Origin of the sequence: Geodermatophilus sabuli, assembly GCF_010686765.1 — a bacterium.
In the GTDB taxonomy this organism is placed as follows: Bacteria; Actinomycetota; Actinomycetes; order Mycobacteriales; family Geodermatophilaceae; genus Geodermatophilus; species Geodermatophilus sabuli_A.
This window is the reverse complement of the sequence record NZ_JAAGWF010000008.1, coordinates 113125-227695: the sequence shown is the minus strand read 5'-3', so window position 1 is coordinate 227695 and position 114571 is coordinate 113125. Positions and strand designations below refer to the sequence as shown.

The following is a 114571-nucleotide window of genomic DNA, read 5'->3' as shown; positions in this document are numbered from 1 at the left end:
CGCGGACGGCCCGGAACGCCTCGAGCGGGTCCACCGAGCCGCCGACCGAGAGCAGCCGCTCGCGGAAGACCTCGCCGTTCTCCCGCCGCAGGCCACCGTTCTCGGTGAACCACTCCACGGTGTCGGCGTCGAGGACCTCCGACCAGATGTAGGAGTAGTAGCCGGCCGCGTAGCCACCGGCGAACACGTGCTGGAAGTACGTGGTCCGGTAGCGCGGCGGGACGAGGTCGTACGCCACACCGGCGGCCGCCAGCGCGTCCCGCTCGAAGTCCTGCGGATCGCCGATCTCGGTCTCCGGGGTGATCCGGTGCCACGCCTGGTCGAGCAGGGTCGCCGCCAGGTACTCCAGCGTCGCGAACCCCTCGCCCCAGAGCCGGGCGGCGTCGATGGCCGCGACCACGACCGCCGGCAGCGGTTCGCCGGTGTCGACGTGGCGGGCGTAGTGACCGAGCACCTCGGGCCACAGCGCCCACATCTCGTTGACCTGGCTGGGGAACTCGACGAAGTCCCGCGGGACGGCGGTGCCGGCGAACCGGGGGTAGGTGACGGCCGAGCTCAGGCCGTGCAGCGTGTGGCCGAACTCGTGGAAGAGCGTGTTGACCTCGTCGAGGGTGAGCAGCGTCGGCTGCCCGTCGCCGGCCCGGCTGACGTTGAGGTTGTTGACCACGACGGGGTGCGTGCCGAGCAGCCGCGACTGGGTGACGAACGAGCTCATCCACGCTCCGCCCCGCTTGCCCTCGCGGGCGAAGAAGTCACCCAGGTAGAGGCCCACCGTGTCCCCGTCGGACCCGGTGACCTCCCAGACGCGGACGTCGGGGTGGTAGCCGGCCAGGTCGGGCCGGGGGGTGAAGCGGTAGCCGTAGAGCAGCTCGGCGGCGTGGAAGACGCCGTCGACCAGCACCCGGTCGAGCTCGAACCAGGGCCGCAGCGCCGCGGTGTCGACCGCGTAGCGCTCGGCGCGCACCCGCTCGCTGTAGAAGGCCCAGTCCCAGGGGGCGAGCTCCGCCACGCCATCGCGTGCCGCCACCTCGGCCAGTTCCGCCGCCTCGGCCCGGGCGTTGGCCAGGGACGGTCCGACCATCGAGCCGAGCATCGCGTCGACCGCGGCCGTGCTCCCGGCGGTCTGGTCGGCCAGGACCAGGTCGGCGTGGGTGGCGAAGCCCAGCAGCCGGGCCCGCTCGGCACGGACCCGGGCGATGCGGACGGCGACCGGCCCGTTGTCGTGCGCACCCGAGGACGCCCGGCCGATCGACGCCTCGAAGACCCGGCGGCGCAGCTCGCGGCTGCGCAGCTTGGTCAGGACGGGCTGGCCGGTCGGCAGCAGGAGGGGCAGCACGAAGCCCTCGACCCCGCGGTCGGCCGCGGCCCGGGCCGCCGCGGCGACCTCCTCGCCGCTGAGCCCGTCCAGCTCCGCGACGTCGCCGACGACGACCGCCGCCGCCTCGGTGGCGAGCTGCAGGTTCTGCCCGAAGGTGGTCGACAGCTCCGACAGCTCCCGGTTGAGCCCGGTGAGCCGCGACCTGCCGGCGTCGTCCAGCCGGGCACCGGAGAGCACGAAGTCGAGGTGGTAGCGCTCGACCAGCCGCAGCGCCTCGGCGTCCAGCCCGGCCTCGTGCCGCTGCGCGTGGACGGCGTCGATCCGGGCGAACAGCGCCGGGTCCAGCCGGAGCGCGTCGGCGTGCGCGGACTCCAGCGGGGCCAGCTCCCGCTCGATCTCGCGCAGCCGGTCCGACGCCACCGACGAGGCGAGGTTGTGGAAGACAGCCGCTGCCCGGCGGAGCAGCCGGCCGGAGCGCTCCAGCGCCACGACCGTGTTCTCGAACGTGGGCGGTCCGGGCGACCGCAGGATCTCGGCCACCTCCGCCCGCTGCCCGGCCATCCCGGCCAGCATCGCCTCGCGGCAGTGCTCCAACGTGATCGCCGCGAACGGCGGGAGCTGCAGCGGCAGCGACGACGGCTCGGACAGCGGGTTGTCGGTGGCAGGGACGGGGGCGGACTCGACGGCGCTCATCACGCCCATCCTGTCGTTCCGTGCCCGGCCCCGCTGCAGGGCCCCACACCGGCGCGCGGCGTGGGTGCAGCGGAGGGCGATCGGGGCGCCGAAGCGCTCGACGAGGCCCTCGACGCGTGTCGCGTCCGGCGCAGCGCGAGGTGGGTGCTCGGTCACCCGGCGGTCACGGAGTACCCCGCCCGGCCCAGCGCGGCGACGACCTCCTCGGCGTGCTCCGGCCCGCGGGTCTCCAGGACGACGAAGACCTCCACCTCGCCGAGGTCCAGGCGGGTCGCCGTCCGCTCGTGCTCCACTTCCAGCACGTTCGCGCCGGCGTCGGCGAGCTCGGTGAGGACCCCCGCCAGGGACCCGGGCCGGTCGGGCACCCGCAGCCGCAGCCGCAGGTAGCGGCCGGCCGCGGCCATGCCGTGCTGGACCACCTTGAGCAGCAGCACCGGGTCGATGTTCCCGCCGGACACGACGGCCACCACCGGTGGTGGGAAGGCGGCCGGGTCGGCGAGGACCGCGGCGACCGCGGCGGCGCCGGCCGGCTCGACGACCAGCTTCGCCCGCTCCAGGCAGAACAGCAGCGCGCGGGAGAGGTCCTCCTCGCTCACCGTCCGGACCTCGTCGACCAGTGCCTGCACGTGCGCCAGGGTGAGCTCCCCCGGAGCCCCGACCGCGATGCCGTCGGCCATGGTCGCCATCGCGGGGAGGGCGACGGGGTGGCCGGCGGCGAGCGACCCGGGGAAGGCCGCCGCCGCCTCGGCCTGGACACCGACGACCCGTACCCCGGGCCGGCGGGACTTGATCGCCGCGGCGATCCCGGACACCAGCCCGCCCCCGCCGGTGCAGACGAGGACGGTGGCCACGTCGGGGCACTGCTCGAGGATCTCCAGGCCGACGGTGCCCTGGCCGGCGATCACGTCGGGGTGGTCGAAGGGGTGGATGAGCACCGCCCCGGTGCGCTCGGCGTGCTCGGCGGCCGAGACCAGCGCGTCGGTGAGCGAGTGCCCGCCCAGCCGGGCGTCGGCGCCGTACCCGCGGGTGGCGGCGACCTTGGGCAGCGGGGCGCTCTCCGGCATGAAGACGGTCGCCCGGATGCCGAGCATCGACGCCGCGAGCGCCACACCCTGGGCGTGGTTGCCCGCGCTGGCCGCGACGACGCCGCGGGCGCGCTCCTCGGCGGTCAGCCGGGACAACCGGGTGTACGCCCCGCGGATCTTGAACGAGCCGGCCCGCTGGAGGTTCTCGCACTTGAGCCACACGGGCCCGCCGGCCCGCTCGGCCAGCGTGCGGGAGTGCTCCAGCGGCGTGTGCCGGACGACGCCGGAGAGCAGCGCGGCGGCCGCCTCGACGTCCGCCCCGCTGACCAGCGGCACCTCGGCCGCGCCCGCCCCGTTCCCGGTCATCCGGTGATCATCGCAGCCGACGACACCGCCGTCCCCCGGACGACGGCTCGGTCGACGGCGGTCCCCGGCCCGGTCGGACGGCGGCGCGTGTCCACACCGGGGAGCTCCCGGGTCCCCGACGGGCCCCCGAACGGTGATCCGCGTCGTACCGTGTCGGGGGTGACGGACCCCGGCACCCCTGCCTCCGCTCCCCCCGCTCCCACCACCCTCGGCGAGCTCCGCTCGACCGGTGCCACCGCCCGGCCGGTCAAGGCCGAGATCCGCGCCAACCTGCTCGCCCGCCTGGGTGCGGGTGAGCCCACGCTCCCCGGCATGGTCGGCTTCGAGGACACCGTCGTCCCCGAGGTGGAACGCGCCCTCATCGCCGGCCACGACCTCGTGCTGCTGGGCGAGCGCGGTCAGGGCAAGACCCGCTTGATCCGCACCCTCGTCGGCCTGCTGGACGAGTGGACGCCCGTCCTGGTCGGCAGCGAGCTCAACGAGCACCCGCTGCAGCCGATCAGCGTGTGGGCGCACCGGCAGATCGCCGAGCACGGCGACGCCACCCCCGTCGGCTGGCTGCACCGCAGCGACCGGTTCGGGGAGAAGCTGGCCACCCCGGACACCAGCGTCGGTGACCTCATCGGCGACGTCGACCCGATCAAGGTGGCCGAGGGCCGCACCCTGGGCGACCCCGAGACCGTGCACTACGGGCTGGTGCCCCGCACCAACCGCGGCATCTTCAGCGTCAACGAGCTGCCCGACCTCGCCGAGCGGATCCAGGTCGCGCTGCTGAACGTGCTGGAGGAGCGCGACATCCAGATCCGCGGCTACCGGGTGCGGCTGCCCCTGGACCTGCTGTTGGTCGCCAGCGCCAACCCCGAGGACTACACCAACCGGGGCCGGATCATCACCCCGCTCAAGGACCGCTTCGGCGCGGAGGTGCGGACCCACTACCCGATCGAGCTCGCCGACGAGATCCGGCTGCTGCACCAGGAGGCGCACACCAGCTGGCTGGCCGGGGGCCGGCCGGGTGACGGGCAGCTGGACACCCCGCTGGTGCCCGAGCACCTGGCCGAGATCGTCGCCCGGTTCGCCCGGCTGGTGCGCGAGTCCAGCCACGTCGACCAGCGCTCCGGGGTCAGCGCCCGGTTCGCCATCGCGGGGCTGGAGACCGTCGCCGCCTCCGCCGTCCGCCGCGCCGCCGTCGCCGGCGAGACCCGGCCGGTGGCCCGCGTCGTCGACCTGCCCTCGATCGTCCCGGCCAGCCGGGGCAAGGTGGAGTTCGCCGACGCCGGCAGCGACCCCGACGACGAGCGGGAGCTGGAGGTCCTCGAGCACCTGCTCCGGCAGGCCACCGCGCAGACCTTCCGGGCCCGGTGCGCGGGGCTGGACCTCACCGGCCTGCAGGAGCACTTCACCGGCGGGGAGACCGTCGAGTCCGGCGAGCTGGTGCCCGCGGCCGCGCTGATGGGCCAGCTCGGCACCATCCCGAGGCTCGCCGAGCTGCTGGGCCGGGTCGGCGTGCCGGAGGGCGAGCAGTCGGCCGAGCAGGCCGCCGCCGCGGTGGAGTTCGCCCTGGAGGGGCTCTACCTCACCCGCCGGCTGGCCAAGGACACCGACGGCATCCGCACGGTGTACGGGGCCTGACGTGGTGAGGCGGCCCGGGAAGGGCTACCGGTACGGGCGCTGGCGGGGCGGGCCGGATCCGCTGGCCCCGCCCTACGACGTGGCCGCCGCCGTCGACGAGCTCGGCGACTCCGTGCTCGGGGGCAGCGGGGTGCGCGAGGCCCTGCGCGAGCTGCTGCGTCGCGGCATGGACGGCCGCCGGGGTCTCGACGAGCTGCGCCGGTCGGTGCGCGACCGGCTGCGGCGGGCGCGCCAGGCCGGCCGCATGGACGGCACCCTGGAGCAGGTCCGCGAGCTGCTGGACCGGGCGCTGGGAGCCGAGCGACGGGAGCTGTTCCCCGATCCGGACGACGCCGCCCGGCTGGCCGAGGCCGAGCTCGACGCGCTGCCCGAGGACACCGCCGGCGCCGTCCGGGAGCTCAAGGACCACGCCTGGCGCAGCGACGAGGCCCGCGGGTACTACGAGCAGATCCAGGACCTGCTCCGGCGGGAGGTGCTCGACAGCTCCTTCGCCTCCATGAAGCAGGCGCTGGAGAACGCCGGCGAGCAGGACATGCAGGCGGTCAAGGACATGGTCGCCGACCTGTCGCAGCTCATCGACGCGCACAACCGCGGGGAGGACACCGACGAGCAGTTCGCCGACTTCATGGACCGGCACGGCCAGTTCTTCCCCGACGACCCGCAGTCGGTCGAGGAGCTCATCGACTCCCTCGCCCGCCGGGCCGCCGCGCAGGAACGGATGATGGCCGGCCTCTCCCCCGACCAGCGGGCCGAGCTCGCCGACCTCATGGCCCAGGCCATGTCCGACATGGGCCTGGCCAGCGAGATGGCCCACCTGCAGGACGCGCTGCGCCAGGCCCGGCCCGACCTGCCGTGGGGGCAGCGCGGGCAGGTGCCCGACGGCGAGCAGGCCCTCGGCCTCGGCGACGCGACCAGCGCGGTCGCCGAGCTCGCCGACCTCGAGTCGCTGTCCAACCAGCTGTCCCAGGGCTACGCCGGGGCCTCCCTCGCCGACGTCGACGAGGAGCTGCTCGAGCGCGCCCTGGGCCGGCCGGCCGTCGACGACCTCGGCGCGCTGCGCCAGCTGGAGCGCGAGCTGGAACGGCAGGGCTACCTCAACCGGTCCGACGGCAAGCTCGAGCTCTCCCCCAAGGCCGTGCGCCGGCTCGGCGCCACGGCGCTGCGGCGGGTCTTCGCCCAGCTCGACGCCACCGGCCGCGGCGAGCACGACGTCGCCGACGCCGGGGCCGCCGGCGAGCTGACCGGCAGTTCGCGGGAGTGGCGGTTCGGCGACGAGCAGCCGCTGGACGTCGTCCGAACCGTGAAGAACGCCGTGCTGCGCACGGCCGGGGAACCACGGCGGGACGCCGACCGCGCCGTGCACATCGCCGTCGAGGACTTCGAGGTCGTGGAGACCGAGCGGCGCACCGGTGCCGCGGTGGCGCTGCTGGTCGACCTCTCCTACTCGATGGCGCTGCGCGGCACGTGGGGAGCGGCCAAGTCGACGGCGATGGCGCTGCACTCGCTGGTGACGACCCGCTTCCCGCAGGACGCCATCCAGATCATCGGCTTCTCCTCCACCGCCCAGGTGCTGCGACCGGAGACCCTCGCGGAGCTGTCGGTGGACACGCTGCAGGGCACCAACCTGCAGCACGGCCTCATCCTGGCGCGGCGGTTCCTCGCCCGTCACCGGGACGCCGAGCCGGTGGTGCTGGTGGTCACCGACGGTGAGCCGACCGCGCACCTGGAGGACGACGGGACGCCGTTCTTCTGCTGGCCACCGATGCCCGAGACCATCGCCCGCACCGTCGCCGAGGTGGAGCGGGTGGCGCGGTCGGGGGCGACGATGAACGTGTTCGCCCTCGACCCCGAGCCAGGCCTGGTCCACTTCGTCCACGACATCACCCAGCGGGCCGGCGGCCGGGTGTTCACCCCGGACAGCGAGCGGCTGGGCGAGTACGTGGTGGCCGACTACCTGCGGGCGCGGCGGGGCCGCCGGGCACGCTGACGGGCACACTGGCCCGGTGAGCAGCCGGCTGACCGTGGAGCAGGTGCCCGTCGACGTCGTGCTGCCGCTGCGCAGCGCCGTCCTCCGGAACGGCGGCCCGGCCGGCACGCCGGGGGACGACGACCCCGCGACGCTGCACCTCGCGGCCCGCAGGCACGACGGCGCGGTCGTCGGCGTCGTCCGCCTGGCCGCCGCGCCGTGCCCCTGGCGGCCGGACGCCCGCGCCCCGTGGCAGCTGCGCGGCATGGCGACCGACCCGGCGGTACGCGGGACCGGCGCCGGCCGGGCGCTGGTCGAGGCGGGGCTGGCGCTGGTCGCCGACCGCGGCGCGGACCTGGTGTGGTGCAACGCCCGCGAGACCGCCGTCGGGTTCTACGAGCGGATGGGGTTCACCGTCCTCACCGGGCCGTTTGACGTCGAGCCCATCGGGCCGCACCTGGGCATGCTGAAGGACCTCGGGGCTAGGACGGGGCCAGTGGGTGGGCGCCGCTCGAGCTGATCCCCGGGATCGCGCCGGCGCGGAAGGCGTCGACGAACAGCCGGTGGTCCTCCTGGGTACGCCGCGCGTACTCGTGCGCGAAGTCGACCAGGTCGGCGACGAACTCCTCCCGGCGGTCGCCGATCATCGCGGTGATCGCCTCCTCGGTCTGGAACGGCACCAGCGTGTGGTCGCTGTCGGCGTCCCCGACGCAGTGCATCTTCGCCGTCGCCCGGCCCAGCTGGACCAGCACCGGGGTCATCTCCTCGGGCTCGGTGAGGTCCTCCCAGTCCAGGTCGACCTCGTAGGGCGAGAGCTCGGCGACGACGAAGCCCACGCCGTCGATCTCGGTGTGCCCGAGGAACTGCGAGACGTTGGCCTGGAGGGCGCGCTGGGAGACCGCCGTCCGGTGGCCCTCGTGCTCGAAGGCGGCCCGGATCCCCGGATCGCCGACGATCCGGCTGGGCGCGGGCACGTTGCCCTGCTTGATCGACAGGACGACGTCGTTCTCGAGGGCCTGGTCGTACCCCTCCAGCAGCACGTTGTAGGCCGGCAGGCCGGCGCTGCCGATCCCGAACCCACCGGTGCCGATCACGTCCTTGACGTCGTAGGCGACGTCGCGCCGCCGCCGCGGCGGGAACACCGTCTCCCGGTAGTGCTCGACGGCGGCGAGCACCCGGTCGCGCTCGTCGTCGTCCAGCCGCCGGTTGCGCGGGCCGTCGGCGAAGCGCCGCGTGTAGTCCTCGACCACGGTCAGCCGGCCCAGCAGCGCCAGCCGGCTGCGCGCGCTCGTCTCCAGGATGACGTCGTGCACCGCGCCCTCGGTGTTCTCCCGCACCAGCGCGAAGCCGCGGTCGTCGTCGAGCCGGGTGAAGGCCTCGACCTGGTCGAGGTAGGCGTGCAGGAAGGTGCGCAGCAGGTCGGCGATGACGTCGTCGCCGAGCGCCTTGCGCCACGCCAGCAGCGCGAAGCTCGCCGCGAACCGGCGGAGGTCCCAGCTGACGTGCCCGACGTAGGCCTCGTCGAAGTCGTTGACGTCGAACACGATCCGCCCGGCGCCGTCCATGTACGTGCCGAAGTTCTCCGCGTGCAGGTCTCCCTGGATCCACACCCGGCTGGTGCGCTCGTCGCTCCACCGGTCCTCGAGCTGGGCCATGTCCGCGTAGAACAGGCACGCGCTGCCGCGGTAGAAGGCGAACGGGTCCGCCGCCATCTTGCGGAACTTGGTGCGGAACGCGTCGGCGTCGGCGGTCATGAGCTCGGAGAAGGCGTCGACGAGCACGTCCACGATCAGCTGAGAGCGTTCACCGGGAGTCGATCCGGAGGACACCCCTCCGAGGGAATGTGGCACGGACGAACCGTAGGCCGGGGCTAACCTGCGGGACAGACGGTGGTCGACGGAGTCGGGGGCGGCGGTGACTCGAACGGGCACGGCACGGCGGCTGGCCACGGGCGCCGTCTACGGCAGCGGTGGGCTCGGCCTGGCCGGCGCCGGGATCGTCGCCCTGCTCCGGGCCCAGGCGCGGTCGGCGCGACGACGGGTCGAGGCCCGGACGTTGCAGGGCGACCCGCCGTCGGGGAACGGCATCTACGGCCGGGGCCGCGGCAAGCCGATCGTGCTGACCGTGCTCGGCGACTCCAGCGCGGTGGGTCTCGGCGTGGAGCGGGCGGAGGAGACCCCCGGCGTCCTGGTGGCCGCGGCTCTGGCCGAGCTGGCCGAACGGCCGGTGCGCCTGGTCCGGCTGGCGGTCTCCGGCTCGGAGTCGTGGGAGCTCCAGGAGCAGGTCGACAAGGCCCTGGTCGAGCACCCGGACGTCGTACTGATCATGATCGGCGCGAACGACGTGACGAGCCGGACCCGCCCGGTGGACGCGGTGCGGCACCTGCGCGACGCCGTCTCCCGGCTGATCGCGGCCGGCGCGGAGGTCGTCGTCGGCACCTGCCCCGACCTGGGCACCATCCGCCCGATCGGTCAGCCGCTGCGGCTGCTGGCCCGGCGCTGGAGCCGGCAGCTGGCCGCGGCGCAGACGATCGCCGTGGTGGAGGCCGGGGGGCGGACGGTCTCGCTCGGCTCGGTCCTCGGGCCGTCGTTCGCCCAGGACCGCGGGCTGTTCAGTGTCGACGAGTTCCACCCGAGCGGTGCGGGCTACGCCGCGGCGGCCGCCGTCCTGCTGCCCTCGGTCGCCGACGCGCTCGGCGTCTGGCCCGCCGCGGCCGACCGCGGGCTGCGCAACCTGCGCCGCGACACCGTCCGCCCGGTCGCCCGGGCGGCGGCGCGGGCCGCCGGCCGGACCGGCACCGAGGTCCAGCCCACCGCGGTCCGTGGCTCCGACACCGGGCCGCAGGGACCGTGGGCGCGGCTGCGCCGGCGCCGCCCGCCGGACCTGCCCACCCCCGACCAGGCCGAGCCCGCCGAGACCGCCGCCTCCTCCTGACGGCCGCTCGACGGCCGGGACGGCGGGCCCGCGAGGCCATTACCGGGGAGTAGGTTCGGGGACGCCCCGACGTCCGGCGCCCCGCCGTCGGATCCCCTCATCGTGGAGGACCCATGCCCGAAGCCGTCATCGTCGCGACCGCGCGCTCGCCCATCGGCCGCGCGTTCAAGGGCTCGCTCAAGGACCTGCGCCCCGACGACCTCACCGCCACCATCGTGCGCGCCGCTCTGGACAAGGTGCCCGCCCTGGACGCCACCGACATCGACGACCTGATCCTGGGCTGCGGCCTGCCCGGGGGCGAGCAGGGCTACAACATGGGCCGGGTGGTGAGCGTCCTGCTCGGCATGGACCACCTGCCCGGCACCACGGTCACCCGCTACTGCTCGTCGTCGCTGCAGACCACCCGCATGGCCATGCACGCGATCAAGGCCGGCGAGGGCGACGTGTTCGTCTCCGCGGGGGTGGAGATGGTGTCCCGGTTCGCCAAGGGCAGCAGCGACTCCCTCCCCGACACCCAGAACCCGGTGTTCGCCGACGCCCAGGCTCGGGTGGCCAAGACCGCCGAGAGCGGCGCCGACTCGTGGGCCGATCCCCGGGACAACGGTGAGCTGCCCGACGTCTACGTCGCCATGGGACAGACCGCCGAGAACCTGGCGCTGTTCAAGGACGTCTCCCGGGAGGACATGGACGAGTTCGCCGTCCGCAGTCAGAACCTGGCCGAGCAGTCGCTCGCCGACGGCTTCTGGGCACGGGAGATCACCCCGGTCACCACGCCGGACGGCACCGTCGTCACCGCCGACGACAGCCCGCGTGCGGGGACGACGCTGGAGGGCATCGCGGGCCTCAAGCCGGTGTTCCGCCCGGACGGCCGGGTCACCGCGGGCAACGCCTGCCCGCTCAACGACGGCGCCGCCGCGGTCGTCGTCATGAGCGACACCAAGGCCCGCGACCTGGGGCTGACGCCGCTGGCCCGGATCGTCTCGACCGCGGTCACCGGGCTCTCCCCGGAGATCATGGGCTACGGCCCCGTCGACGCCACCAAGCTGGCGCTGCACCGCGCAGGCATGAGCATCGGCGACATCGACCTGGTCGAGATCAACGAGGCCTTCGCCGCGCAGGTGATCCCGAGCTACCGGGACCTGGACATCGACCTCGATCGGCTCAACGTGCACGGCGGGGCGATCGCCGTCGGCCACCCGTTCGGGATGACCGGCGCCCGCATCACCGGGACGCTGATCAACGGCCTGCAGACCCGGGACGCGACGTTCGGCCTGGAGACCATGTGCGTCGGCGGCGGCATGGGCATGGCGATGGTCCTCGAACGCCTCTCCTGACCCGCGGAGGGCTTTCGTGGCCACGACGGCCGCTCGCGCGGCGGCCATCGTGGCCACAGAGGCCACCCGCCTGCAGGCCCTGACAGGCCAGTGGCCCGGCCCCCTCGCGGGGGCCGGGCCACTGTCGTGTGCAGGCCCCGTCGCCGGGGCCCGTGCTCAGTTGTCCTGGAAGTAGGACAGCAGGCGCAGGATCTCCAGGTACAGCCAGATCACGGTCACGAGCAGACCGAAGGCGATGTACCAGGCGAACTTCGCCGGGGCGCCGCGGCGGATGGCCTCGTCGGCCATGTCGAAGTCCAGCAGCAGCGAGAAGGCGGCCACGCCGATCACGACGACGCTGAACACGATGGCCAGCGGGCCACCGTCACGCAGGCCGAGGCCGCCAGGGGTGAAGAAGCCGGCGACGAGGTTGACCAGGACCAGCGCCAGGACGCCGAACATGGCGCCGACGATCCAGCGGGTCAGCTTGGGGGTGACCCGGATGGCGCCGGTCTTGTAGACCACCAGCATCCCGAAGAAGACACCGAAGGTGCCGATCAGCGCCTGGACGACGATGCCGTCGTAGACGCTGTTGAACGCCTCGCTGATGGCGCCGAGGGCGACACCGTAGAGCGCGCCGTAGGCCAGCGTGGCGACGGGGCTGGCGATCTGCTTGAAGGCGATCACCAGGCCGAGGACGAAGGCCACCAGCACGGCCGGCAGCGCCAGCCCCCAGGCGGCGTTGCCGGGCAGGGCCCAGACGGCGGCGGCGGCCAGGACGGTGACCAGGAAGGACAGGCCCGTCTTCTGGACGACGTCGTCCATCGTCATGTAGCGGGTGGCCGGCGGGCTGTACGGAGCGCGGGCGTAGGGGGCCGGCGCGCCGTACGGGTCCTGCGTCGGGGCGCCGTACTGCGGGGCGCCGTACTGGGGAGCGCCGTACTGGGGAGCGCCGTACTGGGGAGCGCCGTACTGCGGGGCGCCGCCCCACTGGGCGGACTGCTGGCCGTTCCCGGCGCCCGCGTTCGCGAAGCCCCGGCCGAAGACCGGGTTGTGGCTGGGCATCGTCATCTCCTCGAGGTGACTGGGTGGTCCTCTGTCGAGCGGTCGTGGGATCACGGTCCTGCACCCCACTCGTCCAGGTCAACGCCCGAATCGGCCTGCGCGTTCCTCGGCGGCGCGTGACCACCCTTACGGGGTGCGCCGCACGCGCCCACCGCCTCGTCGCACCGGGACCAACGTCCCTGTCCGGCTGTCCCGGGACACAGCAACCTGACGTGGTCACGCCGATCCCCAGGAGGCGCGGTGCACCGCATCGGGAGTCGCGCCGTCGTACTCGGGGCGAGCATGGCCGGGCTGCTGGCCGCACGGGTCCTGACGGAGGCCGTCGACGAGGTGGTGCTGGTCGAACGCGACACCCTGTCGGCCGACCCGGTGGCGCGCCGCGGCGTCCCCCAGTCCCGGCACGTGCACGCCTTCCTGGGCCGGGGGCGGGACGTCGTCGACGCCCTGCTCCCGGGGCTGTCCGAGGAACTGGTGGCCGACGGCGCCCTGCTCTGGGACCTGCACGGCGAGGGCCGCTTCGAGATCGGGGTCGGCGCCCTGGCCCGCCGGCCGAGCGACATGGTCGGCGTGATGGCCAGCCGCCCCCTGATCGAACGAGGCGTCCGCCGTCGCGTGCTGACACTGCCGACGGTCCGCCTGCTCTCCCCCGTGGCGGCCGAACCGGTGCTGGCGGCCGACCGGGTGACCGGCGTCCGGCTGCACCCGGGGACGCCCGGATCCGAGGACCTGGGCGCCGACGTCCTCGTCGACGCCACGGGGCGCGGGTCGCACACCCCGGCCTGGCTGGCGGCGCACGGCCGTCCTCCACCACCCGAGTCCAGCGTCGAGATCGGCCTGTCCTACACGACGGCCTCGTGGCCCCGACTGCCCGGCGACCTCGGCGGAGCCAAGGCCCTCGTCGTCGCAGCCCGGCCGGAGCGGCCGCGGTTCGCGGGGGCGCTGGCCGTCGAGGGCGATCGCTGGCTGATCAGCACCGGTGGGTACGGCGGCCTCGTCGCGCCCGCGGACCCGCCCGGCTTCCGGGCGTTCATCGCGTCCCTGGGCATCGCCGACCTCTCCGAGCTCGTCCACGCCCGCGAGCCGCTGGAGACAGTGGCGGCGGTGCACCGGATCCCGGCCAGCACGCGGCGTCACTACGAGCGGATCCGGTTGCCCGATCGCCTGGTCGTCACCGGTGACGCACTGGCCGCCTTCAATCCCGTCTACGGGCAGGGGATGACCGTGGCCGCGTTGCAGGCGCTGGCGCTGCGCGACGCGCTGCAGGACGGTCCGGACGACCTCACCACCCGCGCCACCCGGCGGTTGTCCCGGGTGGTGGACGACGCCTGGGAGCTGGCCCGCGCGGCAGACCTGGAACTGCCGGTCGTCCCAGGCGGCCGGCCGGCGGCCGTGCGCCTGGGGAACGCCTACCTGGACCTGCTGACCACCGCGGCGGTCACCGATGCCGACCTGACCGCCGCCTTCGTGCGCGTGGTCAACCTGCTGGACCGGCCGACCGCGCTGTTCCGGCCCCGGGTCGCCGCCCGGGTCGCGTGGGCGACGGTCCGCCGGCGGAGGACGGCGGCTGCCGGGACCGCCCCGGTTCCGGCCGAGCCCGGCGGGCCGCGGGTGCCCACGCCGCCGGGGTCCTGACCGGCCGGTGCCCCCGGTGGGATTCGAACCCACACTCGGACCCTTTTAAGGGGCCTGCCTCTGCCGGTTGGGCTACGGGGGCCGTCAGCGCACGCTAACCCGGCCGTGGAGCTCCGCGCCCGTCCCTCAGCCGGACGGCCGACGGCGCGGCAGCCCGCCGCCGAGGGCAGCGCGGCGGGCCGCCCCCACGTCGACAGCGCCCGCAGCGCCGCCTCCAGGCCCGTCCACGGGGGGTGACGGTTCAGCTGGCCTGGGCGCGGTCCTCCGGCTGTGGCGGTGGCAGCTGGCCCGCCGGAGCACCACCGGCCGCCGCGACGAACTCCCGCCGCGGGTCCTGCAGCTGGCCCAGCGCGATGACCTCGCGCCGGAACACCGAGGCCAGCGTCCAGTCGGCGACCACGCGGGCCTTGCGGTTGAACGTCGGCACGCGGCTCACGTGATAGGTCCGGTGCATGAACCAGGCCGGCCAGCCGCGGAGCTTGACCCCGTAGACCTGCGCGACGCCCTTGTGCAGCCCGAGGCTGGCCACCGACCCTGCATAGGCGTGCCGGTAGGGCACCGGCTGCTCGCCGCGCAGGGTCAGCACGACGTTGTCGGCCAGCCGCTTGGCCTGCCGGACGGCGTGCTGCGCGTTGGGCGCGGTGGTTGCGCCCGGGGTCTCCTTGGTGAGGTCCGGGACGGCGGCGAGGTCACCGGCCGACCAGGCATCGGGCAGCCCGTGCACCTGCAGGGTCGCCTCGCAGACCACCCTGCCGCGCTCGTCCGTCGGCAGGTCGGTCTGCGTGAGCATCGGGTTGGGCTTGGTGCCGGCGGTCCACACCAGCGTGTCGCTGGAGAACTCCTCGCCGTCGGAGAGCCGCACCACGCCCTGGTCGGTGACCGACTCGAGGCGGGTGTTGAGCCGCACGTCCATCCCCCGCGCGGTCAGCTGCTTGACCGTCCAGGCGGCCATGTCCAGGTCGACCTCGGGCAGGATCCGCCCGGTCGCCTCGACCAGCACCCACCGCATGTCCGCCGGGGACAGCCGCGGGTAGTAGTGCTCGACGGCGTAGCGGGCCATGTCCTCCAGCTCGGCGAAGGCCTCGATGCCCGCGTACCCGCCCCCCACGAAGGTGAAGGTCAGCGCCCGGGTGCGCACCGCCGGGTCGTCGGTGGAGCTGGCCGCGTCCAGCCGCGCGAGCACGTGGTTGCGCAGGTAGATGGCCTCACCGACGTTCTTGAACCCGATCCCGTGCTCGGCCAGCCCGGGGATGGGCAGGGTGCGCGCCACCGACCCGGCCGCCATCACCAGCACGTCGTAGGTCAGGTCGAAGGCCTCCCCCTCCAGCGGCGTGATGCGGGCCCGCTTCTCGGCGTGGCTGAGCCCGGTGACCGCGCCGGTGATCACGCGGCAGCGGGGCAGGGTCCGGCGCAGGGGCACCACGACGTGGCGGGGCTCGACGGAGCCGGCCGCGGCCTCGGGCAGGAACGGCTGGTAGGTCATGTGCGGCTGGGGGTCGACCACGACGATCTCGGCCCGCCCGCGGGAGAGCTTCTTCTGCAGCCGGAGGGCGGTGTAGAGGCCGACGTAGCCGCCGCCCACGATGAGGACCACGGGACGCTGCGCCATGGCCCGAGCCTAGGCCCGGCTCCGGGGCGGCGCGGCTCCGTCGTAGCCCGCCAGCTCGGTCGCCCGGGACAGCACCGCGTCGAGCATCGGCTCGGTGAGCTTGCCGGTGAAGGTGTTCTGCTGGCTGACGTGGTAGCTGCCGAGCAGGGTCAGCGGCCCGCGCGGCCCGGCCAGGGTCACCTCCACCCCGTGCCCGAACGCCGGGCGCGGCCGGGGCAGGGGGTGGCCCGCCGCCGCCAGCACCGGCCACAGCGCCGTCCAGCCGAACCCGCCGAGGACGACGACCACCCGCAGGTCCGGCAGCAGCGCCAGCTCGCGGGCCAGCCACGGCGAGCAGGTGTCGCGTTCCTCGGGCGTCGGGGCGTTGGCCGGCGGGGCGCAGCGGACGGCGGCGGCGACGCGTACGCCGGTGAGCTCCAGGCCGTCCCCGACGTGCGTGGACGTCGGCTGGCTGGCCAGCCCGGCCCGCCAGAGCGCGGCGAAGATCCAGTCGCCGCTGCGGTCGCCGGTGAAGACGCGGCCGGTGCGGTTGCCGCCGTGCGCGGCGGGGGCGAGGCCGACGACGGCGATGCGGGCGTCGGCCGGTCCCAGCCCGGGCACCGGCCGCCCCCAGTAGTCCTCGTCGCGGAAGCTGGCCCGCTTGACCTGGGCCACCTCCTCCCGCCACGCGACCAGGCGGGGGCAGGCACGGCAGCCGGAGACCCGGGCGTCGAGGACGGCGAGGTCCCGGGCACCCCGCGCCGAGCGGAGGACCCCGGCGGGGGTGCGGGTGACCGGGAACCCGGCGCCGTCCGTTGCCACGCCTCCCAGGAGACCATCCGCCCCGGGCGCGCGCGGACGCAGGTCGGCGCGGCATGATCACCGCGTGGCCGGGAAGAAGAAGCAGAAGCCCCCGATGACCTGGAAGCTGCTCGGCACCGGGTTCGCCGTCCCCGCGGGGATCGCGGTCCGGAAGCTGACCGACGCCGCCTGGTACGCCGCCCGCGGGACCAACCCGCCGAAGAACCCGGCCGCGCCGGGGGTCGGCTGGGGGGAGGCGCTGGCCTGGGCAGCCGTCTCCGGCGTCGCCGTGGCGGCCGGCCGCCTGGTGGCCGCCCGCGGCGCGGCGGCCACCTACCAGTCGCTGACCGGCAAGCTGCCGCCCGGCCTCAACGCCGGCAGCCCCTGACCGTCAGCCGCGGACCAGCGACAGGGCGATGCCGTCGAGGATGTCGTGCTCGCTGACGACGACGTCGTCGAGCGCGAACGCGTCCATGACGACCCGCAGCACCAGCGCCCCGGCGCCGATGACGTCCACCCGGCCCGGGTGCATGACCGGTTCCGCGGCCCGGCGCGACCGGGTGGCGGTCAGCAGCCCCGCCGTCACCGATCGGACGCCGGCGACCGGGATGCGGGAGCCGTGGATGGCGAGCGGGTCGTAGGCGGGCAGCCGCAGGGCGAGCGCCGCGACGGTGGTCACCGACCCGGCCAGCCCGACCAGCGTGGCTGCCTCCCTCACCGGCACCACCGCGACGACGTCGGCCAGCGCGGCGCGGATGTCGGACTCGGCCCGCTGGATCTGGTCGGCGGTCGGCGGGTCGCCGTGCAGGTGCCGCTCGGTCAGCCGCACGCAGCCGATGTCGACCGAGCAGGCCGCCCGCACACCCGTCGCGTCGCCGAGCACGAACTCGGTGGAACCCCCACCGATGTCGACCACCAGGTACGGCGGCTGCGGGGCCGGCTGGCCGTGCGCGGCCACCGCCGCGTCCAGTGACGCCGTGGCACCGAGGAAGGACAGCCGGGCCTCCTCGTCACCGGCGACGACGTCGGGCGGCTGACCCAGGGTCGCGACCACCATGTCCTCGAAGTCGGCCCGGTTGGCGGCGTCCCGGCTGGCACTGGTGGCGACCATGCGCACCGCCGTCGCGCCCAGCTCGCGGGCCTGCGCGGTGTACTCCGCCAGCACCGCCCGGGTGCGCTCGATCGCCCGCGGCGCCAGCCGGCCGGTGGCGTCGACGCCCTCCCCGAGGCGGACCACCTCCATGCGGCGCAGCAGGTCGCTGTGCGGCCCCTGGGTGGGGACGTCGGCCACCAGGAGGCGGATCGAGTTGGTGCCGCAGTCGATGGCGGCCACGCGGGTCATGCGGGCTCCTCGTCGTCCGGGCGGGCGGGCACGGCGCAGGGGCCGGCCGCCCACCACTGCCCCATCTCGGCCACGGCGCGGTCGCCGATCGGGTTGACGCCCGGCCCGGCGGCCAGGGCGTGGCCGGCCAGCGCGTGCAGGCACTTGACCCGGTCCGGCATCCCCCCGGCGGTGGCACGGGTGGGCAGCACGTCGTGGGCGTCCCGCTCCGCCAGGTATGCCTCGTGGGCGGCGCGGTAGGCCTCCGCCAGCTCCGGGTCGGTCGCCAGCTCGTCCTGCCACTCCCTCATCCGGCCGGCCGACTCCAGCCGGCTGGCGGCGGCCGACGCCCGCGGGCAGGTCAGGTAGTACAGCGTCGGGAACGGCGTGCCGTCCTCCAGCCGGGGGGCGGTCTGCACGACGTCGGGCTGCCCGCACGGGCAGCGGTGCGCCACCGCCACGAGGGCGCGTGGCGGGCGGCCGAGCTGCCGGGCGACGACCTCGCGCTCGTCCTCGGTGACGGGGGTGCTCACCGGATGAGTCTGCGGCAGGCCGTCAGCGGTCCCGTGCACGGCCCCCTGGTGGCCCCGTCCCGGGGCCCGCCCTGAACCTGCGAAGGGTGGGGAGGACGGGGTCCTCCTACCGCGCCGAGCTCGCCGGGGCGGTGACGTGCTGGAACGGCCCCCTCGCAGGGCCCCGCCGCGAGCGTGCGAGTGGTGGGGGGCGAGGGGGTCCTTCATCCGTCGGCGTCGGCCACCGACTCCAGCAGGGCGTCGTACCAGGGCAGTGTCGGGTCGGTCTCCTCCGGCAGCGTGCCGGCGTCCCCCTCCACCGCCTCGCCGTCGACGACCACGACCAGCCGGTCGCCGGGCAGCACGTAGGTCAGCCGCTCGCGGGCCTCCCGCATGGTGAACGCGGGATCGGCCTGGCGCTCGAGCTCCGCGTGCAGGTCCTCGATCCGCTGGTCCAGGGCGGTGCCCTCGGCGGCCAGCCGGGTCAGCTCGGCGCGGCCGGCGAGGAACTGTCGGATCGGCCCGGCCAGCGTGAGCGCCAGCAGCAGCACCAGCCCACCCAGCAGCACCGCCCGGCCGGTGAACAGCGGCCGGCGCGGGCTGCCCGACGACGTCGCGCGGGGCGCGCGGCGGCCCGGACGGCGCTGCTCGGGGCGGCTGCCGGCGCCCGACCGGGTACCTGCGGGGACCGGACGGGACGCCGCGTGGGTCAGCGGCCGTCCGGTGGCGCGGCGCCGGGCGGGGGACGCGGCGGCCGAGCCGCCCCGACGAGGACGCGGGCCGCTCATCGGCCGGCCGAGCCGGTCACGCGGTGGACGCCGCGCCCAGCCGCGGGAAGGCGGCGGCGCCGGCGTAGCGCGCGGCGTCGTCGAGCTCCTCCTCGATGCGCAGCAGCTGGTTGTACTTCGCCACCCGCTCGCTGCGTGCCGGGGCACCGGTCTTGATCTGACCGCAGTCGGTCGCGACGGCGAGGTCGGCGATGGTGGTGTCCTCGGTCTCGCCCGACCGGTGGCTCATCATGCAGCGGTAGCCGCTGCGGTGCGCCAGGCTCACCGCGTCGAGCGTCTCGGTGAGCGTGCCGATCTGGTTGACCTTCACCAGCAGCCCGTTGGCCGCCTTGCGGGCGATCCCGTCGGCCAGCCGGGTCGGGTTGGTGACGAACAGGTCGTCGCCGACGATCTGCACGCGGTCGCCCAGGGCGGCGGTCAGGGCGATCCAGCCGTCCCAGTCCTCCTCGGAGAGCGGGTCCTCGATGGAGACGATCGGATAGGCGTCGACCAGGCCGCGGTAGTAGTCGATGAGGTACTCCGCCGACCGGGACTGCCCCTCGAAGTCGTAGCCGCCCCCGGTGTGGAACTCCGTGGCCGCCACGTCGAGCGCGAGCGCGATCTCGTCGCCCAGGCGGTAGCCGGCCTTGTCCACGGCCTCGGCGATGAGGTCGAGCGCGTCGCGGTTGCTGGGCAGGCTGGGGGCGAAGCCGCCCTCGTCACCCAGGCCGGTGGCCAGCCCGCGACCCTTCAGCACGGCCTTGAGCGCGTGGTAGGTCTCGGTGCCCATCGCCAGCGCCTCGGCGAAGGTGACCGCGCCGATCGGCGCGATCATGAACTCCTGGACGTCGACGTTGCTGTCGGCGTGGGCGCCGCCGTTGAGGATGTTCATCATCGGCACCGGCAGCACGTGCGCCGACGGACCACCGACGTAGCGGAACAGCCGCAGCCCGGCCGAGTCGGCGGCGGCCTTGGCGACCGCGAGGCTGACGCCCAGGATCGCGTTCGCGCCGAGCCGGGACTTGTCCGGCGTCCCGTCGAGGTCGATGAGCCGCTGGTCGATCAGCCGCTGGTCCTCGGCGTCGTAGCCGACCAGTTCGGGGCCGATGACGTCGAGGACCCCGTCGACGGCCTTGGTCACGCCCTTGCCGCCGTACCGCTCGCCGCCGTCGCGCAGCTCCACGGCCTCGAAGGCGCCGGTGGAGGCACCGCTGGGCACCGCGGCCCGGCTGATCGTCCCGTCGTCGAGGGCGACCTCGACCTCCACGGTGGGGTTCCCGCGCGAGTCGAGGATCTCCCGCGCGCCTACGGCGTCGATGCTGGCCACGGGGGCAGCCTAGCCAGCCCGTCGACGCCGGGCGCCGAGCCCCGCGGGGCTCAGCCCGGCCGGCGTTCCTCCGCAGCCGCGTCCAGCTCACCGGCGTAGCGGCGGACCGCCTCCCGCAGGGCGTCCTCGACGTCCCAGCCGCGCTGCGCGGCGCCGCTGACCACGGCCAGCAGCCGCTCGCCCAGCTCCTCGGGACTCCGGGCCGACAGCTCCGCGGGCTCCGGCACCGGCAGCCCGGCCCGACCGGCGCGCCGCACGAGCGCCGCGCCCCACGACGCCGCCGGCTGCGACCGGGAGACCCCCTCGGTCGGCGACCGGCGCTGCTTCTCCGCCTGCTTGATCTCGTCCCACCCGGCCTCGACGGCGGCGACGTCCCGCGGTCCGGCGTCGCCGAACACGTGCGGGTGCCGGCGGACCAGCTTGTCGACCAGTTCGCCGGCGACGTCGTCGACGTCGAACCGGTGTCCGGGCCCGGCCTCGGCGGCGACCCGGGCGTGGAACACCACCTGCAGGAGGACGTCCCCGAGCTCCTCCCGCATGGCCACCGGGTCGTCGTCGACGATCGCGTCGTAGGCCTCGTGCGCCTCCTCCAGGAGGTAACCGCGCAGCGAGGCGTGGGTCTGCTCGGCGTCCCAGGGGCAGCCGCCCGGCGAGCGGAGCCGGTCCATGACGGCGACCACGTCGAGCAGCCGCGCGCCGGCCGGGAGCGGGACGCCGTCGACGAGCTCGGCGGCGTCCACCGTCTCGCCGGCGACGAGGGCCACGACCTGCTCGGGGCGGTCCTCCGCCGCGGCGGCATCGGGCACGCCCTCGACCACCCAGCCCGCGGCCCGCAACGCCGCGGCGGTGCCCGCGGCGCCGGGCAGGGCGACCACCGGCCGCTGCGCGGACAGCGCCTGCCAGCCGGCGGGGCCGAGCACCCCGGGCAGGACGGGGCTGACGGTGACGGCGACCGCGACGGGCACGGGCGTCAGTTCCCGGTGGCCGCCGCGCCGGTGCCCCCACCGGCAGCCGCGGCGGCGTCGTCCTCGGCGTCGAGCAGGTCGACGACCCCGCCGTCGGCCGGGACGATCTCGCCCTCCTCGATCACGCCGAAGCGCGGGTTGACGGTGATGTCGAGCTCGGCCCGCACGTCGGCCACGAGCGCCTGCGCGGCGTCGTCGGCCTCGGCCTCGGCGGCGCCCTCGAGGTCGGGGCGGGCCTCCTCGAACGTGGGGACGACCGGCTCGCCGACGAAGACGACGAGCACGCCCTGCACGTCGGGCACGGTGACCGTGAAGGCGGAGTTCGGCGCGGCCCCGGCGACCTGGTCGGCGATCACCGACGGCACCTGGTCGGCGCCGCGCGCCTCCACCGAGGCGAGGGTGGTGGGGCCGGCGTACTGCGCGGCCAGCGCGGCATAGCTGTTCGGGTCGGCCTGCAGGCTCGCCACCGCGGCGTCGGCGGCGGCCTGGTCCGGCACGGTGATGTAGCCCAGCCGCTGCTGGGACAGCGACGCCACCGTCTCCTCGTAGTCGGCCCGGAGCTGCTCCTCGGTCAGCCCGCCGGCCAGCCCCTCGGCGACGGCGATGCGCTGGCGCACCAGCTGCTGCCGGACGGTCTCGAACACGTCGGCCCGGCCGACGCCCTGTGCGGCCGCCTGGGCGTAGAGCGCCTCGGGGTCCTGGTCGCCGAGCAGCTCGTCCAGCAACGCCTGGACGTCGCCGTCGTCGGGCGTGACGTCGTAGCGCTGCGCGGCCTGGACGTAGATCTCGGCCTGCACGAGCCGGGTGAGCACCAGCCGGGTGAACTCGCCCTCACGTCCCTCGGTGGCCGCGGCGAGGTCGGGGTTGCTGAGGCGTTCGTCGACCGCCGTCTCGAGCTCGGCCACGGTGACCCGCTCGTCGCCCACGTACGCCGCGACGTTCGGCGAGGTCCGGCAGCCGGTCACCCCGGCCAGCGCGACGAGGCCGACGGCCAGCGATCCGATCAGGCGACGGGTGTGCACGATCCCGAGCGTGCCACACCCCGCGTGACCCACGGCGCAGGCCGCGATCCATGGGTGTCCCCGTTCGACGGCACTCCCTCGTCGGAGGGACGCGTGTCGATGCGGACTCTTGCGAGCATCGCGCCGTGCTCCTGGTCACCGCCACCCCAGTGCGCCCGGGACCGCTCGACGCGGACGTCGCCCTCTGGCTGGTCGATCTCGCAGCAGACGACGACGCGCTCACCGCCGCCGAGGCTCGGCTGACCCCGGTCGAGGTGGCGAGGGCGCACCGGGGGACTCCCGCCGTGCACCGGCGTCGCGTGCTGCTCCGCGCCGCCCTCCGTTCGGCCCTCGGCTCGGAGCTGGGGATCCCTCCGGGGCAGGTGCCGATCGGTACGTCACCCGCCGGGCGTCCGCATCTCGCCGTCCGCGGCAGCCTGCTCGACGTGAGCTGCTCGGCCAGCGGCGCCGTCGGGGTCGTCGCCGTCGGCCGCGGCCGACGGGTGGGCGTCGACGTGGAGCTCGTGGCGCCGTGGTCGTCCGACGTGCTCGACGAGGGCTGGCTGAGCCCCGGCGAGCGACGCGCCCTCACCGGTCTGCCGGTCACTGCCCGCCCCCTGGCGGTCACGCGGTGCTGGACGCAGAAGGAGGCCGTGCTGAAGGCGACCGGGACCGGCCTGCGCGCGGACCCGGCGACCGTGGTGACCCCCGTCGGGCGGGCGACCGGCGCCGTGGCCGGTTGGGAGATCAGAGACGTGCAGGTCCCGGATGGATGGGTGGCCAGCCTCGCGGTCACTCCGGAGGAGGAGACCCCCCGATGACGCTCGCCCCAGCACCCCCGGGTGCCGACCGGCGCAGGCCCCAGCTCGCCGACTTCCGCGCCCGGTGCGAGGACGTGGCCGGTGTTCGGCTGGACGAGCCCGGTGCCCTGCACGACTTCTCCGTGCAGCACCCGGAGCGGTTCTGGCGCACGTGCCTGGACTGGGCGCAGTTGCCCTGGTCCGGCTCGGCCGACGTCGTCCTGACGAGTGGGGACGTGCAGAGCGCCCGCTTCTTCCCCGACGTCCGGCTCAACTACGCCGAGGCACTGCTGCGCCCGCTCCCCGGCGCCGGCGACGGAGCCCCGGCCGTGACCGCCGTGCACGCCGACCGGCCCGCCGAGCGACTCACCCGCGGTCAGCTGCGGGAACAGGTGGCCTTGGCCGCGGCCGCACTGGCCGGGATCGGGCTCACCGACCGCGACCGGCTGGTGCTGATCGCGCCGCACGGCGTTCCGGCGATGGTTGTCGCGCTGGCCGCAGCGGCTCTCGGCGCCGCCGTCTCCACCGCCGCCCCGGACATGGGTGCCCTGGCACTGCTCGGCCGGTTCGAGCAGGTGGAGCCCGCCGTCCTCGTCCTCGACCGGACCGCCATGGGCGAGGCCACCGTCTCCGCGCTGCTCGACGGACTGCCGACGGTCCGCCGGCTGGTCGTCCTCGACGACCTGCCGCTGCCCGAGGGCGACCCGACCGTCGACCGGCTGGCCGACCTCACGGCCGGAGCTGGCCCCTCGCCGGCGTGGGACCGGCGCCCCTTCGACCACCCACTGTTCGTGATGTTCTCCTCGGGCACCACCGGACCACCCAAGGCGATGGTGCACGGTGCCGGCGGCACGCTGCTCGAGCACGTCAAGGAACACCGCCTGCACGGCGACCTCGGCCCCGCCGACACGCTGTACTTCCACACCACCACCGCCTGGATGATGTGGAACTGGCAGCTCTCCGCCCTCGCGGTGGGCGCGCACGTGATCACCTACGACGGCCCGGTCGACGGGCCGCAGACCCTGTGGGAGCTGGCCGCCGGGCACGGCGTCACCGTGTTCGGCACCAGCCCGGCCTATCTGCAGCTGTGCCAGGACGACGGGTACCACCCGGCCGCGCACCTCGACCTGTCCCGGCTGCGGGCGGTGCTGTCCACCGGCGCGGTGCTGCACGACTGGCAGTACGACTGGGTCGCCGAGCACGTCGGCCCGGTGCCCCTGCAGTCGATCTCCGGCGGCACGGACATCATCGGCTGCTTCGTGCTCGGCTCGCCCGAGCGGCCGGTGCGCCGCGGCCGTTGCTCGGCGCCCAGCCTCGGCCTCGACGTCGCCGCGGTGGAAGAGGACGGCACCGAGGTGGTGGGCGCGGTCGGCGAGCTGGTCTGCCGCAATCCCTTCCCCTCGCGTCCGGTCGGGTTCCTGCGCGACCCCGACGGCAGCCGGTTCCACGCCTCCTACTTCGCCGCCCACCCGGGCATGTGGACCCACGGCGACCTCGTGGAGTTCGACGCCGACGGCTCGGCGAGGTTGCACGGCCGGTCTGACGGGGTCCTCAACGTGGACGGCGTCCGCATCGGACCCAGCGAGATCTACACCGCGCTGCGCGGCGTGCCGGGCATCGCCGACGCCATGGCCGTGGAGCAGCGCCATCCCGCCCGGCCCGGGGCGAGCCGGATCGTGCTGCTGGTCGTGCTCCGGGAGGGCGTGGTGCTCGATGCCGAACTGGCACGCACCATCCGTCGCACGCTTCGCGAGCAGGCTTCTCCGGCGCACGTGCCCGCGCTGGTGGCTGCCGTCCCCGAGCTGCCCCTCACCCACAACGGCAAGCGCTCCGAGCGGGCCGCCCGCGACGCGGTCAACGGCGACCCGGTGGCCAACGCCGCGGCCCTGCGCTCACCGGCCTGCCTGCAGGCGATCCGCGCGGCCGTGACGGCCGGTCCCGCGGCCACAGCGGACCAGGACGCCGACCCGCTGTTGCGGGCAGTCACCGGACTGTGGTCGGAGCTGCTCGGGACCGGCGAGGTCGGTCCGGACGACGACTTCGGCGACCTCGGCGGCTCCTCGCGACAGGTGCTGAGCCTGCTGCGCCGGGTCCGCCTGGACCTGGGCGCGGACGTGCCCGTGCAGGCCTTCGCCGCAGATCCCACTCCCCGCGGGCTGGCCCACGCCATCACGGCCGGGACTGCGGGCGATCCCGCCCCGCTGTTGCGCGCCGGCAGCGGCCGGCCCGTGTTCCTGCTGCCCGACGCCTGGGGTCAGCTCAACCTCTACGCGGGCATGGTCGAGCAGTTGGCCACCGACCGGCCGGTCCGCGGCCTGCGGTTGCGGCTGACCGGTCCCGACGGCGCGCACCTGCCGGTCGAGGAGGTCGCCGCCGAGGCGGCCGCCAGGCTGCGCGAGGTGCAGCCGGACGGGCCGTTCAGCCTGGCCGGCTACTCCTTCGGCGGCCTCGTCGCCCATGCCGCAGCACGGGCCCTCACCGCGGAGGGCCGAGAGGTCGCGTGGCTGGGGCTGCTCGACGTGCGACCACCCCGCGCCGCGCTCAGCGCCCGGGAGGTCGCCGCCCAGCGTCGCGCCGCTCGCCTCCGCACCCTGCTGTCCCGACGGGCGCTGGAGGCGGTGCGCCGCCGGCTGCGGCGCGGGAGCACCCTGGCGGGTCGTCCACCGGTGGGGCCGGTCGACCCGGAGCTGGCGTTCTTCACCGGGTCGGAGGCGGTCGGTGACTCCTACCGGCCGGGCCGGTTCGACGGACCGGTCACGTACTTCCTCGCGGAGGGCTCGCAGCGCCACGTGCGCGGCACTCTCGGCGCGTGGCGGCGGGTGACCCCGCGGCTGCGGGTGGTCGACGTCCCGGGTCATCACGGGGACCTGGACGACGAGCGGATCGGCATGCTCAGCGCACGGCACGTCGGCGTCCTGGCGGCACGCGTCTCGGCGACCCTCGCCTGAGCCCTCGGCGACCCTCGCCTGAGCCCGGGGGCAGGACGGCCGTTCCTGCCCCCGGGGCTCAGCTGGCGGCGGCGACGGGCTGCTCGAGCAGCGAGCTCAGCAGCGCGTGCAGGTTCTCCAGCAGGGCGACGTCGCGCAGCGGTGTCCGGCGGTCGGGCCCGACCGGGACCTTGAGCGACACGGTGCCTGCGGCGGCCTTGTAGCTCGCACCGTCGGCGAGCCGGGCCAGCCGCATCTGCTTGGACTCGGGCAGCACGACCGGGCTGATCCGGATCGCCCGGCCCTGCATCGACACCTCGGTGACCCCGAAGCGGCGCACCGCGGCCCGGAACCGCGCCACCGCCAGCAGGTTCAGCACCGGGGCCGGCGGGGCGCCGTAGCGGTCGGTCAGCTCGTCGAGGACTGCCTGCGCCTGCTCGTCGCTCTGCACCGAGGCCACCTTGCGGTAGGCCTCCATCCGCAGCCGCTCGCCGGGGACGTAGTCGTGCGGCAGGTGCGCGTCGACGGGCAGGTCGACCCGGACGTCGGCCGGCTCGGCCGGGACGTCCTCGCCGGACAGCTGCGCCCGGTAGTCGGTGACCGCCTCGCCGACCAGCCGGACGTAGAGGTCGAAGCCGACGCCGGCGATGTGGCCGGACTGCTCGCCGCCGAGCAGGTTGCCCGAGCCGCGGATCTCCAGGTCCTTCATCGCCACGGCCATGCCGGCACCGAGGTCGGTGTTGTGCGCGATCGTGGTCAGCCGGTCCACCGAGGTCTCGGTCAGCGGGCGGGACGGGTCGTAGGTGAAGTACGCGTACGCCCGCTCCCGGCCCCGGCCCACCCGGCCGCGGATCTGGTGCAGCTGCGAGAGGCCGAAGGTGTCGGCGCGGTCGACGATCAGGGTGTTGGCGTTGGGGATGTCCAGACCCGACTCGACGATCGTGGTCGCGACCAGGACGTCGTACTCCTTCTCCCAGAAGCCGACCATGATCCGCTCGAGCTCGTGCTCCTTCATCTGCCCGTGGCCGACCGCCACGCGGGCCTCGGGCACCAGGTTGCGGATCTTGGCCGCGGCCTTGTCGATCGACTGCACCCGGTTGTGGATGACGAACACCTGCCCGTCGCGCAGCAGCTCGCGGCGGATGGCGGCGGCCATCTGCTTGTCGTCCCAGGCGCCGACGTAGGTCAGCACCGGGTGCCGCTCCTCCGGCGGGGTCAGGATCGTCGACATCTCCCGGATGCCGGTGAGGCTCATCTCCAGGGTGCGCGGGATCGGGGTGGCCGACATCGACAGCACGTCGACCGCCGTCCGCATTGTCTTGAGGTACTCCTTGTGCTCGACGCCGAAGCGCTGCTCCTCGTCGACGATCACCAGGCCCAGTTCCTTGAACCGGGTCGTCGGCTGCAGCAGCCGGTGGGTGCCGACCAGGACGTCGATCTCACCGGCGGCCAGCCTGCGCAGCGTCTCGTCGGACTCCGCCTTCGACTGGAAGCGGGAGAGCACGGCGACGGTCACCGGGAACTGGGCGAACCGTTCCGAGAACGTCGTGAAGTGCTGGCTGGCCAGCAGCGTCGTCGGCACGAGGACGGCGACCTGCTTGCCGTCCTGCACCGCCTTGAACGCCGCCCGGACGGCGATCTCGGTCTTGCCGTAGCCGACGTCGCCGCAGATGATCCGGTCCATCGGCACCGGCTGCTGCATGTCGGTCTTGACCTCGTCGATGGCCGCGAGCTGGTCGGGCGTCTCCTGGAACGGGAAAGCGTCCTCGAGCTCGCGCTGCCAGACGGTGTCCGGGCCGAACGCGTGCCCCTGGGTGGCCATCCGCGCCGAGTAGAGCCGGATCAGCTCCGCGGCGATCTGCTTGACCGCCTTGCGGGCCTGGCCCTTGGTCTTCTGCCAGTCGGCACCGCCGAGCTTGGACAGCGCGGGGGCCTCGCCGCCGACGTAGCGGGTCAGCTGGTCGAGGGCGTCGGTGGGCATGAACAGCCGGTCCGGCGGCTGGTTCCGCTTCGAGGGCGCGTACTCGAGGATCAGGTAGTCGCGCTGGCCGCCGTTGACCGTGCGGCTGACCATCTCGACGTAGCGGCCGATGCCGTGGTGCTCGTGGACGACGAGGTCGCCGGGCTGCAACTGGACCAGGTCGACGGCGTTGCGCCGGCGGGCGGGCATCTTCACCGCATCGCGCATGGTCGTGCCGCGGGAGCCGGTCAGGTCGTGCTCGGTGAGCAGCGCCAGGCCCACGCCGGGGAAGGCGAACCCTGCCTCGAGGTTGCCCTGCGTGACGTGGGTCAGCCGCGGCTCGGGGGCGGTGCCGATGTCGGGCACCAGCCGGGCACCCAGGTCGGCCTCGGTGAACTGGTCGGCGGCGCGCTGGGCCGGCCCGGGGCCGGCGAAGGTGACCACGACCCGCCAGTCGTCCCGCTGCCAGTCCCGGATCGCCTCGATCGCGCGGGGGACGTCGCCGGAGAACCGGTCGACGGTGGTCGCGTCGAGGGTGACGTGCTCGTCGTCGTCCTCGGTCGCCAGCGTGAAGGCGCCGGTGGTCCACCACGGCAGGCCGCGGATCCGGGCCGCCGTCTCCACCTCGGCGAGGTCCCGGAAGGACGACGCCCCGAGGTCGATCGGCGCCTGACCGGCCTCGGCCGCCGTCGACCAGGAGGCCGCGAGGAACTCCTCGGCGGTGCGCACCAGGTCGGCCGAGCGCGTGCGGACCCGCTCGGGGTCGCAGACGAGGACGTGGGTGCCGCGGGCGACCAGGTCGGTCAGCAGCTGCATCTCGCCGGAGACGAGCGCCGGGATCAGCGACTCCATGCCCTCGACCGCGATGCCCTCCGCGAGCTTGCCGAGGACCTCCGTCAGCTCCGGGTGCTCGACGGCCAGGGCGGCGGCGCGCTCGCGCACCTCCGGCGAGAGCAGCAGCTCGCGGCAGGGCGGGGCCCACAGCCGCTCGGGCCGCTCGTCCAGGGAGCGCTGGTCGGCGGCGGAGAACCAGCGCAGCTCGTCGACCTCGTCGCCCCAGAACTCCACGCGGACCGGGTGCGGCTCGGTCGGCGGGAAGACGTCGAGCAGGCCACCGCGGACGGCGAACTCACCGCGCTTCTCGACCAGCTCGACCCGGGTGTAGGCGGCGTCGACCAGGGCGCGGGCGACGTCGTCCAGGTCGGCGGTGTCGCCCGGCGCCAGCTCGACGGGGGCCAGGTCGCCGAGGCCGGGGGCGAGCGGCTGGAGCACGCTGCGCACCGGGGCCACGAGCACGTCGATGGGGCCGTTCGGGCCCGGGTGGGTCAGGTCGCGCAGCACGGCGAGCCGGCGTCCGACGGTGTCCGCGCGGGGGGAGAGGCGCTCGTGCGGCAGCGTCTCCCAGGCGGGGAAGGTCTCCACCCGCCGTCCGGGGACGAAGCACCGCAGCTGGTCGGCGACCTGGTCGGCGTCCCGCTCGCCGGCGGTGACCACCAGGACGGGCACGCCGGCACCCGGCTGCTGCGCCGCGAGCGCCGCGGCGACCAGGGGTTGCACGGAGGGCGGGGCGGTGACCGCCAGCTGCGCGTTGCCGGCCGCGGCGACCACCCGGGCCATGCCTGGGTCGGTGAGGACGACGTCGAGCACGCCGCGCAGGGTCACGGAAGTACCACTCCTGAGGATCCACGGGGCCACGACGCGCCGCCGACTGCGGCGCGGGCCCGGGACCAGGCTAGTCGCCGCGGAGGACGACCGCCGCCGGTCTCAGGGCCGCCGGATGCGGACGTGGTGACGGACCAGCTTCGCCACCAGGTGCACCGCGGTGTCCCCCGGGGCGACGTAGCTGCGCGGGATCGTGAAGCGGTTACGCGGCGAGTAGTCGCCGGTGACGCATGCGTGGTCGTACCCGGCGGCCCGAGCGGCCTCCGCCGCCGCTGCGTCGAAGGCGCCCCACGGGTAGCAGAAGCCGGACACCTCGCGCTGGAGCACCTCCTCCAGGACGTGCTTGCTGTCGGCCACCTCGTGGCGGAGCACCCCGGGATCGGCGCCGGCCAGGCGCATGTGGGTCAGGCCGTGACTGCCGACCTCGTGACCGGCCGCGGCCACCGCGCGCACCTGGTCGGCGTCGACGAGGTCCAGCCGCGGCCCGGTGTCCCATGCGTTGTGCCCGCCGAGCCGGCCGGCGACGACGTAGAGGGTCCCGGTCATCCCGTGGCGGTCGAGCACGGGCGCGGCATACCGGAGGAAGTCGGCGTAGCCGTCGTCGAAGGTGAGGCCCACGAGCCCCGTGGCGGCCGCACCGTCCTGGGCGGCCACGAGCTCGGCCAGCGGGACCCCGCGCAGGCCCAACTGGCGGAGCAGCCGCAGGTGCCTGTCCAGGCGTTCCGGCGAGACCCGCACACGGTGCGGGTCGGGCTGCCGGGAGGGGCTGATCGAGTGGTACATGAGCACGGGCGGGATGCGCAGCCCCCGGTCGGCGACCTCGGCTTCTGCGGTCGCCCCGGCCGGGACGCTCACCGGCGGACCCCTCCGACGCACCGGTGTCCGCGTGCGTCGGCGGTCCGGCCCAGGTCGCGGCGGACGTGGCCGTGACCACCCGGTCGGTGGCCGGCGACTCGAGTCATGGGAGTTCTCCTGTGGCGGGGCGACTGACGATGCCGCAACCCAGTGCACCAGAAGGACTCCGGACAGTCATCACCCGACCGGGGCAACCCTCGTTGTGCCGTGGCCGCACCCTGCGGAGGTCTCGGAGCTCGGCTGAGCGGTTCCGGCCGGCGCGGCGGTCAGGAAGGCGAGCAGCGCCGCGACGTCGGCGTCGATCCGCGCCAGCACGCGGCCGAAGACCTCGTCAGAGCGCCGGTAGGGGTCTTCGACGTCATCGTCACGGGGGCCGGTGCGGAGGGCGCGCAGCCGGGGTGCCGCGGCGATGAGGGCGACCAGCCGGTCGACCGGCCGCACCTGGCCGGGCAGCTCTCCTGCCAGCGAGGCGAGCTCCGCGAACTCGTGCAGTGTGAAGGCCCGCCGGACGGCCGAGGGCGCTCGGGTCACCACTGCGGACCGCTGGGCCGTGGTCATGGTGAGCACCACCCCGGCCGAGCGCAGCACCGGCGGCTGCAGCTGCCGAGCGACGAAGCCGGCCGGCTGGACGCCACGCTCGGCGAGCAGCCGGGCCATCGGCGCGGCGACGGGCTCACCCGCCCGGGCGGCCAGTCCGGCGCTCGCCACGGCGATCCCCGCGTCCTCCCCCAGCCCGGCACGCAGGAGCAGCTCCGCGGCCGGCGACCGGCAGATGTTCCCGGTGCAGACGACCAGGAGGGGCACGGGCGGCTCCACCGGACCCACCGGCCCGCTCATCCGACCGGCTGGCGACCGGAGGGATCGGGGACGGCCGGCAGCTCGCCGGCCGCTGGTTCCGCGTCGGACCCGGCGTACGCATAGGAGTAGGGCTCCTCGTCACGGCGGACCTGGTTGAGGACCACCCCGAGGACACGCGCGGAGACCTGGGACAGGTCCCCCAGCCCCTGCGTCAGCTGGCGGCGGCGGACCCGGCGCGTGTTGGCCACCATGACCATGCCGTCGACGACCCCGGACAGCACGCTGGCGTCGGCCACCGGGAGCACGGGAGTCGTGTCGAGGACCACGTAGTCGTAGCGGCTCCGCAGATCGGCGACCACGGCGCGCATCACCGGAGAGTTCAGCAGCTCGGCCGGGTTGGGCGGCACTGCACCCGACGGCAGCACCCGCAGCCCGGCGGAGCCCCACTCCTGCACGACGTCGTCGATGTCGGCCTGCCCGACCAGCACGGTGGTCAGGCCGACGCCGCCCTCGACACCGAGGACGCCGGCGACCGTCGGGCGGCGCAGATCGGCGTCCACGAGCAGGACCCGGGCACCGGTCTCGGCCAGTGCCGTCGCCAGGTTGGCCGAGACGGTCGACTTGCCCTCGCCCGACAGCGAGGACGTCACGGCGAGGACGTGCGCACCGCGTGCCTCGGGGGCGGAGCGGTCGTCGGCGACGCGGAGGAACTCCAGGTTGGTCCGCAGCCGGCGGAAGCTCTCCGCTGCCGGGCTGTGCGGCGCGGTGGCCACCACGACACGGCCGTTGCCCGCCGGCCAGGCGGGCACGGTGCCGAGGACCGGGAGGTCGGTCAGCTCCGCCAGCACCTCCGCGTCGCGGACGCGGTTGTCGAGGGCTTCTCGCAGCCAGGCCAGGGCGAGCCCGGCGAGCAGACCCAGGACCAGTCCAGCGGCCACGACCAGGGGCACGTTCGGGAACGCGGGCCCGGCGGGCACCTCCGCTGGCGCGACGATGGTGGTCCGGACGGTCGGGTCGCCTGCCTCGTCCTCGGGGGCTATGCGCTCGACGACGTCGGACAGGGAGGCGGTCACCGCGTTGGCGAGTGCGGCGCTGCGCTCGGCGGAGCCGTCGGTCACCGTGACCTCGACGATCACCGTGCTCGTCGGCACGGTGGCGGACACCTGGCCGGCCAGCTGAGCCGGGCTCTCGGGCAGGCCCAGCTCGTCGATGACCGGCTGGAGGACCTCCGGGGTCGTCGCCAGCTGGGCGAAGGACTGGACCTGGTTCTGGGCGTAGGTCGAGCCCTGCACCAGGTCCGAGGCCGTGCTGCCCGACACCAGGGAGAAGAAGACGCCGGCAGTGGCCCGGTAGGTGACCGGTGCCGTCCAGGCGTACGCCAGGCCGCCGATCAGGCCGGCCAGGGTCAGGGCGAGGACTGCGGTCCACCGCCGGCGCAACACCTGCAACGGCCCTCGGGGGTTCACGACTGGCACTCCTCGTCTGTGCACGTGCGCGCACCAGGGACTGCCGCGCGCCGGCCACGTCGGCCCGTCCGGTCGGCTGCCGACCGGGCTCCTTGCCAGGAGTGTGCTGCTCGAGACGGGCCGGGGACGGCGCAACAGGGTGCGGTACCACCCCATGGGGTCACGTCCCGGCCCAGATCCGCGCCGAGCCGGCCGATCGGCCCGGTCGGTGGTCCACGATGGCCGCCGAACGCCGAGGGAGCTGACGTGGAACTGAGTGACTACGCACGGGCGATCGCCGGCCGATGGGTCTGGGTGGTCGTCGGTGGCGCCGTCGGCGTGCTCCTCGCGGCCGCGGTCGGCATGCACACCCCGGCCACCTACGGAGCACGGGTGGCGCTGTACGTGGACGCCGCGGTCATCAGCGACGAGCAGGACCCCTCCTCCGCCGCGCAGGTGCGGACGGCGGTCCTGCCGTCGGTGGCCGAGCTGGCCACGTCCTCGTCGGTGCTCGCCCGCGTGGCGAGCACGCTGGAGCTGGACGACTCCGCCGGCGCGCTCGCGGCCGGCCTCGACGTCGCCGTCGAGAGGGAGATGAGCGTCCTGCACGTCGCGGCCACCCGGCCCACACCGGCCGAGGCATCCGCCGTCGCCCGAGCCGTCGGCGCGGAGGTCCAGCGGCGGGCCGTCGAGCTGCTCCCCGGGACCGACGGCCCGCAGCTCCGCGTCACCCTCGTGCAGGACGCGGCCGAGCCCGTCCCGACGTCCCGCCCGGCCACCGTCCTCGCCGTGCTCGGTGGGGTGGCGGGGGCCGGCGGGGCCGCTCTCGCTGCCGGCCTGGCCGAGCTGGCCCGCCCGCGCGTCCGGGGGCGCGGCGACGTGGCTCGCCGCACGGCCGCACCCGTCCTCGGCCTGCTGCCCGCGGCCGGCCCCGCCCGGGGACGCCGTCCTCGCTGGTGGCGGCTCCGGTCCCGTGACCTGCCCTGCCGCGAGGAGGAACTCGCACGGCTGCGGTGGGCTCTGCGCTGCACCGCCGGGGACCGGGATGGACGACGCGTCGCGCTCGTCGGCGCGGCCTCCGACACCGCACCCCTGGCTGCCGAGCTCGCCGCCCCCGGGCTGGACGTCGTCCCGGTCGGCTCGCCACGTGCCCTGCCCGAGGACGGACGGTTCGACGGCGCGGTCGTCGTCGCCGACGGGCGGGTCACCACGGTCGCCGACCTGGAGGCCACGCTCGGGGACGTCCAGGCCCGCGGGATCCCGGTCACCGGCGTGGTGATCGACGGTCTGCTGTCGCAGGCCGGCGTCCGGGCCGGCATCCGGGCCGGCATGCGCGGGGACGCCCACTGGGCGCTCGACGGTCGACACGGGACCGTCGGGACCGCGGTCCCCGCTGCCGCCGTCCGCCGCACGTCCGTGCCCGCCGACGTCGCGACGACCCAGGTCGTCGCGGGGCTGGCCGTCGCCATGGTCGGCTTCACCCGCCCCCTGCCGATGGGCCTCTCGGCGGGGCTGCTCGCCGCGGCCGCGCTCCTGCCGGTGTGGCTGCCCACCGTCCGCCGGTACCGGGGCACGACGCCGCTGCTGGCCCTGGCCGTCGTCGGGCTGGTGTCGGGGGCCCTGCTGGCCGGGTGGTACTCCGCCGACCACGCGTTCGCGCCGTACGAGGCCGCCGCGCGCGCCTCGGCGGTCCTCGGCGCGGTGGGCGGGGTCGGCGTGCTGCTCTGGGCGCGCGGAGTGCTGCCGGTCCCCGTGCTGGGCACCGCCTTCGGCCTGGGCATGCTGTTCAGCGGGCTCGCGGAGGCGCCGACCAGCGACAACCTCTGGAAGTTCCAGCTGTCCGCACCGCTGATGGTGATCGCGCTGGCCCTCGCCGCCCGCGCGGGCCGGCCGGCCCTCACCCTCGCCGTCCTGGCCGTCCTCGGGCTGGTGAACGTCACCAACGACGCCCGCAGCGCCTTCGGCTTCTGCGCGGTGGCCGCCGTCCTCGTCCTCTGGCAGCAGCGACGCGTCACGGACCGTCCGGCGCACCGGGGAAGGCGGTGGCTCGCCCTGCCCGTGATCGGCGGGCTCGTCGCCGGGGGGTACTGGCTGCTCACCGACCTCATGCTCGCCGGGGCGCTGGGCGCCGAGATCCAGCAGCGGACGGTCACCCAGATCGCGCAGTCCGGGTCGTTGCTGCTCGGCGGCCGCCCGGAGTGGACGGCGACCTGGGCACTCGCGCACAGTCACCCGTTCGGCTTCGGGCTGGGGACCGTGCCCGACGACCAGGACCTGCTCATCGCCAAGGCCGGCATCGCGGTCACCAACATCCCCACCGCCGCGGGCTACGTCGAGACGTACATGCTCGCCGGCGGGGTGCACCTGCACTCGATCGCCGCTGACCTCTGGGCGTCCCTGGGCCCGGCAGGCGTGCTGCTCGGACTCACCGCGGGGGTGCTCGTGCTGCTCGGGATCGCCGACCAGCTCGGTCGCCGGCAGGCCTCCGGCCTCGCGTGCCTCCTGGTACCGACAGCGCTGTGGGGACTGCTCTTCGGGCCGATGGAGAGCAACGTGGACACCCTCACGCTGGCACTCGGTCTCCTCCTGCTGGCCCGTCCGCCCCGGGCACGCACCGCGCAGGTCGCCCCGACCGGTGCGGCGGCGTCCCCCGGCCCGGCCGGTGCGCCGCGGCGCCCGCTGGTGCCCACGTCGCCCGGCGCCGTCCCGGCGCCCGCAGGGTCAAGGTCTCGCCGCGGACGGTCGATGGAGCCGGGAGACCCACCAGGACCGGAGGAGTGCACGTGAGGGCGGACGACGTCGATCCCAGCACGGTCGTCGCCGTGCTCACCTACCGACGCACCGCGTGGCTGCCGGCGCTGCTCGACGAGCTCGAGGAGCAGGCCTCCGCCCTGTCGCCCCCTGCCGAGGTGCTGGTGATCGACAACGACCCGGCCGGGAGCGCCGCGGACGTGGTGTCCAGCCGCGCCGGCCACCACGTCCGCTACGTCCACGAACCGGTCCCGGGGATCTCCGCGGCGCGCAACCGGGCGCTCGGAGAAGCCGGCCGGGCAGATCTGCTGGTGTTCCTGGACGACGACGAACTGCCGTCCCCGGGCTGGCTGACCCACCTGGTCGGCACCTGGCAGGTGTCCGGGGCCGCAGCGGTGGCGGGGCCGGTCCCGGCCCGCCTGCTCGGGCCGGCGGACCCGTGGGTCGCTGCCTCGGGCACCTTCGACCGGGCGCGCCACCCCACGGGCACGGCCATGCCCGAGGCTGCCAGCGGCAACCTCCTGCTCGACCTGGCCCAGGTGCGCGCCCTGGGGCTGCGCTTCCACGAGGGGTTCGGCCTGACGGGGGGCGAGGACACCCTCTTCACCCGGGAACTGGTCGCGCGCGGCGGGGAGATCCGCTGGTGCGACGAGGCGGAGGCGGTGGAGTCCATCCCGGTGGAGCGGCTGACCCGCGACTGGGTCATCGCCCGCAACTACCGCTGCGGCAGCTCCTGGAGCAGGGTGGAGCTGCACCTCACCCGCGGCGCCGTGCGACGGGCCCGGTTGCGTGCCGTCCTCACGGCCCGGGCGGTCGCCAACACCGCGATCGCGTCGGTCCAGCTCCTCGGCGCGCTGGTGCGCGGCGACCTCGCCGGCCGGGCGCGGAGCGTCTGCACGCTGGTGAGCTACGCCGGCCTGCTCGTCGGCGCCTTCGGGGTCGCCCACGAGGAGTACGCCCGAACGCCGACCCGGCTCGACGCCACGCCGGCCCCGACGACCGGCGCTTCGACCGGACCCGGCCGTGTCGCGGCCGGCTGAGGGCGGCGGGCCGTTGCACACCGCGGAGCCGCTGCTCGGTCCCGGTGCACCCGCCCCGGAGCTCTCCGTCGACGTCCCGGTCCCCTCGAGCACCGGTGACGACGGGCTGAGCGGAGCCACGGCCCGAGGGGCCGGACTCACCCTGGCCGGTCAGGCGGCGCGCATCCTCGTGCAGTTCGCCTCGGTCGTCGTCCTGGCCCGGATGCTCAGCCCGCGGGACTACGGCCTGCTCGCCATCGGTCTGGTCGTGGTCGGCATCGGAGAGGTGTTCCGGGACCTCGGCCTCTCGACCGCCGCCCTCCGGGTCCCGGCGCTGTCCCGGCGGCAGCGGGACGGGCTCTTCTGGCTGAACACCGCGGCCGGCCTGGTCGTCGCCGCAGCCGCCGTGTGCACGGCCGCCCCGATCGCCACCGCCTTCTCCGAGCCCGAGCTCGAGCCCGTCATCCGTGCGCTGGCGGGCACCTTCGTGCTGAACGGGCTGGCGGCCCAGTACCGGGCGGGGCTCAGCCGGCAGCTGCGGTTCGGCGCCGTGGCCGCAGCCGACGTCGCCGCCCAGCTGGTCTCCTTCGCCGTGGCGGTGACCGCCGCCGGCATGGGCGCCGCGTACTGGGCGCTGGTCGTCCAGCAGCTGACACAGGCCGCGATCGGACTGGTCCTGGTGGTCGCGCTGGCGAGGTGGCTGCCGGGACGGCCACGGCGCGGAGCAGGCCTGCGCCCGCTCCTCCGCTTCGGTTCCGGGGTGACCGGCACGCAGGTCGTCTACTACCTGGGCAGCAACCTCGACAACCTCAGCCTCGGTCTGTGGGCCGGTCCGGCGGCGCTGGGCGTCTACAACCGCGGCTACCAGCTGCTCATGACCCCGCTGAACCAGCTGCGCTCGCCGGGCACCACGCTGGCCGTCCCGGTGCTGTCCCGCCTCGAGCGGGAGCCGCTCCGGTTCGACGAGTACCTGGTACGGGGCCAGCTGGCCCTGGGTTACACGCTGGTCACCGGCCTCGCCCTCGTTGCCGGCGCCGCGGGCCCGGTCGTGGACCTGGTCCTCGGTGACCGGTGGCACGCGGTGGCCCCCGTGCTGGCGTTGCTGGCCGTGGCCGGCAGCGCGCAGACACTCGCCTACGTGGGCCTGTGGGTCTACCTGACCCGGGGGCTGTCTGCCGCCCTGCTGCGCTACCACCTGGTGACCCTCGTGCTGTCGGCGGGCTGCATCGCCGCGGGCAGTCCCTTCGGCGTGCTGGGCGTGGCCGCCGGCTACGCGGCGGCTGCCCTGCTGGAGTGGCCGCTGTCGCTGTGGTGGCTGTCCCGGGTGACGGAGGTCCCGCTCCGGGCCCTGCAGCTGGGGGCGGCGCGGATCACCGCGTGCGCCGCGGCTGCCGGAGGGGCGTGCCACGCGGTCACCCAACTGGCCGGCGGATGGCCGTCGGTCGCCCGGATCGTCGCCGGCGGGCTGGCCGGGCTCGCGGTGTACGGCCTGGCCGCCGCACTGCCCGCGGTCCGGCACGACCTGTGCGGTGTGCTCGCCCTGGGCGGGCGGATGGTCGCCCGCGGTCGATGAGCCACGACCGGTCGGCGCGCGGCGCCCCGGTCGACCGCGGCGCGCGGTGTCGTCCGGGTACGTGCGGGAGGAAGCGGATCAGCCGGGGAACCAGGGCGCACGGACGAGTCGTCCACCGCCGTCGAGCGCCTGACCGAGCGACCGGGCGGTCAGGCCGCGGTCGGCGTACCCGGCCAGCACCGCGGTGACGAGGTGTCCGCGGTCGAGCACCGGCGGCGGCCCGTCACACGCTCCGTCCTCCGGTCCGGCGAATCCGTCGTGGGCCAGGACGATGGAGCCCTTCTGCACGCCGTCCTGCGACCGGGCGACGCGTTGGTCGTCCCGGGCGTCGGTCCAGTCGAGGAGGGTCGGCCCCCAGAGCACGGGGAGCAGATCGGCACGGGCGGCCGCTGCCCAGTTGCGCCCCGTCTGCCGACCATAGGGCGGACGGAACCAGCGCACGGGCCGCCCTACCGCGTCCTCGAGCTCGGCCTTGCCCGCGCGGATCATCCGGGCTGCCTCTGCCGGGGGCAGGGTGGGCAGGGCCCGGTGGTCGACCCCGTGCAGCGCCACCTCGTGGCCGGCCGCCACGACGTCGTCCACGAGGCTGCGGTACCTGCGGACGCGGGTGAGCAGGACGAAGAACGTGGCGCTCGCCCCCGCGGCCGCGAGGGCCGCCAGGATGCGGTCGGTCCCTCCCGGCTCCGGGCCGTCGTCGAAGGTCAGGACCACCTCGGGGCGCTCGGTGCGCAGCTCGACCGCGGAGCCCACCAGCATCCCGGCCGAACGGCGGGCGGCCTGCCCGGCGACCACGGCCGCCGTCCGAGCCGTCGTGCGCGCGGTCACCGGCGTCCTCCTCGTGCCAGCCGCCAGCGGCGGCCGGAGCGGCCGTACTCCTCGAAGACGAGACCGCAGGACCCGCCGATCATCCCGGCGCCGCGGAGCAGCGTCCGCACCCCCCGGGCCTGGTGCTGGTGCGACCGGACGAGCAGCCCCCAGCCGCCGCGCAGGGCGCCGCCGCCGATGCGCAGCAGTCCCCCGGCCAGGCCCGCGACCCGCACCCGCGCCCGCGCGGCCGTACCGGTCGTCATCCGCAGGTCCGTCAGCGCCGCTGCGTTGCCGGAACCCCAGGAGCGGATCAGCACCCACCTCCTGGTCATCCGCTCGGCCGGGACGTGCTCGATCGCGGCGGACTCCTCGCACCAGACCAGGCGCCCGCCCGCGCGGGCCAGGGAGCTGCTGAACAGGCTGTCCTCGCCACCGCCGAGTCCCAGGGCGGCGTCGAAGCGGACTCCGAGGCGGCGGACCTCGGCCAGGTCGACCAGCAGGTTGCCGGTTGCGGCGACATCGATGGCGGTACCGGTCGGCAGGCTCCGGGCGTCGAAGAACCCACCCGCACGGATCCACGGGTCGAGCTCCCCGGCGTGCTCGGCGTGGACGGGGCCGGCCACGGCCGTCGCCCCGGTCCGCGCCCACGTGCTCAGCAGGTGCGCCAACCATCCCGGCGCAGGCCGCTCGTCGTCGTCGATGAAGGCGAGCAGGCGTGCGTCGGCGGCCTCGTCCATGGCCCGGTTGCGCACTGCGGCGATGCCCGGCGTGGACTCGACGACGTAGCGGACGCCGGAGCCGGCGCTCGGCGTCACGACCTGCGCCGCGCCGCCCGGTGGGTCGTTGTCGACCACGAGGACCTCCACGACCCAGCGGCCACCGGACGCGGTGGCCACCTCCTGCGCCTGCTGGAGCAGCAGCGGCAGCAGTGCCTCGAGCCGGTCGTTGCGACGGAAGGTCGGAACGGCGATCGTGACCCGCACGGCGGATTTCCCAGCAGGGGGCGGGGGCACGCGGACACCGGTCGACCCGTTCACTGCGGTCATGCCGGCATCTCCTCGCTCCGGCCGAGGGCACGGGGCACGGTTCCGCCCGGCGTCCGGGAGACGGCGCGCCGGGGCCCCTCGACCACCTCCACCACGCGCGCCTGGTACCGGCGCGGGGAGTGCCGACGGGCCGCGTCGGAGGCATCGGCGACGGCGGCCGCGCGGTACACCGCCCAGTGGGCGATCACCCGCTCGACCGCATCCGCCCACAGCTCCGGGCGGCCCGGGGGGACGACCTGGACAGCGTCGTAGCCGGCAGTCGCCTCCTGCAGGCCGCCCAGGGCGCTGACCAGCGTCGGCCGGGCGGCCAGGACGGCCTCGACCGCGACGAGGCCGAAGGACTCGTCGACGACCGAGGGGACCAGCACCACGTCGGCCTCGGCCATCACGGGCGCGACGTCGGCCCGGAACCCGAGGAAGTCGACTCGATCGGACAGCTCGGACACGGTCGCGCGCAGCTCGGCCTCGAACCAACCGTAGCCCTCGTACACCGAACCCAGGAGTGACAGTCGCGCGTCCACCCCGCGGGCGAGCAGCTCCCGGAGCGTCCCGATGGCCACCTGGGGTCCCTTGCGCGGGGACAGCCGCCCCACGTACAGCAGGCGGACGGGGCCCTGGAGTCTCGCGCGCGGCGGCACCGGGACCACCGGGCCGTGCACCGGGTTGGGCACCACGGTCGTCCGTGCCGCGACCGCGGGGAGCAGGTCGGTGAGGACGTCGCGGGTGAAGCGGCTGTTGGCCAGCACCGCGTCGGCCGCCGTGAGCGATCGGAGCAGCGACCGGCGCAGGACTGCCGGTCCCGGCCACTCGGCCTCGTGCACGTGGCAGACCACGCGCCGGCCGGCGAGCCGTCCGACGACGAGCCAGAACGGCAGGACCGTGGTGTTGACGTAGACGGTCTCGCCACCGGCCTGGCGCAGGAGCCGGAACGCGGGGAGCAGGCCCAGGACGGCGTCGCGGACGAGCGTGGCCATCCCGCTCGGCCGCAGCGCCGCCTTCCGGAGCACGGGCATCCGGACGACGACGACCCGCGCGCCGCGACGCTCGAGCTCGGCGATCAGTGGACCCCGGGAGGGCAGCGCGACCACCACGTCGGACACCCGGCGCAGGGCCTCGACGGACTCGAGCAGCACCCGGTCGGAGCCGTACAACTCGGCTCCCGGGTGGACCACCAGGACCGACGACCGGGTTCCGGGGGGTCGGCGTCCTTCCAGCAGGGCCGGGAGCGCGAGGGCGATCCCGGCCAGCGATCCGGAGACCGCCGCCCACAGCGGCCGCGGTGACCGGAGCAGCTGACGCCGTCCTCCGCGCAGCAGGATCTCCCAGCTGACGACGGGCGTCGCCAGGAGCCAGCGCAGCAGCTGCCGGCGCCGCAGGTGACGTGCCCCGAAGGCCAGCCGGTTGCGGCAGTTGTAGCGGTAGTAGAGCGGGGACTTCGCCCGGCCACGATCGGCCTCGCCGTGCGTCCCGCCCTCGTCGTGCACCGCCACCAGGTCGTCGCGGAGGACCACCGTGCCACCGGCGCCGATCGCCCGGTAGCCGAGGTCGACGTCCTCCCAGTAGAGGAAGTAGCCCTCGTCGAAGCCACCGATCCGCTGCAGCAGGTCGTCGTGGACGACCAGACAGGCACCGCAGAGCCAGTCACCGGGGTGACGGGTGGCCCTTCCGCCGTCGTCCGGCCGGGTGTGGACACGGCCGTCGCGCAGGTCGGTGCGCGCCGCCCGGAAGACGACCTCGCCCGCCGAGTCGACCAGAAGCGGGCTGATCAGGGCCGTCGGCTCCCGCAGGCTGTGCTCCCGCAGCTCCGCCACTACCGAGGAGGTGATCAGCGCGTCCGGGTTGAGGAAGAGGAACGTCCGGCAGCCCAGGTTCCGGGCGGCGCGCACTCCGGCGTTGCAGGCGGCACCGAACCCCCGGTTGTCGGGCATCCCGACGACGTGCCAGCCGTGCGTGGTCCCCAGCTCCTCCACCGCACGCCGGTTCTCGGCGGTCGAGAAGTTGTCGACGACCACGACGCGCACGTCGGGTCCAGGGAGGTCGAGGGTCGCGAGAGTGCGGCGCAGGAGTCCTGCCGGGCCGAACGAGACGACGACGACCCCGATGGGGCCAGCCGGTTCCGCGTCGTCCACGGTCACGGTCGGACCGCCCGCACGCCGTCGAGCACCGGTGCGGTCGGCGCGGGCAGCAGCGCGGAGTCCGGCCACACCCGTGCCGGCCCGGCCGGGGAAGCCGCCACCGCGGCCGAGGTCGGCCGGCGGCGTCCCGAGGGACGACGCCGCGGGAAACGGCGGGCGGCCAGGCGGCCGGCGAGTTCCTCGTACCCGGCGGCGACCTGGTCCCAGTCGTAGCCACCGGCCAGCTCGCGCGCCCGCTGTCCGGCGCGGAGCACGCCCACGGGGTCGGCCTCGGCGGCCGCGAGTTGCCGGGCGACGTCCTGCGGCGTCCGGAAGTAGCGACCGGCGTCGGCGACGACCTCGCGGTTGAAGTCGACGTCGTAGGCCGTGACCGCCGCGCCCGCGCCGATGGCGCGCAGCAGCGAGGGGTTCGTGCCACCCACGGAGTGCCCGTGCAGGTAGGTGGAGCAGTTCGCGTAGAGCTGGTCGAGCAGCTGCTGGTCCCAGACGCCACCGAGGAAGCGCACCCGGTCGTCGGCCAGTGCGTGCACCCGGCGGGTGTACTCGTCGGCGTAGGGTGCCGAGCCGACGACGACCAGCGGCTGGGCCGCCGAGCTCGCCGCGTAGCCCTCGACGACGACGTCGACGTGGTTCTCCGGCTCGAAGCGGGCGACGACGAGGTGGTAGCCGCGCGGCTCGAGACCGAGCTCGCCCAGGCGGTCGGCCCCCGGCTCGATCAGTGGCGCGCCATAGGTGAGCAGCGAGGTGGGCGCGTCGAAGGCGTCGCGGTAGTAGTCGGCGATGCCCTGGGCGTCGGCGATCAGTGCGTCGGACCAGCGGACGGCCAGTGCCTCGGCGGCGCGGTAGTACCGGCGACCGGTGGGCCCCCACTTGGCCCGCTTCCACTCCAGGCCGTCGACGTGCGTGGCGACCGGGATGCGGGCGGCCCGCAGGACCGGCAGCAGCGGCGAGTTGGCGGCGTTGAAGACGAACGCGGCGTCCGTGCGGTGGGCCGTCAGGTGCGCGACCGACAGCGCGGTGTGGCTCAGCGTCTCCAGCGCGCGCGTGCGGGCGGCCGGCAGGTGCACCAGTTCCATGCCGAGGTGCTCGGCCGAGGGCAGCGCGTCGGCGCCCGGGACGGTGCGGCAGTAGACGACGACGCGGTGCCCGCGCTCGACCAGCCGCCGGCCGACCTCCTCGACCGCGGTCTCGAAGCCGCCGTACCGCGCGGGGACACCACGCGTGCCCACCATGGCGATGCGGAGCGCGTCCACCAGGTCCTCCGATCCCTACGGTCCGAACGGGACGGCCCGTGCGCGATGCGCATGGGTCCCGCCGCTCGCTGCGAGCATCGACGCCGAACGGTGCCGAGGGGAGTGCCACGGAGAGTGCTGTCACCCGCACGGAGGAGGGACCCTCCTGCCCCCTCGGCAGGAGGGCCGTCAGTAGGCGCCGGACCGGCTCAGGACGGCGCGCGCGGTCTTGGCCAGGATCAGCAGGTCCATGGCCAGGGACCAGTTCTCGACGTAGCGGAGGTCCAGGCGCACGGCCTCCTCCCAGGGCAGGTCGCTGCGCCCGGAGATCTGCCAGAGCCCGGTGAGGCCGGGCTTGACCAGCAACCGGCGGCTGACCGAGGTGTCGTATCGGGCGACCTCACCGGGCAGCGGTGGTCGCGGCCCGACCAGGGACATCGACCCGCCGAGCACGTTGAACAGCTGGGGCAGTTCGTCCAGCGACAGCCGCCGCAGCAGCCGGCCGACCGGCGTGACACGGGGGTCGACCCGCATCTTGAACAGCAGACCGTCGGAGATGTTGACGTCGCGCAGGGCGTCGACCTGGCGGTCGGCGCCCACGACCATGCTGCGGAACTTGAGCATCGTGAAGACCTGGCCGTTCACCCCCACGCGCTCCTGGCGGTAGAGCACCGGTCCGAGGCTGGTCAGCCGGATGGCCAGGGCGATGCCCAGGAACGCCGGCGCGAGGACGACGAGGGCGAGTGCGGCGACGAGGCGGTCCAGGCCACCCTTGACCACGCGACGCCAGCCCTCGAAGCGCGGCTGCTCGACCGAGAGCAGCGGCAGGCCCTCGAACGGGCGGATGTGCAGGCGGGGTCCGGCGACCTCGATCAGCCCCGGGGCCACGAGGAGCTCGATACCGGTCCCCTCCAGCTGCCACGACAGCTGGCGCAGGTACTGGGCGGCGGTCTCGCTGGCCGAGGTCACCGCGATCGTGTCGGCACCCAGCCGGGCGGCCAGGCTGACGACCTCGTCGAGGCCACCGACGGGGACCGCGGCCGTGCGGGCGACGCGCTCCCGGTCGTCGGGGGTGACGCAGGCGGCGACGACGTCCAGGCCCGCGTAGTGCTCACGCCGCACCCGGCCGACCAGTTCGAGGACGGCGGTGCCCCGGCCGACCACGACCACCCGCTTGGTGCAGTGCCCGCGGGTGCGCAGCGCACGGAGCACGCACCGGGCGGCGTACCGCCCCACCAGCGTGGTGACGGTGAGGGCGGGGACCGCGACGACGACCAGCGCCCGGCTGAGGTCCAGGCCGGTCGCGTAGGAGACGAAGCCGGCGACCGCCAGCAGCGAGAAGCCGGCCGCGCCCACGGCGCGGAACTCGTCGCTACCGGTGCCGAAGACCCGCTCGGAGTGGGCGCCGGTGGCCTGCAGCAGGACCGGCCACACGGCCACCAGCGACACCGCGGCCCAGAATAGGGGTGACGACGTGGAGAACCCGTCGGGGCGCGTGACGAGGACCGCCGCCCCCGCGATGGCTGCGGCGAGGGCCTCGAAGACGGTGAGCGCCAGGGAGTAGCGGCCGGCCCAGCGTGGCGTCCCGGCGCGCGCCCGAGCCCGGGCGGCGGCCTCGACCGTCGCCGTCGCCGGCGCATGCACCGCCGTACCGAGCCCTACCCTTGAGTGATCGAGCAGCACGGTTCCCCCCGGACACGCGTGACAACCTGTAGCGGGGCCCACACCAGCGGGGGACGAACAGCTCGATGACCAGCCATTCTCCCGAGCGCAGGCGCCCGACGTCGGGAGAACCATCACCCAGCGTCACATCGAGGTCAATGCGGAGAGTGATCGTTCACCCGAACGGGAGTCTCGGCGGGGGCGTGCGACCGGTCAGCTGCGCGGGTGGACGACGTTCTGCGCCGCCTCGAGGCCCGCGCTCAGCAGCTCCTCGAGGGCGTCGGCCGCCTCGGCGACGAGCAGGTCGAGTTCCTTGCGCTCGGTGGCCGAGAAGTCCTTGAGGACGAAGTCGGCGGGGTCCTGCCGCCCGGGCGGCCGGCCGATGCCGACCCGCACGCGGAGGTAGTCGCGCGTCCCGGTGGAGCGCGAGATGGACCTCAGGCCGTTGTGCCCGCCCTCCCCACCGCCGCGCTTGAGCCGCACGGCGGAGAAGGGGATGTCGAGCTCGTCGTGCAGCACGACGAGGTCGGTGACCGGGATGGAGTGGTAGTCGAGCAGTCCGCGCACAGGGCCGCCGGACTCGTTCATGTAGCTGGTGGGGCGGGCCAGCACGACCCGGCGTCCGGCCAGCCGGCCCTCACCGATGAGCGTGCGGGCCCGCTTGCCCTTCCCGGGCGAGAGCCGGATGCCGGCCCGGGCGGCGAGCTCGTCGAGGACCATCGCGCCGACGTTGTGCCGGTTCCCGGCGTACGAGGGGCCGGGGTTGCCCAGCCCGACCACGAGGAAGGGCCCCTCGGACACGGCCGCAGGGGCGCCGGCATCGCCGGCGCCCCTGCGGGTCGTGCTCTCGGTCAGCGGGATCAGCCCTTCTCGGCCGACTCCATCGACTCGCCGCTGCCCTGGTCCTGCGGCTCGCCCACGATGTCGCCCTCGCCGGTGCCCTCCTGGGCGGCGTCGGACTCCTCGCGCTCGATGCCGGCCTCGGCCTCGGCCTCGGCGAGCTCGGCCTCGAGGGCCTCGGCGGTGGGCGCACCCAGGAAGCCGATGACCAGCGCCTCGGGGTCGGTGACCAGCGTGGCGCCGCGCGGCAGCACCAGGTCGCCGGCGGTGATGCCCTGACCGGCGGTCCGGCCGGTCACGTCGACCTCGATGGTGTCGGGCAGGTTGGTGGCGTCGGCCTCGATGGCGACGGTGTTGAGCTGGTGGTTCGGGATGGCGTCCACCCCGGGCTCGCCCACGATGACGATCGGCACGTCGACGGTGGTCTTCTCGCCGCGGCGCACCAGCAGCAGGTCGACGTGCTCGTGGGTACGGGTCAGCGGGTCGCGCTGCACGGCCTTGGTCAGGGCGAGCTGCTCGGTGCCGTCGAGGACGACGGTCAGCAGCACGTTGCCGCCGCCGTTGCGCAGCGCCGCGGCGAACTCGCGGGCCGGCAGCGACAGGTGGACGACGTCCTGGCCGTGCCCGTAGAGGACGGCGGGGATGCGGCCGGCCCGGCGGGTGCGGCGGGCGCTGCCCTTGCCGAACTCGGTGCGGGACTCGGCGACGAGGCGGAAGTCAGCCACGGTGGTGTGCTCCTCGGGAGGTGGATCAGGGTCTGCAGCCGGCACACGGCGCGGCACACCTCGGAGGGCTCGACCCACTCAGGAGCGCGCACGTCGATCACGGAGTACGGGCGAACCGTCTCCCTCGCCGGGCAACCTGCTCAGGCTACCCGACGGGCGCTCCCCGACCGCCACGGCCCCGTCCGGAGGCTCGCCCCGAGCCCGCGGGCCGCGAGGAGGACGGGGTCCTTCGTCAGCTCGCGCCGTCGAAGAGGCTCGTGACCGAGCCGTCCTCGAAGACCTCCTTGATCGCCCGGCCGAGGAGGGGTGCGATGGAGAGGACGGTGAGCTTGTCGAAGTGCCGCTCGGGCAGGATGGGCAGCGTGTTGGTCACGATGACCTCGCTGACCTTGCTGTTCTTCAGCCGGTCGACGGCGGGGCCGGACAGCACGCCGTGGGTGGCGGTGACGATGACGTCCGCGGCGCCGGCGTCGAACAGGGTCTCGGCGGCCTTCACGATCGTGCCGCCGGTGTCGATCATGTCGTCGACCAGGATGCAGACCCGGCCCTCGACCTCACCGACGACGCGGTTGGCCTTGACCTCGTTGGGCCGCATCGGGTCGCGGGTCTTGTGGATGAAGGCCAGCGGGACGCCGCCGAGCTTGTCGGTCCACCGCTCGGCGACCCGGACCCGGCCGGAGTCCGGGGAGACCACGGTGATGTCGCGCTCGCCCCAGCGCGCGCAGACGTGCTTCACCAGCAGGTCGAGTGCGAACAGGTGGTCGACCGGGCCGTCGAAGAACCCCTGGATCTGGGCGGTGTGCAGGTCGACGGTCATCAGCCGGTCGGCGCCGGCGGTCTTGAACATGTCGGCGACCAGCCGGGCGGAGATCGGCTCCCGGCCGCGGTGCTTCTTGTCCTGGCGGGCGTAGGGGAAGAACGGCGCGACGACGGTGATCCGCTTGGCCGAGGCGCGCTTGAGCGCGTCGACCATGATCAGCTGCTCCATGAGCCAGGTGTTGATCGGTGCCGTGTGGCTCTGCACCACGAAGGCGTCGCAGCCGCGGACGGACTCCTCGAAGCGGACGAACAGCTCACCGTTGGCGAACTCGTAGGACGCGGTGGGCGTCGGCGTCACGCCGAGGTGCCCGGCGATCTCGTCGGTCAGCTCCGGGTAGGCCCGGCCGGAGAAGAGCATCAGGCTCTTGCTGGTGGTCTGCCGGATGGCGCTCATCGGCCCTCTGATCCCTGGTGTTCGGTCCTCGCCGGCCGCCGGTCTACTCGGACGCCGTCGTCCGAGTGTCGGCCCCTGCCTCGGCCCCTGCATGCCCGGCGGCCTCGGCGGCCCGTGCTGCGGCCGACCCGGGACGCCGCCGGAGCACCCAGCCTGCCACATTGCGCTGGCGTGCCCGCGCCACGCCCATCGCCCCCGGGGGGACGTCGGTGGTGATCACCGAGCCGGCGGCGGTGTAGGCGCCGTCTCCCACCGTGACCGGTGCCACGAGCATGGTGTCGGAGCCGATCCGCACGTGGTCGCCGATCGTGGTGTGGTGCTTGGCCACGCCGTCGTAGTTGACGAAGACGGTGGCCGCCCCGATGTTCGCGCTCTCCCCGATGGTCGCGTCGCCCACGTAGGACAGGTGGGGCAGCTTCGAGCCCTCACCCACCTGGACGTTCTTGGTCTCGACGAAGGCGCCGACCTTGGTGCCGCGGGCCAGCCTGGTGCCCGGCCGCAGGTAGCTGAACGGGCCGACCGTGGCCGCCGGGCCGACGCTCGCGCCGAGCACGTGCGACCGCACGACCGATGCCCCCTCTCCGACCTCGGTGTCGACGAGCGTGCTGTCGGGGCCCACGACGGCACCGGACGCGACCGTCGTCGCGCCCTTGAGCTGCGTCCCCGGCTCGAGCACCGCGTCGGCGGCGACGGTCACCGTGACGTCGACCCAGGTGGTGGCCGGGTCGACGACCGTGACACCGGCGCGCATGAGCTCGCCGAGGACCCGGTCGTTGAGCGTCCGACGGCGGGCCGCCAGCTCCGCGCGGTCGTTGCAGCCGAGCACGTCCTCCGGGTCGTCCGCCAGGACGGCGGCCGTGGGGGCGCCACCGGAGACCAGCGGCGCGAGCGCGTCGGTCAGGTACTGCTCGCCCTGTGCGTTGGACGTCCCGATGCCGGCCAGGACCCGGCGCAGGGTGGCGGCGTTCGCGACGTAGACGCCGGCGTTCACCTCGCGGATCGCGCGCTGCTCGTCCGTCGCGTCCCGTTCCTCCACGATCGCCTGCGGCGCACCGCGGTCGTCACGGACGATCCGGCCCAGGCCGGTCGGGTCGTCGACCTCCGCGGTCAGGACGGTGAAGACGCTGCCGGCGGCGGCGTGCGCGGCGACGAGGGTCTCGAGGGTCCGGCTGGTCAGCAGGGGGGAGTCGCCGTTGACCACGAGGACCGCGCCCTCGACGTCGGGCACCGCGGCGAGCGCGACCTCCGCCGCGTGCCCCGAGCCGAGCTGCTGCTCCTGCACGACCGCCAGCGCCCCGGGGGCGACGCTCGCGAGGTGCGCCTCGACCTGGTCCCGGCCGGAGCCGACGACGACGACGGTCGTGGCCGCGCCCAGCGGTTCCGTGGCGGCCAGGACGTGACCCAGCAGGCTGCGCCCGCCGAGCGTGTGCAGCACCTTGGGCGTCGCCGACCTCATGCGGGTGCCCTGCCCGGCGGCGAGGACGACGACGGCGGCGACCGCCGGGGACGGGGTGGCGGACGGCTCCTGCGCGGTCACAGATCTCCTCAGACGGGCGGCACTCATCGAGCTGGGGGACTCGGACTCGAACCGAGACTGCACGGCTCCAAAGGCCGGCGGGCTGCCGATTACCCCATCCCCCACCCGTGGCGCGGTTGCGGCCAGCCACGGGGGTGCCGCGGCGGGGCACCCGGGGCGAGCCTAGGGCCGCCGGCTGGGTGGGGCACCCACCGGGCGCGGAGCCCAGGTCGCCGGGGTCCCTACGCTGCCGTAGGTTACGGGCACGTAGCCACGGCGCCGGAGGGTCCTCGACCCCGCGCGAGGCCCCGACACCGCCCAGGAGTCCCGTTTGTCCGCTCCCGCTCTCACCCGGCCCACGGCTCCCCCTGTGGCGGACCCGCACGCCGGACTGCCCGCCAACGCCATCGGCCGGCACAAGAGCTCGCTCGAGATCATCACGCTGTCGGTGATCGTCGCGGTGCCGTTCCTGGCCCTGATCGCCGTCGTCCCTGCCGTGTGGGGCTGGGGCATGTCGTGGCTCGACGTCGGGCTGGCCGTGGGCTTCTACTACCTGGCCCTCCTCGGCGTGACGGTCGGCTTCCACCGGCACTTCACGCACGGCTCGTTCAAGGCGAACCGGCCGCTGCGGCTGGCGCTGGCGGCCGCGGGGTCGATGGCCATCCAGGGGCCGGTCATCCAGTGGGTGGCCGACCACCGCCGCCACCACGCCTTCTCCGACCGCGCGGGCGACCCGCACTCCCCGTGGCGCTACGGCACCGACCTGCGGTCGCTGCTCAAGGGCATGTTCCACGCCCATCTGGGCTGGCTGTTCGACCGACGCAAGACCAACCAGGAGCGCTACGCGCCGGACCTGCTCAAGGACGGCGCGCTCGTCACCACCAGCCGGCTCTTCGTGGTGTGGGCCTTCGTGAGCCTGGCCGCGCCCGCGCTGATCGGCGGCCTGGTGACCGGCTCCTGGGCCGGCGCGTGGTCGGCGTTCTTCTGGGCCGGGCTGGTCCGCGTCGCCCTGCTGCACCACGTGACGTGGTCGATCAACTCGGTCTGCCACGTCGTCGGCAACCGGCCGTTCGTCTCCCCCGGCCGCGACCGCGCGACGAACTTCTGGCCGCTGGCGATCCTCAGCGGCGGCGAGTCCTGGCACAACCTGCACCACGCCGACCCCACGTGCGCGCGCCACGGCGTCCTGCGCGGCCAGGTCGACATCAGCGCCCGGGTGATCTGGGCGTTCGAGCGGCTCGGGTGGGCCCACAGCGTCAAGTGGCCCGACCGCGTGCGGCTCGCCGCCAAGCGGCGCGCCCCGGCGACGGTCGCGAGCTGAGCAAGGACCCCCTCCTCCCCACCCCTCGCACGCTCGGGGCGGTGCCCGGGAGGGGACCACGGGGGATGGACGGCGCGACCGGCAGTGCGGCGCGGCCCCGGGTGCGGATGACCGGCGCCCAGCGCCGCGAGCAACTGCTCGACATCGGCCGCGAGCTGTTCGCCCAGCGCGGCTACGAGGCCACCTCGATCGAGGAGCTGGCCGCCCGCGCCGGCGTCAGCAAGCCGGTCGTCTACGAGCACTTCGGCGGCAAGGAGGGCCTCTACGCCGTCGTCGTCGACCGGGAGATGCAGCGACTGCTCGACCGGTTCACGTCGGCGCTGTCGGCCGGCGGCCGGCCCCGCGAGCTGCTCGAGCGGGCCGCGCTGGTGCTGCTCGACTACATCGAGGACGACACTGAGGGCTTCCGGGTGCTCTCCCGCGACTCCCCCGTCGCCAGCTCCTCCAGCACGTACTCCTCGCTGCTCGGCGAGGTGGCGCGCAAGGTCGAGCACATCCTGGCCTCCCAGTTCGACGAGCGCGGCTACGACCCGCAGCTGGCCGAGCTCTACAGCCAGGCCCTGGTGGGCATGGTGGCGCTGGTCGGTCAGCGGTGGCTGGAGACGCGCACCCCGGGCAAGCGGGAGGTGGCCGCGCACCTGGTCAACCTCGCCTACAACGGCCTGGCCCGGCTGGACCCGGCACCAGGGCTGGTCGCGGCCCCGCTCGCGCCGCCCGCCCCGTGATCCCGGCCCTCCTGCAGGGGCCCGCCGCGAGCTTGCGAGCTGTGGGGGGCAGGAGGGTCCTCTGTCAGCCGACGAGCCGCGCGCCCGGCACCGGTCCGTACACGGCCCGGACCGTGCGGTAGACGCCCTCACCCGCCAGCACCGCCGCCAGCCGGACGGCGTCCTCCTCGTCCTCCGCGAGCGCGGCGACGGTCGGGCCCGACCCGCTGACCAGCGACGCCTGCGCACCGGCGTCCGTGGCGGCGCGCAGCGCCCGGCGCAGGGCGGGGCGCAGCGACACCGCCGGCGCCTGCAGGTCGTTGGCCAGCGCGGCCGCGAGCGCCGGGACGGGCCCGCTGCGCAGGGCGGCGATGACCGGCTCCGGTGAGTCCAGGTCGCTGCCGTCGGGCAGCCGGCCGGCGGCCCGCAGCCGGTCCAGCTCGGCGTAGACGGCCGGCGTCGACAACCCCTCCCCGGCGATGCCGAGCACCCAGTCCCACCGCCGCCGGGCCAGCACCGGGGAGAGCTGCTCCCCCCGGCCGGAGCCGAGGGCGACCCCGCCCTGCAGGCTGAACGGGACGTCGCTGCCGAGCTGCGCGGCCAGCGCGGCCAGCTCACCGCGGGTGGCGTGAGTGCCCCACAGCGCGTCCAGCGCGACCAGCGCCGCGGCGGCGTCGGCGCTGCCACCCGCCAGCCCCGCGGCGGCGGGGATCGACTTGTCGACGGCGATCGTGGCGTCGGCGGGCACCCCGGCCCGCTCGGCGAGGAGCTCGGCCGCCCGCCACACCAGGTTCCGCCGGTCGGTGGGGACGGCGTCGGCCCCGGCGCCTGCGGCCCCCTCGCCGGTCAGGGTGAGGGCCAGGCCGTCGCCGGGCCGGACGGTCACCGTGTCGAACAGCGAGACGGCGAGGTAGACGGTGCGCAGCTCGTGGAAGCCGTCGGCGCGCAACGGGCCGACGGCCAGGTGCACGTTCACCTTGGCCGGCGCGCGGGCGACCACGGCGCCGTCCCCGGCCAGGCGGCCCGGCCCGCCGGGGGACGACCAGCTCATCCCCCGTCCCCGGTGGCGGCCAGGCGGGCGAAGTCGGTGACCGACAGCTGCTCGCCGCGGGTGGCCGGGTCGATGCCGGCGGCGCGCAGCCGGGCCTCGGCGTCCGCGGTGCTGCCGGCCCAGCGGGCCAGCGCGGCCCGCAGCCCCTTGCGGCGCGTGGCGAAGGCGGCGTCGACGACGGCGAAGGTGGCGGCGCGGTCACCGGGCGGTGGTGGCCGGCGGACCAGCGAGACGAGCCCGGAGTCGACGTTGGGCTCCGGCCAGAAGACGCGGCGCCCGACGCTGCCCGCGCGGCGCACCTCGCCGTACCAGGCGGCCTTCACCGACGGGATGCCGTAGGCCGCGGTCCCGGGCCCGGCGGCCAGCCGCTCGGCGACCTCGGCCTGGACGAGCACGAGGGCCCGGCGCAGCGTCGGGACCAGCTCCAGCAGGTGCAGCAGGACGGGCACGGCGACGTTGTACGGCAGGTTGGCGACCAGGGCCGTCGGCGGCGGCCCCGGCAGCTCGGTGAGGCGCAGGGCGTCGGCCTCGACCACGGTCAGCCGGCCGGCCAGCGCCGGAGCCCGCTCCTCCACCGTGCGCGGCAGGAGCGCGGCCAGGCGCGGGTCGATCTCGACGGCGGTCACGTGCGCGGCCGCCGGGAGGAGCCCCAGGGTCAGCGACCCGAGACCGGGCCCGACCTCGAGGACGACGTCGTCCGGGGTGGTCCCGGCGGTCCGCACGATCCGCCGGATGGTGTTCGCGTCGTGCAGGAAGTTCTGCCCGAGGGACTTCGTCGGACGCAGATCGAGCTGCTGGGCCAGGTCGCGGATCGCGGCCGGGCCCAGCAGCCCGTCGGTCTGCTGGTCTGCGTTCAGGGAGCGCTCGGGTCAGAAGTGCGCACGGCAGCCCCACTGCCCGGGACCAGACCGCGCGTACAGCATCTGCGCCCGCATGAGCTGCTCCTCGGGAGAGGCGTCGATCGGGTTGCCGGAGCCGCCGACCGACCGCCAGGTGGGCAGGGAGAACTGGTAGAGACCGTAGTAACCGGCCGGGTTCACCGCACGCGGGTTGCCGCCGGACTCGCACTTCGCGACGGCCGCCCAGTTCAGCCCGTCGTTGCTGGTGGGGGCTGCGGTGCTGCTCCCACCGCCACCGCCGCTCGCTGCGGGGGCCGGCGCCGGGGCCGGGCGCGCCTTGGTGCCGACGCTGACCAGCTCGTCGACCGGCGCACGGGTGACGGTGGTGCCCAGCTGCTCGCGGGCGGTCTCCACGCCGTCGACGACGGTGACCCGGAAGGTGGTGGCCTGCTCGCCGTCCACACCGGGCTGGGTGACGGTCTCCTGGCCGGTGAACGCGGCCGGGTCGTCGGTCTCGACCGTGCCGTGCGCGATGGCGGCGGTCTCGACGACCTCGCCGACCTGCACGCGGAAGACCTGCAGCTGCATGCGGTCCAGGAGCGCCTGACCCGGCAGGAGGCTGGTGCGGTCGGTCTCGCTGAGCGTGATGCCCTGCTCGGCCAGGAGGTCCTGGGCGGTCGCGGCGGTCGTGGTGACCACGCGCTGCTGCCCGTCGACGACCAGCGTGACGTCCTTGGGGGTGTTGATCGACAGCTGCATGCCGTCCAGGGGCAACCGGTCGCTGCGGCTGGCGGAGACGACCAGGTCCTCGGCGCGGTAACCGAGCTGCTCGAGGGCCTCGTCGACCGACAGGGCGGTCACGTAGACCTCGCTCTGCACGCCGTCGACGGTCAGCTGCAGGGGCCGGGCCCGGTTGACGACGACGGTGTCGCCGTCGGCCACCGAGGCGTCGGTGTCGGGGAGGACGACGTCGTGCGCCTGGGTCTCCAGCCCCTCCTCCGCCAGCACCTCACCGACGGTGCCGGCGTAGGTGGTGACCTCCTGCGCCTGCCCGTCGATGGTCAGCGTCAGGGACTTCTGGGCGACGTGGTAGGCGACGGAGCCGCCGACCAGTCCCAGGAGGACGAGGGCGAACAGGGCGAGCTTCAGCGATCGGGACACGGCACTTCCACGGGGTCACGGAACCCGGGCAGAGGAGTGCGCGCGGGAGCACGCCGGCAGGCGGGCCCCGAGCGCATCCCGGCTCGGACGGCAGTCGACCGGGAGCGCGTGCTCCCGGTCGAGTCCGCCCGGGTCGGTCCCCACCCCGGCTGGTCACGACACGATAACGAACGGAGTGCATCGAGCAACGGTGCGGAGCGAGTGAAACAGAGAGACGACGTGTCGACATGCGGCCACGCCGATACGCTCCGTGACGGACGTGCCGGGTGGGGACGCTGGGACGCGTGCGCAGCGTGAGGTCGATGAGGTGACCAAGGCCACAGTGTGGCCGGGCCCTCAGACGGGCACGGCCGGCGGCCTCAGCGGGTGAGCGCCCGCTCGTCGACCTGCACCGGCCGCAGCCAGGTGACCAGGAAGACCGCGACCGCGAGGCCCGCGGCGAGGCTGGCGAACCCGCCGGCGACGAGCGCCACCGGCAGCAGGTCGAAGCCGTCGGTCACCCGGTCCCCGAGATCGATGCCGGCGGCGAGCAGCAGGGCACCCAGCGGCAGCAGCGCCAGCACGCTGGTCGCCGCGGCGACGAGGTGGGCGCCCCAGGTCCGCAGCGCCTCGTCGACCGGGACGTCGGCCCCCTCGGCCGGCAGTGGCCGGGTCAGGGCCCGCAGCAGGGCGACCTCGGCCAGGACCCAGGTCAGCAGGGGGATGGCGAGGGCCACCCAGCCGACGGAGTCGGGCAGCTCGTCGCGCTGCCACATCCAGACGGCCGCGACGAGCTCGGCGAGGACGACCCCGCGCGTCGCCCACAGCAGCACCGGTGAGATCTGCTCGCTGCGCCGGGGCCGCCGGGCCGGGGTCCCCGTCCGCCAGCGGGGGCGCGGCCGGGTCGCCTCGGCCAGCACCACACCGAGCAGCAGGCCGATCACGAGCGCGGGCGCCCACAGGAAGACCGACGCCTCGCCGAACAGCACGATGCTGGCCACGATGCCGACGACGCCCAGGAGCAGCCCCAGCCGGCGGACGCGCCGGCCGTGCAGCGCCTGACGCCGCACGGTGGCCGCGCCCTCGGGGGTGGGGGTGGCGAAGCCGACCGCGGCCGAGGCCACGGCCCGGCGACCGGCCGCCAGTGCCCAGGCACGGGCGAGCAGCACAGCGGGGACCAGCACGGCGATGAACAGCACGACGGCGATGAGGCGGCCCACGCCCACAGTGTCCACCGGAACCGGCCCGGGCGGGGCCGGGTGGTCACGCGTCGGTAACGGGCCGGCCCCCTGCAGGGTCCCGCGGCGAGCGCCGGCGAGGCGTGGGGGGCAGCGGGGTCCTCCTCCTACCAGGGACCGAACACCCGCTCCGCGGTCGCGGTCAGGGCGGCGCACAGCTCGGGCAGGTCCACGCCGGTGACCTCGGCCAGCGTCCGCACGGTCAGCGGCACCAGCCGTGAGGCGTTGGGGCGGCCCCTGAAGGGCATCGGCGTGAGGAACGGCGAGTCGGTCTCCACCAGCAGCTGGTCGACGGGCGCGAGCGCCGCGGCCTCCCGCAGGTAGCCGGCGTTCCCGAACGTCAGGGTGCCGGCGAAGGAGAGCACGTGGCCCCGCTCGACGCAGGCCCGGGCGAAGGTGGCGTCGCCGGAGAAGCAGTGGAGGACGGTGTGCTCGGGGGCGCCTTCGTCGTCCAGCACGCGGAGGATCTCCTCGTGCGCGTCCCGGTCGTGGATGACCAGCGCGACGCCGCGCTCCTTGGCGATCTGGACGTGCGCCCGGAACGAGGCCTCCTGCGCGGCCCAGCCGTCGGGTCCGGTGCGGAACCGGTCGAGCCCGGTCTCCCCCACCGCCCGCACCCGCGGCAGGGCGGCGAGCCGGTCGATCTCGGCCAGGGCGGCGTCGTCGGCCGCACCGGCGCCGGCCTCGTTGGGGTGGACGGCGACGGCGGCCAGGACGTTCGGGTGCCGGGCGGCCAGCTCCGCGGACCACCGCGACGAGGGCACGTCGACGCCCACCTGCACCAGCCGCGGCACACCGACCGCGACCGCGGCCGCGATCTCGGCGTCCACCGCGGCGTCGTCGGGTCGCCGATCGCTGTCGAGGGCGATGTCGAGGTGCGTGTGGCTGTCGACCGCCGGGGACGGCAGCGGCTCCGGGGAGGGTGGTGGCTCGCCCCGCCGGTTGGCGCGGGCGCTCGCCGACCGGCTCACGCCCCGCCCTCCTCCAGGCGGGCGAGCTCCTCCTCCACGATCGACTCGTCCAGCTTCTTGAAGACGGGGGTGGGGGGTGACAGCGGTGTGCCGGGCGGCAAGGGGCGGGACGCCCAGATCGCCGTCCCCTCGTCGTAGTCGCCGGTGATGACCGGGTACGGGGAGCCGTCGTCGAGGTCGGTCACCTCGTCGATCCGCGGGGCCGGCGACCAGACGCCGGTGCCGCCGAGCAGCTCGTGCACCTTCTGCGCCGAGTGCGGGAGGAACGGGGTGAGCAGGCCGTTGCAGTCGCTGACCGCCTGCAGCGCGGTGTGCAGGACGGTGTCGCGACGGGCCGGGTCCTCCTTGAGCTTCCACGGTGCCTGTTCGGACAGGTACTTGTTGGCCTCGCCGACCACCCGCATCGCCTCGGTGGCGGCGGCCTTCTGCCGGTTGCGGGCCAGCAGGTCGCCGACGGCGGAGAACGCGCCCGACGTGGTCGCCAGCAGCGCGCGGTCGGCGTCGGTCAGCTCACCCGGCGTCGGGACGGCGCCGACGTTCTTCGCGGCCATCGACACGCTGCGGTTGACCAGGTTGCCCCACCCGGCGACCAGCTCGTCGTTGTTCCGGCGGCGGAACTCGGCCCAGGTGAAGTCGGTGTCCTGGGACTCCGGACCCGCGGCGGCGATGAAGTAGCGCAACGCGTCGGCGTCGTAGCGGGCGAGGAAGTCGCGGACGTAGATGACCACCTGGCGCGAGGAGGAGAACTTGCGCCCCTCCATGGTCAGGAACTCGCTGGAGACCACCTCCGTGGGCAGGTTCAGCCGCCCCAGGTCGCCGGGGGTCCCGCCCTTGTCGCCCTCGCCGTTGTACCCGAGCAGCTGGGCGGGCCAGATCTCGGAGTGGAAGACGATGTTGTCCTTGCCCATGAAGTAGTAGGCGTCGGCGTCGGGCGCCTGCCACCACTGCCGCCACGCCTCGGGGTCACCCGAGCGGCGGGCCCACTCGATGGACGCCGACAGGTAGCCCACGACGGCGTCGAACCACACGTAGATGCGCTTGTCGGGGCGGTCGCGCCAGCCCTCCAGCGGGACGGGGACGCCCCAGTCGATGTCGCGGGTGTAGCTGCGCGGCTTGAGGTCGTCGAGCAGGTTGACGCTGAAGTTGAGGACGTTGGGGCGCCAGCTCTTCCGGGTGCCCAGCCAGTCGCCGAGCGCACGGGTGAAGGCCGGCAGGTCGAGGAAGTAGTGCTCCTCCTCGACGAACTTCGGTGTCTCGCCGTTGATCCGGCTCACCGGGTTGATCAGGTCGATCGGGTCCAGCTGGTTGCCGCAGTTGTCGCACTGGTCGCCCCGGGCGCCGTCGTAACCGCAGATCGGGCAGGTGCCCTCGATGTACCGGTCGGGCAGGGTGCGCCCGGTCGACGGGCTGATCGCACCCAGCGTCGTCTTGGGGAAGACGTAGCCGTTCCTCAGCAGGCCCAGGAAGATCTCCTGGCTGATCCGGGCGTGGTTGACCGTCGTCGTCCGGGTGAACAGGTCGTAGCTGAGACCGAGCGACTGCAGGTCACCGACGATGATCCGGTTGTTCCGGTCGGCGATCTCCCGCGGGGTGATGCCCTCGGCGTCGGCGGCGACCGTGATCGGGGTGCCGTGCTCGTCGGTGCCGCTCACCATGAGCACCCGGTCACCGGCCATCCGGTGGTAGCGGCTGAAGACGTCCGACGGGACGCCGAAGCCCGAGACGTGGCCGATGTGCCGGGGGCCGTTGGCGTAGGGCCACGCCACCGCGGTCAGGATGTGCCGATCTGTCACGGTCCGAGACTAGTGAGCGTCGTCCACCGGGCCCGGAGGCCGGTCAGGGCGCGGTGGTGCCCGCCGTCGCCGGGCGGTCGGGCGCCGTGCCGGGAACCGGGGTGGTCAGCGCGACGGTGGTCAGCGCGAGACCGATGACCACCAGGGTGGCGACCCGCACCGCCGGGGAGACCGGTGCCGGCTCGGGCCGTCGGACCGGGCCGCGGCGCGCCTCGGCCAGCCAGGCAGTCGCCGACGGTGCGCCGGCCAGCAGCAGCTTCCCGGCCGGGACGCCCAGCGCCAGCAGCGCGAGCGCCGGGAGCGGCAGGGACGTCGCCGGCGCGCCGATCTGCGTCGTCGCGCTGACCACGAGCAGCGCGCCGACACCGACCAGCTCCGCGCAGGCGACCCCGGCGAGCATCCGCCGGCCGGAACCGTCGACGAGGAGGGCACCCCCGCCGGCGCACAGCACGACCCAGCCGGCGAGCAGCAGCAGCACCGCCGCGACCACGGCACCGGCAGGACGCAGCGGGGACAGCAGCAGGTGGTCCAGCCCGGTGAGGGCGCCGGCGACCAGCGCGACGGACTGGACTCCGGAGACCGCGGCGGCGCCCAGCACCGGAGCCGGCGGGCGGCGCCGGGCGACCGCCGGAGCCGTCGGGCGCCCCCGGGCGACGACCGAGGCCGCACGGGTCGGTGGGACCTCGAGGACGGTGCTCGCCACGCTGCTGCTCTCCCGGGCCGGGGACGGGTGTCACCGGTCGGGTCGGCGTGGGCGGCGGGGCGCTGTACGGCCGCGGGAGGGCTCCTCACCCCTGCGGGGGATCAGGCGCGCGAGACGTCCTTCTCCTCCCCCGCCGGGCGCCGTTCCCCCGTCGCCATGCGGCTGTGACGCCGTCCGTAGCCGAAGTAGACGGCGATCCCGAGGGCCATCCAGACCAGGAAGCGCAGCCAGGTGTCGGCCGGGAGGTTGAGCATCAGCCAGAGGCAGGCCAGGGCGGACACGATCGGCAGGGCGGGGACCAGCGGCACGCGGAAGGAGCGCTCCAGGTCCGGCCGGGTGCGGCGCAGCCGCCACACGCCGATGGACACGAGCAGGAAGGCGAACAGCGTCCCGATGTTGACCAGCTCGGCAAGGGCGGAGAGGGGCACCACGCCGGCCAGGATCGCCACGACCACGCCGGTCGCGAGGGTGATCCGGTACGGCGTCCCGTAGCGGGGGTGCACCTTCGCCAGGGTCGGGGGCAGCAGGTGGTCGCGGCTCATCGCGAACAGCACCCGGGACTGCCCCAGCATCAGGATCATCACGACCGAGGTCAGCCCGGCCAGCGCACCGAGCGAGATGACGCTCGAGAAGAACGTGAGGCCGACGCTGGAGAAGGCACCGGCCAGCGGCGCGGTGGCGCTCAGCTCGGTGTAGTTCTGCATGCCGACCACCACCAGCGACACCGCGACGTAGAGCCCCGTGCAGATCACCAGCGAGCCGATGATGCCGCGCGGCAGGTCCCGCCTCGGGTTCCGGGTCTCCTCCGCGGCCGTGGCCACGATGTCGAACCCGATGAAGGCGAAGAAGACGATCGCGGCTCCGGCCAGCACGCCGCTCCAGCCGAAGTTGCTCTGCGCGAACCCGAGCAGCTGGATCAGCGGGGTGTGCAGCCCGCCCTCGCCCTCGGCGGGCGGCTCGGCCGGCGGGACGAACGGCGAGTAGTTGTCGGCGTTCAGGTAGAAGAGCCCGACGATGATCACGAGTGCGACGACGGCCAGCTTGATCGCCACGATCACGGCGGTGACCCGGGAGGACAGCTTGATGCCCAGGATGAGCACGCCGGTCATCGCCAGCGCGATCAGGATGGCCGGGATGTTGAACACCGCCTCCTCCCCGGCGATCGACGTCGGCAGCGCCAGGCCGATGTCGTCGAGCAGCTGGTTGAGGTAGCCGGACCAGCCGACCGACACGGTCGCCGCGCCCAGCGCCAGCTCGAGCACGAGGTCCCAGCCGATGATCCAGGCGACGAACTCGCCGAACGTGGCGTAGGAGAACGTGTACGCGGACCCCGCGACCGGGACCGTGGAGGCGAACTCGGCGTAGCAGAGCGCGGCCAGCCCGCACACCACACCGGCGATCACGAAGGAGATCGCGACGGCCGGGCCGGCCTGGTCGCGGGCGACCAGCCCCGTGAGCACGAAGATGCCGGTGCCGATGATGACCCCGACACCGAAGACGGTGAGGTCCAGACCCGACAGGTTCTTCTTGAGCCGGTGTTCGGGCTCGTCGGTGTCACGGATGGAGTCCTCGACGGACTTGACCCGACGCGTGTTGGTGGCCACGGCGCCCCTCCCGGCGGGCCGGCCGGTCGCCGGCGCTGATCGACCCGGGCAGCGTCGCACGGGTCCGGGCGCGCCGCATGCCTACGCTGGCAGGTCGGAACCACGGGAGGGGACAGCGGATGACCGACACGGAGATCCCGCGCGCGGCGACGGGCGGGTCGTCGGCCGATCGGCCCGCGCCGCTGCGCCCTCGGCCGGCGGGCCCGCCGCGGACCACGCCGTCCCGCCCGGACGGCGTGGGGCCGGTGGTCGACTGCGGCATCTACGTCGACGGCCACCGGCGGGAGGCGGCCGATCCCCGGGACGCGCTGGCGGAGGCCGTCGCCCAGGGTGGCTTCGTGTGGCTGGGTCTCTACGCGCCCACGGAGGAGGAGCTCGGCACGATCGCCGAGCAGTACGGGTTGCACCCGCTGGCCGTGGAGGACGCCGTCTACGCCCACCAGCGACCCAAGCTGGAGCGCTACGACGACGGCCTGTTCATGGTGTTCACGACCGCCACCTACGTCGAGCACGACCGGCTGACCGCGACCAGCGAGGTCGTCGACACCGGCGAGGTCATGGTCTTCCTCGGCCCGCACTACGCGATCACCGTGCGGCACGGCGAGCACGGCGGGCTGGGCGACCTGCGCCGCAGCCTGGAGCAGCAGCCGGACCTGATGTGCCAGGGGCCGGCGTCGGTGCTCTACGCCGTCGCCGACCTGGTCGTGGACTCCTTCGTCGACGTCGCCGGAGCCGTCGAGGAGGACGTCGACGAGCTGGAGGCGTCGGTCTTCAGCGACCGCCGAACCGACGACATCGGCCGGCTGTACCAGCTCAAGCGGGAGCTGATGTCGCTGCGCCGGGCGGTCTCCCCGCTGGAGGTCCCGCTGCAGAAGCTGGCCGAGCGGCAGATCGACGTCGTCCCGGAGGCGATGCGCTCGTACTTCCGGGACGTCGAGGACCACGCCATCCGCGTCCGCGACCAGGTCGCCGGGCTCGACGAGCTGCTCACCTCGATCCTGCAGGCGTCCCTGGCCCGCACCTCCCAGGCCGACAACGAGGACATGCGCAAGATCTCGGCGTGGGCCGGCATCATCGCCGTCCCGACCGCGATCGCCGGGATCTACGGGATGAACTTCGAGTTCATGCCCGAGCTCCAGTGGCGCTACGGCTACTTCCTGGTGCTGTTGGTGATCCTCGGCTCCTGCGTGCTCCTCTACCGCGGCTTCAAGCGCAACGGCTGGCTCTGACCGGCCCTCCGTCCTGGGCCGATCGCGCCACGAACCACCTCATCGGGACGCCGGTGAGGTGGTTCGTGGCGCAGTCGGCCCGGGCTGTGGACGACGCGAGCGGGCCCGAGCGGTCCTGGGTCAGCGTGTGCCGGTGGCCCGCCCCGCCCGCATCCCCGAGCACCTGTCCGCCGTCCCCTTCCGCGGCTCTCGCGCCGTGCGGTCCGGAGCGCTGAGCCGGCGGCAGCTCGAGGGGACGGCGTGGCGGCGGCTGTTCCACGACGTGTACGTCCACCGGGCCGTCCCCGTGACCCACGAGCTGCGCGCCCGCGCCGCCACCCTGCTGTACCCGGCAGCCGTGGTGACCGGGTGCAGTGCCGCCGTCCTGTGGGGTGTGGACCTGGCCGGCCCGGACGAGCCGGTCGAGGTGACCGCGAGCCCCGGCAGCCACCAGGCCGGCGTCCTCGGAGTCGTGGTCCGGCGGGCGGCCCTGCCCCCGGGCCAGGTCGTCCGGCGGGACGGTGTCCCGGTGACCACGCCCGCGGCCACCGCGGTCCGGGTGGCGGCTGCGCTCCCCGGGGACGCGGGGGTGGTGGCCGTCGACCGGCTCGTCCGCACCGGCGTCGTCGGCCTCGACCCGGTCAGGGAGCTGGCCGCTCGATGGCGCGGGCCCGGGTCGGCGCGGGCCCGCGAGGTCGTCGGACGTGCCGACGGGCTGGCGGAGTCACCGCAGGAGACCCGTGTGCGGCTGATCATCGGGCGCAGCGGCCTGCCGCAGCCCGTCGCGCAGTTCCGGGTGTCCGACCCCGAGGGGTTCGTCGCCCGGGTGGACTTCGCGTGGCCCGACCGGCGGGTGGCGGTGGAGTACGACGGGCTCTGGCACGCCGAACCCGGTCAGTTCGCCCGCGACCGGGAACGGCTCAACCGACTGCAGGCGGCCGGCTGGCGGGTCGTGTTCGTCACCGCCGCCGACCTGCGCGATCCGGGCCGGCTGATCGCCCGCATCGCGGCAGCCCTCGCCTCCTGACGGCCAATCGCGCCACGAACCACCTCTCGCGGGGGCCCGTGCGGTGGTTCAGGGCGCAATCGGCCCGGTCTTGGCGGCGAGGACGGCGTCGTACACGGTGCGCCGGGGCAACCCGGTCCGGACGACGACGGCGCGGATCGCGTCCTTGCGGGTGGCACCGGCGCCCTCCTCGGCGGCGACCGCGGCCGCCAGCTCCCCCGCGTCCAGCGCCACCGGTGCCCCGCTCGCACCGGCGACGACGAGCGTGATCTCACCCCGCACGCCCTCGGCGGCCCACCCCGCGAGCTCCGCCAGCGGGCCCCGCCGGACCTCCTCGTAGGTCTTCGTCAGCTCGCGGCACACCGCCGCCTCGCGGTCGGCGCCGAACGCCTCCGCGGCGTCGCGCAGCGCGTCGGCCAGCCGGTGCGGCGACTCGAAGAACACCATCGTGCGGCGCTCGGCGGCCAGCGCCGCCAACGAGGACCGGCGCTCGCCGCCCTTGCGCGGGAGGAACCCCTCGAAGCAGAACCGGTCCACCGGCAGCCCCGACACCGCCAGCGCCGTCGTCACCGCCGAGGGGCCCGGCACCGACGTGACCGGCACGCCGGCGTCGATGGCGGCGCGCACCAGCGTGTAGCCGGGGTCGGACACCGAGGGCATCCCGGCGTCGGTGAGCAGGAGCACGGTCGCCCCGGAGGTCAGCGCGTCGACCAGGCCCGGCAGCCGGGCCCGCTCCACCGACTCGTGGAAGGTCACCACCCGCCCCGAGAACGTGACGCCGAGGTCGGTGGCCAGGCGGTGCAGGCGGCGGGTGTCCTCCACGGCGAGGACGTCGGCCGACGCCATCACCTCGCGCAGCCGCGGACCGACGTCGCCCGGCTGGCCGAGGGGGGCGCCACCGAGCACGAGCCGACCGACCATGCGGGCGAGCCTGTCACGCCGGTTGCCGCCGGCCTGCCCGCAGGGGCCCGCCGCCGGTTCGCGAGTGCCGGGGGCGGGCGGGTCCGCTCACTACCCTGGCCCCATGGCGGTGCTGGCTCCCGAGCGCGCGCGCCGGGAACCGGGGCAGCACCGCCCGGTCCCGGTCCGACGGTGGCCGCTGCCCCGCCCCCGCCGGGAGGGGACGCCCGCGCTGCCGGATGACCGGCTGCTCTCCTGGGTGCTGACGGCGGTGCTCGGCGCCGTCGCGTTCGCCGTCCGGATCTGGGACGTCGGGTACCCGTCGAACCTGCTCTTCGACGAGGCCTACTACCCGCCCGAGGCCCGCGAGCTGCTGGAGTGGGGACACGAGTACAACCGCGGCTACACGTTCATCGTCCACCCGCCGCTGGGCAAGTGGCTCATCGCGGGCGGCATCCACCTGTTCGGCTACGACTCCTTCGGCTGGCGCTTCCCCTCGGTGGTCGCGGGCACCGTCACCGTCGTCGTCCTCACCCGGCTGACCCGCCGGCTGACCGGGTCGACGCTGCTCGGGCTGATCGGGGGCCTGCTGCTGACCCTCGACGGGTTCGCCTTCACGCTCTCCCGGATCGGCCTGCTCGACGTCTTCCTGCAGGTGTTCGTGGTCTCGGCGATCGCCTGCCTGGTCGTCGACCGCGACCGGGTACGGGCGCGCATCCGCGCGGCCGGGGCGACGGCCGGCTCCCGCCTGGGGCCTCGGGGCTGGCGGCTCTCGGCCGGGGTGCTGTTCGGGTGCGCCTGCGCGGTGAAGTGGAGCGGCGTCTGGTTCCTCGCCGTCTTCGCCGTCCTCTCGCTGTTCTGGGAGCGCGCCGCCTGGCGGGACGCCGGCGTGGCCCGTCCGACCCTCGCGGTCGCGCGGTGGGGCCTGCCCGGGGCGCTGTGGGCGCTGGCCGTCGTGCCGGTGCTGACCTACCTCGCCTCCTTCACCGGGTGGTTCCTCGGCGAGACGTCGCAGGGCCGGCACTGGGCGCAGCAGAACCCCGAGACGGCGTTCCCGTGGATCCCCGGTGCGCTGCGCTCGCTGTGGCACCAGCACGCGGAGTGGCTGACCTTCCACAGCGGCCTGTCCACGCCGCACCCCTGGGAGTCCGGTCCGTGGTCGTGGCTGGTCAACGGCCGGCCCATCCTGCTGTGGAACCCGCAGGGGCTCACCGACGCCGCCGGTGACCAGGTGGTGCGCTACATCCTGATGCTCGGGACGCCGACCCTCTGGTTCGCCTTCGCCCCGGCGCTGGTGTGGCTGGCCTGGCGGCTGGTCGCCCGGCGCGACCCGGCCGCCCTGGTCGTGGCGACGGCGGTGGTCGCCGGCTGGGGGACGTGGTTCCTCAACCCCGAGCGCACGATGTTCGTCTTCTACACGGCCCCGGTGGCGCCGTTCTTCGTCCTCGCGGTGGTGCTCGTCCTGCAGGACGTCCTCGGCCGCCCCGGCGCGGAGCGCTGGCGCCGTCAGGTGGGCCTGGGCGTCGTGGCCCTCGGCGTCGGCGTCGTCGCCGCGACGTTCGTCTACTTCCTCCCGGTCCTCACCGGGCACCCGCTGTCGCACGCGGAGTGGCTGGACCGGATGTGGTTCCCCTCCTGGTTCTGAGCCGGGGGCGTCAGGGCGCGGCCGCGAGCGCCGCCGGGTCGGCGGTCGCCGCGTAGGTCGCGCTCAGCGTCAGGTCGGCGTCGGGCATGACCAGTTCCCGCTCGCGGGGCATGCCGTCGGCCCATCCGGCGAAGGCAGCCCGTCCGTCACTGGCCACGGCGGGGGCGATGACCGACACCCGCGCCCCGACGACCAGCTCCGCGCCGGCCCGCGCGACCCCGTTCACGGTGATCGGACTGGGCACGTCGGTCGTGACCGTGAGCGTGCGCAGTCGCGGCTGTGCGACGAAGGTGGCCTCGCGACGCACGCCTGCGCCGTCCACCGCGCTGGCCGTCACCTCGAGGTGGGTGGCGTCGCCGTGGTCCTCGAACGGCCGCTCGAAGAGCGGTCCGGTCGAGCTCTCCCCCGGGTGCTCGTGGCAGTACCCCCCGCTGCAGTGCACCAGGACCTGGCTCCAGGTGACCTCCAGGTCGCCGTCCTCCGGATCGGTCGCCGTGGCGCTCGCGCGGACCGGGTCACCGACGGCGAACCGCTGCTCGGCCGGGGGGGCGGTCAGCTGGAGGACGGGTGCCTGGTCGGCCGGCACGACGGTGACCTCGGCCGTGGCCTGCGCCCCCGCCGGGTCGGAGACGGTGAGGCGGGCGGTCACCGGGGCGGTGCCGGGCTCCGCGTACTGGTGGGTGACCAGCGTCCCCGCGGCGGTGGCGCCGTCGCCGAGGTCCCACGTGTGGGTCAGCGGGTCGCCGTCCGGGTCGGTGGAGCCGCCGGCGTCGAGGGTGACGGTGCGCGTCGCGGGGTCGGTCGTGACCGCCGCCTCGGCCGTCGGGGGGCGGTTGCCCGGCGCGTAGACCAGCCGCACGAGCCGGTTGCCCGTCAGGTCGCCGTACACCACGTCACCGTTCGGGGCGGCCGTGAACCGGACCGGGGTGCCGGCCTCGGTGGCGAAGCCCCCGGCCTCCGGCTCGCGCACCAGCCCGCCCTGGTCGTCGTAGCGCAGGGTGTACACCCGCTGGGACGTGAAGTCGCCGAAGAAGTACGCGCCCTGGTACTCGGCCGGGTACTGGGTCCCTGTGTAGACGACGCCGCCCGTGACGGCGGTGCCCAGCGACCCGTGCGGATAGGCCCACAGCGGAGCCGTGTTCGGCACCCCGGCGCACCCGGCCAGGTCCGCGTAGCCCGGAGTGGGGCTACCGCCCTCCCAGCAGGGCCAGCCGTAGCCGGCGCCGGGCCGGACGAGGTCGACCTCCTCCCAGCCGTTCCACCCGACGTCGCCGACGACCGGGGTGCCGGTCGTCGGGTCCAGGCCGACCCGGAAGGGGCTGCGGAAGCCGCTGGCGTACACCCGGCTGCGCCACGAGTACGGGTCGCCGGCGTCGTAGAAGGGGTTGGTCGGGAGGCCGGCGCCGTCCGCCGCGACGTGCAGCAGCTTGCCGTGACCCTGGTCGACGTCGAGGGCCCGCAGCGCCAAGGGGTCGACGACGCGGAAGTCGGCGGCGTCGCCGATCGTCACCCACAGGGTCCCGTCGGGAGCGGCGACGAGACCGGTCGTGGCATGGACGTCGGCGTCCGCGCGGAGGTCCCAGAGGACGCGCTCGGCCTCGAGGCGGACCGGTTCGGGCTCCCCCACCACCGTCCAGGCGCTCACTCGCATCGTCCAGGCGCCGTCGACGTCGAGGGTGCGGGCGGTGTAGACGGTCCGCGAGGTGGCGTGGTCGGCGGCGACCGCGAGCCCGGTGAGGCCGAGGTCCTGGACGCTCACCACGGGCAGCTCGGCGAGGGTCGTCGTCCGCCCGTCGGCCGACACCCACGCCACCCGCCCGTTCTTCCCGGTCGTGAACCAGCTGCCGTCCGGGGCGGGGGCGACGTCGGTGAGCAGCTCGGCCTGGCCGGTGGGCAGCTCCTGGACGACGAACCCGGGCGGGAGCACCGGCGCGGCCTGCGCCGGGGCCGGGGACACGGCGCCGAGGCCCACCGCCAGCGCGGCGAGGAGGCAGACGGTCAGCGGGCGGCCCCGGAGACGCCACCGGACCGTACGGAGACCACTGCCCAGCCGTCGCATGGCTGCCCACCGTCACGGGGCGGCAGCGCTCTGGCAAGGGGCGGGACCGGATCGGCCCCCGGAGCGGGGCGTCGGCTGCCAGCTCCAGCGCGCCCGTCGCGCAGCGTCGCCCCCCACGTCGGTCTGCGTGGCTGCCGCCGGCTCCGGCACCCCGCGCCGGCGGACGACGGTGCCCCTACGGTGACTGCACCGGCACGGAGGGGACGACGATGACCAGCGCACAGGACCGACCGCGGGTGCTGACCGAGCTCGACGGCGACGTCTGGCGGATCACCCTCGACCGGCCCGAGGCCGGCAACGCCCTCGACCCGGCGATGGCCGAGCAGCTGACCGCGGCGCTGCACGCCCGTCCCGGACAGACGCGCGCGGTGCTGCTGCTGGGCAACGGTGAGCGCTTCTGCGTGGGCGGGGACGTGCAGGGCTTCGCCGGCGTCGACGACCCGGGCGCCTACGTCGGGCAGCTGGCGCACGACTGGCACGAGGTCGTCCGGCTGCTGCTGTACTGCCCCGTCCCCGTGGTGGCCGGGGTGCAGGGTGCGGTCGCCGGCGCGGGGGTCGGGCTGATGGGCGCCTGCGACGTCGTCGTCTGTGCCCGGTCGACCAAGATCCGGCCGGCCTACGGCGCGATCGGCTTCTCCCCGGACGGGGGCACGTCGTGGGCGCTCACCCGGGCACTCGGTGCGCCGCGGACCCTCGAGCTCATGCTGACCAACGGCGCGCTGACCGCCGCCGAGGCGCACATGTTCGGTCTGGTCGCCCGCCTCGTGGAGGACGAGGAGGTGCACCGGGCGGCCATCGCGCTGGCGCACACCATGGCCGCCGGGCCGGTGCGGGCGATGGTGCGCACCCGCGCGCTGGTCCGGAAGGCGGCCATCCGCACGCTGGACCAGCAGCTGGACGACGAGGCCCGGCTGATCGCCGAGTCCGCGGCCGACCCGGAGGGCCGGGAGGGCGTGCGGGCGTTCGTGGAGCGCCGCCAGCCGGACTTCCGCGGCGCCGTCTGAGGGCCGGCGCCGGACCGCTACCGGGCCGCGAGCGTCGCCTGCAGCGCCTCGGCGAAGCGGTCGACGTCCTCGGTGGTGTTGTAGAAGTGCGGGGAGACCCGGACCTGGCCCTTCTTCTCCACGACGTGCACCCCGCGCCGTCGCAGCTCCTCGACCACCGCGGCCGGGTCGTCGGCGCGGAAGCTGACGATGCCGGCCCGCGCGCCCGGCGTGGTCACGGGGACACCGAGCCCGCGGACCTCGTCGACGACCCGCTGGGCCAGGGAGTCCACCCGCGCGAAGACCCGCGGCCAGCCGACGCCCTCCAGGTACGCCATGGTCGCGTCGAGCACGTAGAGCCCGGGGTAGTTCGGGTCCGAGTACTCGAAGGCCGTGCTCGGCGGGGCGTTACGGTAGGCGCGGAAGGCCGGGGTCAGCAGGGCGCGGGCGCGGTCCCGGAAGACGCCGATGCCGGTGCCGAAGCCCGAGAGCAGCCACTTGAACACCGCGGAGGCGTACACGTCGACGTGCGAGAGGTCGACCGCGACGGCGCCGAGTGCCTGGATGCCGTCGACCACCAGCAGGCAGTCCACCTCTCGGCAGGCGATACCCAGCCGGGTGAGGTCGAGCCGGGTACCGGTCACCGTGTGCACGTGGGACATGGCCAGCACCCGCGTCCGCGGCGTGAGCGCCTCCAGCAGCCGCTGCTCCCGCTGGTCCTCGGTCCCCGGGTCGACGCGCACCACCCGTCCCCCGGCGCCCTCCGCCTGCACCCACGGCTGCACCACCGACGGGAAGTCGTCGGCCGCGACGACGACCTCGTCCCCCGGACGCCAGGTGACACTGGCGGCGGCGATGTTGAGGACCTCGCTGGTGTTCCGGAAGAAGCCCACGTCGCCGACCGGCACGCCGAGCAGCCGCGCGACCCGCTCCCGGGTCCGCACGCCCTGTTGCATCCAGGTCTGCTGCCCGTCGGCGCCGCGGCTCGCCACGTCGTCGTAGTAGGTCCCGGCCGCGGCCGTCTGCCCCCGCCAGGCCAACCCGGCGCCACCCGAGTTCAGGTACGCCCTGCCCTCCAGGTAGGGGAAGTCGGACCGGACCCGCGCCAGCCAGTCCGGCACCGGGTCGCCGGTCAGCGGCCCGAGGGGACGCCGGCGACCGCTTGGACCTCCACCTTGGCGCCGGGCACCACCAGGTCGGCGACCACGACGGTGGCGCTCGCCGTCCGGGTCCCGCCGAAGAAGTCCCGCTTCGCGCCGTCCACGGCCGCCGCGTCGGCGGGGTCGGTGAGGTAGGTGGTCACCGACAGGACGTCCTCGGGACCGGCGCCGGCCGCCGCGAGCACGGTGCCGAGGTTGGCGTACACCTGCCGCGCCTGGGCACCGGCGTCCGCACCGCCGACGACCTCGAGCCGCTCGTCCGTGGGCCCGCAGCCGGACAGGAACAGCAGGTCCCCGAAGCGCACCGCATCGGTGTAGTGCCCGATCGGCGGGTGCAGCGCCTCGGCCCGGATCTCCTGTCGCACGGATGACCTCCCTGGGATCGCCCACCCCGGCGGGGACGAGGTGTCCAGGTTGTGTGACGCGGCGCACGCGGGGACAGCCGTCTTCCGCGAGGTGGGAGCGGAGGTCCCCGACGCGGCGCGGGCCGGGAACGTGTCCGCCGGACCGCCGGCGCAGCGACGAGGAGTGGCGATGGACGAGCAGCTCGCACGGGCCCGGGCCGACTTCCCCTACCGGGACGGGCGGGTGTACCTGCAGTCCGCCGGCGTCGGGCTTCCCGTGCCGGGTGCCGTGGCCGCCGCGGGGCAGTACTACGTCGACGTGGCCGGGCTCGGGGTGGACGCGCAGCAGCTGTGGCACCGGCCCGCCACGCGCGCCAGGGAGCGGATGGCCCGGCTGCTCGAGGTCCCCGTCGGGGACGTCGGCTTCTTCCGCAACACCAGCGAGGTCCTGAACCTCGCCGCGCACAGCGTGGCGTGGCACGCGGGAGACGAGGTCGTCGTCGCGGCCGACGACTACCCGGGCGTCGTGCTGCCCTGGGGCCCGGCCGAGGCCGGTGGCGGCCGGGTCGTCCGGGTGGACCCGGGCCAGCCGCACCAGCGGGAGCAGCGCCTGCTGGAGGCGCTCAGCCCGCGGACCCGGGTGCTGGCCGTGTCGCACGTGCACCCCTGGACCGGGACGAAGCTGGACCTCACCCGCCTGGGACGGGCCTGCCGCGAGGTGGACTGCCTGCTGGTGGTCGACGGCATCCAGGCACTCGGCGCCACGCCGGTCGACCTGTCATGGGTGGACGTCTACGGAGCCGGCGTCTTCAAGTGGCTGCTGTCCGGGTTCGGGACCAGCGTCGGCGTCTTCCGCGAGCGGGCTCGCGAGCTGCTCACGCCGGCCTACCGCAGCTACGCCAACCCGCCGCCGAGCACGTCGTTCGAGTACTCCGCCGCCAACCTCCCCGGGCTGTACGTCCTGGACGCGTCGACGGCCTACCTCGAGGAGCTGGGCTGGGCGCGGGTCTTCGCGCAGGTCGACTCGCTCGCCGGGGAGGTCGCGGACGCGTTGAGCCGGCTGGGGATCGCGCCGGTCACACCGGCGGCGCGGGCGGGGATCGTCACCTTCGACGTCGAGGACTCGACCGCGTTCGTCGCGGCGCTCACCGCCCGGGGCGTCGACGTCTCGGACAAGGTCGGCCAGGTCATCGTCTCCCCGCACTTCTACAACACGGCCGAGGACGTCGACCGCTTCGCCGCGGCCGTGGGCGAGGTCCTCGGCTGAGCGCAGCGCCCTCGCCGCCGGCGGTGCGGCCCGAGCACGGGAGCTCATCGGGGGCCGCCGTCCCCCCGAGGCCGGTTGCGCTTCCGGTGCCCGGCCCGCATCGGGACCGCGCTCCCCGGGTAGGTGCCCGGTTCGACAGCGACCCGAGACACCTGGGGGACCACGTGGCACTGCCTGAACGAGACGCAGCCAGGGACTGGGTGGACATGACCGTCGTCGACCGCGACGGCACCGAGATCGGCGCCTGCGCCGCCGTGTTCGCCGACGAGGCGACCGGGCGCCCGGAGTGGGTGCGTGTCCAGCACCCCGACCGGACCGTCATCATCCCGCTGCTCGACGCGGTGGAGATCGAGGGTCGCGTCCGCGTGGTGGTGAGTCGTGCCGACGTCCTGACCGCGCCATCGGCGAGCGGCGACCGGCTGACCGAGACGGAGGAGGTCGCGCTCTACGAGCACTACGGCATCACCGCCTCGCGGGCGGCCTCCGACAGCCTGCTGCCCGCGGCCGAGGCCACCGGCGACGCGCCCGCCACCGGGGTGGCCCCGCCGGCCACCGACGTGCCGGCTCCGGCCTCCGGTACGGGGGGCGCGACAGGGACCGGACCGGGCGTCGGGACGGACGAGGGCCGGGCCGACCAGACCCCGTCGGCGGGGCGCAGCCGTGGGCCGGTCGTCGTGGCAGCCGCCGGCGCGGCACTCGGTGCGGTCGCCATCGCGGCGGTGCGAGCACGCGGCGCCCGGCCGGTGCTGCGTCCCCCGACGGCTCCCGAGCGGGCGCGCGCCGCCTCGGCCGCGGCGAGGGCCCGGGCGGCACACGTCGCCGCGTCGGCCCTCCCCCTGTTCGCGGCCGCCTCGGACGCGGCCCGATCCGGCGCGGCACAGGTCGCCGCGTCGGCCGGTCCGCTGCTCGCCGGCGCCTCGGACGCGACGCGGTCGGGCGCGGCACAGGTCGCCGCGTCGGCCGGGCCCCTCCTCGCCGACGCGTCCGACGCGGTGCGGCTGGGAGCCCGGTCCGCGGGCGCCTCGGCCCTCCGTGCCGCTGTCGCGGCCGGTGGGCTGGCGACGACCGCCGTCTCCCGCGCGGGCGCGGGGTTGACCGCGGCCGGTCTGGGCGGACTGCGGCTCGGCGGTGCGGTGGTGTCGGTCCCCGAGGCCGTGGTGGAGGGCGGCCACCGGGTGCAGAAGGGCTGGCGGAAGACCAAGCGCACGTCCGCCCTGACCCTCGGCCTGGGCACCGGCTACGTGCTCGGCGCGCGAGCCGGCCAGGAGCGCTTCCAGCAGCTCAAGGAGACGGCGGACACCGTCACCCACCGGCCCGAGGTCCAGCGGGTCCTGGCCCGGGTCGGAGCCGCTCGCGGGGCGCAGGGCACCGACACCGAGCCCGCACCGGCCGCCGGCGGGACCGGCGGGACACCGGCGCCGTCGACGGCCGCGACTCCGGTGGTCCCGGCGACGGACGCCGGGATCCCCCCGGGCGCCGTCGACCTGCCGCCGGGCAGCTCGCCCCTCGGGACGGACGACGACCTCGGCCCCGCCCTCCCCTAGACCGGGAGGACCGGCGGGTGCCGGGAACGGCAGCGGGGCGTCTCCCTGGTGGGAGACGCCCCGCTGTCGGTGGTGGAGCTGAGGGGATTTGAACCCCTGACCCCCTCGATGCGAACGAGGTGCGCTACCGGTCTGCGCCACAGCCCCCTACGGACGGAGAGCTTACCGTCCGCGCGCTCCGGCGCCGCCGCGGGGTGGCTCTCCTGCCGCCCGCGAGCCCGCGAGCGGCAGAAGGGCCCTCTCAGCCGTTGGCGACCTTGCGCGGCTGGTAGACGTCGATGTCGGCGAAGCCGATGTCGTCGTCGTCCAGGCCCACCACGGCACTGTTCTGCCAGCCGGCCGGCGCGGCGGCGCGGGCGGCCACGACCCGGCCCGGGCGCAGCGGGTGCACCGGGGCGAGCGGCAGGCTCGGGTGCGGCAGGCCGACGGTGTGGTGGACCTCCTCGACCGGCGCGACGGTCTCCGAGCGGGGTGCGGGCACCGGACGAGGCGCGGGCTGACGGACCGTGCGGGCGGCGGCGCGGGCGGCCCGGCGGGCGGCCAGCCGCTCCCGGCGCGCGGCGGCCCGCAGCACCATCAGGTAGCCGACGACCGCGAGGTCGAGCACGCCCTGGGCGATCCACAGCCAGGGGCTGTAGAACAGCGCGCCGACCAGGACCAGGAGGGTCAGCGCCACCAGCCCGGCCAGGGTGCGCCGGCGCACGGCGTGCACGTCCACCCGCAGCTCGCCCGAGGTCAGGAGGGCGGCGCGGTCGATCGACACCCGCTCGGTCTGCGCGTGGACCGCGGGGTCCACGGCCCGACGCCGCTGCAACGTCCGGCCGGAGTCGGCCACACCGGCCCGGGCCGCGTGGGAGTCCCCGCGGGTCACCACCATGGGCACCAGCACGACGAACCACAGCACGACCAGAGCGGCCAAGAGCACGCCCGAACCCATCCAGAACACCACCCGTCACATGAGTCACTCGCTCGGCGAAGTTAAGCGCTGGACCACCCCGGACGAGGGAGGCGCGCGGGCGTGTCACTGATGTGTTGTGGGACGGGTGTGACGGCGCGGGCGGCGTGTCGACAAAGAGGCACCCGGCGACCGGTGGTCAGCGTGGTATGCGGGCACGCCAGAGATCGAGGACCCCGTTGGGGTGGTCCTCGGCGAGCAGGGCGTAGGACCGGTGGTCCCGCCAGTCACCATCGATGTCCAGATACCGGCGGAGCAAACCCTCGTAGCGGAAACCGAGCCGGTCCACCAGCCGCTGGCTGGGCCCGTTCTCCGGCCGGATGTCGGCCTGCAGCCGGTGCAACCGCGCGGCCCCGAACACGTGGTCGCACACCAGGGCCACCGCCAGGGAGGCCATCCCCCGCCCGGCCACCGACCGGTCGATCCAGTAGCCCAGGTTGCCCGAGCGCAGTGCGCCGCGGACGACGTTGTCGACCGTCACCTGCCCGACCAGCCGGCCCTCCACACGGACGACGAAGGGCAGCGTGGTGCCCAGCGACGCGCGACGCAGCACCGACCGGCGCATCGCGCGGTAGGCCTGGGGCGTGTGCCGGGCCGCCCACGGCGATCCGGCGGTCGGCTCCCACGGGGCCAGCCAGCTCTCGTTGGCCCGCCGCACCCGGCTCCACTCGTCGGCGTCCCCCCGGCGGGGCGGATGGAGCTCCACCGGGCCCCACGACAACCGCGCGGGCCAGCCGGGGTGCAGCGCGGGATCGACCACGGGGACCGGTCAGCCGCCCAGCAGCAGGGGCATGACGGTGACCAGCCCCCCTGAGGCGATCTCGGTGACGTCCTCGTCGATGACGATCAGGCAGTTCGCGCGGGCCATGCGGGCCAGCATGGCCTCGTCGCCGCCGCCGAGGGGTTCGACGACGTAGCCGCCGTCGGGGTGGCGCATGACCTGCCCGTGCAGGTACTGCCGGTAGCCCAGCGGTGAGAGCAGCGGTTCGGCGGCGATCGCCTGCACGGTGCGGCGGAACAGCTGGCGCTTGCCCAGCATGAGCCGGATCGCGGGGCGCACGAAGACCTCGAAGGCCACCAGCGCGGCCACCGGCTCCCCCGGCACGCAGATCACCGGGACGGCGTCACGACCGAGCCGGCCGAACGCCTGCACCGGACCCGGGTGCATCGTCACCTGCGAGAAGCGCATCTCCCCGAGGCCGGCGAGCACCTCCTGGACCATGTCGCCCTCGCTGGCGAAGGTGCCCGCGATGAGCACCAGGTCGCTGCGCAGCAGCTGGCTCTCCAGCACCTCGCCGAGCCGGCGCCGCTCGGAGGGCACGATGCCCGAGCGGTAGGCCTCCGCGCCGGCGTCGCGAGCGGCCGCGGCGAGCGCGTAACTGTTGACGTCGACGACCTGGCCCGGGCCGGGCGGGGTGCTGATGTCGACCAGCTCGGTGCCGGCGGAGAGGACGGCGACCCGCGGGCGGGGCCGAACCTGCACCCGGTCGCGCCCGACCGCCGACAGCAGGCTGATCTGCGCCGGCCCGATCGGCGTGCCGACCTGGACGGCGGTGGTCCCCGGCGCCACGTCGTCCCCCGTGTGGCGCAGGTAGCTGCCGGGCTGCGGCCCCGCGTGCACCGCGACGGTGACCACGCCCCGGTCGGTCCAGACCCCCGGGACGACGACGTCGGCGCCGATCGGCAGCATCGCGCCGGCGGCCACCTTCACCGCCAGCCCGGGCCCGATGGACATCGGGCCGCTGGGGCCGGCCACGGTCTCACCGATCACGGACAGCAGCGCCGGCTCCTCGAGGGTGGCCCCCTCGACGTCCATGGCGCGGGCGGCGTACCCGTCCAGCGCCGCCTGGTCGAACGCCGGCAGCGCGCGCTGGCTGACCACCTCCTCGGCGCAGAGCAGCCCCTGCGCGTCGAGGACGGCCAGCTCGATCGGGTCGGGCTGCGGCACCGCGGTGAGGATCTCGTCCAGGTGCTGCTCGACGCTGCGGAGCTCCGCCGGCTCCTCGGCCGCGGGCGGCGGGGGCACCTGGTCGCGGTCGATCGCGGTCGTCTCGTGCGGCGGGAGGGGCGCCGGCGCGTCCCGGACGACGGTGCCCTGGCGCAGGTCCAGCGCCGTGGTGTCCCGCTGCCGCGGGAGCGCCCCGCCCGTGCCGTCCTCGGTCATCTCCACCACGGAGGTCGATGGTGCCCTCGCGGGCCGCCACTCAGGCCTCCGACGCGCCCGTCTGGGGCAGGTCGGCCACGAACTCGGTCAGCCAGGCGCGCAGCGGCGGCCCCAGGTCGTCGCGCTCGCTGGCCAGCTGGATGACGGCCTTGAGGTAGTCCAGCCGGTCGCCGGTGTCGTAGCGGCGGCCGCGGAAGACCACCCCGTGCACCGGCTGCCCGCGCTCCACGAGCGTGGCGAGGGCGTCGGTCAGCTGGATCTCCCCGCCCCGGCCCGGCGCGGTCTGGCGGAGCACGTCGAAGACCTCCGGCGCGAGGACGTAGCGGCCGATGATCGCCAGGCTGGAGGGCGCCTCGTCGACCGGCGGCTTCTCGACCAGGCCGGTGATGGTGACCACGTCGCCGTCGGCACCGGGCTCGACGGCGACCGCGCCGTACTTGTCGATGTTCTCCCGGCCGACGTCGAGCAGCGCGACCACCGAGCCGCCGTGCTGGTCCTGCACCGCGAGCATCTGCTCGAGGAGGTGGTCGCGGGCGTCGATGAGGTCGTCGCCGAGCAGCACGGCGAAGGGCTCCTGGCCCACGAATGCCGCCGCCTGGAGCACGGCATGGCCCAGGCCCCGGGCCTCGCCCTGCCGGACGAAGTGCACCTGCGCCACCTCGGTGGCGGCGTGCACGGACGCCAGCCGCTGCGCGTCCCCCTTCTTCTCCAGCGCCGTCTCGAGCTCGGGGGTCCGGTCGAAGAAGTCCTCGATGGCCGCCTTGTTGCGGCCGGTGACCATGAGCACCTCGTCCAGCCCGGCGCGGGCGGCCTCCTCGACGATGTACTGCAGGGCCGGCCGGTCGACCACCGGCAGCAGCTCCTTGGGCACCGCCTTGGTGGCCGGCAGGAACCGGGTGCCCATCCCGGCGACGGGGATGACGGCCTTCCGGGTCGGGCGGGAGCTCGAGGTCGGCATGGGCGGCAGCCTAACCAGCGGACCGGCGCACCCCGGCCGGAGTGGCTACCCTCCGGCCCGTGGACGACCTGACAGCGCTGGCCGCCGAGAAGACGGCGGTCCGGCGGAGCGTGCTGGCCCGCCGGGCGGCTCGGACCGACGCCGAGCGCGCCGCGGCGGCCGACGCGATCACCGACGCGCTGCTGCCGGAACTGGCGCGGTTCGGCACGGTCGCCGCCTTCTGCCCCGAACCCAGCGAGCCGGGGGCGGGCCGGCTGCCGTCGGCCTACGCGGCCCTGGACGCCCGGGTGCTGCTCCCGGTGGTCCCCAGCACCGGCCGGGAGATGGAGTGGGCGGTGCGCACCGACCGGCTCGTGGCGGGCCGGTACGGGTTGCTCGAACCGATCGGGGTGCGGCTGCCGCCCACCGAGCTCGGCAGCGCCGACGCGATCGTGCTGCCCGCGGTGGCCATCTCCCGGGCGGGCGTCCGGCTGGGTCGCGGCGGCGGCTACTACGACACGTCACTGGTGCACGCCCGCCCCGACGCCGTCCTCGTGGCTCTGGCCTTCGACGACGAACTGGTCGACGAGCTGCCCGCGGAGCCCCACGACCGGCTGGTCACCGCGGTCGTCACTCCGTCCGGTGGCTGGCAGGCGCTACCCGCGAGTCACTGACACGCTGGGCGGCGTCCTCGTCACCGTCGACGGGAGAGTGCCCGTGTCACCCGAGATCGTCACCATCCTGGCGCTGGTCGTCATCTTCGCCATCGCCACGTTCCTGCCGATCAACATGGGGGCGCTGGCGTTCGTCGCGGCCTTCCTCGTCGGCACGCTGTCGGTCGGGCTGAGCACCGACGACATCCTGGGCGGCTTCCCCGCGGAGCTGGTGCTGACGCTGATCGGCGTCACGTACCTGTTCGCCATCGCGCAGAACAACGGCACCGTGGACCTGCTCGTCCGCGGGGCGGTGCGACTGGTCGGGGGCCACGTCGCGGCCATCCCCTGGATCATGTTCCTCGTCACCGCGCTGCTCACGGCCATCGGCGCGCTCTCCCCGGCGGCGGTCGCGATCATCGCGCCGATCGCGCTCACCTTCGCCGCCCGGCACGGGATCAGCCCCCTGCTGATGGGGATGATGGTCATCCACGGCGCGCAGGGCGGCGGCTTCTCCCCCATCAGCGTCTACGGCGTCACGGTCAACACGATCGTCGAGGACGAGGGGCTGCCCGGCAGCCCGCTGGCCGTCTTCCTGGGGGCCCTGTGCTTCAACCTGGCCATCGCGCTCGTGCTGTTCTTCGTGTTCGGCGGCCGGAAGCTGATCGGCCGCAAGGTGGCGGCCGAGCCGCTGCCGCACACCGAGCACGCGCACGGCACGGTCGTCCGCGGCCACGGCGCGGCCCCCGGTCCCGCGGTCGGCGGGGACGACGACGAGCACGTGCACCCCGACGTCCCGCAGCCGGTGCGCTTCGAGCAGGTCCTGACGCTGGTCGGGCTGGTCGTCGTCGCCGTCCTGGCGCTGGTCTTCGACCTGGACATCGGCTTCGTCTCCATCACCGTCGCCGTCGTGCTGGCGCTGTTCTCGGCGCAGCAGCACAAGGGCGCGGTCACCCAGATCAGCTGGTCGACCATCCTGCTGATCGCCGGTGTGCTGACCTTCGTCTTCGTCCTGCAGGAGGCCGGCACGATCGACTACGTCGGCGACGCGGTGATCGGGCTCGGTGTGCCCCTGCTGATCGCGCTCCTGCTCGCCTACATCGGCGGGGTGGTGTCGGCCTTCGCGTCGTCGACGGCGATCATCGGCGTCGCCATCCTGCTCGCGGTGCCCTTCCTGGAGTCCGGGGAGATCAGCGCCGTGGGCGTGGTGGTCGCCCTGTCGGTGGCCTCGACCATCGTCGACGTGAGCCCGTTCTCCACCAACGGCGCGCTGGTGCTGGCCAACGCGCAGGACGTCGACAGGGACCGCTTCTACAAGCAGATCCTCGGCTACTCCGCGATCGTCGTCGCCGTCGGGCCGTTGCTGGCCTGGCTGGTGTTCGTCGTCCCCGGGTGGCTGTGACACAGATCGGAGACCCCGTGTCCGGACCGCTCGACGGCGTGCTCGTCGTCGACCTCACCCGCGCCCTCGCCGGCCCGCACGCCGGGATGATGCTGGGCGACCTCGGCGCCCGCGTCATCAAGGTCGAGAACCCCGGTTCCGGTGACGACACCCGCGGCTGGGGGCCGCCGTTCGTGGACCCCGCCTCCGGCGAGGCAGCCCGGGAGTCGACCTACTTCCTGTCGACCAACCGCAACAAGGAGTCGGTCACGCTGGACCTCAAGCAGGCGTCCGACAAGGACCTCCTCCGGGAGCTGATCCGCCGCGCCGACGTGCTGCTGGAGAACTTCCGGCCCGGCACGCTGGCCCGCCTCGGGTTCGGCACCGACGTGCTCGAGTCGCTCAACCCGCGCCTGGTGACGCTGTCGATCAGCGGCTTCGGCCACGACGGTCCCGAGGGCGGCCGGGCCGGGTACGACCAGATCGCGCAGGGTGAGGCCGGGCTGATGTCGCTGACCGGCTCGGGCCCGGAGGACCCGCAGCGCGTCGGCGTCCCGATCGGAGACCTGCTGGCCGGCATGTACGGCGCCTACGGGGTCCTGGCCGCGCTGCTGGAGCGCGAGCGGACCGGCCGCGGCCAGGTGGTGCGCACCTCGCTGCTGGCGGCGGTCGTCGGCGTGCACGCGTTCCAGGGGACGGCGTGGACGGTGGCCGGCCAGGTCGGCCGCGCCCAGGGCAACCACCACCCCTCGATCGCGCCTTACGGCCTGTTCTCCTGCGCCGGCGGCAGCGTCCAGCTCTCCTGCGGGTCGGAGTCGCTGTGGCGCAAGCTGTGTGCGGAGTTCGGCCTGGACGCCGACGCCCCCGGCCTGGCGACCAACGGCGAGCGGGTCGGCAACCGCCGGCAGGTCATCGAACTGCTGGAGCGGGCCTTCGCCGACATCGCACCGGAGGAGCTGCTCGTGCGGCTGGCCGCGGCCGGGATCCCCGCGGGGAAGGTCCGCACCATCGACGAGGTCTACACGTGGGACCAGGCCCTGTCCCAGGGGCTCCTCGTCGACGTCGAGCACCAGACGCTGGGCCCGCTGCAGCTCCCCGGCCCCCCGTTGCGCTTCTTCGCCCCCGGCCGGGACGGCGAGACCGAGACCACCCGGCGCGAGCACTCCGCCCCGCCGGTGCTCGGCTCGTCGAACGAGGCGGTCCGCGCCTGGCTGGCGCAGTCCCCGTGACCCGTGGTCCCGACGCCCGCACGCTGCGGGACCGCGTGCTCGACCCCGGGTCGTGGCAGACCTGGGACACCCCGGTCGTGGTCGGGGACGTGCCGGCCGACTACGCCGCGGAGCTGGCGCACGCGGCGGAGCGCACCCGGCAGGACGAGTCGATCATCACCGGGGAGGGACGGCTGCGCGGCCGCCGGGTGGCCGTCGTCGCCGGCGAGTTCGGCTTCCTCGCCGGCTCCATCGGGGTGGCCGCGGCCGAGCGGCTGATCGCGGCGGTCGAGCGGGCCACCGAGGAGGGCCTGCCGCTGCTGGCGGCCCCCGTGTCGGGCGGCACCCGCATGCAGGAGGGCACCGTCGCGTTCCTGCAGATGATCGGCATCACCGCGGCGATCGCCCGGCACAAGGCGGCCGGGCTGCCCTACCTGGTGTACCTGCGGAACCCGACGTTCGGCGGGGTGCTGGCCTCCTGGGGCTCCACGGGGCACGTGACGATCGCCGAGCCCGGCGCCGCGATCGGCTTCCTGGGCCCGCGGGTGTACGAGGCCCTCTACGGCGAGCCGTTCCCGGAGGGTGTGCAGACCGCCGAGCACCTCGCCGACCGGGGCCTGATCGACGCCGTCGTCCCCCACGAGGAGATCGCCGAGGTCGCCGACCGGGCGCTGCGGGTGCTGGCCGCCCGGCAGACCTGGCACCGGGACGTCGCCGGCGCCGAACCACCCCGCCCGGAGGACGGCACCGACGCCGGGCTGGGCGACACGGACGGTGCCGACCACCGCAGCGCGTGGGACGTCGTCACCGCGTCCCGCCGCGAGGACCGGCCGGGCGTGCGACGGCTGCTGCGGACGGCGGCCACCGACGTCGTGGGGCTCTCGGGCACCGGCGCGGGCGAGAAGGACCCCGGGCTGCTGCTGGCCCTGGCCCGCTTCGGCGGCGCACCCTGCGTGGTGCTCGGGCAGGACCGGCGCGGGCAGTCGCTGTCGGCACCGCTGGGGCCGGCCGCGCTGCGGGAGGCCCGTCGCGGCATGCGGCTGGCCGCGGAGCTGCGGCTGCCCCTGGTCACGCTCATCGACACCCCGGGCGCGGCGCTGTCCAAGGAGGCCGAGGAGGGTGGGCTGGCCGGTGAGATCGCCCGCTGCCTGCAGGACCTGGTGATGCTCGAGGCGCCGACGCTCGCGGTGCTGCTCGGACAGGGCACCGGTGGGGGCGCGCTGGCACTGGTGCCGGCCGACCGGGTGCTCGCCGCGGCCAACGGGTGGCTCGGCCCCCTGCCGCCGGAGGGCGCGTCGGCGATCGTGCACCGCACCGTCGACCGTGCGGACGAGATGGCCGCCGCGCAGGGGGTGCGGGCCACCGACCTGTGGCGGGCCGGGATCGTGGACCGGGTCGTGCCCGAACGCCCCGACGCCGCCGACGAGCCGGTCGAGTTCTGCCGGCGACTGGGCCGGGTGCTGGGTGAGGAGCTGGCCAACCTGCTCGGCCGGGACGACGGCGCCCGCTTCCGCAGCCGGCTGCACCGCTACCGCCACCTCGGCCGCCAGGTCCCGCCGCCGTCGGCGTCGCCGGGCCGATGACCAGGTGACCTGATCATCCGGTGCCACCCTCGCGACCAGTGGTGAGGGTGGAGCCGGAACGGTGGTGGGGACGGCGCCGAGCGAGGGACGACGCAGGATGCGCCAGGATCGCCGCCGTGGACCGACGACCCGTCCGACGGCTGCGCCCCGACCCCGACGCGCCGCGGCTGCCGGACGACGTCTGGCCGGCCTCCGTTCCCGCCGTCGCCCAGGTGCTCCGCGCGGGGCTGGAGCTGGGGGCCGGCGCCACGGTGTTGGTCGGCGAGAACGGGTCGGGCAAGTCGACGGTGCTCGAGGTGCTGGCCGCGGCACTCGGGGTGAACGCCGAGGGCGGGTCGCGGAACACCCGGCACACGACGCGGCGCAGCGAGCCCGGCAGCTTGGACCTCATCGTCGAGCGCAGTCCCGGCGCCGACCGCTGGGCCTACTTCCTGCGCGACGAGACGCTGCACGGTCTCTACAGCTACCTGGAGGACAACCCGCCGGCCAGGGGTGTGGAACCGCTCTTCCACGAGCTCTCCCACGGCGAGGCGTTCCTGGCGCTGCTGGGCGCTCGGGCCTCACCCCGCGGCCTGTACCTCCTCGACGAGCCCGACGCCGCGCTGTCCTTCACCGGCACCCTGTCGCTCGTCGTCCGGCTGGCCGAGCTCGTGGCGGGCGGCGCGCAGGTCGTCGTCGCGACGCACTCCCCCGTCCTCGCCGCGCTGCCGGGCGCGACCCTGCTGGAGGTCGGCCCCTGGGGACTGCGGCCAGCGGAGTGGGACGAGCTCGAGCTGACCGCCAACTGGCGGCAGTTCCTGGGGGACCCGTCGTCCTTCCTCCGCCACCTCAGCTGAGGATCACGCCGCCGGACGGCCCTGTCCCGCCAGCCCCCACGCCTCCGCGACCAGCTCGAGGCTGCGCAACCGCTCCTCCACCCCGTGGGTGGACGCCGACAGCATGAGCTCGTCGGCCCCGGTGTCCGCGGCCAGCTGGTGCAGCCGGGCCACCGCCGACCCGACGTCCCCCACGATCGCGTTGCTGGGCATGGCCTCGGCCGCCGCCCGCTCGGGGTCGGCCTGCGCCTCCTCGACGCCGGGCACCGGGCGCGGCCGGTTCAGCCGCAGCGCCAGCCGCATCAGCTGCCCGGGCAACGCCAGCCGGCGGGCCTCCTCGTCGGTCTCGGCGGCGAGCACGTTCGCCGTGACGATCGTGTACGGCTCCTGCAGCGCCGGCGACGGGCGGAAGGTGTCGCGGTAGAGCTGGACGGCGGTCAGCGTGTTCGGGCCGCCGAAGTGGTGGGCGAAGGCGAACGGCAGCCCGAGGTGCCCGGCCAGCTGCGCGGAGAAGCCGCTGGATCCCAGCAGCACCACCTGGGGCGACGACCCGGCCGCGGGGGTGGCGCGGAACCGCTCGGCGAGGCCGCCCTCCACGCGGGGGTCGCCGAAGAGGCCGAGCAGGTCGATGAGGTGCTGCGGGAAGTCGTCGGCCGACAGCGCCGCCGGATCGCGGCGCAGCGCGATCGCTGTCTGCTGGTCGGTGCCGGGCGCCCGTCCGATGCCCAGGTCGATCCGGCCGGGGTGCAGGGCCTCCAGGATGGCGAACTGCTCCGCGACGACCAGCGGCGCGTGGTTGGGCAGCATGACCCCACCCGAGCCGAGCCGGATCCGCTCGGTGACGGCGGCCAGGTGGGCGATGAGCACCGGCGGGCTGGTGCTGGCCACGGCCGGCATGTTGTGGTGCTCGGCGACCCACAGGCGGGTGTACCCGAGCCGGTCGGCGGCCTGCGCCACGCGGGTGGTCGCCGCCAGGGCGTCGGCGGAGGACTGCCCCGAGCCGACGGTGGCCAGCTCGAGGACGGACAGCGGCAGCGACTCGGACATCACGCGGCGACAACGCCGGACGGCGGCGGGCGCTTCCCCCGGGAGGTCAGCGGGCGGCGTCCGCGCCGTGCTCGACGCGCAGGCTGTGGTCGGGGTCGAGCCGCTCCACCACCACCTCGAGCGCCTCCCCCAGCGCGCGGGACTGCTCCTCGGTCAGGGGGTCGAACAGCGCCGCCCGGACGGCGTCGACGTGGCCGGGCGCGACCGCGCGGACGACGTCCCACCCGTCGTCGGTGAGGACGGCGAGGTTGCCGCGACCGTCCTCGGCGGAGCGCTCCCGGCGGACCAGCCCGCGGTCCTCGAGCCGGGCGACCGTGTGCGAGAGCCGGCTCTGCGACTGGTTGGCCCGCCGCGCCAGGTCGCTCATCCGCCGGCTGCGCCCCGGTGCCTCCGAGAGCATGGCGAGGACGACGTAGGCGGCGTGGCTGATGCCGGCGTCCCGTTGCAGCTGCGCGTCGAGGACCCGCGGGACGAGCTCGGCGACGGTGAGCCAGGCCCGCCACGTCCGCTGCTGCTGCTCGTCGAGCCACTGCTGTGCCACGGCCCGACCGTACTGGCGGACCGCCCGGCCGAGGACGCCGGACGGCGCAGCGACGCCGTCGACCGTCGTCCCGCAGCCCTCCCTCAGGATGTTGAAGTCTCAAGCAATTGGGTCTACGGTTGCCTCGTTGAGACTTCAAGCAACCCGGAGACGACCATGAGCCCGACCGCGACCGCCGACGCCCGCATCCCCGCGCAGCACCCGTTCGCCGCACACCTGCGCCGCGTCGCCGCCGCCGGCCCGCAGCGGGAGTGGACGCCGGAGGACGGGCCGCTGCCCAGCCTCTACCTCAGCCACGGTGGCGGTCCGCTGCCCTTCGAGAGCCCGGAGTGGCTCGACCCGCTGCACGACTGGGCGCGGACACTGCCCAAGCCCCGGGCCGTCCTCGTCGTGAGCGCGCACTGGGAGTCCGCGCCGCTGTCGGTCAGCGCCCCCCGGCCGAGCGAGCTGGTCTACGACTTCGGCGGCTTCGACGGGCTGTACTACTCGTTCCGCTACGACACCCCCGACGCCACCGAACTGGCCCGCCAGGTCGTGGGGCTCGTGCCGGACACCGACCGGGTGCACGAGCACACCCGCCGCGGCCTGGACCACGGCGCGTGGGTGCCGCTCAAGATCATGTACCCGGACGCCGACGTCCCGGTGCTGCAGCTGAGCCTGCCCACCGACGACCCCGACCGGCTGCTGGCCCTCGGCGAGCGGCTCCGCCCGCTGCGCGAGCAGGGCGTGCTGGTCGTCGGCTCCGGCCACATGACCCACGGCCTGCCCTTCCTCACCCGGGAGATGTGGCTGGAGAACCGGGTGCCGGGCTGGTCGGCGGACTTCGACGCCTGGGCCGCCGACGCACTGGCCCGCGGCGACGTCGCCGAGCTCGCCCGCTTCCGCACCGCCGCCCCGGGCATGCCCTACGCGCACCCGACGGTGGAGCACTTCACGCCGCTGTTCGTCACCCTCGGCGCGGCCACGGATCCCACCGCACCGGTCACCACGACGCTCGACGGCTACGGCGTCGGCCTCTCCCGGCGCTCGTTCCAGGCCGCGTGAGCAGCGGGACCCGCGCGCCGGTCGCCGGCGACCGGCCGCGCTGGCTGGACCGGACGGAGATGGCTGCCTGGTTGCCGCTGGTCCGCCTGGTGACGCTGCTGCCGCAGCGGCTGGACCGGCAGTTGCGCGAGGACGCCGGCATCGGCCACGTCTACTACCAGGTCCTCGCGATGCTCTCCGAGGCGCCGGACGAGCAGCTGCGGATGAGCGAGCTGGCGGGACTCACGGCCACCTCGCCGAGCCGCATGTCGCACGCCGTCAGCGCCCTGGAGGAGCGGGGCTGGGTGGTCCGCTGCCCAGTCGAGCAGGACGGCCGGGGCCAGCTCACCCGCCTCACGGCGGCCGGCCGCACCGCGATCGAGCAGCTCGCGCCCGGGCACGTCGCGGAGGTCCGCCGGCTGGTCTTCGACCCGCTCACCGACGACGAGGTCGACCAGCTCGCCCGCCTCACCACCAAGCTCCTCGGCAGCGCGTCGAGGTGAACCGTCCGCCAGGAGGACAGCCATGAGGATCGGCGCCGTCGACGTCGGCGGCGCCGTCGCCCGCGGCGCCACCGAGGCCGGTCACAGCGTCACCGTGACCGCGACCGACCCCACCCACGCGCAGGCCCTCGCCGACCAGGTCGGCGGCACCCCCGCCGCGAACGCGGCCGCCGCCGCCGGCGAGGCCGACGCGATCGTGCTCGCCGTCACCGACCACTCCGGCGCCGAGGAGCTGCAGGCCCGGCTGCCGGGCGCACACGTGATGAAGGCGTTCGACACCGTCTTCGCCTCGAAGCAGGCCGACCCGGTCGCCGACGGCACCGTGCTCGACGGCTTCTACGCCGGTGACGACCAGCAGGCCGAGTCCACCGTCGCAGAGCTGCTCGCCGGCATCGGGTTCCGCGCCGTCGACGCCGGACCGCTGGCCCAGGCCCGGGCGCTGGAGCACATGGCCTTCCTCGACATCCGCCTCAACGCCTCCAACGGCTGGCCCTGGCAGTCCGGCTGGGAGCTCGTCGGTCCCACCGGCTGACCTCGTCGGCCGCGCGACGCCACCCCGGCGCCGCGCGGCCGGTGCAGTCCGCCCCCGCGGGGCAGCCGCCCGCCTGGTCCGGCGTCGTCCGCTCGGGAGAATGTCTCCGGGCGCGCGGAGGATGCCGCCCATGTCCACCTCTCCTGCGCAGCGACACCACGCCATCGACTACGTGGAACTCACGGTCACCGATCTCGACGTCGCCAAGCGGTTCTACGCCGAGGCGTTCGAATGGCAGTTCACCGACTACGGGCCCGGCTACGCCGGCTTCCGGGACCAGCCGGGTGCCACCGCCCCCGAGAGGGGTGGCCTGCGCCTGGATGCCGCGGCGCCGGCGGGCGGTGGTCCGCTCGTGCTGCTGTACTCCGCCGACCTGGACGCGTCGGTGGCGGCCGTGACGCGCGCCGGTGGTCGCGTCGTGCAGGGGCCGTACGAGTTCCCCGGTGGACGCCGGTTCCACTTCGCCGACCCGGCCGGGAACCAACTGGGCGTCTGGGCCGAGGCGTGAGGGCCGGCGTCGTCCGGAGTGACGCTCGCCGACGCACGAGGCAGCGAGCCTGACCGTCGCGCCGCGCGATCGTGCGACCGCGGGAGCAGCGTGCGTCACTGCGTGCGGCGGGTGTGGATCGCGGTGTGGCTCCGGGACCTGCGCCCCGGGCGGAGCGCGCACGTCAGCCGTCCGTGGATCGACGTCGCGAGCTCGGTGCGCGGCCGCGGAACGGAGCAGGTGGACCGCCGGGACGGCGGCTGCAGGTGGTCCGACAGGATCGCGACCCGGGCGGTCCACTGCGCTACCGTCGCGCCCTTACCGGGAGTGCGCCCGCTGCTCTGCGGCGGCCGGCGACGCCGCGACATCGAGGCTCAGGCCTCCCCGCCGTCGACCTGCTGCTCGGGCGGCTCCGCGAGGCGGGCCTGCAGCCGGACCCACCGGAGCGGATCGGCCCCGCCGGAGCTGCGCTCCGCGCGGTGACCGCCGTCCCGCTGAGGACGTCGGTCACCCGGGGCCGGTCGGTGCAGCCCGCGGCTGGAGAGACGACTGCAGCCACGCGCGCGGCGCGTTCGCGATGCACGCTCGCGCCCCCGGTCCAGCGCACGCGGAGTTCGCGGTCGCGCTCGTGGAGCGCGTGGACGTGACACTCGCCGACACCCGTGGACGGACGCCGCTCGGACGCGCATCATTGGCAGTCGCCGGGTTCGAGTGCCAGCCCGGTCCGCCTCACGAGGAGTCCACCCGCTGTGCCCACGTACCAGTACGCCTGCACCAACGTCGACGCCAAGCACGAGTTCGAGGTCGTGCAGTCGTTCACCGACGCGCCCGTGAGCGAGTGCCCGGAGTGCGGCAGCCCGGTGCGCAAGGTCTACGGGTCGGTCGGCGTCGTCTTCAAGGGCTCGGGTTTCTACCGCACCGACAGCCGGTCGACGTCCTCGGCGGGTGAGTCCGCCTCCTCCCCCGGCGGGAAGAAGGAGTCCTCCCCTGCCCCGGCCGCCGCGGGCAGCAGCTCCTCCACCGGGTCGTCCGGCAGCTCCACGGCCAGCAGCACGTCCGGGAGCAAGGCCGCCGCCAGCTGACGTCCCGGCGGCCGGTCCACAGCCCGGCCGCCCGTCCACACATCGCCGCGCGGGACGCCGTTCGGTGCGGGGCGGCGGCACCGTGGCGGCATGGTCCGCTTCCGCCGTCCCCGTTCGCTGCTGCACACCGGGCGACAGGTCCTCGCCGCGCTGCTCGCCGTGACCGCGCTGGTCCTCGCGCTGCGCCCCTCCCCCGTGCCGTCCGCGTCCCCGGCGCCGGAGACGGTCCCGGTCGTCGTCGCGGCCGCCGACCTGCCGCCGGGCGTCCTGGCCGACGGCGACCTCCGGGTCGCCCGGTACCCGCCGGGGCTGCGACCCGGCGGGGCCGTCGCCGACACCGCGTCGCTGGTCGGCCAGTCCCTCGCGGCCGCCACCCGGGCCGGAGAGCCGGTCACCGACGTCCGGCTGGTCGGCACCGGCCTGACCGCCCAGCTCGCCGCGGGTCAGGTCGCGGCCCCGGTGCGGCCGGCGGACCTGGCGGTGAGCGCCCTGGTGCGCCCGGGCGACCGCGTCGACGTGCTGGCCACGACGCCCGGGGCCGACCGGGCCGAGGTGGTGGCCGCCGGCGCCCTGGTGCTGGCCGCGCCGGGGCCGGACGACGCCGGAGACGGGCTGCTGCTGCTCGCCGTCGACGCACCGACGGCCGCGCTGCTGGCCGCCGCCGCCTCCGCCGCCACCCTCACGCTCAGCCTGCCGCGCCCGGGGTAGACGCGCTGTGGACGGACGACCACTGCGTGTGCGTGGATGACGCCATGCTCACGGGCTTCAAGGACTTCCTGCTGCGCGGCAACATCGTCGACCTCGCGGTCGCCGTGGTCATCGGCACCGCGTTCACCGCCCTGGTGAACGCGTTCGCCGAGTCTTTCCTCACCCCCCTGATCGGCCTGGTCGGCGGGGGCGGCGAGCTCGGCGGCACCTTCTCCGTGAACGGCCAGACGTTCGGCTGGGGCGCGTTCACCAGCCAGGTCATCACCTTCGTGCTAACCGCGGCGGTCGTCTACTTCGCCGTCGTGCTGCCGATGAAGGCGATCATCGAGCGGCGCAAGCGCGGGGAGGAGGCCGGCCCCGCCGAGCCGACGCAGGTGGAGCTGCTGGCGGAGATCCGCGATCTGCTCCGCGCCCAGCAGGGCGCCGGCGGTGGCCCCCTGCAGGACTCCGCCGCGAACCCGTGACGGGCAGGGGGTCCTCCTTCAGTCGCTGCCCCAGTGCGGCGGGCGGTCCTCGAGGTAGCGCCGGTCGTCGGCGGAGCGGTCCTCCGGGCGCTCCCCCCAGCCGACGTCGCGGTCGTCCGGTGCCCGCCCGCCGGCCGCAGCAGCGGCCGGCGCGGGTGGGTCGACCGGAGGCCGGCCCAGCCCCTCCAGCACCTGCGCGGCGGGCAGCGCCGCCACCGCGGCGCCCGGCACCGCCAGCTTGCTCCCGCGGATGCCGGAGCCCACCACCACCAGCTCGGTGGCGGCCACCGCCGGGTCGACCAGCACCGGCCAGGACGCCGGCAGCCCGAGGGGGGTGATGCCGCCGTAGGCCATGCCGCTCTCGGCGACGGCGACGTCCTGCGGCGCGAAGGACGCCTTGCGCGCCCCCAGGTGCCGCCGCACCACGCCGTTGACGTCCGCCCGGGTGGTGGCGGGCACGAGGCAGGCGGCGAGCACCGTCTGCCCGGCCCGGCGGGCGGCGACCACCACACAGTTGGCAGAGACCTCCAGCGGCACCCCGTAGGCCTCGGTGAACGCCGCGGTGTCGGCCAGCTCGTCGTCGATCTCGGCCACCCAGGCCGCACCGGTCAGGGAACCGAGCGCCTCGGCGACCGGCGGGGCCAGCAGCTCGGGCCGGTCGGCAGCCGGGATCCAGGTCAGGGAGCCGAGCCGGGGAGCGCCGGCGGGAGACGGGACCACGGGGACGATCCTGCCCCGGTGGCCGGAACGCTGCGGCAACCGGCCCGGATCTCGCTGGTGGGCCGCGGGGTGAGCACGCAGGATGACCCCATGATCGGCCAGCTGCACTCCGTCGTCATCGACGCCCCAGACGCCCACGCGCTCGCCACCTTCTACGCCGAGCTGCTCGGCATGGAGGTCAGCCGCGGCGAGCCGGGCGACGAGTGGGTCGTCGTCACCGGCCAGGGGTACCGGCTGGCCTTCCAACAGGCACCCGACCTGAAGCCCCCGGACTGGCCCGACCCCGACCGCCCCCAGCAGTTCCACCTCGACATCCGGGTGGCCGACGTCGAGGAGGCCGAGCCCAAGGCGCTGGCCCTCGGCGCCCGCCGGCTGCCCGGTGAGGGCGGGGACTTCCGCGTGTACGCCGACCCCGTGGGTCACCCGTTCTGCCTGGTGTGGGACGCGTGACCGGATCGCTGCCCGACGTCGACCTCGCGGCGGCCAGCCGCTTCGTCGCCGCGTCGGGCTTCGTGGTCGTCGAGATCAGCGGCTCCCGGGTCACCGGGCACGTCGACCTCGGACCGGACCAGCACACCCCCTGGGGCGTCGTCCACGGCGGGGTCTACTGCACCGTCGTGGAGTCCGCCGCCAGCATCGGGGCGAGCGCGGCGGTCGCGGAACGAGGTCAGTTCGCGGTGGGGGTGAACAACAACACCGACTTCCTCCGGCCGATGAGCACGGGGCGGATCGACGTCCTCGCCGAGCCGATCCAGCAGGGCCGCACCCTGCAGCTGTGGCTGGTGACCCTCAGCCGCACCGACGACGGCAAGGCGGTCGCCCGGGGGCAGGTCCGGTTGCAGAACGTCCCGCTGCCCGGAGCGTGACGGGCGGGGACCGCCGGACGCGCGCGGTCGCCGCTGCCCGGGCGGTCGCCGCCGCGCACGGGGTCCGGACCGAGGAGGCGCGGGTGCTGCAGGACGGGATCAACGTCGTCGTCCACCTGGCGCCGGCGCCGGTCGTCGCCCGGGTGGCCACGCTGACCACGCTGCTGCGGCCGGACGTGGCCCGCCACCTCGGCCGCGAGGTCGCGGTCGCCGGCGCCCTGGCCGGAGCCGGTGCGCCGGTGGTGCCACCCAGCGACCTCCTGCCGCCCGGCCCGCACGAGCACGAGGGCGCCGCGCTGTCCTTCTGGACGCACGTGACCGTGCTCCCGCAGGCGCCGACCCCGCGGGACGTCGCCGCCGCGCTGGCCGACCTCCAGGGCTGGCTGGCCGGCGTCCCTCCTGTCGGCGACCCGCTGGACACCCCGCTGGACGACCTGGCCCACTTCGTCCGGCACGGGGTCCGGTGGGGCGCCGACCCCGTCCAGCTCGACCGCCTCGGCGCCCAGGTGGACCGGTTGCGTCCCCGGCTGGCCGGAGCGGTCACCCAGCTGCACGGCGACGCCCACCCCGGCAACCTGCTGGCCACCCCGCGCGGCTGGCTGTGGACCGACCTCGAGGACGCCTGCCCCGGCCCCATCGCCTGGGACCTCGCCTGCCTGCGGTCGACCTCCCGGCTGGACGGGCGGGCCGCGCTCGACGCCCTGCCCGGCGCGCCCTCGGACGCGGAGCTGGCGCCCTGGTGGGAGCTGCGCCGGCTGCACGCGGCGGCCTGGTCGATGGTCGCGGCCAGCGGACACCCGCGGCTGCGTCCCGCGGCGGTCGAGCGCCTGGCCGCCGCGCTCGCGCCGGTCAGGCCCCGGGGTCGAGGATGACGGAGAACAACGCCCGGGGGTCCTGCAGAGTCGCCGGCGGACGGGCGGCCGCGCGGGGCACGACCCGGTCGAAGTGGGCCCGGCGCCGGTGCGGCAGCAGCTCGCGGCCCGCGAAGGCGTAGTCCCCGGTCACCGCGCCCAGCAGCAGGCCGGCCCCGTGCTCGATGGGCAGCCCGACCCGGTCGCCGGGGCGCACCTCGTCCAGGAAGGTCGACAGCTGGCGCAGGTCCTTGGCCGGCCGCCGCCCCGAGATCTCCTTCGCCAGCGCACGCAGCTCGGCCGGTTCCAGCCCGGTCGCGTCGACGTCGATGCCCGACTGCGTGCCGAGACCGACGATGCCCGCGGCGAGGCAGGCACCCAGCTCCGTGTGCGCGCGGGGCCGCACCACCCACACCCGCTGCCCCTCGGCCGGCGGCGCGGGCGGGACGTCGTCGGGCTCGGGCCAGACGTAGGGCAGGTCCTCGGGCTCGGCGCCGAAGACGGGAGTGAGCCGCGGCCGGTAGAAGTCCGGCTCCTTGGCCAGGAGGTTCGACCGGTGCGAGAGGTGCAGCGCCTCGTCCCCCACCCACGAGGGCAGCAGCCCGGCGCGGGCCAGCTCCTCCTGCTCGACACCCACCACGTCGGGCGCGAACTCGGCGATGAGCGCGTGCGTGCTGTCGGCAAAGCCGCGCGCCCGCCAGACCCGGACCATCGCCAGCCCGTAGGCGACCAGCGCCGGGGTCCTGCCCCGCCACATCCGGACCACCGGGTGCGAGGCCCAGCCGTAGTCGGGCAGCTCCAGGGCCCGCAGGACCTGCAGCGTCTCCACCCGCTGCTTGCCCAGGCGGGGGGAGTCCAGGAGCCGGGCGCTCTCCTCGAAGTCGGGGACGGGCAGGAAGGTCTGCATCGCCGGCTCTCCTGCCCGTGCCGGTCGTGGATCAACCGCTGGACGGACCCGCCTCCGTGCAGAGCCCGTGGCGCGCTCGCGGAGCGGTGGGCTCCTCCCTCAGCCACCGAGCTCGGCGAGCGCCGCTTCCCAGCGGGCCCGTCGGACCGCGGCGTCCTGGTCCCACCAGGCCGGGCCGCGCTCTCCCAGGCCGGTCTTGGCGAGCTGCACGCGGGCGCGGGCGGCGGCGACCGCGGCGTCGTCCCCGGCCCGGCCGGCGGTGCGGACGCCGGATCGGGCCACGCCGAGGTGGTGCAGCAGCCGCGCGCGCACCTCGTCGGGGAGGGACGGGTCGGCCGCCCGCCACCGGCGGCCGTCCACGACCAGCCATCGTCCGTCCTCGGTGCGGGTGACCTCGTGACTCATCCGGCCAGGCGCCGCGCCAGCGCGGGCAGCACCGACCCCAGCGGCGCGTCGACCCGGACGTCGACCCTCGCGTCACCCCGGGTCGGCCCGAGGTTGACCAGCGCGACCGGGATGCCCAGCTTCTCTGCTCGCAGCACGAACCGGTACCCGCTCATCACGGCCAGGGACGAGCCCAGCACCAGCAGCGCACCGGCGCTCTCCACCAGCTCGAAGCAGGTGCCCACCCGGTCGCGCGGCACGGTCTCGCCGAAGAAGACGACGTCGGGCTTGAGCGGGCCCCGGCCGCAGGCGAGGCAGTCGACCATGACGAACCCGTCGAGGACCTCGTCGGGCAGTTCGGCGTCGCCGTCGGGGTTGAGCTCGTCGGCGTGCGGACCGAAGTCCGGGTTGGCCACCCGCAGCCGCTCGTCGAGCCCGGCCCGGTCGGCCACGTCCCCGCAGGCCAGGCAGACCGTGCGATCGAGACCGCCGTGCAGCTCGACGACGTCGCGCGCCCCGGCAGCCTGGTGCAGCCCGTCGACGTTCTGCGTGACCACCCCGGTCACCAGGCCGGCCTGCTGCAGCTCGGCCACGGCCCGGTGACCGGCGTTCGGTCGCGCCGCGCGGATCTGCCGCCAGCCGACGAAGCTGCGCGCCCAGTACCGGTGCCGCCCCCGGGGGTCGCGCAGGAAGGTCTGGTAGGTCATGGGAGTGTGCCGGCGCAGGCTGCCGGTCGCACCCCGGTAGTCGGGGATGCCGGAGTCGGTGGACAGTCCGGCTCCGGAGAGGACGACGACGTCGCCGTCCCCCACCAGGTCCGTGAGGGCGTCGAGGCCGGGCGCCACGGAGGACGGTGCGGCGGCGGTGGGCACGGCGGTCACGCGAGCCATCGTCCCTCGCGATCGCCGCACGCGCCGCCGGCTCAGGAGGCGGAGAGCTCCCGCTCCAGCCGGCCCAGCAGGTCCTCGTACACCCGGCGCAGGCCCGAGGGGGCGAAGGTGCGCTCGAAGAACCCGCCGATGCCGCCGGCGCCGTCCCAGGCGGTGCGCACCCGCACGGTGCTGGTCCCGGCGTCGGACGGGTGCACCGACCAGGTCGTCACCATGGAAGAGCGCGTGTCGGTCTCCACCAGGGCACCGTCGGCGCCGTCGGACACCTCGACCAGTTGGTCGCGCACCCGCTTGGCGGTCGCCGCGAACCGCCAGGCCACACGGGTGCCCGCGCCCCGGCCGCCGGACTCGACGCGGTAGTCGCTGAACTGCTCGGGCAGCACCCGGTGCCGGGTCCCGGTGTAGTCGGCGAGCGCGGACCGCACCTGGTCCGCCGGTGCCCGGACGACGCGTTCGGCGGTGGCCACGACCTGTCCCATGACCCCATCCTGCCGTCCCTCACCACCGCTCCCGCCGCCAGGGCTGCCAGTCGGTGCACGGCTGCGGACGACCGCCACCACTGACCGCCCTGGCCGCCCCGTCCCAGGCACGCCCGCCGTCCACGGTTCCAGCGCGACGGTGGCGGGGTGGGCGGGCTCACGGTCTCGGCCACGCCGCCCAGGGGTACCGACGTCTGGTGACCGCACTGCTCTCCCTCACCCGCACCGGCTCCGGCGAGCCGCTCCTCCTGCTGCACGGCTTCGGCAGCTCCCGGCGTGACTACACCGCCGTCCGTGAGCTCCTCGCCGAGCGCTACGACGTGCTCGACGTGGACCTGCCCGGCGTCGGGCGCTCGTCGGCCCTCACGGAGCGGCCCACCATCGCGGCGATCACCGACGCCGTCGAACTGACCCTGGACGCCCAGGGTGTGGCGGGCGTGCACGTGCTCGGCAACTCCCTCGGCGCGCGGGTCGCTCTCGAGCTGGCCGTCCGCGGCCGCGCCCGTTCCGTGGTGGCCATCGCGCCGTCCGGGCTCAACGTGCCGCAGGAGCGGGCCGTCCAGGGCATCGGCATGGCGCTCGCGCGCCTGGGGATGCGCACCGTGGCGCCGCTGATCGACCCGCTGTCCCGCTCGGCGGTGGGTCGGGCTGCACTGCTGGGCCCGCTGAAGGCCCGGCCGTGGGCCACCTCGGAGGAGGAGGCCGTGGGCGCCCGCGAGGGGTTCGCCGACTCCCGCGACTACTGGCGCACCCTGCTGTGGGGGCTGATGCTCGACGTCCCCCGCGGCCTGGACCGCATCGACTGCCCGGTCACCCTCGCGCAGGGCGTGGCGGACTGGGTCTCCTCGGGTCAGACGGTGCGCTACCTGCCGATGGTGCCCGGCTCGCGGTTCAGGCCGCTGCTCTGGGCCGGCCACGCCCCGCAGTCCGACCGGCCGCGCACGATCGTCGGCCTCGTCGAGAAGACGGCACGCCGGGCGGCCGCGCCCTCACTCCTCAGCGTTGAGGTACCCGCAGCGGAAGCGAGCGCCTGACATCGCCTCGGTGAACCGCACCTCCCACGCCGGGTCGTCGGCCGGGAAGGTGTCGAAGACCCGTTCCTCGAGGACCGTCGGCAGCCCGTCCAGCCCGGTGTAGCAACGCCGCAGCAGCACCCGGGTGACGCCGTCCACCTCGTCGTGGGCCGGAGCCCAGCGGGCCTGGGCCACCGCCGCGGCCAGCTCGGCGCGCCGCCGGGCGGGCAACCGCGGTGACCCGGCGCCGGTGCCCGTCACCGGACGGGCCGTCCAGACGCCGAGGGCGTACAGGAGCAGGCCGGTCAGCAGCACCAGGACGGCGAGCTCGGCCAGCAGCACGACCATGCCCCGACGGTAGTCAGCTCGGGGCACTTCGGCGGGCCGGACGCCACCGCCCGGTAATCTCCTCCGGTACGCCCCGGTCGGCGATCCGCCGACGAGCCCCCGTAGCTCAGGGGATAGAGCATCGGTTTCCTAAACCGTGTGTCGCAGGTTCGAATCCTGCCGGGGGCACTGGCAGGTCAGGAGGTCGGCGTCGGCGTCCCGGCCGAGGCGCCGGGCGCGTCGACCGCACGACGGCCCCGTCAGCCGATCCGCTCGGCCAGGGACACGATGATCCCCTCCGGTCCGCGCACGTAGGCCATGCGCCAGACGTGCTCGTACTGTCCGATGCCGCCGACCAGGCCGTAGCCGTCCGCGGCCAGCCGGTCGACGGCCGCCTGGAGGTCCTCGACCTCGAAGGCCACGTTGCGGAGCCCCAGTTCGTTGGCCATCGCGGCGGGCGATCCCGGCTCGGGGTCGGGCCGGACGAAGCTCGACAGCTCCAGCCGGGTACCTCCGTCGGGCGGCCGCAGCATCACGATCTCCGTGCGCGAGCCGGGGATGCCGATGACGGTGTCCAGGAACTCACCCTCGACCGACATGCGCGTGCCCTCGACCTCGAGACCCAGCCCGACGAAGAACGCCGTCACCGTGTCGAGGTCGGCGACCGTGATGCCGACGTGGTCGAAGCGTCGGACGTGTGCCATGGGTTCGATCCTCTCGTGCTGGTCCCGCCGGTCAGCCGTCCGACGTGCCGACCCCGGTCACCGGCCGGCGATCCACCCCCCTCACGTCTCGCAGGCGATGAGGTCGCCGTCGGCGTCCAGGCGAGCGACGTCGCCGTAGTAGGGGAGGTGGTAGGTGAAGTAGGCCTGGGCTGCGGCCTGGTTGGCGAAGTCGCCGCAATCGAGCTCGTCGCCGGGGTCGATCGGCCGGCGCACGCCCATGGTGTCGACCCCGTTGCCGTCCCAGTCCCCGACGAAGGCGGTGTCGGACGGGTTGCCGTACTGGAACACGTTGTCGGCGACACCGGAGGTCAGGGAGTTGCGCACGTAGTAGGTGTTGCCGCGGCGCACCATGAGGCTGTCTGCCCCGAGGCTGATCGCCCAGTGCCCCACCAGGACGACGTCGCCCGGGTCGCCGTAGACGAAGACGGCGTCGGCGACGCCGGTGCTGATCGAGTTCTTGACGAAGTAGCTGTTCCCCCGGCGCACCGCGAGGGTGTCCGTGTCGTCGCCGTCCCAGTCACCGACCAGGACCGCGTCCCCGGGGTCCCCGTACGCGATGACCGCGTCGGCGACGCCGGTGCTGATGCTGTTCTTCACGTGGTAGGTGTTGCCGCGTCGCACGGCGAGGGTGTCGTCACCGTCGCCGTCCCAGTCGCCGGCCAGCACCACGTCGCCCGGGTCGCCGTAGAGGAAGACGGTGTCCGCCACACCGCTGCCGAGGTCGTTCTTGACGAAGAAGCTGTTGCCGCGACGCACCGTCGGGGTGTCGACGCCGTCGCCGTCCCAATCCGCCCAGTAGACCTCGTCCTCCGGGTCGCCGTAGACCAGCACCCGCGTGGCGTCGCCGGTGAAGGCGTCGTTGAGGAGGTACTGCGACCCGGTACCGCCGATCGTGCCGCCCTTGGCGGCGGCCACGCCACCGGTCACCAGCACGACCATCGCAGCTGCCACCACGGCGACAGCCATCCGTCCTGCTCGCTCCATCGCGTCCCCTCCCGTTCCGAGACCCTTGCGTTCGGGTGTCAGCGGGAGGCACTGTGGCACACCACGTGATCCGCGTCACCAGTCGTCGTGATGGCAGTCAGCGCAGTGCTGAGACCGACCCGGTCGCCTCCCTGTGGGACGACGGCCGGGCGATGGCTGGGGACGAGGAGCCACGTGAGGCCGTCCCGCCTCCCTCGTTCCCTCGCTTTGGGGACTGGTCGCCTCCCGTGGTGTTGCGCACCATGGACGACGATCGCACCCGGACACCTGGCCCCACGGAGGGTTGATCGTGCTGGAGCAGGAACCGGCGGTGCGGGGCATGCCCCGGCGCAGGCTCGCGCTGGTGGGTCCGGCGTTCGTCGCCGCGATCGCCTACGTCGACCCGGGCAACTTCGCCACGAACTTCAGCGCGGGTGCCGACTACGGCTACCTGCTGCTCTGGGTGATCGTCCTGGCCAACGTCATGGCGATGTTCGTGCAGGGCCTGTCGGCCAAGCTGGGGCTGGCCACCGGGCTGTCCCTGCCGCAGAACTGCCGCAGGGAGTACCCGCGCCGGGTCGTGCTGGGGCTCTGGGGGCAGGCCGAGCTGGTGGCGATGGCGACCGACCTGGCCGAGATCGTCGGCGGCGCGATCGCGCTGCACCTGCTCTTCGGGGTGGACCTGTTCGTCGGCGGGCTGATCACCGGCGCGTGGGCCTTCGTGCTGCTCGCCCTGCAGGCCCCTGGTGACCGGCGCTTCATCCGCGCGGTGACCACGTACCTCGGCTTGATCGTCTTCGCGTTCCTGCTGCTCCTGCTCAGCGCGGAGATCGACGGGTCGGACGCCGCCGGCGGGCTGGTCCCCCGCCTGGACGACACCGGCAGCCTCGTGCTGGCGGCCGGGATCCTCGGCGCCACGGTCATGCCACACGCCATCTACCTGCACTCGGCGCTGGTGACCGAGACCACCGACGCCCGGACGCTGCCGGAGAAGCGGAAGGCGCTGCGGGCCCAGCGGATCGACGTCACGACGGCGATGAGCCTGGCCGGGCTGGTGAACGTCGCGATGCTGCTGGTCGCGGCCGCCCTGTTCGCCGGCACGTCACTCGGCGACAACTCGCTCGAGGGTGCGTTCGAGGGGTTCGGTGCCTTCAGCACCGCCTCGCTGCTGTTCGCGCTCGCCCTGCTCCTGTCGGGCTTCGCCTCGTCCAGCGTCGGCACCTACGCCGGCCAGGTGATCATGCACGGCTTCCTGCGGCGACGGATCCCGCTGTTCCTCCGCCGGGCACTCACCATGGCGCCCGCGCTGGTGGTCCTGGCGCTCGGGGTCGACCCGACCCAGGCCCTGGTGATCTCGCAGGTGGTGCTCTCCTTCGGGATCCCCTTCGCGCTGGTGCCGCTGTTGCTGCTGACCCGGCGACGCGACGTCATGGGCGAGTTGGTCAACCGGCGCGGGACGACCGTGGTCGCCGTCCTGGTCACCGTCGTGATCCTGGCCCTCAACGCGGTGCTCCTCCTCCTGCTGCTCTTCTGAGCCGTTCCCCGCGGGTGGGGGCCCGTGCCGGGGTACGGGGTGGGCATGGCACTGCGCAACGCGGCGGTCGCGGCCGCGGACCGGTGGGTCGACCCCGACGACGGGATCCGCTACCCCGCCGGCGAGGTCCACGCCTGGGAACGCGGGCGCAACGAGACGGTCTGCGGGTTGGCGCTGAGCAAGTCCGGCCTGGGTCGCTTCCCGCACGTCAGCTGGGCCGACGTCCAGCCGGAGTCCGGCCGGCACGCGGAGGGCGTGCAGGCCGTCTGCCGGCGCTGCCGGGCCGCTCTCGGAGCCCGCCGGGACGAGCGCGGCTGGACGCGGACCAACCCTCGACCGTGACCGACCGACACGCTCGCTGACCTGCTGTCACCCGGCGAGGCGAAACACCCGGGGGCTTCAAGGCGTTACGGTTCCAGTACGCATGTCGAACTCCGGCAACGGCGCCGGGGCGAGCGGAGGTGGAGCGCCAGCATGGAGACGAGCGTGGTCGACGTCCCGGATCGGGGACGGTTCGAGGTCCGGCTCGACGACCGGGTGGTCGGCCTGGCCAGCTACCACATCGAGAACGGCACCATGACGCTGCCGCACACCGAGGTCGACCCCTCCGTCGGTGGCCGCGGGATCGGCAAGATCCTGGTCGCCGGCGTCCTCGCCGCCGCCCGCGAGCGGGGCCTCCACGTGCTGCCCTACTGCTCCTTCATCCGGCACTACATCCAGCAGCACCCCGAGACCGTCGACCTCGTGGCCGAGCAGGACCGGCCGCACTTCGGCCTGGAGACCGCCGACCGCTGACCTGCACGCCGGCCCCGCGCTGCCTACCCTGGCGCGGGTGCCCGTCGCGCTGCTGTGGTTCCGACGTGACCTGAGGCTCGCCGACCACCCGGCACTGCTGGCCGCGATCGACGCGGCCGGCGCCGACGGCGCCGTCCTCCCCGTGTTCGTGGTCGACCCGCGGCTGTGGGGTCCCGCCGGCGCCCCCCGCCGGCAGTTCCTGCTGGGCTGCCTGGCCGACCTGGGCGCCCAGGTCGACGGCGCGCTGGTGCTCCGGTCCGGGGACCCGGTCCGGGAGATCCCCGCGCTGGCCCGCGAGGTCGGCGCCGCCGGCGTGCACGTCTCCGCCGACGCCGGCCCCTACGGCCGGCAGCGCGACGCCGCGGTCGAGCGCGCGCTCGGCGACGTCCCGTTGGAGCGCACGGGGTCGCCGTACGCGGTCACGCCCGGCCGGGTCACCAAGGACGACGGGACGCCGTTCCGGGTGTTCTCCCCCTTCGCCCGCGCGTGGCGGGCGCACGGCTGGCGCGCCCCGGCACCGCGCCCGCGGGGCGTCCCGTGGCTGCCCGGCGTCCGCTCCGACCCCCCGCCGCCGGCTCCCGGGCTGGACGGCGTCCGGCTGCCCCCGGCCGGCGAGGACGCCGCCGGGGCGGCGTGGCGGCGTTTCCGCGACGAGCGACTGGCCGGCTACCGCGACACCCGGAACATCCCGGGCACCGACGGCACCAGCCGGCTGTCGGCCTACCTCAAGTACGGCTGTGTGCACCCGCGCACGCTGCTGGCCGACCTGGACGGGGTCGAGGGTGAGGCCGCTGCGACCTACGTCAACGAGCTGGCCTGGCGCGACTTCTACGCCGACGTCCTCTGGCACCGGCCGGAGACGCACAAGGAGTCGCTGGACCTGCGGATGCGGGCCATGACCTACGACGCCGGCCCGGACGCCGACGAGCGCTTCACCGCCTGGGCGACCGGCCGGACCGGGTACCCGATCGTCGACGCCGGGATGCGCCAGCTGCTCGGCGAGGCCTGGGTGCACAACCGCGTCCGGATGATCGTCGCCTCCTTCCTGGTGAAGGACCTGCACGTGGACTGGTGGCGCGGCGCCCGGCACTTCCTCGCCCACCTCGTCGACGGCGACCTGGCCAGCAACAACCACGGCTGGCAGTGGGTCGCCGGCACCGGCACCGACGCCTCGCCCTACCACCGGGTCTTCAACCCGACCCGGCAGGGCAAGGAGTTCGACCCCGACGGCGAGTACGTGCGCCGCTGGGTGCCCGAGCTGCGCGACGTCCCCACCCGGTTCGTGCACGAGCCGTGGCTGGCCCCGGGCGGGACGCCCGAGGGGTATCCCCTGCCGATCGTCGACCACGCCGAGGAACGGAGGGTCGCCCTCGACCGCTACGAGGCGGTGCGCCGTGCCTGAGGGGCACACCCTGTTCCGGCTGGCCCGCGACCAGTCGTCGGCCTTCGCCGGCCGCCCGGTGCACGTGACCAGCCCGCAGGGCCGGTTCGCCGCGGGTGCAGCGCTGCTCGACGGCCGGGTGCTCGACGAGGTGACCTCCTACGGCAAGCACCTGTTCGCCTGCTTCGGCGCCGACACCCTGCACGTGCACCTGGGCCTGTACGGCAGCTACACGTCGGGCGCCGGCACCCCGCCGCCGCCGCGGGGGGCGTTGCGGATGCGCTGGGAGGGCGACGGACCCGACGGCGGCGGCGTCTGGACCGACCTGCGCGGCGCGACGGCGTGCGAGGTGCTCACCACGCCGGAGGTCGACCGGATCCTCGACCGGCTGGGCCCCGACCCGCTGCGTCCGCGGACCGACGGCACCGCCGCCCACCGGCGCATCGCCGCCAGCCGTACCGCCGTCGGCGCGCTGCTCATGGACCAGTCGGTGCTCGCCGGCGTCGGCAACGTCTACCGGGCCGAACTGCTGTTCCGTCACCGCGTCTCGCCGTTCCGTCCGGGCCGCCAGGTCGACGCCGACCTGTGGGCGCGGATGTGGGCGGACCTGGTCGTGCTCATGCGGGCCGGCGTCCGGATGGGGCGGATCGTGACCACCCGGCCGGAGGACCGCCACCGCCGCCGCGGCGCCGTGCTCCGCGACGACGCGCACTACGTGTACCGCCGCACCGGGCTGCCCTGCCGGATCTGCGGCACCGAGGTGCGCACGGAGGTGATGGTCGGCCGCAACCTGCACTGGTGCCCGGTGTGCCAGGCGGTCTGACCCGAACAGCGGAAGCGCCGCGCGGGTGGGTGACCTGCCTCGGCGGCGTGGCTATCGTGACTGGATGTCGAGTCCGCTGCGCACCCTGGTGGTCGCAGCGCTCGCCTGCGCCGCCCTGGTCCTGGGCCTGCCAGCCGCCGCGGCCGCGGAGGAGGACGGCGACGGGATCGGCTACGACGTCTCCCACCCCCAGTGCGACACCGACCTGCCCGAGGGGCACGCGTTCGGCATCGTCGGCGTCAACGGCGGGCTGGCCACCCGGCCCAACCCCTGCCTGGCCGAGCAGCTCGTGTGGGCAGCTGGGGCGACCGGCGCCGTCCCGGGGCAGCCGCGGCTGCAGCTCTACGTCAACACCGCCAACCCGGGCGAGCTCATCGAGCTGGTGCGCACCTGGCCGCTGTCCGGTGACACCCCGTACGGCGCCTGCGAGGGCGACAACAGCCTGGCCTGCTCATGGCAGTACGGGAGGCTGCGGGCCTACGTGACCGTGGAGGCGTTCTTCGCCCTCGCCGCGGAGGACGCCGACGTGGACCCCGACCCGGCGGCGCACGTCTGGTGGCTCGACGTCGAGACGATGAACACCTGGCAGACCGGGTCCGACGCCGGCCGCGCCCGCAACCGGGCGACCCTCGAGGGCATGGCCGACTACCTGACCGATCGCGGTGCCGTGGTCGGGCTCTACTCGACCGGCTACCAGTGGGGCCGCATCGTCGGGGACGTCCCGGCCGGGAGCCCGCTGTACGACCTGGACAGCTGGCTGGCCGGCTCGCTCACCCGCAGCGGAGCGGAGGCCGCCTGCGACCGGCCGCCGCTGGTCGAGGGCGGGGAGGTGGTCCTCACCCAGTACGTGGAGGACGGGCTGGACCACGACCACGCCTGCCGCTGATCAAGCCACGCCCGCACCGTCAGAGGGCGCCCTTGGCGTCGTCCCCGGCGGGGACGGCGTCGAGCACCATCAGGTCCGGGGCGCCGGCCAGCTTGCCCTCCAGCCGCTGGCCGAGCGTGGTCAGCGCCTCGGCCTTGCCGTGCACGGCCAGCGCCTCCGGGCTCTCCCACTGCTCGATCATGACCAGGCTGCCGTCCCGCGTGGCGTGCAGCGCATAGCGCTCGCAACCCGGCTCGGCATGCACCTGCGGGATCGCCGCCAGCACCGCCTCACGGACGGCGTCGGCGTGCTCGGGCTGCGGGGTGATGGTGGCGACGACGACGACCGACACGGGATCTCCTCCTGGAGGGGTTCCGCGGCTCGCCGCGGCGGAGCCTGGTGCATCCGCACCCGGCCGGGTCAGGATGCCTGTCGTGTCGGCCGACGTTGACCCGGGCCCCCCGTCCACCGCGCCACCCCTGCGGGTGGCCGTCGTCGGTGCGGGCCCGGCCGGCATCTACGCGGCGGAGGCGCTGACCCGCCAGGGCGACGTCCCGGTCGCCGTCGACCTCATCGACCGGCTGCCCACGCCCTTCGGGCTGGTGCGGCACGGCATCGCCCCCGACCACCCGAAGATGCGGGCCATCCGCGACACCCTGCACCGGGCGCTGGACCACCCCGACGTCCGCTTCGTCGGCAACGTCGAGATCGGCACCGACATCTCCTGCGCCGAGCTGCAGGCGACCGTCGACGCCGTCGTCTACACCTACGGCGCCGCCCTGGACCGGCACCTGGCCATCCCCGGTGAGGAGCTGCCCGGGAGCCTGGCGGCGACCGACCTGGTCGCCTGGTACACCGGCCACCCCGACGCCGACCGCACCGTGGTGGAGGCGGCCCTCGCCCGGGCGCGGTCGGTGGTCGTGATCGGTGTCGGCAACGTGGCCCTCGACGTCGCGCGGGTGCTCGCCCGCACCCCGGCCGAGCTCGAGCCGACCGACATGCCGCAGCACGTGCTCGACGCGCTGGCCGCCGCGCCGGTCGAGGAGGTCACCGTGCTGGGCCGCCGGGGCCCGGCCCAGGCGACGTTCACCACCCAGGAACTGCGCGAGCTCGGCGAGCTGGCCGCGGCGACCGTGCTGGTCGACCCGGCCGACCTGGAGCTCGACGCGGCGGCCGAGGAGCGGGCCGCCGCCGACCGGGTGGTGAGCCGCAACCTGACCGTGCTGCGCGAGTGGGCACAGCACTCGCCCGAGCCGGGGCGGACGCCGGTGCGGCTGCGGTTCTTCGCCCGGCCGGTCCGGCTGCTCGGGAGCGACCGGGTGAGCGGGGTCGAGGTGGAGCGCACCGTCGTCGACGAGGACGGCCGCGCCTCGGGCACCGGTGAGACCACCGTGCTGCCGGCGGACCTCGTGGTGCGCTCGGTCGGCTACCGCGGCCGCGGGCTGCCCGACCTCCCGCTCGACGAGCAGCGGGGCACGGTGCCGCACGAAGCCGGCCGGATCTTGCGCGAGGGACGGGCGGTGCCCGGCGAGTACGTGGCGGGCTGGATCAAGCGAGGGCCCACCGGCGTCGTCGGCACCAACAAGCACGACGCCCGCGAGACCGTCGCCACGTTGCTCGCCGACGTCGCCGCCGGGCTCGTGCGGCCCGGTGGGGGCGGGGTGGACGACCTGGTGGCCGAGCTCCGGGCCCGCGGCACCGACCCGGTGCTCCTGGAGGACTGGCGGGCCATCGACGCGGCCGAGGTGGCCCTCGGCGCCACCCGCGGGCGGGCGCGGACGACGCTGCACGAGTGGGACACGCTGCTGGCGGCGGTCAAGGCCGCCGTCCGGGCGGAGTGAGGCCGGCTCAGCCGCAGCGCGAGCCCTCCGTGTCGTGACCTGCGTCGGACACCTCGTCGGCCGGATCGGCTGGCTGGTGACCCGCAGGTACCGGCCACCGGCCTGATCACCCGCTGTTGCGCAGGGCGGTGGCGATGCCGTTGATGGTCAGCTGGATGTTGCGGCGGACCAGCTCGTCGTCGTCCCCGCTGCGACGCCGCCGCAGCATCTCCACCTGGAGGTGGTGCAGCGGTTCGAGGTAGGGGAACCGGTTGCGGATGGAGCGGGCCAGCGAGGGGTTGTCGGCCAGCAGGTGGTCGTCGCCGGTCACCGCCAGCAGCATCCGGCAGGACCGCTCGTGCTCGGCGGCAATCTGGTCGAACACCCGGTGCCGGAGCTCCTCGTCGGGCACGAGCCCGGCGTAGCGGGCGGCCAGGCCGAGGTCGGTCTTGGCCAGCACCATGCCCATGTTGGACAGCATCGTGCGGAAGAACGGCCAGCGGCGGTGCAGCTCCTGCAGCCGGGCCAGCCGGCTCTCGTCGTCGCCCACCCAGGACTCCAGCGCGGTGCCGGTGCCGTACCAGCCGGGCAGCATGATCCGGGCCTGCGACCAGCTGAACACCCAGGGGATGGCCCGCAGGTCGGCGATCGACGTCCCGGCCTTGCGCGAGGGTGGCCGGCTGCCGATGTTGAGCTCGGCCAGTTCGCTGATCGGCGTCGCGGCCCGGAACCACTCGACGAAGCCGGGCGTCTCGTGCACCAGCGCGCGGTAGGCGTCCTGCGCGCGTCCGGCGAGGTCGTCGAGCAGCGTGTACGCCTCGTCGGCGTCCTCGCCCAACCCCTCGATGTCGAGCAGGCTGGCCTCGAGGGTGGCGGCGACCAGCGCCTCGAGGTTGCGCCGGGCCAGGTCGGGGTCGGCGTACTTGGCGGCGATCACCTCGCCCTGCTCGGTGATCCGCAGGGCACCGGCGACCGCGCCGGGCGGCTGGGCCCGGATGGCGTCGTAGCTCGGGCCGCCGCCGCGGCCGACGGTGCCGCCGCGCCCGTGGAACAGCCGCAGCCGGATCCCCTCGCGCCGGGCGACGTCGACCAGCGCCAGCTCGGCCCGGTAGAGCGCCCAGTTGGCGGCCAGGTAGCCGCCGTCCTTGTTGCTGTCCGAGTAGCCGAGCATGACCTCCTGCACGTCACCCCGGTCGGCCAGCAGCGCCCGGTAGACCGGCTGCTCGAGGACGGCGGACAGCGTGTCGGCGGCGGCCTGCAGGTCAGCGATCGTCTCGAACAGCGGCGAGATGCCGACCGGGCAGGTGGGGCCGTCCTCGCCGTCGGGGTCGAGCAGGCCCACCTCCTTGAGCAGGACGGCGACCTCCAGGACGTCGCTGACCGACTCACACATGCTGATCACGTAGTTGGGGATGGCGCGCGGCCCCAGCAGGCCGACCTGACCGGCCGCGGCGGTGAGCAGGTCCAGCTCCCCGCGGGCGGTCTCGGACAGCTCCGCGTCGGGACGGACCAGCGGCCGACGCATCGCCAGCTCGCCGACCAGCAGGGCGACCCGCTGGTCCTCGTCGAGGGCTGCGTAGTCGGGGCAGACACCGCCCCACGCGAGCAGCTCCCCGAGCACCTCCTCGTGCACCGCGGAGTTCTGCCGCATGTCCAGCCCGCACAGGTGGAAGCCGAACACCTCGACGGCCTCGCGCAGCCGGGCCAGCCGGTCGTCGGCCAGCGCCCCGGCGCCGTGCCGGCGCAGGGACGCGTCGACCGTGGCCAGGTCGGCGAGCAGCTCGTCGGGGGTGTCGTAGGGCTCCAGCACGGTGTGCGGCGGCGGTCCGGGCACCGAGCCGAGCACCCGCTGGGCGGTGGCGGCCAGCCGGGCGTGGATGCCGTAGAGGGCCCGGCGGTAGGGCTCGTCGGCGCGGAACCGCGAGTCGTCGCGGGAGACCTCGGCCAGGTGGGCCAGCTCGGGCGTGGGGGTGATCAGCCGGTCGGACATCGACAGCTCGTCGTGCAGGACGAGCAGCTCGGCGAGGTGGTGACCCAGCGCCGTCTCGGCCTGCCGGGTGCTGGCCCGGCGGACGGCGTCGGCGGTGACGAACGGGTTGCCGTCCCGGTCGCCGCCGATCCAGGAGCCGGGCAGCAGCATCGGGCGGCGCAGCAGACCCGCGTCGGGCCAGAGCCCCCGGAGCGACCGCCGCAGCTCGGCGTTGATCGCCGGGATCACCTCGAACAGCGACAGCTCGTAGTAGCGCAGCGCCTCGTCGATCTCGTCGGCCAGGCGCAGCCGGGAGAGCCGGAGCAGCGCCGTCTGCCACAGGGTGAGCACCGCCCGGTGCAGCTGTGCCGACCACTCGGCGTCCTCGGCCTCCCCGGGTGAGGAGCGGTCGCGCCGCCGGATCAGCTCGCTGACCTGCCGCTGCACGCGGGAGATCGTCCGGCGTCGCACCTCGGTGGGGTGGGCGGTGACCACCGGGCAGACCAGCGCGCCGGTGAGCTCGCGGGCCACCACGTCGGGGTCGAGCCGTTCGGCCTCCAGGAGCGCGATGGTGGCGGCCAGGCTGCCCTTCTGCGGCGGCGAGCCCTCCCGCCGGTGGAAGCGCCGCCGTCGCTCGTGGTGGATGTCCTCGGCCAGGTTGGCCAGCACGGAGAAGTGGCTGAACGCGCGGATGACGTGGTTGGCCGACCGGACGTCGAGGTTCCCCAGGCGGCCGGCGAGCTCGGCGCGGTCGACCTCGGAGCGGCGGACCCGGAAGGCCTCCACCCGGGTCGACTCGACGAGGTCGAGGACGTCGTCCCCGGACTGCTCGCCGATCACCTCGCCGAGGACGCGGCCGAGCAGCCGGATGTCCTCGCGGAGCGGCGCGTCGGCACCGTCACCGTCGGTCCCTCCGTGGTGGCGCAGGTCGGCGACGTCGACGGTGGCTTCAGACACCACGCGAGTATCGACCGTCGGTGTGACGGACGGGTGTCCTGCGAGGATGCCCCGGTGGAGCGACTGATCGCGGTGCCCGCTGCCCTCTCCCCGGCGTCCCACGGTGAGGGACCGACCTGGGACGCCGACCGCGGCGAGCTGCTCTGGGTCGACATCGCCGCCGGCCTGGTCCGGCGGGCGAGCGTGGACGACGACGGGGAGTTCGCGGAGACGGCGTCGCACCGCGGCGGCGACACCGTCGGCGCCGTCGTCCCGGCGGCGGACGGCGGCTGGCTGCTGGCCGCCGGCGGGGGCTTCACCCACCTGGCCGAGGACGGCACCGCGCGGGTGCTGGCCGTCCTCTCCGGGGAGGGCGGTACCGAGGCCAGCGGTGGCACCCGGATGAACGACGCCGCCTGCGACCGGGCGGGGCGGTACTTCGCCGGCACGATGGCCTTCGACCAGCGGCCCGGCGGTGGCGCCCTCTACCGGCTGGACGTCGACGGCACCGTCACCACCGTGCTCGACCGGCTCACCGTCTCCAACGGCATCGGCTGGGCCCCCGACGACCGCACCGTCTACCTGGCCGACTCCGGCCCCGGGCTGCTGCACGCCTTCGACTACGACCTGGAGGCCGGCACCTTCTCCCGGGGCCGCGTGCTGCTGGAGTTCGACGGCGACGACGGGGTCGCCGACGGGCTCACCGTGGACGACGAGGGCTGCATCTGGACGGCGATGTGGGGCGGTGGCCAGGTCCGCCGCTGGTCACCGGAGGGCGAGCTGCTGGCCGTCGTGCGCGTGCCCGTCGCGCAGACCACCAGCTGCGCGTTCGCCGGACCGCGGCGCGACCTGCTGGTCATCAGCACCTCGGCCGAGGGGATGGACGAGGCGGCCCGCGCGGCACAGCCCGACGCCGGCCGCCTGTTCACCACCCGCCCCGGGGTGACCGGGCCGCCGGCGTTCCCCTACCGCGGCCCCCTCGGCGCCCTCCGCCAGTGAGAGGAGCCCCGGGCGGCCCCGGGGCGGTGCCTCCGAGGGGTGGTCAGCCCTCCAGCTCGCGCAGCGCCTCGGCGGCGAGGTCGTCGCCGTCGGCGGCGCCGAGCCGGAAGTGCTCGACGGCACCGTCGAGGTCGCCCCGCTCGGCGAGCAGGACGGCCAGGTTGTGGTGGCAGTAGGTGTCACCGGAGGCGATGCCGGCCCGGTAGGCCTCCTCGGCCGCCTCGACGTCGTGCAGCTCCTCGACGTAGAAGTTGCCCAGCGGCAACCAGGACTGCACCTCGCCGAGCTTCGCACCGCGCTCGAGGACGAACCGGCTCTCCTCCGGGCGGCCGGTCACCCGCAGGAGGGTGGCCAGCGCGGTGCGGGCGCCGGGGAAGCGGTCCGCCCCGGCCCGCAGCTCCGGCTCCAGCGCGGGGTCGCCTGTCTCGTTCCAGCGCCAGGAGGCGAGGACCGCCGCGGCGCCCTCGTCTCCCCGCGCGGCCAGGTCGGCGGCCACCTGGGCCGCCTGCTCGTGCTCGCCCTGCTCGCGCAGCAGGAAGGCCAGCTGCAGCCCGCCCTGGGCGTCCCCCGCCGCCCCGGCGCCGCGGTAGGCCGTCATCGCCCCCGCGAGGTCGCCGAGGTCCTCGAGCACCAGCCCGAGGTTGAGCCACGCGTCGCTCTCCCCGCCGGCCAGCGCCCGCTCGTAGGCGTCGACCGCCTCCTCGACCCGTCCGCGGGCGGCGAGGGTGTTGCCCAGGTTGAACCAGCCGAGGGCCGCGCCCAGCTCGGCGGCCCGGCGGAAGCAGCGCTCGGCGTCGTCGTCGCGACCGGCGTCGGCCAGGTCGCAGCCCAGCTCGATGATCGCGTCGGTGTCCCGGCACGCGTGCAGCCGCTGGAGGCGGCCGTCCAGGTCCTCAGCCATGCGGTGATCATCACCACGGACCGCCGGGGCCGTCGTCCCCCGACGGTGGCGTCTCACCCCACCGGGGAGGTGCGCCGGCTCACCCGCCGAACGCCTCCCGCCACGCGGGCAGGAGGGCCTGCTCGGTCCACTTCAGGTAGGGCGCCTGGTGGTCGCCGCCGATCTGCACCAGCGCGAGGTGGGTGAACCCGGCGTCGGCGTAGGCCCGCGCGGCCTCGATGACCGCCTCGACGTCGTCCCCGCACGGGATCGACTCCGCGACGTCCTCCTCGCGGACGAACTGGCTGGCCGCGTCGAAGCCGGCGGTGCCGGGCAGGTCGGCGTTGACCTTCCAGCCCAGGCCGAACCAGCGGAAGAGGCTGTGCGCGCGGGTGATCGCGGCCGCCCGGTCGGTGTCGTGGCAGATCGGCATCTGCCCCACCCGAGGCTTGCCGGCGCCCCCGGCGGCGTCGAACATCTCGCCGAGCTCGGCCTTGGGCTCGGTGGCGATGAGGACGTCGGCGAACTCGCCGGCCAGCTCGCAGGACTGCCGTCCCGACGCCGCGATGCCGATCGGGACGCCACCCTCGGGGAGGTCCCAGATCCGGCCGCCGTCGACGTCGAAGTACTCGCCGTGGAAGGTCGTGTAGCCGTCGCCGGCGAGCAGCTCCCGGATGACCTGCACGGCCTCGCTGAACATCTCGTGCCGGACCGCGACCGGCGGCCACCCCTCCCCGATCACGTGCTCGTTGAGGTTCTCCCCGGCACCCAGGCCGAGGGTGAAACGGCCGTCGGAGAGCAGCTGGAGGGTGGCCGCCTGCTGGGCCACGACGGCCGGCCGGTACCGCATGATCGGGCAGGTCACGTAGGTCATCAGGTCGATGCGGCTGGTGGCCTGCGCGGCGGCACCGAGGGTCACCCACGCGTTCGGCGAGTGGCCCATCTCGTCCAGCCAGGGGAAGAAGTGATCGCTGGAGACGGCGAAGTCGAAGCCCACGGCCTCGGCGCCGACCACGTGACCGACCAGCTCCTTGGGCCCGGCCTGCTCGGTCATCATCGTGTAGCCCAGCTGCATCCCCATGCGGTCGCGCTACCCGGCGGCCGGACGGGTGAACCCGCCGGCCGCCGGTCGAAGGCCATCCTCGCGGGGGGAGGGTGGTCCTCTCCTACGCGCGCTCGGCGCGCAGCGCCTCGCGCAGCTTGGTCTTGCCGCTGGTGCGCAGCAGGGCCCCCGCGTAGACCCGCCCGCCGAGCCGGACGATCAGCGCGATCGCGACCAGCATGAGCACGACGGCGAGCCCGACCTCCCAGACCGCCACCTCACCGGCGGCCTGGCGGACCGGCATCACCAGCGGCGAGAGCCCGGGCACGTAGGAGGTGACCACCGCCAGCGTCCCGTCGGGGTTGGCGGCGGCCTGGATGCCGACGATGAAGGCGACCACGAGCACCAGCGTCGTCGGCATGACCACCGTGCCGAGGTCCTCCTGGCGGCTGACCAGCGACGCGGCCACGGCGAAGACCGCGGCGTAGAAGGCGTAGCCGAGGACGAACCAGCCGACCACCGCGACGGCGGTGCTGACGACGTCACCGGGGATGTCGACGATGTCGAAGGCCAGCGCGCCGGCGACGCCGACGACGGCGATCAGCAGGATCTGGGCGAACCCGAGCACCCCGAGGCCGAGGATCTTGCCGGCCAGCAGCTGCCACGGCCTCATCGTGGCCAGCAGCAGCTCCACGACCCGGCTGGCCTTCTCCTCCACCACCCCCTGGGCCACGAACTGGCCGAACAGGATCAGCAGGCTGTAGAGCACCGCGATGCCGATGATCGCGACCACCACCCGCTGGCCGTCGGTGTCGGCGTCCGGGTCCAAGGCCGTGACGGCGACCTCCGGGACGTCGAGGCTGGTGATCCCCGCCTCGGCCAGCTGGTCGGCGAGGGCCAGCTGGCCGACCGCGCCCTGCACGACGGCCTGCAGGGAGCCGTCGGCGGACTCGCGGACCAGCAGCTCGGGTGCGGCGCCGGTCAGCAGCGCGCCGTCGACCTCCTCGTCGTCCACTGCCGCGCGGGCCTCCGCCTCGTCGGCCAGCTCGACGACGGTGACGTCGATCCCGAGCGCCTCGCCCTGGGCCTCCAGCGCCTGTGGGAGACCGGCGGAGTCCCCGGCGACACCGACGCGGGTCTGCTCGCTGCCGGAGTTGACGGCGACCTGGAACCCGAGGAGGCCGACCAGCACGAGGATGATCACCACCGAGCTGATGATGAAGTTCTTGTCGCGGACGCGGGCGGAGATCTCCCGACCGGCGACCAGCCGGACCATCGCCGCGCTGCCGACGTCGCGGGGCTCGGTCATGCCGCCACCTCCTGGAGGGCCGGGGCGGCCACGGCCTCGCGGAAGAGCTCGACGAGGGTCGGTTGCTGCCAGGCGAAGTGGGTGACCCGGCCGGTGCGCAGGGCCGCGGCCAGCACCGTCTGGTCGTCGGTGCCCGCGGCCAGCTCGAGCAGGGTGTCGCCGGCCTGCTCGGAGACGACCCGGACGCCGGGCAGGCCGCCGGCCCACTGCGGCGCGGCGTCCGGGACCACGACCCGCAGCAGCCGGCCGGCTTCCCGCCGGCGCAGGTCGTCGACGCTCCCGGTGGCGACCATCCGGCCGCGGGCCAGGATGCCGACGGAGTCGCAGAGCCGCTCGACGAGGTCCAGCTGGTGGCTGGAGAAGACGACGGGAACCCCCTCGCGGACCTGCCCGAGCAGCGCCTCGGCCAGGGAGTCCACGCCGATCGGGTCCAGGCCGGAGAACGGCTCGTCGAGGATGAGCACCTCCGGGCGGCTGACCAGCGCCGCGGCCAGCTGGACGCGCTGCTGGTTGCCCAGCGACAGCTTCTCCACCTGGTCCCCGCGGCGCTCGCCGAGGCCGAGCCGCTCGACCCACTCCCCCGCGGCACGGGTGGCCGCGGCGCGGTCGAGGCCGTGCAGCCGGGCGAAGTAGGCGACCTGCTCGCCGACCTTCATCTTCGGGTAGAGCCCGCGCTCCTCCGGCATGTAGCCGATGCGGCGCCGGGTCGCCTGGTCCAGCGACCTGCCCTGCCAGCGGACCTCGCCCGCCTCGGCGCGCAGGAGCCCCATGGCGATGCGCATCGTCGTCGTCTTGCCGGCCCCGTTGGACCCGCAGAAGCCGAACATCGAGCCCGGCGCCACGGTGAACGAGACGCCCTCGAGGACCCGGTTGGTCCCGTAGGTCTTGTAGAGCCCGTCGAACTCCAGCACGGTGCTGCCTCCTTCGTCGGCTCGACGTTATCGGGCGGGCCGACGCGGTCTCGGTTCCGGCGCGGGGTCACCGCACCGCGTCGCCGTCCCGGAGGCCGGTCACCGCGATCGCCGTCCCGCTCCGCTCCGCCCGCCACGCGGTGCCCCGCCCGGCCACCCGGCCGACGCCGTCCCGCACGTGCACGGCGGTGTCCTCGTCGAGCGCGAGGCCCAGCCCCGACGGGCCGCCGGCCAGCGCGGTGAGCAGCCGCGGCAGCGTCCCCCACTGCGCGCAGTGCACGTCGACGGTCCACGGCACCAGAGCCAGCCCGTCGGTGACGGTCACCTCGTCGAGGTCCTCGCCGGCGTCCTCGGGGCAGACCGGCACGCCCGCGGACCGCCAGCCGCCGACCACTGCCCGGTCCGCGGCGACGGCCGCGCCGGCGGAGAACCCGGCGTAGGGCCGGTCCCCGGCCCTCAGCCAGGTCGCCAGCGCGCCCGCGACCGGGGCCAGGGCGTCGGCGTAGGCCGGGGTCAGGCCGCCGCAGACGAGCAGGGCGTCGGCGTCCCCGAGGTCGGCCACGTCCAGCCGCCCACCGAGGGGCACGAGCAGCGGGACCGGCTCGCAGGGCGCCGTCCGGCGGAGGACGTCGGCCCAGCGGCCGAACTGCGTCGTCCCGTCCCCCTCGTCGAGCACCAGCGTGGCCACCACGGGCGACGTGCCCGCCGACTCGAGGAACGGGCCGTAGAGGGCCGGGGCTGCGGCCGGGTCCCAGCCGCCGCCGAGCAGGTGGACGGTGGGCACGGGCGGTCTCCTCGAGGTCGTCGGCAGCGGCCGGGCCAGTCTGCCCTGCGGGGTCGGCGTCGCTGCGGTCTGATCAGGCCATGAGCCAGGAGAACGAGCCGGCGCGACCACCCACCGGCGTGGGCCTGGAGGGCCTGCGGACGGCCGCGGCCGGGTGCCGCGCCTGCGAGCTGTGGGAGCCGGCCACCCAGACGGTGTTCGGTGAGGGGCCCGAGACCGCGCGGATCGTGTTCGTCGGCGAGCAGCCCGGCGACCAGGAGGACCGCAGGGGCGAGCCGTTCGTCGGTCCGGCCGGCCGGCTGCTGGACCGGGCGCTGGGCGATGCGGGCATCGACCGCCGGGACGCCTACATCACCAACGCGGTCAAGCACTTCCGGTTCACGCCCAAGGGCAAGCGGCGCATCCACCAGACGCCCGGCCCGGAGCACCTGCGGGCCTGCCGGCCGTGGCTGGAGTCGGAGTTCGCCGTCCTGCAGCCCGAGGTCGTCGTCTGCCTCGGCGCGACGGCGGCCAAGGCGCTCATCTCCCCCTCGTTCCGCATCACCAAGGACCGCGGACAGCTGCTGCCGTGGACGCCACCCGGCGTCGCCGCCGCGGCCGTGGAGCCGGCCGACGACGACGAGGACGCCCCGCACCAGACCTGGATGCTGGCCACCACCCATCCCTCGGCGATCCTGCGCACGCCCGACGAGGCCCGGGACGCGGCCTACGACGCGCTGGTCGCCGACCTGACGGTGGTCGCGCACGCCCTCGCCTGAGAGAACGGCCCCCCTGCCCCCCTGGACGGGGCCACGGGGGGGTCAGTCGGTGACGGGGTCGGTGGCGTAGGAGGAGCGCGAGGCGCGGAAGAGCCAGAACGAGGGCACCACCAGCGCCACCACCACCATCGCCACCACGACGACCACGCCGCCGGACACCATGGCCACGCCGACCCCCGCCGCGCTGGCGATCGCCCCGGCGCGCAGGTCGCCCAGCCGGGGTCCGCCGGCGACGACGACGAGGAAGACACCCTGCATCCGGCCCCGCATCTCCTCCGGGGCGGCCAGCTGCAGCATCGAGGAGCGGAGCACCGCGCTGACCATGTCGCCGGCGCCGGCGACGGCCAGGCACAGCACCGCCAGCCACAGCGACGGGGCGAGCCCGAAGCCGATGATGGCCACGCCCCAGACCACGATCGCGCCGATGACGACGGCGCCCTGCCGGTCCACGCGGGACACCCAGCCCGAGGTGAGGCCCATGAGCAGCGCGCCGATGGAGACGCCGGCGAACAGCCAGCCCAGGCTGTTGGGCGAGTCGGCGAAGCGGCCCTCCGACAGCTCGGGGAAGACCGCCTGCGGCCAGGCGAAGAGCATCGCGATGACGTCGACGACGAAGGTCATGAGCAGCACCGGCTGGGTGCGCAGGAAGGAGAAGCCCTCCCCCACACCCCGGATCGCCGCGCCCAGGCGCAACGGCCCGGCCGCGCGGCCCGGCGGCAGCTTCGGCAGCCCGCGCAGGAGCAGGACCGCGACGACGAACCCCAGGGCGTCGACGGTGTAGGCGACGAACAGGTCCCCGACGGCGATGAGCACGCCGGCCAGCAGCGGCCCGACGATGACGCCGACCTGTCGGACGGTCATCGCCAGCGCGTTGGCCGCCGGGACCCC

General features: G+C 75.0%; 104 protein-coding genes and 4 tRNA genes (2 of these 108 running past the window's edge). 46 read left to right on the top strand and 62 right to left on the bottom strand.

Annotated elements, in window-relative coordinates; all coding sequences use genetic code 11:
* A protein-coding gene (locus tag GCU56_RS07915) for a M3 family metallopeptidase (RefSeq protein ID WP_163480967.1) crosses the window boundary here: on the bottom strand, positions 1-2011 show its 5' portion. It extends 59 nt beyond the left edge of the window; 2011 of the gene's 2070 nt are visible here — the first part of the coding sequence; its start codon is at positions 2009-2011; the stop codon falls past the left edge of the window.
* Between the two features lie 152 nt (positions 2012-2163).
* Entirely contained in the window at positions 2164-3402 is a 1239-nt protein-coding gene (gene ilvA, locus GCU56_RS07910) for a threonine ammonia-lyase (protein WP_163480966.1), read from the bottom strand.
* Between the two features lie 159 nt (positions 3403-3561).
* Here ilvA and GCU56_RS07905 point away from each other — a divergent pair, with 159 nt between their 5' ends.
* The 3 genes from GCU56_RS07905 to GCU56_RS07895 are packed head-to-tail and all read left to right on the top strand — an operon-like array spanning position 3562 to position 7517.
* Positions 3562-5031 (top strand): sigma 54-interacting transcriptional regulator, encoded by a 1470-nt coding sequence (locus GCU56_RS07905; protein WP_239521913.1) that lies wholly within the window; start codon positions 3562-3564, stop codon positions 5029-5031.
* Position 5032: 1 nt separating this feature from the next.
* A complete protein-coding gene (locus GCU56_RS07900) occupies positions 5033-7018 on the top strand; it encodes a VWA domain-containing protein (RefSeq protein WP_163480964.1) in 1986 nt (661 codons plus the stop codon).
* Positions 7019-7034: 16 nt separating this feature from the next.
* Positions 7035-7517 carry a GNAT family N-acetyltransferase gene (locus GCU56_RS07895; protein WP_163480963.1) on the top strand — a complete coding sequence of 161 codons (483 nt, stop codon included), beginning with the start codon at positions 7035-7037 and terminating at the stop codon, positions 7515-7517.
* On the opposite strand, the gene GCU56_RS07890 is transcribed toward GCU56_RS07895, so the two are convergent.
* Positions 7480-8784: a DUF2252 domain-containing protein gene (locus tag GCU56_RS07890; RefSeq protein ID WP_345771716.1), complete on the bottom strand. Its 1305-nt coding sequence runs from the start codon at positions 8782-8784 to the stop codon at positions 7480-7482. The genes GCU56_RS07895 and GCU56_RS07890 overlap by 38 nt on opposite strands.
* Positions 8785-8911: 127 nt before the next feature.
* Here GCU56_RS07890 and GCU56_RS07885 point away from each other — a divergent pair, with 127 nt between their 5' ends.
* Both GCU56_RS07885 and GCU56_RS07880 read left to right on the top strand, forming a co-directional pair.
* A complete protein-coding gene (locus tag GCU56_RS07885; RefSeq protein WP_163480962.1) occupies positions 8912-9931 on the top strand; it encodes a GDSL-type esterase/lipase family protein in 1020 nt (339 codons plus the stop codon).
* Positions 9932-10044: 113 nt separating this feature from the next.
* The gene (locus GCU56_RS07880; RefSeq protein WP_163480961.1) at positions 10045-11265 is read left to right on the top strand and encodes an acetyl-CoA C-acetyltransferase; all 1221 of its coding nucleotides are present in this window, start codon (positions 10045-10047) and stop codon (positions 11263-11265) included.
* A gap of 156 nt (positions 11266-11421) precedes the next feature.
* Here the strand turns inward: GCU56_RS07880 and GCU56_RS07875 are convergent, their stop codons facing one another.
* Positions 11422-12309 (bottom strand): Bax inhibitor-1/YccA family protein, encoded by an 888-nt coding sequence (locus tag GCU56_RS07875; protein WP_163480960.1) that lies wholly within the window; start codon positions 12307-12309, stop codon positions 11422-11424.
* 240 nt (positions 12310-12549) lie between these two features.
* Here GCU56_RS07875 and GCU56_RS07870 point away from each other — a divergent pair, with 240 nt between their 5' ends.
* Complete coding sequence (locus GCU56_RS07870) at positions 12550-13941, top strand: FAD-dependent oxidoreductase (protein ID WP_163480959.1); 1392 nt, start codon at positions 12550-12552, stop codon at positions 13939-13941.
* An 8-nt stretch (positions 13942-13949) separates the two neighbouring features.
* Here the strand turns inward: GCU56_RS07870 and GCU56_RS07865 are convergent.
* The 3 genes from GCU56_RS07865 to GCU56_RS07855 form a co-directional block, all read right to left on the bottom strand.
* Positions 13950-14023: transfer RNA gene (locus GCU56_RS07865), tRNA-Leu, on the bottom strand.
* Between the two features lie 159 nt (positions 14024-14182).
* A complete protein-coding gene (locus GCU56_RS07860; protein WP_163480958.1) occupies positions 14183-15550 on the bottom strand; it encodes an NAD(P)/FAD-dependent oxidoreductase in 1368 nt (455 codons plus the stop codon).
* 9 nt (positions 15551-15559) lie between these two features.
* Complete coding sequence (locus tag GCU56_RS07855) at positions 15560-16351, bottom strand: uracil-DNA glycosylase family protein (RefSeq protein ID WP_163480957.1); 792 nt, start codon at positions 16349-16351, stop codon at positions 15560-15562.
* Positions 16352-16415: 64 nt separating this feature from the next.
* Between GCU56_RS07855 and GCU56_RS07850 the strand changes: the two genes are divergently transcribed.
* Positions 16416-16718: a DUF4235 domain-containing protein gene (locus tag GCU56_RS07850; protein WP_163480956.1), complete on the top strand. Its 303-nt coding sequence runs from the start codon at positions 16416-16418 to the stop codon at positions 16716-16718.
* A gap of 3 nt (positions 16719-16721) precedes the next feature.
* On the opposite strand, the gene GCU56_RS07845 is transcribed toward GCU56_RS07850, so the two are convergent.
* The 6 genes from GCU56_RS07845 to GCU56_RS07820 form a co-directional block, all read right to left on the bottom strand.
* Positions 16722-17672 carry a Ppx/GppA phosphatase family protein gene (locus GCU56_RS07845; protein WP_163480955.1) on the bottom strand — a complete coding sequence of 317 codons (951 nt, stop codon included), beginning with the start codon at positions 17670-17672 and terminating at the stop codon, positions 16722-16724.
* Positions 17669-18184, bottom strand: a complete 516-nt coding sequence (locus GCU56_RS07840) for a DUF501 domain-containing protein (protein WP_163480954.1) — start codon at positions 18182-18184, stop codon at positions 17669-17671. The genes GCU56_RS07845 and GCU56_RS07840 overlap by 4 nt, the downstream gene beginning before the upstream one ends.
* 203 nt (positions 18185-18387) lie before the next feature.
* A complete protein-coding gene (locus tag GCU56_RS07835; RefSeq protein ID WP_163480953.1) occupies positions 18388-18951 on the bottom strand; it encodes an FtsB family cell division protein in 564 nt (187 codons plus the stop codon).
* Between the two features lie 16 nt (positions 18952-18967).
* Entirely contained in the window at positions 18968-20257 is a 1290-nt protein-coding gene (gene eno, locus GCU56_RS07830; RefSeq protein ID WP_163480952.1) for a phosphopyruvate hydratase, read from the bottom strand.
* Positions 20258-20307: 50 nt separating this feature from the next.
* Positions 20308-21222 (bottom strand): MazG family protein, encoded by a 915-nt coding sequence (locus tag GCU56_RS07825; RefSeq protein WP_163480951.1) that lies wholly within the window; start codon positions 21220-21222, stop codon positions 20308-20310.
* Between the two features lie 5 nt (positions 21223-21227).
* The gene (locus GCU56_RS07820) at positions 21228-22244 is read right to left on the bottom strand and encodes a peptidyl-prolyl cis-trans isomerase (protein ID WP_163480950.1); all 1017 of its coding nucleotides are present in this window, start codon (positions 22242-22244) and stop codon (positions 21228-21230) included.
* 125 nt (positions 22245-22369) lie between these two features.
* Here GCU56_RS07820 and GCU56_RS07815 point away from each other — a divergent pair, with 125 nt between their 5' ends.
* Entirely contained in the window at positions 22370-23044 is a 675-nt protein-coding gene (locus tag GCU56_RS07815; RefSeq protein WP_163480949.1) for a 4'-phosphopantetheinyl transferase superfamily protein, read from the top strand.
* A complete protein-coding gene (locus GCU56_RS07810; RefSeq protein ID WP_163480948.1) occupies positions 23041-25971 on the top strand; it encodes an acetoacetate--CoA ligase in 2931 nt (976 codons plus the stop codon). Before GCU56_RS07815 ends, GCU56_RS07810 begins: the two co-directional genes overlap by 4 nt.
* A gap of 58 nt (positions 25972-26029) precedes the next feature.
* On the opposite strand, the gene mfd is transcribed toward GCU56_RS07810, so the two are convergent.
* The 4 genes from mfd to GCU56_RS07790 form a co-directional block, all read right to left on the bottom strand.
* Positions 26030-29572, bottom strand: a complete 3543-nt coding sequence (gene mfd, locus GCU56_RS07805) for a transcription-repair coupling factor (RefSeq protein ID WP_345771715.1) — start codon at positions 29570-29572, stop codon at positions 26030-26032.
* A 102-nt stretch (positions 29573-29674) separates the two neighbouring features.
* Positions 29675-30427: a polysaccharide deacetylase family protein gene (locus GCU56_RS07800; protein ID WP_204331652.1), complete on the bottom strand. Its 753-nt coding sequence runs from the start codon at positions 30425-30427 to the stop codon at positions 29675-29677.
* Between the two features lie 177 nt (positions 30428-30604).
* Entirely contained in the window at positions 30605-31231 is a 627-nt protein-coding gene (locus tag GCU56_RS07795; RefSeq protein WP_204331651.1) for an arsenate reductase/protein-tyrosine-phosphatase family protein, read from the bottom strand.
* 29 nt (positions 31232-31260) lie between these two features.
* A complete protein-coding gene (locus GCU56_RS07790; RefSeq protein WP_163480946.1) occupies positions 31261-32691 on the bottom strand; it encodes a polysaccharide biosynthesis tyrosine autokinase in 1431 nt (476 codons plus the stop codon).
* 246 nt (positions 32692-32937) lie between these two features.
* Between GCU56_RS07790 and GCU56_RS23845 the strand changes: the two genes are divergently transcribed.
* Genes GCU56_RS23845 through GCU56_RS07775 form a run of 3 tightly spaced genes read left to right on the top strand, consistent with a single transcriptional unit; the run spans position 32938 to position 38013 of the window.
* A complete protein-coding gene (locus tag GCU56_RS23845) occupies positions 32938-35457 on the top strand; it encodes a hypothetical protein (protein WP_163480945.1) in 2520 nt (839 codons plus the stop codon).
* Positions 35454-36461: a glycosyltransferase gene (locus tag GCU56_RS07780; protein WP_163480944.1), complete on the top strand. Its 1008-nt coding sequence runs from the start codon at positions 35454-35456 to the stop codon at positions 36459-36461. Before GCU56_RS23845 ends, GCU56_RS07780 begins: the two co-directional genes overlap by 4 nt.
* Positions 36445-38013: an oligosaccharide flippase family protein gene (locus tag GCU56_RS07775; RefSeq protein WP_204331650.1), complete on the top strand. Its 1569-nt coding sequence runs from the start codon at positions 36445-36447 to the stop codon at positions 38011-38013. Before GCU56_RS07780 ends, GCU56_RS07775 begins: the two co-directional genes overlap by 17 nt.
* 78 nt (positions 38014-38091) lie before the next feature.
* Here the strand turns inward: GCU56_RS07775 and GCU56_RS07770 are convergent, their stop codons facing one another.
* From GCU56_RS07770 to GCU56_RS07725, 10 genes are all read right to left on the bottom strand, one after another.
* Entirely contained in the window at positions 38092-38838 is a 747-nt protein-coding gene (locus tag GCU56_RS07770; RefSeq protein ID WP_204331649.1) for a polysaccharide deacetylase family protein, read from the bottom strand.
* Positions 38835-39866 carry a glycosyltransferase gene (locus GCU56_RS07765; RefSeq protein WP_163480943.1) on the bottom strand — a complete coding sequence of 344 codons (1032 nt, stop codon included), beginning with the start codon at positions 39864-39866 and terminating at the stop codon, positions 38835-38837. Before GCU56_RS07765 ends, GCU56_RS07770 begins: the two co-directional genes overlap by 4 nt.
* Positions 39863-42001, bottom strand: a complete 2139-nt coding sequence (locus GCU56_RS25075) for a glycosyltransferase (protein WP_163480942.1) — start codon at positions 41999-42001, stop codon at positions 39863-39865. Before GCU56_RS25075 ends, GCU56_RS07765 begins: the two co-directional genes overlap by 4 nt.
* Positions 41998-43254 (bottom strand): DUF1972 domain-containing protein, encoded by a 1257-nt coding sequence (locus tag GCU56_RS07755; RefSeq protein ID WP_345771714.1) that lies wholly within the window; start codon positions 43252-43254, stop codon positions 41998-42000. The genes GCU56_RS25075 and GCU56_RS07755 overlap by 4 nt, the downstream gene beginning before the upstream one ends.
* Before the next feature lie 168 nt (positions 43255-43422).
* Entirely contained in the window at positions 43423-44877 is a 1455-nt protein-coding gene (locus GCU56_RS07750; protein WP_345771713.1) for a sugar transferase, read from the bottom strand.
* Positions 44878-45108: 231 nt separating this feature from the next.
* Complete coding sequence (gene pth, locus GCU56_RS07745; protein ID WP_163480941.1) at positions 45109-45696, bottom strand: aminoacyl-tRNA hydrolase; 588 nt, start codon at positions 45694-45696, stop codon at positions 45109-45111.
* Between the two features lie 59 nt (positions 45697-45755).
* Positions 45756-46460 carry a 50S ribosomal protein L25/general stress protein Ctc gene (locus tag GCU56_RS07740; protein ID WP_163480940.1) on the bottom strand — a complete coding sequence of 235 codons (705 nt, stop codon included), beginning with the start codon at positions 46458-46460 and terminating at the stop codon, positions 45756-45758.
* Positions 46461-46692: 232 nt separating this feature from the next.
* Positions 46693-47673 carry a ribose-phosphate diphosphokinase gene (locus GCU56_RS07735; RefSeq protein WP_163480939.1) on the bottom strand — a complete coding sequence of 327 codons (981 nt, stop codon included), beginning with the start codon at positions 47671-47673 and terminating at the stop codon, positions 46693-46695.
* Between the two features lie 43 nt (positions 47674-47716).
* Complete coding sequence (gene glmU, locus GCU56_RS07730) at positions 47717-49210, bottom strand: bifunctional UDP-N-acetylglucosamine diphosphorylase/glucosamine-1-phosphate N-acetyltransferase GlmU (RefSeq protein ID WP_345771712.1); 1494 nt, start codon at positions 49208-49210, stop codon at positions 47717-47719.
* A 31-nt stretch (positions 49211-49241) separates the two neighbouring features.
* Positions 49242-49314, bottom strand: a tRNA-Gln gene (locus tag GCU56_RS07725).
* A gap of 245 nt (positions 49315-49559) precedes the next feature.
* Here GCU56_RS07725 and GCU56_RS07720 point away from each other — a divergent pair.
* Positions 49560-50510 carry an acyl-CoA desaturase gene (locus GCU56_RS07720; RefSeq protein WP_345771711.1) on the top strand — a complete coding sequence of 317 codons (951 nt, stop codon included), beginning with the start codon at positions 49560-49562 and terminating at the stop codon, positions 50508-50510.
* A 65-nt stretch (positions 50511-50575) separates the two neighbouring features.
* Positions 50576-51235: a TetR/AcrR family transcriptional regulator gene (locus tag GCU56_RS07715; protein ID WP_163480936.1), complete on the top strand. Its 660-nt coding sequence runs from the start codon at positions 50576-50578 to the stop codon at positions 51233-51235.
* 64 nt (positions 51236-51299) lie between these two features.
* On the opposite strand, the gene GCU56_RS07710 is transcribed toward GCU56_RS07715, so the two are convergent.
* The 8 genes from GCU56_RS07710 to GCU56_RS07675 all read right to left on the bottom strand — a co-directional run bounded on the left by GCU56_RS07710 (position 51300) and on the right by GCU56_RS07675 (position 60553).
* Positions 51300-52265 (bottom strand): 4-(cytidine 5'-diphospho)-2-C-methyl-D-erythritol kinase, encoded by a 966-nt coding sequence (locus tag GCU56_RS07710; protein ID WP_163480935.1) that lies wholly within the window; start codon positions 52263-52265, stop codon positions 51300-51302.
* Entirely contained in the window at positions 52262-53068 is an 807-nt protein-coding gene (gene rsmA / locus GCU56_RS07705; protein WP_275585775.1) for a 16S rRNA (adenine(1518)-N(6)/adenine(1519)-N(6))-dimethyltransferase RsmA, read from the bottom strand. The genes GCU56_RS07710 and rsmA overlap by 4 nt, the downstream gene beginning before the upstream one ends.
* 66 nt (positions 53069-53134) lie before the next feature.
* Positions 53135-54265, bottom strand: coding sequence for a ubiquitin-like domain-containing protein (locus GCU56_RS07700; protein ID WP_163480934.1), 1131 nt, complete (start codon positions 54263-54265; stop codon positions 53135-53137).
* 359 nt (positions 54266-54624) lie between these two features.
* Entirely contained in the window at positions 54625-55464 is an 840-nt protein-coding gene (locus tag GCU56_RS07695) for a hypothetical protein (RefSeq protein WP_163480933.1), read from the bottom strand.
* Between the two features lie 125 nt (positions 55465-55589).
* Positions 55590-56453, bottom strand: a complete 864-nt coding sequence (locus tag GCU56_RS07690) for a TatD family hydrolase (protein WP_163480932.1) — start codon at positions 56451-56453, stop codon at positions 55590-55592.
* Positions 56450-58246 (bottom strand): methionine--tRNA ligase, encoded by a 1797-nt coding sequence (gene metG, locus GCU56_RS07685; RefSeq protein ID WP_163480931.1) that lies wholly within the window; start codon positions 58244-58246, stop codon positions 56450-56452. The genes GCU56_RS07690 and metG overlap by 4 nt, the downstream gene beginning before the upstream one ends.
* Positions 58247-58289: 43 nt before the next feature.
* A complete protein-coding gene (locus tag GCU56_RS07680; protein ID WP_163480930.1) occupies positions 58290-58949 on the bottom strand; it encodes a hypothetical protein in 660 nt (219 codons plus the stop codon).
* 101 nt (positions 58950-59050) lie between these two features.
* Entirely contained in the window at positions 59051-60553 is a 1503-nt protein-coding gene (locus GCU56_RS07675; RefSeq protein ID WP_163480929.1) for an amino acid permease, read from the bottom strand.
* A gap of 119 nt (positions 60554-60672) precedes the next feature.
* On the opposite strand from GCU56_RS07675, the gene corA reads away from it, so the two are divergent.
* Both corA and GCU56_RS24500 read left to right on the top strand, forming a co-directional pair.
* Complete coding sequence (gene corA / locus GCU56_RS07670; protein ID WP_163480928.1) at positions 60673-61782, top strand: magnesium/cobalt transporter CorA; 1110 nt, start codon at positions 60673-60675, stop codon at positions 61780-61782.
* A 133-nt stretch (positions 61783-61915) separates the two neighbouring features.
* On the top strand, positions 61916-62788 hold the full coding sequence (locus GCU56_RS24500) for a DUF559 domain-containing protein (RefSeq protein WP_163480927.1): 873 nt from the start codon (positions 61916-61918) through the stop codon (positions 62786-62788).
* A gap of 48 nt (positions 62789-62836) precedes the next feature.
* Here GCU56_RS24500 and rsmI read toward each other — a convergent pair whose 3' ends face one another.
* Entirely contained in the window at positions 62837-63688 is an 852-nt protein-coding gene (gene rsmI, locus GCU56_RS07660) for a 16S rRNA (cytidine(1402)-2'-O)-methyltransferase (protein ID WP_163480926.1), read from the bottom strand.
* Between the two features lie 103 nt (positions 63689-63791).
* Between rsmI and GCU56_RS07655 the strand changes: the two genes are divergently transcribed.
* Positions 63792-65312 (top strand): dolichyl-phosphate-mannose--protein mannosyltransferase, encoded by a 1521-nt coding sequence (locus GCU56_RS07655; protein WP_163480925.1) that lies wholly within the window; start codon positions 63792-63794, stop codon positions 65310-65312.
* Positions 65313-65322: 10 nt separating this feature from the next.
* On the opposite strand, the gene GCU56_RS07650 is transcribed toward GCU56_RS07655, so the two are convergent.
* On the bottom strand, positions 65323-67371 hold the full coding sequence (locus GCU56_RS07650) for a PQQ-dependent sugar dehydrogenase (protein WP_163480924.1): 2049 nt from the start codon (positions 67369-67371) through the stop codon (positions 65323-65325).
* A gap of 209 nt (positions 67372-67580) precedes the next feature.
* Here GCU56_RS07650 and GCU56_RS07645 point away from each other — a divergent pair, with 209 nt between their 5' ends.
* Positions 67581-68375 (top strand): enoyl-CoA hydratase/isomerase family protein, encoded by a 795-nt coding sequence (locus tag GCU56_RS07645; RefSeq protein WP_163480923.1) that lies wholly within the window; start codon positions 67581-67583, stop codon positions 68373-68375.
* A gap of 17 nt (positions 68376-68392) precedes the next feature.
* On the opposite strand, the gene GCU56_RS07640 is transcribed toward GCU56_RS07645, so the two are convergent.
* Positions 68393-69475, bottom strand: coding sequence for an aminotransferase class V-fold PLP-dependent enzyme (locus tag GCU56_RS07640; RefSeq protein ID WP_163480922.1), 1083 nt, complete (start codon positions 69473-69475; stop codon positions 68393-68395).
* An 11-nt stretch (positions 69476-69486) separates the two neighbouring features.
* On the bottom strand, positions 69487-69879 hold the full coding sequence (locus GCU56_RS07635) for a Rid family hydrolase (protein WP_163480921.1): 393 nt from the start codon (positions 69877-69879) through the stop codon (positions 69487-69489).
* Between the two features lie 169 nt (positions 69880-70048).
* Between GCU56_RS07635 and GCU56_RS07630 the strand changes: the two genes are divergently transcribed.
* Both GCU56_RS07630 and GCU56_RS07625 read left to right on the top strand, forming a co-directional pair.
* A complete protein-coding gene (locus GCU56_RS07630) occupies positions 70049-71125 on the top strand; it encodes an aminotransferase class V-fold PLP-dependent enzyme (RefSeq protein ID WP_163480920.1) in 1077 nt (358 codons plus the stop codon).
* A 23-nt stretch (positions 71126-71148) separates the two neighbouring features.
* The gene (locus tag GCU56_RS07625) at positions 71149-72669 is read left to right on the top strand and encodes a PRC-barrel domain-containing protein (RefSeq protein ID WP_345771710.1); all 1521 of its coding nucleotides are present in this window, start codon (positions 71149-71151) and stop codon (positions 72667-72669) included.
* Positions 72670-72739: 70 nt separating this feature from the next.
* Here the strand turns inward: GCU56_RS07625 and GCU56_RS07620 are convergent.
* The 5 genes from GCU56_RS07620 to galU all read right to left on the bottom strand — a co-directional run bounded on the left by GCU56_RS07620 (position 72740) and on the right by galU (position 76746).
* Positions 72740-72816: transfer RNA gene (locus GCU56_RS07620), tRNA-Ala, on the bottom strand.
* Positions 72817-72910: 94 nt separating this feature from the next.
* Complete coding sequence (sepX, locus tag GCU56_RS07615; protein ID WP_345771709.1) at positions 72911-73594, bottom strand: divisome protein SepX/GlpR; 684 nt, start codon at positions 73592-73594, stop codon at positions 72911-72913.
* Positions 73595-73763: 169 nt separating this feature from the next.
* Positions 73764-74384 carry a GNAT family N-acetyltransferase gene (locus tag GCU56_RS07610; protein WP_163480917.1) on the bottom strand — a complete coding sequence of 207 codons (621 nt, stop codon included), beginning with the start codon at positions 74382-74384 and terminating at the stop codon, positions 73764-73766.
* Positions 74385-74393: 9 nt separating this feature from the next.
* A complete protein-coding gene (gene glp / locus GCU56_RS07605; protein WP_163481211.1) occupies positions 74394-75788 on the bottom strand; it encodes a molybdotransferase-like divisome protein Glp in 1395 nt (464 codons plus the stop codon).
* Between the two features lie 40 nt (positions 75789-75828).
* A complete protein-coding gene (gene galU, locus GCU56_RS07600) occupies positions 75829-76746 on the bottom strand; it encodes a UTP--glucose-1-phosphate uridylyltransferase GalU (RefSeq protein ID WP_163480916.1) in 918 nt (305 codons plus the stop codon).
* 59 nt (positions 76747-76805) lie between these two features.
* Between galU and GCU56_RS07595 the strand changes: the two genes are divergently transcribed.
* From GCU56_RS07595 to GCU56_RS07575, 5 genes are all read left to right on the top strand, one after another.
* Positions 76806-77399, top strand: coding sequence for a 5-formyltetrahydrofolate cyclo-ligase (locus GCU56_RS07595; protein WP_345771708.1), 594 nt, complete (start codon positions 76806-76808; stop codon positions 77397-77399).
* Between the two features lie 43 nt (positions 77400-77442).
* A complete protein-coding gene (locus GCU56_RS07590) occupies positions 77443-78780 on the top strand; it encodes an SLC13 family permease (protein ID WP_163480915.1) in 1338 nt (445 codons plus the stop codon).
* A gap of 17 nt (positions 78781-78797) precedes the next feature.
* A complete protein-coding gene (locus tag GCU56_RS07585) occupies positions 78798-79988 on the top strand; it encodes a CoA transferase (RefSeq protein WP_163480914.1) in 1191 nt (396 codons plus the stop codon).
* Positions 79985-81550 (top strand): carboxyl transferase domain-containing protein, encoded by a 1566-nt coding sequence (locus tag GCU56_RS07580; RefSeq protein WP_163480913.1) that lies wholly within the window; start codon positions 79985-79987, stop codon positions 81548-81550. The genes GCU56_RS07585 and GCU56_RS07580 overlap by 4 nt, the downstream gene beginning before the upstream one ends.
* Positions 81551-81666: 116 nt before the next feature.
* Positions 81667-82386, top strand: coding sequence for an AAA family ATPase (locus GCU56_RS07575; protein ID WP_204331648.1), 720 nt, complete (start codon positions 81667-81669; stop codon positions 82384-82386).
* Between the two features lie 3 nt (positions 82387-82389).
* Here GCU56_RS07575 and GCU56_RS07570 read toward each other — a convergent pair whose 3' ends face one another.
* Positions 82390-83412, bottom strand: a complete 1023-nt coding sequence (locus GCU56_RS07570; RefSeq protein WP_163480912.1) for an LLM class flavin-dependent oxidoreductase — start codon at positions 83410-83412, stop codon at positions 82390-82392.
* A 46-nt stretch (positions 83413-83458) separates the two neighbouring features.
* Positions 83459-83953, bottom strand: coding sequence for a MarR family transcriptional regulator (locus GCU56_RS07565; RefSeq protein ID WP_163480911.1), 495 nt, complete (start codon positions 83951-83953; stop codon positions 83459-83461).
* A 156-nt stretch (positions 83954-84109) separates the two neighbouring features.
* On the opposite strand from GCU56_RS07565, the gene GCU56_RS07560 reads away from it, so the two are divergent.
* The 7 genes from GCU56_RS07560 to mscL all read left to right on the top strand — a co-directional run bounded on the left by GCU56_RS07560 (position 84110) and on the right by mscL (position 88752).
* Positions 84110-84997: a dioxygenase family protein gene (locus tag GCU56_RS07560; RefSeq protein ID WP_163480910.1), complete on the top strand. Its 888-nt coding sequence runs from the start codon at positions 84110-84112 to the stop codon at positions 84995-84997.
* Positions 84994-85479: a MarR family winged helix-turn-helix transcriptional regulator gene (locus GCU56_RS07555; RefSeq protein ID WP_345771707.1), complete on the top strand. Its 486-nt coding sequence runs from the start codon at positions 84994-84996 to the stop codon at positions 85477-85479. Before GCU56_RS07560 ends, GCU56_RS07555 begins: the two co-directional genes overlap by 4 nt.
* A 22-nt stretch (positions 85480-85501) precedes the next feature.
* Positions 85502-86011 (top strand): NADPH-dependent F420 reductase, encoded by a 510-nt coding sequence (locus tag GCU56_RS07550; protein ID WP_163480909.1) that lies wholly within the window; start codon positions 85502-85504, stop codon positions 86009-86011.
* A gap of 130 nt (positions 86012-86141) precedes the next feature.
* Positions 86142-86519, top strand: coding sequence for a VOC family protein (locus GCU56_RS07545; protein ID WP_163480908.1), 378 nt, complete (start codon positions 86142-86144; stop codon positions 86517-86519).
* Between the two features lie 728 nt (positions 86520-87247).
* Positions 87248-87580 carry an FmdB family zinc ribbon protein gene (locus tag GCU56_RS07540; RefSeq protein WP_163480907.1) on the top strand — a complete coding sequence of 111 codons (333 nt, stop codon included), beginning with the start codon at positions 87248-87250 and terminating at the stop codon, positions 87578-87580.
* A gap of 90 nt (positions 87581-87670) precedes the next feature.
* The gene (cpaB, locus tag GCU56_RS07535) at positions 87671-88288 is read left to right on the top strand and encodes a Flp pilus assembly protein CpaB (RefSeq protein ID WP_163480906.1); all 618 of its coding nucleotides are present in this window, start codon (positions 87671-87673) and stop codon (positions 88286-88288) included.
* Positions 88289-88332: 44 nt separating this feature from the next.
* Positions 88333-88752, top strand: a complete 420-nt coding sequence (gene mscL / locus GCU56_RS07530) for a large conductance mechanosensitive channel protein MscL (RefSeq protein ID WP_163480905.1) — start codon at positions 88333-88335, stop codon at positions 88750-88752.
* Between the two features lie 18 nt (positions 88753-88770).
* Here the strand turns inward: mscL and GCU56_RS07525 are convergent, their stop codons facing one another.
* On the bottom strand, positions 88771-89472 hold the full coding sequence (locus tag GCU56_RS07525; protein ID WP_163480904.1) for a YbaK/EbsC family protein: 702 nt from the start codon (positions 89470-89472) through the stop codon (positions 88771-88773).
* Positions 89473-89490: 18 nt separating this feature from the next.
* Between GCU56_RS07525 and GCU56_RS07520 the strand changes: the two genes are divergently transcribed.
* From GCU56_RS07520 to GCU56_RS07510, 3 genes are read left to right on the top strand one after another with little or no spacing between them, the layout of a single operon-like run.
* Positions 89491-89922 carry a VOC family protein gene (locus tag GCU56_RS07520; protein WP_345771706.1) on the top strand — a complete coding sequence of 144 codons (432 nt, stop codon included), beginning with the start codon at positions 89491-89493 and terminating at the stop codon, positions 89920-89922.
* Positions 89919-90338, top strand: a complete 420-nt coding sequence (locus GCU56_RS07515; protein ID WP_163480903.1) for a hotdog domain-containing protein — start codon at positions 89919-89921, stop codon at positions 90336-90338. The genes GCU56_RS07520 and GCU56_RS07515 overlap by 4 nt, the downstream gene beginning before the upstream one ends.
* Entirely contained in the window at positions 90335-91210 is an 876-nt protein-coding gene (locus GCU56_RS07510) for a phosphotransferase (RefSeq protein WP_163480902.1), read from the top strand. Before GCU56_RS07515 ends, GCU56_RS07510 begins: the two co-directional genes overlap by 4 nt.
* On the opposite strand, the gene GCU56_RS07505 is transcribed toward GCU56_RS07510, so the two are convergent.
* From GCU56_RS07505 to GCU56_RS07490, 4 genes are all read right to left on the bottom strand, one after another.
* Complete coding sequence (locus GCU56_RS07505) at positions 91188-92096, bottom strand: MSMEG_6728 family protein (protein ID WP_163480901.1); 909 nt, start codon at positions 92094-92096, stop codon at positions 91188-91190. The two genes, GCU56_RS07510 and GCU56_RS07505, sit on opposite strands and share 23 nt — an antisense overlap.
* 99 nt (positions 92097-92195) lie before the next feature.
* A complete protein-coding gene (locus tag GCU56_RS07500; RefSeq protein ID WP_163480900.1) occupies positions 92196-92501 on the bottom strand; it encodes a biopolymer transporter Tol in 306 nt (101 codons plus the stop codon).
* A complete protein-coding gene (locus GCU56_RS07495) occupies positions 92498-93370 on the bottom strand; it encodes an NAD-dependent protein deacetylase (protein ID WP_163480899.1) in 873 nt (290 codons plus the stop codon). Before GCU56_RS07495 ends, GCU56_RS07500 begins: the two co-directional genes overlap by 4 nt.
* 32 nt (positions 93371-93402) lie before the next feature.
* Complete coding sequence (locus tag GCU56_RS07490) at positions 93403-93849, bottom strand: SRPBCC family protein (protein WP_163480898.1); 447 nt, start codon at positions 93847-93849, stop codon at positions 93403-93405.
* A gap of 197 nt (positions 93850-94046) precedes the next feature.
* Here GCU56_RS07490 and GCU56_RS07485 point away from each other — a divergent pair, with 197 nt between their 5' ends.
* Positions 94047-94883 (top strand): alpha/beta fold hydrolase, encoded by an 837-nt coding sequence (locus tag GCU56_RS07485; protein ID WP_204331646.1) that lies wholly within the window; start codon positions 94047-94049, stop codon positions 94881-94883.
* Here GCU56_RS07485 and GCU56_RS07480 read toward each other — a convergent pair.
* A complete protein-coding gene (locus GCU56_RS07480) occupies positions 94839-95210 on the bottom strand; it encodes a hypothetical protein (RefSeq protein WP_163480897.1) in 372 nt (123 codons plus the stop codon). The genes GCU56_RS07485 and GCU56_RS07480 overlap by 45 nt on opposite strands.
* A 95-nt stretch (positions 95211-95305) precedes the next feature.
* Between GCU56_RS07480 and GCU56_RS07475 the strand changes: the two genes are divergently transcribed.
* A tRNA-Arg gene (locus GCU56_RS07475) sits at positions 95306-95378 on the top strand.
* Between the two features lie 71 nt (positions 95379-95449).
* Here the strand turns inward: GCU56_RS07475 and GCU56_RS07470 are convergent.
* Both GCU56_RS07470 and GCU56_RS07465 read right to left on the bottom strand, forming a co-directional pair.
* A complete protein-coding gene (locus GCU56_RS07470; RefSeq protein ID WP_163480896.1) occupies positions 95450-95893 on the bottom strand; it encodes a VOC family protein in 444 nt (147 codons plus the stop codon).
* A gap of 81 nt (positions 95894-95974) precedes the next feature.
* The gene (locus tag GCU56_RS07465; protein ID WP_163480895.1) at positions 95975-96880 is read right to left on the bottom strand and encodes an excalibur calcium-binding domain-containing protein; all 906 of its coding nucleotides are present in this window, start codon (positions 96878-96880) and stop codon (positions 95975-95977) included.
* Positions 96881-97187: 307 nt separating this feature from the next.
* Between GCU56_RS07465 and GCU56_RS07460 the strand changes: the two genes are divergently transcribed.
* The 6 genes from GCU56_RS07460 (at position 97188) to GCU56_RS07435 (ending at position 102296) form a co-directional block, all read left to right on the top strand.
* On the top strand, positions 97188-98411 hold the full coding sequence (locus GCU56_RS07460) for an Nramp family divalent metal transporter (protein WP_345771704.1): 1224 nt from the start codon (positions 97188-97190) through the stop codon (positions 98409-98411).
* A gap of 45 nt (positions 98412-98456) precedes the next feature.
* The gene (locus GCU56_RS07455; RefSeq protein WP_163480894.1) at positions 98457-98753 is read left to right on the top strand and encodes a hypothetical protein; all 297 of its coding nucleotides are present in this window, start codon (positions 98457-98459) and stop codon (positions 98751-98753) included.
* Between the two features lie 132 nt (positions 98754-98885).
* Positions 98886-99206, top strand: coding sequence for a GNAT family N-acetyltransferase (locus GCU56_RS07450; RefSeq protein ID WP_163480893.1), 321 nt, complete (start codon positions 98886-98888; stop codon positions 99204-99206).
* A gap of 37 nt (positions 99207-99243) precedes the next feature.
* A complete protein-coding gene (locus GCU56_RS07445; protein ID WP_163480892.1) occupies positions 99244-100608 on the top strand; it encodes an FAD-binding domain-containing protein in 1365 nt (454 codons plus the stop codon).
* Entirely contained in the window at positions 100601-101410 is an 810-nt protein-coding gene (locus GCU56_RS07440; protein ID WP_163480891.1) for a DNA-formamidopyrimidine glycosylase family protein, read from the top strand. Before GCU56_RS07445 ends, GCU56_RS07440 begins: the two co-directional genes overlap by 8 nt.
* A 64-nt stretch (positions 101411-101474) precedes the next feature.
* Entirely contained in the window at positions 101475-102296 is an 822-nt protein-coding gene (locus GCU56_RS07435; RefSeq protein ID WP_163480890.1) for a hypothetical protein, read from the top strand.
* Positions 102297-102315: 19 nt separating this feature from the next.
* Here GCU56_RS07435 and GCU56_RS07430 read toward each other — a convergent pair whose 3' ends face one another.
* Positions 102316-102627, bottom strand: coding sequence for a putative quinol monooxygenase (locus GCU56_RS07430; protein ID WP_345771703.1), 312 nt, complete (start codon positions 102625-102627; stop codon positions 102316-102318).
* 82 nt (positions 102628-102709) lie between these two features.
* Here GCU56_RS07430 and GCU56_RS07425 point away from each other — a divergent pair, with 82 nt between their 5' ends.
* On the top strand, positions 102710-104116 hold the full coding sequence (locus GCU56_RS07425; RefSeq protein WP_345771702.1) for an FAD-dependent oxidoreductase: 1407 nt from the start codon (positions 102710-102712) through the stop codon (positions 104114-104116).
* 106 nt (positions 104117-104222) lie between these two features.
* Here the strand turns inward: GCU56_RS07425 and ppc are convergent, their stop codons facing one another.
* Positions 104223-107021 (bottom strand): phosphoenolpyruvate carboxylase, encoded by a 2799-nt coding sequence (gene ppc / locus GCU56_RS07420; RefSeq protein WP_163480887.1) that lies wholly within the window; start codon positions 107019-107021, stop codon positions 104223-104225.
* Positions 107022-107075: 54 nt separating this feature from the next.
* Here ppc and GCU56_RS07415 point away from each other — a divergent pair, with 54 nt between their 5' ends.
* The gene (locus GCU56_RS07415; RefSeq protein WP_163480886.1) at positions 107076-107999 is read left to right on the top strand and encodes an SMP-30/gluconolactonase/LRE family protein; all 924 of its coding nucleotides are present in this window, start codon (positions 107076-107078) and stop codon (positions 107997-107999) included.
* 43 nt (positions 108000-108042) lie between these two features.
* On the opposite strand, the gene GCU56_RS07410 is transcribed toward GCU56_RS07415, so the two are convergent.
* From GCU56_RS07410 to GCU56_RS07390, 5 genes are all read right to left on the bottom strand, one after another.
* Complete coding sequence (locus GCU56_RS07410; protein WP_163480885.1) at positions 108043-108900, bottom strand: tetratricopeptide repeat protein; 858 nt, start codon at positions 108898-108900, stop codon at positions 108043-108045.
* 79 nt (positions 108901-108979) lie between these two features.
* A complete protein-coding gene (locus tag GCU56_RS07405; protein WP_163480884.1) occupies positions 108980-109960 on the bottom strand; it encodes a TIGR03557 family F420-dependent LLM class oxidoreductase in 981 nt (326 codons plus the stop codon).
* An 85-nt stretch (positions 109961-110045) separates the two neighbouring features.
* Positions 110046-111230: an ABC transporter permease gene (locus GCU56_RS07400; protein ID WP_163480883.1), complete on the bottom strand. Its 1185-nt coding sequence runs from the start codon at positions 111228-111230 to the stop codon at positions 110046-110048.
* Positions 111227-112141: an ATP-binding cassette domain-containing protein gene (locus tag GCU56_RS07395; RefSeq protein ID WP_163480882.1), complete on the bottom strand. Its 915-nt coding sequence runs from the start codon at positions 112139-112141 to the stop codon at positions 111227-111229. Before GCU56_RS07395 ends, GCU56_RS07400 begins: the two co-directional genes overlap by 4 nt.
* Positions 112142-112208: 67 nt before the next feature.
* Positions 112209-112925: a hypothetical protein gene (locus GCU56_RS07390; RefSeq protein ID WP_163480881.1), complete on the bottom strand. Its 717-nt coding sequence runs from the start codon at positions 112923-112925 to the stop codon at positions 112209-112211.
* A gap of 80 nt (positions 112926-113005) precedes the next feature.
* Here GCU56_RS07390 and GCU56_RS07385 point away from each other — a divergent pair, with 80 nt between their 5' ends.
* On the top strand, positions 113006-113683 hold the full coding sequence (locus GCU56_RS07385; protein ID WP_163480880.1) for a UdgX family uracil-DNA binding protein: 678 nt from the start codon (positions 113006-113008) through the stop codon (positions 113681-113683).
* 42 nt (positions 113684-113725) lie between these two features.
* Here the strand turns inward: GCU56_RS07385 and GCU56_RS07380 are convergent, their stop codons facing one another.
* Positions 113726-114571, bottom strand: the 3' portion of a protein-coding gene (locus GCU56_RS07380) for an MFS transporter (protein ID WP_163480879.1). The gene runs 543 nt beyond the window's last position; the window shows 846 of its 1389 coding nt (coding positions 544-1389); its start codon lies off the right edge, out of view — the gene reads right to left on this strand; it ends in the stop codon at positions 113726-113728.

Excerpts from the sequence above, each read along its gene's own strand:
- GCU56_RS07650 (WP_163480924.1), bottom strand. The coding sequence starts at position 67,371 with ATGCGACGGCTGGGCAGTGGTCTCCGTACGGTCCGGTGGCGTCTCCGG.
- galU (WP_163480916.1), bottom strand. The coding sequence starts at position 76,746 with ATGCCGACCTCGAGCTCCCGCCCGACCCGGAAGGCCGTCATCCCCGTC.
- GCU56_RS07735 (WP_163480939.1), bottom strand. The coding sequence starts at position 47,673 with ATGAGCGCCATCCGGCAGACCACCAGCAAGAGCCTGATGCTCTTCTCC.
- GCU56_RS07875 (WP_163480960.1), bottom strand. The coding sequence starts at position 12,309 with ATGCCCAGCCACAACCCGGTCTTCGGCCGGGGCTTCGCGAACGCGGGC.
- GCU56_RS07480 (WP_163480897.1), bottom strand. The coding sequence starts at position 95,210 with ATGGTCGTGCTGCTGGCCGAGCTCGCCGTCCTGGTGCTGCTGACCGGC.
- GCU56_RS07810 (WP_163480948.1), top strand. The coding sequence starts at position 23,041 with ATGACGCTCGCCCCAGCACCCCCGGGTGCCGACCGGCGCAGGCCCCAG.
- cpaB (WP_163480906.1), top strand. The coding sequence starts at position 87,671 with ATGGTCCGCTTCCGCCGTCCCCGTTCGCTGCTGCACACCGGGCGACAG.
- GCU56_RS07450 (WP_163480893.1), top strand. The coding sequence starts at position 98,886 with ATGGAGACGAGCGTGGTCGACGTCCCGGATCGGGGACGGTTCGAGGTC.
- corA (WP_163480928.1), top strand. The coding sequence starts at position 60,673 with ATGACCGACACGGAGATCCCGCGCGCGGCGACGGGCGGGTCGTCGGCC.
- GCU56_RS07845 (WP_163480955.1), bottom strand. The coding sequence starts at position 17,672 with ATGACCCGCGTGGCCGCCATCGACTGCGGCACCAACTCGATCCGCCTC.
- GCU56_RS07405 (WP_163480884.1), bottom strand. The coding sequence starts at position 109,960 with ATGGGGATGCAGCTGGGCTACACGATGATGACCGAGCAGGCCGGGCCC.
- GCU56_RS07655 (WP_163480925.1), top strand. The coding sequence starts at position 63,792 with ATGGCGGTGCTGGCTCCCGAGCGCGCGCGCCGGGAACCGGGGCAGCAC.
- GCU56_RS07500 (WP_163480900.1), bottom strand. The coding sequence starts at position 92,501 with ATGAGTCACGAGGTCACCCGCACCGAGGACGGACGATGGCTGGTCGTG.
- GCU56_RS07560 (WP_163480910.1), top strand. The coding sequence starts at position 84,110 with ATGAGCCCGACCGCGACCGCCGACGCCCGCATCCCCGCGCAGCACCCG.
- GCU56_RS07385 (WP_163480880.1), top strand. The coding sequence starts at position 113,006 with ATGAGCCAGGAGAACGAGCCGGCGCGACCACCCACCGGCGTGGGCCTG.
- GCU56_RS07470 (WP_163480896.1), bottom strand. The coding sequence starts at position 95,893 with ATGGCACACGTCCGACGCTTCGACCACGTCGGCATCACGGTCGCCGAC.
- GCU56_RS07835 (WP_163480953.1), bottom strand. The coding sequence starts at position 18,951 with ATGAGCGGCCCGCGTCCTCGTCGGGGCGGCTCGGCCGCCGCGTCCCCC.
- GCU56_RS07490 (WP_163480898.1), bottom strand. The coding sequence starts at position 93,849 with ATGGGACAGGTCGTGGCCACCGCCGAACGCGTCGTCCGGGCACCGGCG.
- GCU56_RS07630 (WP_163480920.1), top strand. The coding sequence starts at position 70,049 with ATGGACGAGCAGCTCGCACGGGCCCGGGCCGACTTCCCCTACCGGGAC.
- GCU56_RS07400 (WP_163480883.1), bottom strand. The coding sequence starts at position 111,230 with ATGACCGAGCCCCGCGACGTCGGCAGCGCGGCGATGGTCCGGCTGGTC.
- GCU56_RS07465 (WP_163480895.1), bottom strand. The coding sequence starts at position 96,880 with ATGGCTGTCGCCGTGGTGGCAGCTGCGATGGTCGTGCTGGTGACCGGT.
- GCU56_RS07645 (WP_163480923.1), top strand. The coding sequence starts at position 67,581 with ATGACCAGCGCACAGGACCGACCGCGGGTGCTGACCGAGCTCGACGGC.
- mscL (WP_163480905.1), top strand. The coding sequence starts at position 88,333 with ATGCTCACGGGCTTCAAGGACTTCCTGCTGCGCGGCAACATCGTCGAC.
- GCU56_RS07505 (WP_163480901.1), bottom strand. The coding sequence starts at position 92,096 with ATGCAGACCTTCCTGCCCGTCCCCGACTTCGAGGAGAGCGCCCGGCTC.
- GCU56_RS07715 (WP_163480936.1), top strand. The coding sequence starts at position 50,576 with ATGGACGGCGCGACCGGCAGTGCGGCGCGGCCCCGGGTGCGGATGACC.
- GCU56_RS07860 (WP_163480958.1), bottom strand. The coding sequence starts at position 15,550 with ATGGCGCAGCGTCCCGTGGTCCTCATCGTGGGCGGCGGCTACGTCGGC.
- GCU56_RS07880 (WP_163480961.1), top strand. The coding sequence starts at position 10,045 with ATGCCCGAAGCCGTCATCGTCGCGACCGCGCGCTCGCCCATCGGCCGC.
- GCU56_RS07710 (WP_163480935.1), bottom strand. The coding sequence starts at position 52,265 with ATGAGCTGGTCGTCCCCCGGCGGGCCGGGCCGCCTGGCCGGGGACGGC.
- GCU56_RS07410 (WP_163480885.1), bottom strand. The coding sequence starts at position 108,900 with ATGGCTGAGGACCTGGACGGCCGCCTCCAGCGGCTGCACGCGTGCCGG.
- GCU56_RS07455 (WP_163480894.1), top strand. The coding sequence starts at position 98,457 with ATGGCACTGCGCAACGCGGCGGTCGCGGCCGCGGACCGGTGGGTCGAC.
- GCU56_RS07545 (WP_163480908.1), top strand. The coding sequence starts at position 86,142 with ATGTCCACCTCTCCTGCGCAGCGACACCACGCCATCGACTACGTGGAA.
- rsmI (WP_163480926.1), bottom strand. The coding sequence starts at position 63,688 with ATGGTCGGTCGGCTCGTGCTCGGTGGCGCCCCCCTCGGCCAGCCGGGC.
- GCU56_RS07570 (WP_163480912.1), bottom strand. The coding sequence starts at position 83,412 with ATGTCCGAGTCGCTGCCGCTGTCCGTCCTCGAGCTGGCCACCGTCGGC.
- glp (WP_163481211.1), bottom strand. The coding sequence starts at position 75,788 with ATGACCGAGGACGGCACGGGCGGGGCGCTCCCGCGGCAGCGGGACACC.
- GCU56_RS07765 (WP_163480943.1), bottom strand. The coding sequence starts at position 39,866 with ATGACCGCAGTGAACGGGTCGACCGGTGTCCGCGTGCCCCCGCCCCCT.
- GCU56_RS07495 (WP_163480899.1), bottom strand. The coding sequence starts at position 93,370 with ATGGCTCGCGTGACCGCCGTGCCCACCGCCGCCGCACCGTCCTCCGTG.
- GCU56_RS07435 (WP_163480890.1), top strand. The coding sequence starts at position 101,475 with ATGTCGAGTCCGCTGCGCACCCTGGTGGTCGCAGCGCTCGCCTGCGCC.
- GCU56_RS07550 (WP_163480909.1), top strand. The coding sequence starts at position 85,502 with ATGAGGATCGGCGCCGTCGACGTCGGCGGCGCCGTCGCCCGCGGCGCC.
- ilvA (WP_163480966.1), bottom strand. The coding sequence starts at position 3,402 with ATGACCGGGAACGGGGCGGGCGCGGCCGAGGTGCCGCTGGTCAGCGGG.